The sequence below is a fragment of the Halorubellus salinus genome (genome assembly GCF_020567525.1).
GTDB lineage: Archaea > Halobacteriota > Halobacteria > Halobacteriales > Natrialbaceae > Halorubellus > Halorubellus salinus.
The window spans coordinates 170,039-285,096 of record NZ_JAJCVI010000006.1; the positions used below are offsets into that span (position 1 = coordinate 170,039).

98 protein-coding genes and 2 tRNA genes (2 of these 100 running past the window's edge) are annotated in these 115,058 nt (G+C 68.6%); 40 read left to right on the forward strand and 60 right to left on the reverse strand.

All coding sequences use genetic code 11. The annotated features are described in order from the left end of the window. Positions 1-422, forward strand: the 3' portion of a protein-coding gene (gene sod, locus LI336_RS17350) for a superoxide dismutase [Mn] (protein ID WP_227134422.1). The gene continues 190 nt to the left of window position 1, outside the view; 422 of the gene's 612 nt are visible here — the last part of the coding sequence; the start codon falls outside the window, past its left edge; its stop codon occupies positions 420-422. Positions 423-530: 108 nt separating this feature from the next. On the opposite strand, the gene LI336_RS17355 is transcribed toward sod, so the two are convergent. Next, the gene (locus tag LI336_RS17355; RefSeq protein ID WP_227134423.1) at positions 531-1,583 is read right to left on the reverse strand and encodes a histidine kinase N-terminal 7TM domain-containing protein; all 1,053 of its coding nucleotides are present in this window, start codon (positions 1,581-1,583) and stop codon (positions 531-533) included. A 164-nt stretch (positions 1,584-1,747) separates the two neighbouring features. Between LI336_RS17355 and LI336_RS17360 the strand changes: the two genes are divergently transcribed. Then, entirely contained in the window at positions 1,748-2,020 is a 273-nt protein-coding gene (locus tag LI336_RS17360; RefSeq protein ID WP_227134424.1) for a DUF5827 family protein, read from the forward strand. Further along, complete coding sequence (locus LI336_RS17365) at positions 2,017-2,832, forward strand: ATPase (RefSeq protein ID WP_227134425.1); 816 nt, start codon at positions 2,017-2,019, stop codon at positions 2,830-2,832. Before LI336_RS17360 ends, LI336_RS17365 begins: the two co-directional genes overlap by 4 nt. A gap of 25 nt (positions 2,833-2,857) precedes the next feature. Here LI336_RS17365 and LI336_RS17370 read toward each other — a convergent pair whose 3' ends face one another. Further along, positions 2,858-3,445, reverse strand: a complete 588-nt coding sequence (locus LI336_RS17370; RefSeq protein ID WP_227134426.1) for an MBL fold metallo-hydrolase — start codon at positions 3,443-3,445, stop codon at positions 2,858-2,860. A gap of 73 nt (positions 3,446-3,518) precedes the next feature. Next, positions 3,519-3,884: a cupin domain-containing protein gene (locus LI336_RS17375; RefSeq protein WP_227134427.1), complete on the reverse strand. Its 366-nt coding sequence runs from the start codon at positions 3,882-3,884 to the stop codon at positions 3,519-3,521. A 103-nt stretch (positions 3,885-3,987) separates the two neighbouring features. Between LI336_RS17375 and thyX the strand changes: the two genes are divergently transcribed. Together thyX and LI336_RS17385 are read left to right on the forward strand one after the other, a co-directional pair. Next, entirely contained in the window at positions 3,988-4,731 is a 744-nt protein-coding gene (gene thyX / locus LI336_RS17380; protein ID WP_227134428.1) for an FAD-dependent thymidylate synthase, read from the forward strand. Positions 4,732-4,850: 119 nt separating this feature from the next. Beyond that, positions 4,851-5,144: a hypothetical protein gene (locus LI336_RS17385; RefSeq protein ID WP_227134429.1), complete on the forward strand. Its 294-nt coding sequence runs from the start codon at positions 4,851-4,853 to the stop codon at positions 5,142-5,144. On the opposite strand, the gene LI336_RS17390 is transcribed toward LI336_RS17385, so the two are convergent. After that, entirely contained in the window at positions 5,145-5,516 is a 372-nt protein-coding gene (locus LI336_RS17390) for a winged helix-turn-helix domain-containing protein (protein ID WP_227134430.1), read from the reverse strand. Positions 5,517-6,005: 489 nt separating this feature from the next. Between LI336_RS17390 and LI336_RS17395 the strand changes: the two genes are divergently transcribed. Together LI336_RS17395 and LI336_RS17400 are read left to right on the forward strand one after the other, a co-directional pair. Continuing rightward, complete coding sequence (locus LI336_RS17395) at positions 6,006-7,256, forward strand: helix-turn-helix transcriptional regulator (protein ID WP_227134431.1); 1,251 nt, start codon at positions 6,006-6,008, stop codon at positions 7,254-7,256. A 70-nt stretch (positions 7,257-7,326) separates the two neighbouring features. Beyond that, positions 7,327-7,401, forward strand: a tRNA-Glu gene (locus tag LI336_RS17400). Positions 7,402-7,618: 217 nt separating this feature from the next. Here LI336_RS17400 and LI336_RS17405 read toward each other — a convergent pair. Continuing rightward, entirely contained in the window at positions 7,619-7,975 is a 357-nt protein-coding gene (locus LI336_RS17405; protein ID WP_368408398.1) for a 2Fe-2S iron-sulfur cluster-binding protein, read from the reverse strand. A gap of 173 nt (positions 7,976-8,148) precedes the next feature. On the opposite strand from LI336_RS17405, the gene LI336_RS17410 reads away from it, so the two are divergent. Beyond that, the gene (locus LI336_RS17410; protein WP_227134432.1) at positions 8,149-9,066 is read left to right on the forward strand and encodes an NmrA family NAD(P)-binding protein; all 918 of its coding nucleotides are present in this window, start codon (positions 8,149-8,151) and stop codon (positions 9,064-9,066) included. A gap of 249 nt (positions 9,067-9,315) precedes the next feature. Here the strand turns inward: LI336_RS17410 and LI336_RS17415 are convergent, their stop codons facing one another. From LI336_RS17415 to LI336_RS17425, 3 genes are all read right to left on the reverse strand, one after another. Next, positions 9,316-11,136, reverse strand: coding sequence for an acetyl-CoA carboxylase biotin carboxylase subunit (locus LI336_RS17415; RefSeq protein ID WP_227134433.1), 1,821 nt, complete (start codon positions 11,134-11,136; stop codon positions 9,316-9,318). Positions 11,137-11,252: 116 nt separating this feature from the next. Further along, positions 11,253-11,912 carry a helix-turn-helix domain-containing protein gene (locus tag LI336_RS17420; RefSeq protein ID WP_227134434.1) on the reverse strand — a complete coding sequence of 220 codons (660 nt, stop codon included), beginning with the start codon at positions 11,910-11,912 and terminating at the stop codon, positions 11,253-11,255. A gap of 362 nt (positions 11,913-12,274) precedes the next feature. After that, positions 12,275-12,937 (reverse strand): helix-turn-helix domain-containing protein, encoded by a 663-nt coding sequence (locus LI336_RS17425; protein WP_227134435.1) that lies wholly within the window; start codon positions 12,935-12,937, stop codon positions 12,275-12,277. An 82-nt stretch (positions 12,938-13,019) separates the two neighbouring features. On the opposite strand from LI336_RS17425, the gene LI336_RS17430 reads away from it, so the two are divergent. Together LI336_RS17430 and LI336_RS17435 are read left to right on the forward strand one after the other, a co-directional pair. Next, positions 13,020-14,519, forward strand: coding sequence for a cytochrome P450 (locus LI336_RS17430; protein ID WP_227134436.1), 1,500 nt, complete (start codon positions 13,020-13,022; stop codon positions 14,517-14,519). 127 nt (positions 14,520-14,646) lie between these two features. Next, complete coding sequence (locus LI336_RS17435) at positions 14,647-15,297, forward strand: PH domain-containing protein (RefSeq protein ID WP_227134437.1); 651 nt, start codon at positions 14,647-14,649, stop codon at positions 15,295-15,297. 6 nt (positions 15,298-15,303) lie between these two features. Here the strand turns inward: LI336_RS17435 and LI336_RS17440 are convergent, their stop codons facing one another. From LI336_RS17440 to LI336_RS17460, 5 genes are all read right to left on the reverse strand, one after another. Next, the gene (locus LI336_RS17440) at positions 15,304-15,501 is read right to left on the reverse strand and encodes a hypothetical protein (RefSeq protein WP_227134438.1); all 198 of its coding nucleotides are present in this window, start codon (positions 15,499-15,501) and stop codon (positions 15,304-15,306) included. A gap of 89 nt (positions 15,502-15,590) precedes the next feature. Continuing rightward, complete coding sequence (locus tag LI336_RS17445) at positions 15,591-15,905, reverse strand: DUF8022 family protein (protein WP_227134439.1); 315 nt, start codon at positions 15,903-15,905, stop codon at positions 15,591-15,593. Then, positions 15,906-17,450: an acyl-CoA carboxylase subunit beta gene (locus LI336_RS17450; RefSeq protein WP_264475541.1), complete on the reverse strand. Its 1,545-nt coding sequence runs from the start codon at positions 17,448-17,450 to the stop codon at positions 15,906-15,908. It lies immediately after the preceding gene. A 188-nt stretch (positions 17,451-17,638) separates the two neighbouring features. Continuing rightward, entirely contained in the window at positions 17,639-19,048 is a 1,410-nt protein-coding gene (locus tag LI336_RS17455) for a sodium-dependent transporter (RefSeq protein ID WP_227134441.1), read from the reverse strand. A gap of 209 nt (positions 19,049-19,257) precedes the next feature. Next, positions 19,258-20,715, reverse strand: a complete 1,458-nt coding sequence (locus LI336_RS17460; RefSeq protein ID WP_227134442.1) for a sodium-dependent transporter — start codon at positions 20,713-20,715, stop codon at positions 19,258-19,260. Positions 20,716-20,880: 165 nt separating this feature from the next. On the opposite strand from LI336_RS17460, the gene LI336_RS17465 reads away from it, so the two are divergent. Further along, a complete protein-coding gene (locus LI336_RS17465; RefSeq protein WP_227134443.1) occupies positions 20,881-22,587 on the forward strand; it encodes a sensor histidine kinase in 1,707 nt (568 codons plus the stop codon). A 27-nt stretch (positions 22,588-22,614) separates the two neighbouring features. Here the strand turns inward: LI336_RS17465 and LI336_RS17470 are convergent, their stop codons facing one another. From LI336_RS17470 to LI336_RS17485, 4 genes are all read right to left on the reverse strand, one after another. After that, positions 22,615-23,319, reverse strand: coding sequence for an SDR family oxidoreductase (locus LI336_RS17470; protein ID WP_227134444.1), 705 nt, complete (start codon positions 23,317-23,319; stop codon positions 22,615-22,617). Positions 23,320-23,469: 150 nt separating this feature from the next. Next, on the reverse strand, positions 23,470-29,457 hold the full coding sequence (locus tag LI336_RS17475) for a hypothetical protein (RefSeq protein ID WP_227134445.1): 5,988 nt from the start codon (positions 29,455-29,457) through the stop codon (positions 23,470-23,472). 573 nt (positions 29,458-30,030) lie between these two features. After that, positions 30,031-30,684, reverse strand: coding sequence for a helix-turn-helix domain-containing protein (locus LI336_RS17480; RefSeq protein ID WP_227134446.1), 654 nt, complete (start codon positions 30,682-30,684; stop codon positions 30,031-30,033). Between the two features lie 88 nt (positions 30,685-30,772). Next, entirely contained in the window at positions 30,773-31,204 is a 432-nt protein-coding gene (locus tag LI336_RS17485; RefSeq protein ID WP_227134447.1) for an SCP2 sterol-binding domain-containing protein, read from the reverse strand. 167 nt (positions 31,205-31,371) lie between these two features. Between LI336_RS17485 and LI336_RS17490 the strand changes: the two genes are divergently transcribed. Beyond that, positions 31,372-31,590 carry a hypothetical protein gene (locus tag LI336_RS17490; RefSeq protein ID WP_227134448.1) on the forward strand — a complete coding sequence of 73 codons (219 nt, stop codon included), beginning with the start codon at positions 31,372-31,374 and terminating at the stop codon, positions 31,588-31,590. On the opposite strand, the gene LI336_RS17495 is transcribed toward LI336_RS17490, so the two are convergent. The 4 genes from LI336_RS17495 to LI336_RS17510 all read right to left on the reverse strand — a co-directional run bounded on the left by LI336_RS17495 (position 31,587) and on the right by LI336_RS17510 (position 37,362). Continuing rightward, positions 31,587-32,654, reverse strand: coding sequence for a zinc-dependent alcohol dehydrogenase family protein (locus tag LI336_RS17495; protein ID WP_227134449.1), 1,068 nt, complete (start codon positions 32,652-32,654; stop codon positions 31,587-31,589). The genes LI336_RS17490 and LI336_RS17495 overlap by 4 nt on opposite strands. Positions 32,655-32,765: 111 nt before the next feature. Then, entirely contained in the window at positions 32,766-34,301 is a 1,536-nt protein-coding gene (locus LI336_RS17500; RefSeq protein ID WP_227134450.1) for an aldehyde dehydrogenase family protein, read from the reverse strand. Beyond that, positions 34,298-35,395, reverse strand: coding sequence for a mandelate racemase/muconate lactonizing enzyme family protein (locus tag LI336_RS17505; protein ID WP_227134451.1), 1,098 nt, complete (start codon positions 35,393-35,395; stop codon positions 34,298-34,300). Before LI336_RS17505 ends, LI336_RS17500 begins: the two co-directional genes overlap by 4 nt. 77 nt (positions 35,396-35,472) lie before the next feature. Then, entirely contained in the window at positions 35,473-37,362 is a 1,890-nt protein-coding gene (locus LI336_RS17510; protein ID WP_227134452.1) for an endonuclease/exonuclease/phosphatase family protein, read from the reverse strand. 194 nt (positions 37,363-37,556) lie between these two features. On the opposite strand from LI336_RS17510, the gene priS reads away from it, so the two are divergent. The 4 genes from priS to LI336_RS17530 all read left to right on the forward strand — a co-directional run bounded on the left by priS (position 37,557) and on the right by LI336_RS17530 (position 40,939). Continuing rightward, positions 37,557-38,744: a DNA primase small subunit PriS gene (gene priS / locus LI336_RS17515; RefSeq protein WP_227134453.1), complete on the forward strand. Its 1,188-nt coding sequence runs from the start codon at positions 37,557-37,559 to the stop codon at positions 38,742-38,744. Next, on the forward strand, positions 38,741-39,748 hold the full coding sequence (locus tag LI336_RS17520; RefSeq protein ID WP_227134454.1) for a DNA replication complex subunit Gins51: 1,008 nt from the start codon (positions 38,741-38,743) through the stop codon (positions 39,746-39,748). Before priS ends, LI336_RS17520 begins: the two co-directional genes overlap by 4 nt. Positions 39,749-39,823: 75 nt before the next feature. After that, complete coding sequence (bcp, locus tag LI336_RS17525) at positions 39,824-40,288, forward strand: thioredoxin-dependent thiol peroxidase (RefSeq protein WP_227134455.1); 465 nt, start codon at positions 39,824-39,826, stop codon at positions 40,286-40,288. Positions 40,289-40,324: 36 nt separating this feature from the next. Next, entirely contained in the window at positions 40,325-40,939 is a 615-nt protein-coding gene (locus LI336_RS17530) for a DJ-1/PfpI family protein (protein ID WP_227134456.1), read from the forward strand. 255 nt (positions 40,940-41,194) lie between these two features. Here LI336_RS17530 and LI336_RS17535 read toward each other — a convergent pair whose 3' ends face one another. Further along, a complete protein-coding gene (locus LI336_RS17535) occupies positions 41,195-43,465 on the reverse strand; it encodes a CDC48 family AAA ATPase (RefSeq protein ID WP_227134457.1) in 2,271 nt (756 codons plus the stop codon). Next, positions 43,462-43,701 carry a DUF7127 family protein gene (locus LI336_RS17540; protein ID WP_227134458.1) on the reverse strand — a complete coding sequence of 80 codons (240 nt, stop codon included), beginning with the start codon at positions 43,699-43,701 and terminating at the stop codon, positions 43,462-43,464. Before LI336_RS17540 ends, LI336_RS17535 begins: the two co-directional genes overlap by 4 nt. Positions 43,702-43,982: 281 nt before the next feature. On the opposite strand from LI336_RS17540, the gene LI336_RS17545 reads away from it, so the two are divergent. Next, positions 43,983-44,771 carry an alpha/beta fold hydrolase gene (locus LI336_RS17545; RefSeq protein ID WP_227134459.1) on the forward strand — a complete coding sequence of 263 codons (789 nt, stop codon included), beginning with the start codon at positions 43,983-43,985 and terminating at the stop codon, positions 44,769-44,771. Between the two features lie 50 nt (positions 44,772-44,821). Here the strand turns inward: LI336_RS17545 and panB are convergent, their stop codons facing one another. Further along, on the reverse strand, positions 44,822-45,634 hold the full coding sequence (gene panB / locus LI336_RS17550) for a 3-methyl-2-oxobutanoate hydroxymethyltransferase (protein ID WP_227134460.1): 813 nt from the start codon (positions 45,632-45,634) through the stop codon (positions 44,822-44,824). Between the two features lie 133 nt (positions 45,635-45,767). Here panB and LI336_RS17555 point away from each other — a divergent pair, with 133 nt between their 5' ends. The 4 genes from LI336_RS17555 to LI336_RS17570 all read left to right on the forward strand — a co-directional run bounded on the left by LI336_RS17555 (position 45,768) and on the right by LI336_RS17570 (position 50,810). Further along, positions 45,768-47,420, forward strand: coding sequence for a tRNA uridine(34) 5-carboxymethylaminomethyl modification radical SAM/GNAT enzyme Elp3 (locus LI336_RS17555; protein WP_227134461.1), 1,653 nt, complete (start codon positions 45,768-45,770; stop codon positions 47,418-47,420). 131 nt (positions 47,421-47,551) lie between these two features. Continuing rightward, positions 47,552-47,806, forward strand: a complete 255-nt coding sequence (locus tag LI336_RS17560) for a hypothetical protein (protein WP_227134462.1) — start codon at positions 47,552-47,554, stop codon at positions 47,804-47,806. Between the two features lie 72 nt (positions 47,807-47,878). Continuing rightward, positions 47,879-50,008 (forward strand): ribosome rescue protein RqcH, encoded by a 2,130-nt coding sequence (rqcH, locus tag LI336_RS17565; RefSeq protein ID WP_227134463.1) that lies wholly within the window; start codon positions 47,879-47,881, stop codon positions 50,006-50,008. A 25-nt stretch (positions 50,009-50,033) separates the two neighbouring features. Then, positions 50,034-50,810 carry a DUF4013 domain-containing protein gene (locus LI336_RS17570; protein ID WP_227134464.1) on the forward strand — a complete coding sequence of 259 codons (777 nt, stop codon included), beginning with the start codon at positions 50,034-50,036 and terminating at the stop codon, positions 50,808-50,810. Positions 50,811-50,834: 24 nt separating this feature from the next. Here the strand turns inward: LI336_RS17570 and LI336_RS17575 are convergent, their stop codons facing one another. Then, a complete protein-coding gene (locus tag LI336_RS17575) occupies positions 50,835-51,449 on the reverse strand; it encodes a universal stress protein (protein WP_227134465.1) in 615 nt (204 codons plus the stop codon). Between the two features lie 144 nt (positions 51,450-51,593). On the opposite strand from LI336_RS17575, the gene LI336_RS17580 reads away from it, so the two are divergent. After that, positions 51,594-52,661: an mRNA surveillance protein pelota gene (locus LI336_RS17580; RefSeq protein WP_227134466.1), complete on the forward strand. Its 1,068-nt coding sequence runs from the start codon at positions 51,594-51,596 to the stop codon at positions 52,659-52,661. 423 nt (positions 52,662-53,084) lie between these two features. On the opposite strand, the gene LI336_RS17585 is transcribed toward LI336_RS17580, so the two are convergent. The 3 genes from LI336_RS17585 to LI336_RS17595 form a co-directional block, all read right to left on the reverse strand. Continuing rightward, a complete protein-coding gene (locus LI336_RS17585; RefSeq protein WP_227134467.1) occupies positions 53,085-53,858 on the reverse strand; it encodes a TrmB family transcriptional regulator in 774 nt (257 codons plus the stop codon). After that, positions 53,859-57,398: an MMPL family transporter gene (locus tag LI336_RS17590; RefSeq protein WP_227134566.1), complete on the reverse strand. Its 3,540-nt coding sequence runs from the start codon at positions 57,396-57,398 to the stop codon at positions 53,859-53,861. 267 nt (positions 57,399-57,665) lie between these two features. Continuing rightward, the gene (locus LI336_RS17595; protein WP_227134468.1) at positions 57,666-58,400 is read right to left on the reverse strand and encodes an MBL fold metallo-hydrolase; all 735 of its coding nucleotides are present in this window, start codon (positions 58,398-58,400) and stop codon (positions 57,666-57,668) included. A gap of 148 nt (positions 58,401-58,548) precedes the next feature. Between LI336_RS17595 and LI336_RS17600 the strand changes: the two genes are divergently transcribed. Beyond that, positions 58,549-59,439, forward strand: coding sequence for a shikimate kinase (locus tag LI336_RS17600; protein WP_227134469.1), 891 nt, complete (start codon positions 58,549-58,551; stop codon positions 59,437-59,439). Beyond that, positions 59,436-59,774 carry a chorismate mutase gene (locus LI336_RS17605; protein WP_368408399.1) on the forward strand — a complete coding sequence of 113 codons (339 nt, stop codon included), beginning with the start codon at positions 59,436-59,438 and terminating at the stop codon, positions 59,772-59,774. Before LI336_RS17600 ends, LI336_RS17605 begins: the two co-directional genes overlap by 4 nt. 15 nt (positions 59,775-59,789) lie before the next feature. On the opposite strand, the gene LI336_RS17610 is transcribed toward LI336_RS17605, so the two are convergent. The 3 genes from LI336_RS17610 to LI336_RS17620 are packed head-to-tail and all read right to left on the reverse strand — an operon-like array spanning position 59,790 to position 60,719. Then, the gene (locus LI336_RS17610; RefSeq protein WP_227134470.1) at positions 59,790-60,065 is read right to left on the reverse strand and encodes a DUF7521 family protein; all 276 of its coding nucleotides are present in this window, start codon (positions 60,063-60,065) and stop codon (positions 59,790-59,792) included. Further along, entirely contained in the window at positions 60,062-60,361 is a 300-nt protein-coding gene (locus tag LI336_RS17615; RefSeq protein ID WP_227134471.1) for a DUF7521 family protein, read from the reverse strand. Before LI336_RS17615 ends, LI336_RS17610 begins: the two co-directional genes overlap by 4 nt. Before the next feature lie 7 nt (positions 60,362-60,368). Further along, positions 60,369-60,719 carry an ArsR/SmtB family transcription factor gene (locus tag LI336_RS17620; protein ID WP_227134472.1) on the reverse strand — a complete coding sequence of 117 codons (351 nt, stop codon included), beginning with the start codon at positions 60,717-60,719 and terminating at the stop codon, positions 60,369-60,371. Positions 60,720-60,849: 130 nt separating this feature from the next. On the opposite strand from LI336_RS17620, the gene LI336_RS17625 reads away from it, so the two are divergent. From LI336_RS17625 to LI336_RS17635, 3 genes are all read left to right on the forward strand, one after another. After that, on the forward strand, positions 60,850-61,533 hold the full coding sequence (locus LI336_RS17625) for a plastocyanin/azurin family copper-binding protein (RefSeq protein WP_227134473.1): 684 nt from the start codon (positions 60,850-60,852) through the stop codon (positions 61,531-61,533). Between the two features lie 572 nt (positions 61,534-62,105). Next, positions 62,106-64,499: a methyl-accepting chemotaxis protein gene (locus LI336_RS17630; RefSeq protein ID WP_227134474.1), complete on the forward strand. Its 2,394-nt coding sequence runs from the start codon at positions 62,106-62,108 to the stop codon at positions 64,497-64,499. Continuing rightward, the gene (locus tag LI336_RS17635; RefSeq protein WP_227134475.1) at positions 64,492-65,763 is read left to right on the forward strand and encodes an ABC transporter substrate-binding protein; all 1,272 of its coding nucleotides are present in this window, start codon (positions 64,492-64,494) and stop codon (positions 65,761-65,763) included. Before LI336_RS17630 ends, LI336_RS17635 begins: the two co-directional genes overlap by 8 nt. A gap of 43 nt (positions 65,764-65,806) precedes the next feature. Here the strand turns inward: LI336_RS17635 and LI336_RS17640 are convergent, their stop codons facing one another. The 3 genes from LI336_RS17640 to LI336_RS17650 all read right to left on the reverse strand — a co-directional run bounded on the left by LI336_RS17640 (position 65,807) and on the right by LI336_RS17650 (position 67,853). Next, positions 65,807-66,205 (reverse strand): CopG family ribbon-helix-helix protein, encoded by a 399-nt coding sequence (locus tag LI336_RS17640; RefSeq protein WP_227134476.1) that lies wholly within the window; start codon positions 66,203-66,205, stop codon positions 65,807-65,809. A gap of 33 nt (positions 66,206-66,238) precedes the next feature. Then, positions 66,239-66,973: a carbonic anhydrase gene (locus tag LI336_RS17645; protein ID WP_227134477.1), complete on the reverse strand. Its 735-nt coding sequence runs from the start codon at positions 66,971-66,973 to the stop codon at positions 66,239-66,241. Between the two features lie 70 nt (positions 66,974-67,043). After that, positions 67,044-67,853, reverse strand: a complete 810-nt coding sequence (locus tag LI336_RS17650) for a nuclear transport factor 2 family protein (protein WP_227134478.1) — start codon at positions 67,851-67,853, stop codon at positions 67,044-67,046. A 162-nt stretch (positions 67,854-68,015) separates the two neighbouring features. Between LI336_RS17650 and LI336_RS17655 the strand changes: the two genes are divergently transcribed. Then, a complete protein-coding gene (locus tag LI336_RS17655) occupies positions 68,016-69,020 on the forward strand; it encodes a phosphotransferase family protein (protein ID WP_227134479.1) in 1,005 nt (334 codons plus the stop codon). A gap of 116 nt (positions 69,021-69,136) precedes the next feature. Further along, a complete protein-coding gene (locus tag LI336_RS17660; protein ID WP_227134480.1) occupies positions 69,137-70,285 on the forward strand; it encodes a CNNM domain-containing protein in 1,149 nt (382 codons plus the stop codon). Positions 70,286-70,329: 44 nt separating this feature from the next. On the opposite strand, the gene LI336_RS17665 is transcribed toward LI336_RS17660, so the two are convergent. Next, complete coding sequence (locus LI336_RS17665) at positions 70,330-70,992, reverse strand: hypothetical protein (protein WP_227134481.1); 663 nt, start codon at positions 70,990-70,992, stop codon at positions 70,330-70,332. 240 nt (positions 70,993-71,232) lie between these two features. On the opposite strand from LI336_RS17665, the gene LI336_RS17670 reads away from it, so the two are divergent. Next, positions 71,233-71,409 (forward strand): hypothetical protein, encoded by a 177-nt coding sequence (locus LI336_RS17670; protein ID WP_227134482.1) that lies wholly within the window; start codon positions 71,233-71,235, stop codon positions 71,407-71,409. A gap of 473 nt (positions 71,410-71,882) precedes the next feature. Here the strand turns inward: LI336_RS17670 and LI336_RS17675 are convergent, their stop codons facing one another. From LI336_RS17675 to LI336_RS17685, 3 genes are all read right to left on the reverse strand, one after another. Then, on the reverse strand, positions 71,883-72,851 hold the full coding sequence (locus LI336_RS17675) for a DUF7282 domain-containing protein (protein ID WP_227134483.1): 969 nt from the start codon (positions 72,849-72,851) through the stop codon (positions 71,883-71,885). Between the two features lie 99 nt (positions 72,852-72,950). Next, complete coding sequence (locus tag LI336_RS17680) at positions 72,951-74,030, reverse strand: DUF7350 domain-containing protein (protein WP_227134484.1); 1,080 nt, start codon at positions 74,028-74,030, stop codon at positions 72,951-72,953. 122 nt (positions 74,031-74,152) lie between these two features. Further along, positions 74,153-75,616, reverse strand: coding sequence for a hypothetical protein (locus tag LI336_RS17685; RefSeq protein WP_227134485.1), 1,464 nt, complete (start codon positions 75,614-75,616; stop codon positions 74,153-74,155). A 103-nt stretch (positions 75,617-75,719) separates the two neighbouring features. Here LI336_RS17685 and LI336_RS17690 point away from each other — a divergent pair, with 103 nt between their 5' ends. Beyond that, the gene (locus LI336_RS17690) at positions 75,720-76,955 is read left to right on the forward strand and encodes an outer membrane protein assembly factor BamB family protein (protein WP_227134486.1); all 1,236 of its coding nucleotides are present in this window, start codon (positions 75,720-75,722) and stop codon (positions 76,953-76,955) included. A gap of 9 nt (positions 76,956-76,964) precedes the next feature. Here LI336_RS17690 and LI336_RS17695 read toward each other — a convergent pair whose 3' ends face one another. Further along, complete coding sequence (locus tag LI336_RS17695; RefSeq protein ID WP_227134487.1) at positions 76,965-77,636, reverse strand: DUF6663 family protein; 672 nt, start codon at positions 77,634-77,636, stop codon at positions 76,965-76,967. Between the two features lie 144 nt (positions 77,637-77,780). Here LI336_RS17695 and udk point away from each other — a divergent pair, with 144 nt between their 5' ends. Next, positions 77,781-78,506 (forward strand): uridine kinase, encoded by a 726-nt coding sequence (gene udk / locus LI336_RS17700; protein ID WP_227134488.1) that lies wholly within the window; start codon positions 77,781-77,783, stop codon positions 78,504-78,506. Positions 78,507-78,604: 98 nt separating this feature from the next. Then, the gene (locus LI336_RS17705) at positions 78,605-78,877 is read left to right on the forward strand and encodes a hypothetical protein (protein ID WP_227134489.1); all 273 of its coding nucleotides are present in this window, start codon (positions 78,605-78,607) and stop codon (positions 78,875-78,877) included. Positions 78,878-79,002: 125 nt separating this feature from the next. Here the strand turns inward: LI336_RS17705 and LI336_RS17710 are convergent, their stop codons facing one another. The 3 genes from LI336_RS17710 to LI336_RS17720 form a co-directional block, all read right to left on the reverse strand. Further along, positions 79,003-79,623 carry a class I SAM-dependent methyltransferase gene (locus LI336_RS17710; protein WP_227134490.1) on the reverse strand — a complete coding sequence of 207 codons (621 nt, stop codon included), beginning with the start codon at positions 79,621-79,623 and terminating at the stop codon, positions 79,003-79,005. Between the two features lie 134 nt (positions 79,624-79,757). After that, positions 79,758-79,829 (reverse strand) — tRNA-Thr (locus tag LI336_RS17715). Between the two features lie 70 nt (positions 79,830-79,899). Next, complete coding sequence (locus LI336_RS17720; RefSeq protein WP_227134491.1) at positions 79,900-80,934, reverse strand: class I SAM-dependent methyltransferase; 1,035 nt, start codon at positions 80,932-80,934, stop codon at positions 79,900-79,902. Between the two features lie 125 nt (positions 80,935-81,059). Here LI336_RS17720 and dph5 point away from each other — a divergent pair, with 125 nt between their 5' ends. Then, complete coding sequence (gene dph5 / locus LI336_RS17725) at positions 81,060-81,863, forward strand: diphthine synthase (RefSeq protein ID WP_227134492.1); 804 nt, start codon at positions 81,060-81,062, stop codon at positions 81,861-81,863. Between the two features lie 522 nt (positions 81,864-82,385). Here the strand turns inward: dph5 and LI336_RS17730 are convergent. The 10 genes from LI336_RS17730 to LI336_RS17775 form a co-directional block, all read right to left on the reverse strand. Continuing rightward, positions 82,386-85,142 carry a BGTF surface domain-containing protein gene (locus LI336_RS17730; RefSeq protein ID WP_227134493.1) on the reverse strand — a complete coding sequence of 919 codons (2,757 nt, stop codon included), beginning with the start codon at positions 85,140-85,142 and terminating at the stop codon, positions 82,386-82,388. 381 nt (positions 85,143-85,523) lie between these two features. Continuing rightward, positions 85,524-86,297 carry a VOC family protein gene (locus LI336_RS17735; protein ID WP_227134494.1) on the reverse strand — a complete coding sequence of 258 codons (774 nt, stop codon included), beginning with the start codon at positions 86,295-86,297 and terminating at the stop codon, positions 85,524-85,526. Positions 86,298-86,379: 82 nt separating this feature from the next. After that, on the reverse strand, positions 86,380-86,772 hold the full coding sequence (locus LI336_RS17740; protein ID WP_227134495.1) for a PIN domain-containing protein: 393 nt from the start codon (positions 86,770-86,772) through the stop codon (positions 86,380-86,382). Continuing rightward, positions 86,769-86,981: a DUF7557 family protein gene (locus LI336_RS17745; protein WP_227134496.1), complete on the reverse strand. Its 213-nt coding sequence runs from the start codon at positions 86,979-86,981 to the stop codon at positions 86,769-86,771. The genes LI336_RS17740 and LI336_RS17745 overlap by 4 nt, the downstream gene beginning before the upstream one ends. Positions 86,982-87,040: 59 nt before the next feature. Continuing rightward, positions 87,041-88,150, reverse strand: coding sequence for an OBG GTPase family GTP-binding protein (locus tag LI336_RS17750; RefSeq protein ID WP_227134497.1), 1,110 nt, complete (start codon positions 88,148-88,150; stop codon positions 87,041-87,043). Positions 88,151-88,402: 252 nt separating this feature from the next. Next, on the reverse strand, positions 88,403-89,767 hold the full coding sequence (locus LI336_RS17755; protein WP_227134498.1) for an ABC transporter ATP-binding protein: 1,365 nt from the start codon (positions 89,765-89,767) through the stop codon (positions 88,403-88,405). Continuing rightward, positions 89,760-90,827, reverse strand: a complete 1,068-nt coding sequence (locus LI336_RS17760; protein ID WP_227134499.1) for an ABC transporter ATP-binding protein — start codon at positions 90,825-90,827, stop codon at positions 89,760-89,762. The genes LI336_RS17755 and LI336_RS17760 overlap by 8 nt, the downstream gene beginning before the upstream one ends. Continuing rightward, positions 90,824-92,014: an ABC transporter permease gene (locus tag LI336_RS17765; protein ID WP_227134500.1), complete on the reverse strand. Its 1,191-nt coding sequence runs from the start codon at positions 92,012-92,014 to the stop codon at positions 90,824-90,826. Before LI336_RS17765 ends, LI336_RS17760 begins: the two co-directional genes overlap by 4 nt. Then, entirely contained in the window at positions 92,014-92,982 is a 969-nt protein-coding gene (locus tag LI336_RS17770; protein WP_227134501.1) for an ABC transporter permease, read from the reverse strand. Before LI336_RS17770 ends, LI336_RS17765 begins: the two co-directional genes overlap by 1 nt. Positions 92,983-93,049: 67 nt before the next feature. Continuing rightward, on the reverse strand, positions 93,050-94,924 hold the full coding sequence (locus LI336_RS17775; protein WP_227134502.1) for an ABC transporter substrate-binding protein: 1,875 nt from the start codon (positions 94,922-94,924) through the stop codon (positions 93,050-93,052). 347 nt (positions 94,925-95,271) lie between these two features. Here LI336_RS17775 and LI336_RS17780 point away from each other — a divergent pair, with 347 nt between their 5' ends. Next, positions 95,272-95,475: a VNG_1110C family protein gene (locus tag LI336_RS17780; RefSeq protein WP_227134503.1), complete on the forward strand. Its 204-nt coding sequence runs from the start codon at positions 95,272-95,274 to the stop codon at positions 95,473-95,475. A gap of 72 nt (positions 95,476-95,547) precedes the next feature. Here LI336_RS17780 and LI336_RS17785 read toward each other — a convergent pair whose 3' ends face one another. The 3 genes from LI336_RS17785 to glpK all read right to left on the reverse strand — a co-directional run bounded on the left by LI336_RS17785 (position 95,548) and on the right by glpK (position 99,342). Beyond that, positions 95,548-96,270 carry an HAD hydrolase family protein gene (locus LI336_RS17785; RefSeq protein ID WP_227134504.1) on the reverse strand — a complete coding sequence of 241 codons (723 nt, stop codon included), beginning with the start codon at positions 96,268-96,270 and terminating at the stop codon, positions 95,548-95,550. A gap of 432 nt (positions 96,271-96,702) precedes the next feature. Further along, entirely contained in the window at positions 96,703-97,794 is a 1,092-nt protein-coding gene (locus LI336_RS17790) for a DUF7973 family transport facilitator (RefSeq protein WP_227134505.1), read from the reverse strand. A gap of 3 nt (positions 97,795-97,797) precedes the next feature. After that, complete coding sequence (gene glpK, locus LI336_RS17795; RefSeq protein ID WP_227134506.1) at positions 97,798-99,342, reverse strand: glycerol kinase GlpK; 1,545 nt, start codon at positions 99,340-99,342, stop codon at positions 97,798-97,800. A gap of 341 nt (positions 99,343-99,683) precedes the next feature. Here glpK and glpA point away from each other — a divergent pair, with 341 nt between their 5' ends. The 5 genes from glpA to LI336_RS17820 all read left to right on the forward strand — a co-directional run bounded on the left by glpA (position 99,684) and on the right by LI336_RS17820 (position 107,893). Then, positions 99,684-101,528: an anaerobic glycerol-3-phosphate dehydrogenase subunit GlpA gene (gene glpA / locus LI336_RS17800; protein ID WP_227134507.1), complete on the forward strand. Its 1,845-nt coding sequence runs from the start codon at positions 99,684-99,686 to the stop codon at positions 101,526-101,528. Between the two features lie 3 nt (positions 101,529-101,531). After that, positions 101,532-102,959 carry a glycerol-3-phosphate dehydrogenase subunit GlpB gene (glpB, locus tag LI336_RS17805; protein ID WP_227134508.1) on the forward strand — a complete coding sequence of 476 codons (1,428 nt, stop codon included), beginning with the start codon at positions 101,532-101,534 and terminating at the stop codon, positions 102,957-102,959. Next, the gene (locus LI336_RS17810; RefSeq protein ID WP_227134509.1) at positions 102,956-104,479 is read left to right on the forward strand and encodes an anaerobic glycerol-3-phosphate dehydrogenase subunit C; all 1,524 of its coding nucleotides are present in this window, start codon (positions 102,956-102,958) and stop codon (positions 104,477-104,479) included. The genes glpB and LI336_RS17810 overlap by 4 nt, the downstream gene beginning before the upstream one ends. Positions 104,480-104,494: 15 nt before the next feature. After that, positions 104,495-105,640 (forward strand): AAA family ATPase, encoded by a 1,146-nt coding sequence (locus LI336_RS17815; protein ID WP_227134510.1) that lies wholly within the window; start codon positions 104,495-104,497, stop codon positions 105,638-105,640. Positions 105,641-105,763: 123 nt separating this feature from the next. Then, complete coding sequence (locus tag LI336_RS17820; RefSeq protein WP_227134511.1) at positions 105,764-107,893, forward strand: hypothetical protein; 2,130 nt, start codon at positions 105,764-105,766, stop codon at positions 107,891-107,893. A gap of 1 nt (position 107,894) precedes the next feature. Here the strand turns inward: LI336_RS17820 and LI336_RS17825 are convergent, their stop codons facing one another. From LI336_RS17825 to LI336_RS17845, 5 genes are all read right to left on the reverse strand, one after another. After that, on the reverse strand, positions 107,895-108,065 hold the full coding sequence (locus LI336_RS17825) for a hypothetical protein (protein WP_227134512.1): 171 nt from the start codon (positions 108,063-108,065) through the stop codon (positions 107,895-107,897). Positions 108,066-108,506: 441 nt separating this feature from the next. Further along, entirely contained in the window at positions 108,507-111,356 is a 2,850-nt protein-coding gene (locus LI336_RS17830; RefSeq protein WP_227134513.1) for an oligosaccharyl transferase, archaeosortase A system-associated, read from the reverse strand. 198 nt (positions 111,357-111,554) lie between these two features. Then, positions 111,555-113,018, reverse strand: coding sequence for an oligosaccharide flippase family protein (locus tag LI336_RS17835; protein ID WP_227134514.1), 1,464 nt, complete (start codon positions 113,016-113,018; stop codon positions 111,555-111,557). After that, the gene (locus LI336_RS17840; RefSeq protein ID WP_227134515.1) at positions 113,018-114,574 is read right to left on the reverse strand and encodes an alkaline phosphatase family protein; all 1,557 of its coding nucleotides are present in this window, start codon (positions 114,572-114,574) and stop codon (positions 113,018-113,020) included. The genes LI336_RS17835 and LI336_RS17840 overlap by 1 nt, the downstream gene beginning before the upstream one ends. 80 nt (positions 114,575-114,654) lie before the next feature. Then, positions 114,655-115,058, reverse strand: partial view of an oligosaccharide flippase family protein gene (locus LI336_RS17845; RefSeq protein ID WP_227134516.1) — the final stretch only. It continues 1,057 nt past the right edge of the window; the window shows 404 of its 1,461 coding nt (coding positions 1,058-1,461); its start codon lies off the right edge, out of view — the gene reads right to left on this strand; the stop codon is at positions 114,655-114,657.

Genomic DNA, 115,058 nt, shown 5'->3' on the forward strand with positions numbered 1-115,058 from the left:
GCGCCATCGGGAACGTCACCCACAACGGCTCCGGTCACTACCTCCACACGCTGTTCTGGGAGAACATGGACCCGAACGGCGGTGGCGAGCCCGAAGGCGACCTCCGCGCGCGCATCGAGGAGGACTTCGGCTCCTACGAGGGCTGGAAGGGCGAGTTCGAGGCCGCAGCCGGCGCCGCCGGCGGCTGGGCGCTCCTCGTCTACGACCCCGTCGCCAAGCAGCTTCGTAACGTCAAGGTCGACAAGCACGACCAGGGCGCGCTCTGGGGCAGTCACCCCATCCTCGCCTGCGACGTCTGGGAGCACTCGTACTACTACGACTACGGCCCGGACCGCGGCAGCTTCATCGACGGGTTCTTCGACGTCGTCGACTGGGACAACGTCGCCGAGCAGTACCAGAACACGGTCAGCAAGCACGAGTAAGTCGCGTCCCACTCGTCGAACCGTCGAACACACCACCGCATTTTCTTCGCGACACCCGCGCCCGACCAGCAGCGGCGTCGACCCACCCTGAGCCGTCGACCCCGTCGGTCACTCCGCGGTCGTGAACCCGTACACCCAGCCGGTTCGGGGGGTGCCGTCGGGTTCGATGGTCTCGACGCTCACCTGGTAGGTCTCGCCGGAGATCGGGTCCGAGACGGTCTCGTTCGCGACCGACTGCGGGTCGTCGTGGTGCGCGTCGAGCAGGACGGACTGTCCGGCGAACGCCTCCTCGACGGGAGCGCCGACCGCGGTGTCCGCGTCCACGCCCAGGACCTTCGCGCCTTCGACGTTCAGGTCCGCGACCGACGTCTCGTCGACGACGACCGCGCCGCCGTCCCGTTCGTCGACCGCGGCCGCGCCAGTGAGCGCGTCCGTCTCGACGAGCGAGTACCGGTAGAGGCCGACGGCGATGGCGACGCCCGACACCCCGAACGCGATCGGCGTCAGGTCCGGGAAGCCGTTCGGGAGGACGAACAGCGACAGCGCGTTCGCGGCCAGCGGCGCGAACACCGCGACGGCCATCGACGCCGCCTGGCCACGAGGCACCGACGACGACCGCAACGGCCGCGACAGGACGAGGACCGCGCCCGCGAGGAGGATGGCGTACGAGTAGACGGTGTGGGCGACGAACGCCTGCCCGCTGTCACCGAAGCAGATGACGGCGTCGCACGTCACCTGCGCGCCGTCGGAGACGTACGTCGCGCCCTGCCGGACGACGCCGCCCGCGGTCCAGAGGTCGTGACTGCGGTTCGTCCACACGAGCGCGACCGCCGCGAGCGGTTCGAGCGACAGCAATCCGACGCTGTACCGGTTCACGAGCTCCTCGCGGTCGACGTACGCGAGCGCGAACAGGAGGAACGCCGCCGGCACCACCGTGATACCGAAGTACTGGAAGCGGTTCGCGTACAGTCCCACGCGGAACGAGGGTGCGACCGCCACGGCGAGCGCGGAGAGCATCCACACGAGCGTGCCGACGAGGAGCGCGGCGAGCGGCCGGGACCCGCGTCGATGCAGGTTGTTCAGGACCTTGTTCAGTGCCGCGAGGATGAACGGCGTCGACCCGACGAGAAGAACCAGGTACGTTTCTGTGACCGAGACCATCGTTGGATATACGAAACGAACCGCGGAACAAAAGCGATTCGGCCCGTGCTCGACGCGCATCGGCAGGTCACCGCCGCAACCCTTCGTATCCAGGCCCGCGTGTCGGCGGGCGGGTGCTGTCGGAGACCAGTTGGTTTACGACGCCCGTCACCCAATCGAGGGGTATGCCCGTCCCGAAGGACGACTTCGACGAACTCCTACCGTGTGACTTCCCGACGCCCGAGAAGTTGCTCGAACCCGACCAGATGTACACGCTCTACGAGATCGCGCGCCTCATGCAGGGCCTCGACGCGGACGCCGCGCTCGAGGAGTCCACCGAGGCGGTGCTCCTGGACTGGGCGATCCCGTGGATCGTGTACAACGGCGACGACCTCGTCATCGCTGAACCCCGTAGCGACGACGAACCCGGGTACTACGGCGTGAAGACCGAGGAATGAAGCTGCTCGTCGCCGGCGGCGACCGCGTCGACGCGGGGAAGACGACGTTCTCCACGGGCCTGTGCGAGCGCGTCGACGCCACCGGATTCAAGCCGCGGGCGGGGAACGACTACTGGTTCGACCACGACGACTACGAGCGCGCCACCAGCGACGGCCGCATGTACGGGAAGGACGCGAGGCGACTCGCCGCCGCGAGCGCCGACGCGGTCACGCCCGAGGCGATCAACCCGCTGCATCGACTCTGGCGGCCGAGTGCCGGCAGCGGAAGCGGCCTGCTGGGCGCGAGCCATCGCGAGTTCGTCCTCGACCGCGTGACCGTCGACGGCACCGACGAGTACGTCGTACACGCCGACGCGGACGTCCCCGCCTCCGCCACGTCCAGCCTCCCGCTCGCGGACGCGGTCCACGTGGACTCGGTGTCGGCGTTCAACGACGTCATGCGCGACCTGCACGCGACCGCACTGGAGGCGGTCGCCGACGCGATGCGCGCTCGCGACCGCGCGGTCGTCGAATCCTACGGCGACGTCGCCCTCCCGGTCACCGATATCGCGTTCGACGCCGTCGCCGTCGTCGACCCGGGACGCGCTCGCGTCTACGACGGCGACCGCTACCTGAAAGCGCGCTCGGTCGTCGGCGGGAGCGCCCGCCAGGGCCGCCTCGAGGAGACCACTGGCGACGTCATCGAGCACTGCGAGCCCGAAGCGACGGTCGCACTCCCCGCGCTCGCGAGCGACGACCGCCGTGACCCCGCCGCGGTCGCCGACGCCTACGAGGTCGCGTACGACGCGCTCGTCTCCACCGCGCTCTCCTAACCCCGCGGCGCTCTGGTAACTGCGGTCAGCGACGACCACCGGCGGCGCACGCGGACTCGAGCGCGGCCTCGACGTGCCGGTACGGCTGGTCTGTCACGGACGGGCCGTGGCCGGTGTGCATCGCCGCCAGGTCCGCGTCGAGGACGTCGACCATGCGTTCGATGCTCTCGACGAGCAGCGGATGGTCGCCCTCCTCCAGGTCCGTACGACCGAACGATCCGCCCTGGAAGACGAGGTCGCCCGCGAACAACACGCCCGCCTCCGGACTGTGGAAGCAGAGGTGGTCGTCCTTGTGTCCCGGCGTGTGGTACGCGACGTACTCGTGATCGCCGAGCGCGACGGTCTCCTCGTCAGCGATGACGTGGTCGACGCCGGGCTGGTCCGTATCGAACCCCCAGACGTCGACGTCGAACGCGTCCACGACCTCGGGGAGGTTCCCGACGTGGTCGCGATGCGTGTGCGTCAACACGAGCGCGTCCACGCCCCCCTGCTCCTCGATGCGACTGACGACGTCGAAGTTCGCGCCCGCATCCACGAGCACGCGACGGTCGCCATCGACGTAGAACGCGTTGCTCGTGAACGCCCGAACGCCACGCGCGAGATTCGAGATCATACCCGCGAGTAGCCGGCCCGCGGGGTTACTGGTTGCGGTCCCGGCCGCGCACACCGCCTCGCGCGAGCGCGAATCAGGCGTCTGGCGTCGTCCCGACGAGCACGAGCTTCGCGCGCTCCTCGCCGCGGTTCTGGAGCTGGCGCGTCTGATTCGCGCTCACGCGCACCGCCTCGTTCTCCGCGAGCCGCACCGTCTCCCCACCGTCGGCGTCGGCGCCACCGTCGAAGTCCACGTCCACGAGACCACGCACGCACACGTACACCTCCTCCTGGCCGTCGTGGTCGTGGTCGTGCTCCTTCCCGCGCGCCCCCGGCTCCAGCTCGAGGATGGTGACGCCCAGGTCCTCGGTCGCGAGCGCATCCCGCAGGAACCACATCGCGCCGTAATCCGCGTCCATCACCGATTCCACGTCGCTCGCCGCAGCGTGCGTGTACGACATACGTCACCATACGTCACGAGGCGTTTTCAACGTCCGCGAGTCTTCAACGTCAGCGAGGGGCGATGGTCAATTTCATACCGGCGGCCCGCGACCATCGACGCAAATGGAGGTCCAGTTACTCGAAGCGACGGAGAATCCAGAGGAGGTAATCTGTAAAGGCGCCAGGAACGACTACAGCGAGCCGTTCGTCGGCGACCAGACGTTCGAGGAGACGATGGCGACCGTCGACGGGGACGACCTAGAGGAGAAGAAGGAGACCCTCATCGGGCACCTGCTCTCGCACGGCCACTACGGGCCGTTCGAGCACGCGAACGCCGTGTTCGCCGTGAAAGGCATCAGTCGGTCGTGCATGGCCCAGATCACGCGGCATCGACACGTGAGCTTCGACGTCCAGTCGATGCGTTACGTGAGCTTCGACGAGGTCGACCCCGCGGACGTCCGCGAGGGCGAGATGGTGGTGACGCCGCCGTCGGCGACGGACCCCGACTGGGTGGGGCGCAACCAGCAGACGGGGCAGGTCGACGAGGAGACGGTCGCGGAACGCGAGGAACTGTTCCGCGAGTCCGTCGCGCGCAGCGTCGAGGAGTACCAGCGGCTCCTGGACCTCGGGATGCCGCCGGAGGACGCGCGGTTCGTGCTCCCCATCGGGACCGAGGTGAACATGGTGATGTCGATGAACGCGCGGATGCTGATGCACGTCGCGGACATGCGCGCGGCGGCCGACGCGCAGTGGGAGATCCGCGAGATGACCGAGCGCGTGCTCGACCTCGCCGCGGAGTGGTGCCCGATCACGTTCGAGTACTACGACGAGCACATGCGGAACCGGAAGAACCGACTCGCGCCCTGAAATCGACCGACGGCGGCGCACTCTCCAGTCTTGAGAAGAGGCCGCACACTCGTCCTACGGTGATTACCGGTGAGAGTAGTTGACGAGTACTAAGGAGTATATGGGATACACTCGTTGGTATGCGTAACTGGTCCGGGCGCGCGGTTGCGGCCGTCGAAGCCGTCCTGCCGAGCGTGCGGCGGCGACGACGGGAGTACGCGCGCATCGACGAAGTCATCGCCGCACAGGACGTCCCCGAGGAATCGTTCCGATGTGATCGCTGCGAGCGCGTGCAGTCGCGGTTCGCCGTCGGCGGGCTCGCCGAAGCCGACGCGCGGACGGAGGTCTGGTGTATCGAGTGCGTCGAACGCCGAGAGGAAGTTGCCGGAATCGAGCAGTTGACGCCCGGGCTCGGTGCGGTCGGTCGCGAGTAGTTACTCGTCGTCGTCGACGTCGTCCTCGTTCTCGCCACGCACCATCGCCGCCTCCGCGCTGGCGTCGGCGTCCGCAGCAGAGGGGCCGTCGGCCGCGTGCGGGCCCTCGACGAGTTCGCCGAAGTCCTCTACCTCGTCGTACTTGTCCTGGTACATGAGCGCCACCTTCCCCTTCTTCGTGAGCTCGTAGAGGCCGGATCGGGTGGCCGGGCCGATCTTGTCCACGAGTCCGTAGTCCGCGAGGACGGGGAGGCGGCTGTTGATGTTCTTACGGCTCTTGCCGGTGTGGTCGGCCAGGTTCGTCGCCACGTTCCGGCCGTGAGCCTGCAGTGCTTCGAGGATCAGGAAGTCGGTTGGTCGTCTGAGTCTCATAGGGTTGTCCCTTCCTACAACGTACTATACCGCTCCCTTTATTTCTATCTAATGGCAATCTACCGGGCGTATCGCCTTTGGCAATTTCCATCGGTGATTTTATGTGGGTCGAGTCACAAGGGAGGAGTAGGATGCGAGGACGAACGTCACGGTGCGTGGAACCGTAACCTGCCTCGCACTCCTGCAAGCAACCACATCCGTTGCCATCTACAACGGACCCCCAAACCCCACCCCCCCAACGCCCGCCCTTCCCCCCGAACGCGCGGGCATCTTCCCCCCACCCCATTCCTCACGCCCCACAGCGGAGCGACCACGGAACGCTATCGGTCCACCAGCTCGACCAGCGCCACAGCTGTCGTTCAGACGGAACGACCGATGGAGTAGCTGTCGACCAGGCGGAACGACCGATGGAGTAGCTGTCGACCAGACGAAACGACCGACGGAGCGAGGGCATAGGTTCTTTTGCACCCCCGGACAAAGCGAGGGTGAATGCGTCGGGTGAGTCGTCTCGTCGTCGTCGTGCTCGTGCTGTCGCTCGTAGTCGCCGGGTCGCTCGTCGTCGACCCGAACCAGCGGTCGGCGGCCGCGCAGGTGAACGCCACCGAAGCGTCGACCGCACAGTCGTTCGACAGCACGACGTTCCTGATCACGACCCACCAGAACGGGAGCGCGACGTTCACCATCAGGTACGAACGCCGCCTCACCAACGAGACCGAACGCGACCAGTTCGAGACGTACGCACAGCGCTTCGAGAACCAGAGCACCGAGCTCTACAGCGACTTCCAGGCGCGCGCGGACGCTCTCACCGCCGCCGGCCGGAACGCCACCGGCCGCGACATGCAGGCGTCGAACTTCCGGCGGAGCGCGCGCGTCGAAGAGCGGTTCAACACCATCGGCATCCTCGAACTCTCCTTCCAGTGGGAGGCGTTCGCCGTCGTCCGCAACGACGGCCGCGTCGTCGTCGGCGACGTCTTCGACGGCGGCATCTACCTCGGCCCGAAACAATCACTCGTCTTCGCACACGGCGACGCCCTCCAGTTCGCGAGCGTCGATCCCGACGGCTCGCCCTCCGGCGACACCCTCGCCGCGAGCGACTCCGTCACCTGGCAAGGCGAACGCGACTTCAGCGACGAACGCCCGCGCGCCACCTTCGAACCCGCCAGCGCACCAACCACGACGACCACCAGCGGCGGCGGCGGTAACGGAGATGGTGGAGACGGCGGCGACGGCGGCACCACGAACCCCGGCGACGCCGGCGGTGACGGCCTCGGGATGCTCCCCATGCTCGCACTCGCCCTCGTCGCCGTCCTCGTCGCCGCCTTCGCCTACCGCGAATACGGCGGCGACCTCGTCACCACCGACGACGACGGGAGTAGTGACGGACCGGCCGGAACCGTCCAAGCCGAGACGCCAACCGCCGACACCCCCACCGAGAGCGAGCCCGCCGGAAGCGAGGCGAGCGCCGGGTCCACCGAGCCAGCCGTCACCGACGAAGAGCTCCTCACCGACGAGGACCGCGTCGTCTCCCTCCTCGAAGACCACGGCGGCCGCATGCGCCAGGTCAACATCGTCGACGAAACCGGCTGGTCGAAGTCGAAGGTCAGCATGCTCCTCTCGGACATGGAGGACGACGACCAGATCTCCAAACTCCGCGTCGGCCGCGAGAACATCATCAGCCTCGACGGCCACGAACCCGACGTCGCCGGCTCCCCCTTCGACGACGAGGACGACGACACGTGAAACCCACACACGGAAGCGGCGAAACAGAACCGTTAAACGTACCCACCAACTACCAATGAGTGCGCACACCGCTCCGTTGGTGTAGTCCGGCCAATCATCTTGCCCTCTCACGGCAAGGACCAGGGTTCGAATCCCTGACGGAGCATCTTCCTGTTTCAAACTGACCGCGAGCGACAGCGAGGGGTCCGGAAACAGGAAGTGCGACACAGGATTCGAATCCTACCAGTCGCGCACAGCGAACGCACGTGAGCGAGCACGTCTGGTATCGGTTCGAACCCCTGACGGAGTACTTTTCAGCTACTCACCGACGACGAGCGTAGCGAGTCGGTTGGGAGCGCGTGTCGTCGGTGTGGTTCGCCGGGCTATTTGCGGCGTCCCCAGATTCGTTTCTCGTCGTCGAGTTCGACGACGGTGTCGTATGTGGCTTCTATCTGGCAGGAGAGTCGTGGGTAGCCGAATCGTGCGGCGAGGGAGTCGTGCCAGTGTTCGGGGTCGGTGTCTTCTCGCAGGCGGACGCCGCAGGTGGCGCAGAGGCCGCGGCCGCCGCAGTTTGCGCGTTCGGTCCATCGCGTGTACGGTGAGAGGCCGGCATCGAGGAGTGCGTCTCGGATGGTCGTCCCTGGTGGGACGGTCAGTTCGTGGCGCTCGTCGTCGTCGATGACGAGGATCGTGACCTGGTCTGTGCCGCGTTCGCTGTCGTCGGGCGTCCCGGGAGGCACGTGGGTGTCTTGGAGTGTGAAGGCCTTAGGCACGCTGCTGGGTGGTGTCGATGCCGTGACTCTCTGTTGGGTCCTGCTGGTCGAGGGCGTGGACTCGAGTTCGGTTCTCAACGTGGCGTTACTCGCGGGTAGCGGCCGCTTAGTTATGCGAACACACGGCATACGTACGTGGGATGACACAGAAGGTACTCGTCGTCGGCGCGACTGGGCGGCAGGGCGATGCCGTGGTGGATCACTTGCTGTCGGGCGTGCACGGTGACTTCGCGGTGACGGCGATGACGCGGCATCCGTACAGTGCGCGCCGGGACGTGGCGAGCCTGAAGGACCGCGGCGTGCGGGTCGTGAAGGGCGACCTGGACGACCCGAGTTCGTACCGCGAGCACCTGGAGCGAGTCGATGCTGCGTTCCTCGTCACCACGCCGACGGACGGTGGCGCGGACACGGAAGCGACTCGCGGCCGAGGCTTCGTCGACGCAGCCGCGGACGCCGAGCTCGAGTACCTCGTCTATGGGTCGGCGATGGGGACGAACCGGGTAGAGGCGAGCGAGGTGGAGGCGCTCTCGGGGAAGCAACGCGTCGAGACGTACCTCGAGGAGTCAGGCCTCGATTATACGGTGATCCGGCCAGGGTTGTTCGTGCAGAACTTCGAGGCGCAGCGCGAGGATATCGAGGACGGCGTGCTGGCGTGGCCGGTGGAGGAGGAGACGCTGCTCGCGGTGGTGGACGTGGACGACGTCGGGACGGTCGCGGCGACGGCGTTCGCGCACCCCGACGCGTACGCGGGCGTCCACCTGGACCTCGCGGGGGACGTCCTGACGCTGTCGGAGATTGCGGAGGGGTTCGCGGAGATTCGCGGGCACGAGGTGACCGCGGAGCAGGTGACGGACGACCGCGAGCGCGAGCGCTTCGGCGAGCTCGCCGCGGAACTGTACGCGTGGTACGACGACCACGGCGGGTTCCGGCTCGACGCGGCACCGCTCGCGGACCTGGGCGTCCAGCCGCGGTCGCTCCACGGGGCGCTCGTCCACGGCGACTGGGCGACCCCGGAGCCAGCGGGCGTCGACGACGAGGGAGCGGCGATCAACGACTGAGTGCCGCGGCACAGGGACGGCCGGCATCGTCCACTAACCGATAGGAGACTCGTTCTACCACCATCGGGGGCCAGGATTCGATACCCTCACCCGCCAGCCAACAGTACCAGAAATCGAGCCCTATCGGGGTCGCTGAGCCGAACGCATGGACGACGAGCGTGTCGCCCGAATCGACTACTCCAGAACGACGAGCGTGTCGCCCGAATCGACTACTCCAGAACGACGAGCGTGTCGCCCGAATCGACTCGCCTACTCGAGGACGACGAGCGTGTCGCCCATGTCGACGCTCTGGCCTTCTTCGACGGCGATCTCGCTGACGGTGCCGCTGGCGTCGGCGACGACGTCGTTCTCCATCTTCATCGCTTCGAGGACGAGGAGGACGTCGCCGGCGGCGACCTCGTCGCCGACGTCGACCTCGACGTCGAGGATGGTGCCTTGCATCTCGGCGGTGACGGCGCCGGCGACGGCACCGCCGCCGCCGCTGTCGACGCCGCTCGGGCCGGCCGCTTCGGGGCGGTCGTCGCCATCGCTCCCGGTGGGGATGGCCATCCCGCCGCGTTCCTCGAGTTCGACCTCGAAGCGCTTCCCGTTCACCTCGACGGTGAACTCGCGTTCGACGACGTCCTCGTCGTCCGCGGTCATGGTCTCGGTCCCCCACTGCTCTTGGGCTTCGGCGATGCGGTCGCGGTCGATGTGCTCGTCGAGGTACTTCGTCGTGTGCGTCCCGGCGACGAACTCCTCGTCGGTGAGCATGAGGCGATGGAACGGGATGATGGTGACGACGCCTTCGAGGTCGTACTCGCGGAGTGCGCGCAGCGACCGCTCGATGCACTCCTCGCGAGAACTCCCCCACACGATGAGTTTCGCGATCATCGAGTCGTAGTCCGTGACGAGCTTGTCGCCCTGGCGGAGCGCGTCGTCCATGCGGACGCCGATGCCACCCGGCGGGTCGTACGTGACGAGCTTCCCGCCGGTGGCGGGCTGGAACTCCTTCGCGGCGTTCTCCGCGTTGATGCGGAACTCCATCGCGTGCCCGTCGAGGTCGACGTCGTCCTGCGAGAAGCCGAGTTCCTCGTCGGCTGCGACCCTCAGCTGCCACTTCACGATGTCGATGCCCGTGAGCTCCTCGGTGACGGTGTGCTCGACCTGGATGCGCGTGTTCACCTCGAGGAAGTAGAAGTTCGCGTCCGGCCCGAGGACCTCGCCGGCGTCGGCGTCGCGGTCCTCCTCCTCGACGAGGAACTCGAACGTCCCGGCGTTGTAGTAGCCGGCCTGGTCGGCGCCGCGGCGCGCGGCCTCCCCGATCTTCTCGCGGAGTTCGTCGCTGAGCGCGGGACTCGGGCCTTCCTCGATGACCTTCTGGTGGCGGCGCTGGAGCGAGCAGTCGCGCTCGCCGAGGTGCCGGACGTTCCCGTGGTGGTCCGCGAGGATCTGCACCTCGATGTGCCGGGGGTTCTCCAGGTAGCGCTCGAGGTAGACGTTCGCGTTGTCGAAGTACGCCTCGCCCTCGCGTTTGGCGGACTCGAGTTGGTCCTCGACCTCCTCGGGGCTCTCGACGATCTTCATCCCGCGACCGCCGCCACCACCTTCGGCCTTGATGGCGACCGGGTAGCCGTACTCGTCGCCGAACTCTTTGACCGCTTCGGGGTCCTCGACGGGGTCGGTCGTCCCGGGGACGATGGGGACGTCCGCCGCCTCCATCGTCTTCCGGGCCTTGGTCTTCTCGCCGAGTTGCTCCATCGAGTCGCCGGCGGGGCCGACCCACGTGATGCCGTCGGTGTCCTCGACCTTCCGCGCGAACGCCGCGTTCTCCGCGAGGAACCCGTACCCGGGGTGGATGGCGTCCGCGTCGGCCTTCTGGGCGGCCTCGATGACGGCGTCGTGGTCGAGGTAGGAGTCCGCCGCTCGCGCGGGACCGACCTTGTACGCTTCGTCGGCGTACCGGACGTGCCCGCCGTTCTTGTCCGCCTCGGAGTAGACGGCGACCGTCGAGATATTCAACTCCTCGCACGCTCGCATCACGCGAACGGCGATCTCTCCTCGATTCGCGACGAGAACCTTCCTGAACATTTCTTGCGGGAATCGACACGGACCGGCCACCTTACTCTTACGCTAGGTGGTCGTCAACCGACGCCCGGCTTCACGTTGACCGCTGGCGTCGGTCGCGAGCGCCGCGAGCCGAGCACTCAGTCGTCCACGAGCGCGTGCATGATGCGGCTCTCGGCCTCCTGGAGGAGGTTCGACGCGGTGCTCTCGGCGACGTCGAGTTCGCGCGCGACGTCCGCGAGCGACCCCTCGCGGGGGCGTTCGTAGTACCCGACGTCGACGGCGACGCGGGCGGCTTCGAGCTGGCGGTCGGTGACGTCGCTCGTGACCCGGGGGTGGCGGCGGTCGTAGTCGCCGACCTCCAGGACCGTGGTCTCGACGTCGTCGGGGAGGCCGTCGACGACCGCGCGGAGGTCCTCGCCGTCGCCGAGCAGCGTGATGTCGAAGCTCCCGTCGTTCTGGTAGCGGATGGGTGGGACGACGAGGAGGTCGAGGGACGCGAACGCCGCGCGCCAGTCGCGCTCCTCGGGCCGGGTCTCCTGGCAGACGTAGAGGTACTGGGAGTCCTCGTCGATGGGCGTCAGCTCGAACCAGCGGATGGAGTCGACGCTCGCGACCTGCTCGCGGTACGGTTCGCGGTCCGCGACGACGTAGAACAGCTCGTACTCGACGCCGCGCTCCTCGAGGACGTTCCACGTCAGGAGCTCCTCGTACGCGACGACGTCCTCGTCCGCGATGAACTCGAGCATCGGATGCATCGTCTCGCGGGGAAGTCGCAGGCGCACGTCGAGGTACTTCATCGCTCGCACCTCGCGCCGCCACGCACTTGAATGACCTAGCCAGCGCGACGGAAGCGACTCCACGCCGTCCGCCCTCGTTTCGAGCGGGGTCGTCGTGGCAGTCCGTGGCGTTCGCCGCCGGCTGCGGCGCTGGCACCCAGGCGCACCTCGGCAAGCAGCCGCTTCGCGGAGGGACGCGCTCCAACAGCCCTCCAACAGCCCTCCAACCTACCTCGGCGCTCGACCGCGTCGACCCCCACGCGACCGCCGCCCTTACCGCCGGGCGACAGACGCCCGTCCGCCTCGACCGACCGACGCCCCTACCCGCCGTCAGACGGCAGCGTCTCTCGACGACGACGGGGCGCGAGCGATGACGGCCGTCGTCACCGACCGAGTGCGGCGTCGACGAGCGCGCGCTCGGCGTTCCGGAGGAGCGTCGACGCGGCCGACGCGGAGATATCGAGTTCCGCGGCGACCGCGTCGAGGTCGCCGTCGCGGGGGACCTCGTAGTAGCCGACGTCGCGCGCGACCGCGATCGCCTGGAACTGGCGGCGCGTCAGCCGGCCGGCGAGCGCGCCGCCGAGACGGCCGTGCTCGCTCACGCGCTCGACGGTCGCGTCCACGGCGTCGGGGAGCCCGTCGAGGACGCCCGAGAGCGCGTCGTCCTCGCCGAGCACCGTCACGTGCACGGTGTCCGTCGCCGTGTAGACGATGGGAGGGACGACGACCAGACCGGGGACGTCGAACGTCGACATGAACGCGCTGTCGGCCTCCCGGAGCGGTATCTCGGCGTACACGTAGAACGCGTCCGCGCCCTCGACGGGCGTCACGTCCGCCGTCCGCGCGACCTCGGTGGTCTCCTCTATCTCGCGGACTGCGCCGAGGTCGCCCGTGACGAGCGACAGGAAGTACACGGCGTCCTCGCTCGGCCGCACCTGCCAGGACAGGACCTCCTCGCGGTCGACGACGTCGTCGCCGTCCACCCACTCCGGGACCGGGAGCTGCATCGATGCCGGGAGCGTGAGCGTCAGGTCAGCCGACTGCATACCGTCACGAACCTCCGCCACGGATAAAAGGGTTCAGTGGCTCGGCCGAATCGACTCCGCTCTGGCGTGCGTTCGGGTACGTATGAGCGACACTGCGAACGCGACCGCGGACGATCGCGGGGATGCATCGACCACGGACCCGGCCGGCGACGCGGTCGCTGGCGCGCCGCGGCCGCCCCACGTCGACGGCCTCCCGCTCGTCGGCTGCACGCTCGGGTTCGCCCGGGACGCACTCGCGTTCGGCGGGCGCGTCCTCGACCGCGGGGACGTCGTCTCCTACGACGCGTTCGGCGAGCACTTCGTCGCCGTCGCGGACCCCGACGCCATCGAGGCCGTCCTCGTCTCCCGCTCGGACGCGTTCCGCAAGGGAGACTTCGAGACGGACTTCGGCGAGATAATCGCGGAGGACGGCCTCGCGTTCACCGAAGGCGACCAGTGGCGCCGCCAGCGCATGGCGCTCCAGGGGTCGTTCACGCCCGCGAAAGTCCAGGGGTTCGCCGACGACATCGTCGACCGCGCGAGCGCGATGGCCGACGACTGGGCGGGGACCGACGGCGACGTCGCGCTCCGCGAGGCGAACTCGCGGTTCGCGCTCGACGTCCTCGCTCGAACCCTGCTGGACGTCGACCTCGACGGCGACCGCGGCGACGTGGTCGCGACGGCCGCCGACGCCATCAGCGACTACGCCTCGCCCGCGGCGATGGCCGTCCCGGACTGGATTCCCCTCCCCGTCGACCGCCGGTACCGGAAGTCGATGGCCGCCCTGGACGCGCTCGTCGAGGACGTCGTCGCGGACCGCCGGGCGCGCGTCGAGCGCGCAGCAGCGGCCGACGGCGACACCGAAGGCGACGCGTACGGCGACGACCTCCTCGGGACGATGCTCAAGGGCATCGACGACGCGGACGCCGGCGTCCGCGAGGACGAGCTCCGCGACCAGCTCGTCACGTTCCTGTTCGCGGGCCACGAGACGACCGCGACCGCGCTCACGTACGCCGTCTGGCTCGTCGCCGGCCACCCCCGCGTCGGCGACCGACTCCGCGCCGAGCTCGACGCGGTACTCGACGGCGACGCCCCGTCGTTCGCGGACGTCCCGCGACTCCCGTACGCGGAGGCGGTCGTCGAGGAAGCGCTCCGCCTCTACCCGCCCGTGACCGCGGTGTACCGAGAGGCCCGAGAACCGACGACCGTCGGCGGGTACCGCGTCGACCCCGGCGAGGCGCTCCAGCTCTCCATCTACCAGGTCCACCGCGACGACCGCTGGTGGGACGCCCCGGAGTCGTTCCGGCCCGAGCGCTGGCTCGACGACGACGCCGACCTCCCGGGCGTCGACGCCGATACCGTGGGCGAGGACGCCGACGCGGCCGCGTTCGGTCGCGACGACCGCCCGGAGTACGCGTTCTTCCCGTTCGGCGGCGGGCCGCGACACTGCATCGGGATGCGGTTCGCGCGCCTCGAACTCCGGCTCGCGCTCGCGACGCTCGCGAACCGCCTCGAGTTCGCGCAGGTCGGCGGGTTCGACCCGACCGTCAAGATCGCGCTCGACCCCGGCGACGTCCGCGTTCGCGCGACGGAGCGACGCTGACAGTCGGTTCGGGCCACGCTACGCGACGAGGTCGCCTCGGCTGACGCGGCGCAACCCCGCGACGGACGCCCGTACGATGGGAGAACCAGCCTCTACTCTTACGGTCTGTCGAGGCGAATATCGCGGTATGCGCGTCATGAACGAGTGGTTCAAGCCCGAGAAGCTGAAGGCGTACTTCTACCTGTACGAGGCGATCGTGGTCGTCCTGTTCGCCGCATTCGGCGGCACCATCGCGGCACTGGGTGCGTTCGCGGACGCGCCAGCGGTCGTCACCGCCGGGTTCGTCGGTGTCCCGCTCGTCGTGTTGGCGTTCGTCACGTGGTGGATTCCGGCGTTCTATCGGACGGCCCAGTACCGGCTGACCGAGGCGGAGATCGAGTACCACCGCGGGGTGTTCTTCCGACAGAAGACCACGGTCCCGTACAATCGCATCACGAACGTCAATGCCGCACAGGGGCCAGTGCAGCGCATCGTCGACGCCGGGTCGGTCGGCGTCCACACCGCGGGGTACGGTGGCCAGACGGGCGCGGAGCTGTCCATCAGTGGCATCAGCGACTACGACGACGTGAAAGAACAGATACTGGACATGGTTCGGCGTCGTCCACCCGTGTCGACGGAAAGCGGCGAGGACCGACTGGCCGACGACGACGCCGCCTCCGGCGACGGTGCCGTCTCGCCTCGCGCAGGGGCGACGACGACCATAGAGCCCCGGTCGGACGCGATGCTGTCGGAACTCCGGCGGATTCGAGAGCTGCTGGAGGAACAGGGCGGCGCGTGAGCGACCTCAGGGTGCGAGACCGCGCCGTTTGAGGTAGAGTCGTTCGCCGAGCAGTGCGCTCGCTGCGCCAGCGACGCCGACGAGGGCGACGACGTGCCCGGCCTCGAGCACCGGGACGACGCCGCCCGCGACGAGCGCGAGGACGACGACGAGCGCGAGCAGGCCGCCCGCGAACCAGAGGACAGCGGTTCGCTTCGGGTTCATACGCGTACTAGCCCTGCGAGTCTGAAGTACCTTTCCGTCGCCCCAGCGAGGAGAGAAACCGATCCGGGAGACGGAAGCGGGACCGACGCTCAGAACCGGTCGGTGCGCCCGCTCGCCGCCCACGCGTCCGTCGGCGCACCGTCGGGAACGCGCTCGCTCCGACCCTGCACGCTCTCGAGGCGGCCGGCGTACGACCACTTCCGGCCCGCCCACGACGCCTCGTCGTCGCCCGCCGCTGCCGCGGCTCGCTCCAGGTCCGTCAGGTGCGCGCCCACCGCTGCAGCGATCGCCGCCGCCTCCGCGTCGTTCGCGTCCGCCGGAATCGACAGCGCCGACAGGAGCGCCGCCACGTCCGTCGACGCGCCCGCGGACTCGCCGCCGGACGCGGGTTCGTGGTCGGTCATCTACAGCGGGATGTTCCCGTGCTTCTTGTCCGGCTGGCTCTCCCGCTTCGTCTTCAGCATGTCCAGGTCGTCGATGAGCCGCGACCGCGTCTCCACGGGCTCGATGACGTCGTCGAGGAAGCCCTTGTCCGTCGCCGTGTAGGGGTTCGCGAACTCGTCGCGGTACTCCTCGATGAGCTCGTCCCGGAGCTCGTCCGGGTTCTCCGCGTCCGCGAGCTCGTCGCGGTACAGGATGTTCACCGCGCCCTGCGGGCCCATCACCGCGATCTCCGCGGTCGGCCACGCGTAGTTCACGTCCGCGCCGAGGTTCTTCGAAGCCATCACGCAGTACGCGCCACCGTACGCCTTCCGCGTGATGACCGTCAGCAGCGGGACCGTCGCCTCGCTGAACGCGTACAGGAGCTTCGCGCCGTGCCGGATGATGCCGCGGTGCTCCTGCTCGGTCCCCGGCATGTACCCGGGGACGTCGACGAGCGTCACGATCGGGATGTTGAACGAGTCACAGAACCGCACGAACCGCGAGCCCTTCATCGACGCGTCCACCGTGAGCGTCCCGGCGTTGACCCGGGGCTGGTTCGCGACGATCCCGACCGAGTGCCCGTCGAGGCGCCCGAACCCGACGACGATGTTCTTCGCGAAGTTCTTCGCGACCTCCATGAACGACCCCTCGTCGACCGTCTGCGAGATGACGTCGGTGACGTCGTAGGGCTTCTGGGGGCTCTCCGGGACGATGTCGTTCAGCGCCTCGGGGCGTCGGTCCGGGTCGTCCCACGGTTCGACGCGCGGCGGGTCCTCGACGTTGTTCTGCGGGAGGTACGATAGCAAGCGCTTGATGCGGTCGAGTGCCTCCTCCTCGTCGTTACAGTGGAACTGCGCGACGCCCGTCTTCGACGTGTGCGTGCCCGCACCGCCGAGTTCCTCCTGGGTGACCTCCTCACCGGTGACGGTCTTGATGACGCCCGGCCCGGTGATGTACATGTGGCTGGTCTCGTCGACCATGAAGATGAAGTCCGTGATCGACGGCGAGTACACCGCACCGCCCGCGCACGGCCCCATGATCGCCGATATCTGGGGGACCACGCCACTGGCTTGCTGGTTCCGGTGGAAGATGTCCGTGAACCCGGCGAGGCTCTTGACGCCCTCCTGGATGCGCGCACCGGCGGAGTCGTTCAGTCCGATGATGGGGGCGCCGACCTCCATCGCCATGTCCATCACCTTCGTGATCTTCTCCGCGAACACCTCGCCGAGACTCCCACCGAAGACGGTGAAGTCGTGCGCGAACACGAACACCTTCCGGCCGTCGACGTCGCCGTAGCCCGTGACGACGCCGTCGCCGAGGATCTGCTTCTCCTCCATCCCGAAGTTGTGCGCGTTGTGCGTCCGGAGTTGGTCGAACTCGTGGAACGTCCCGTCGTCGAGGAAGTACTCGATGCGTTCGCGAGCGGTCATCTTCCCCTTCTCGTGCTGGGACTCGATGCGGTCCTCGCCACCGCCGAGCAGCGCCTCCTCGCGAAGCTCTTCGAGTTCCTCGATGCGGTCCTCCATCGTCACGGCGACCACCTAGTCATTGGCAGAATCGTCGCCCACCGGCGACTAAAGGTTTCCCGTTACCACAGTCGAGGACGAACGCGCTCCCGGACGCAACCACGCCCCTCCCCATCGACCGGTACTCACGTCGCCGGGCAACCGACTCGCGCAGTTCGTCGGCTGACTCGCACAGTTCGTCGGCTGACTCACGCTGTCGGACGTGGTCGTCGAGCGCGCACGACGCCGGCGACGACGACGCCGGCGACGGCGACCGCCGCGAGCGCGAGCTGCCAGGACGCGACGGTGACGCCGACGGCGTCGCTGACGCCGACGAACAGCGTGAACACCAGGAACGGTGGGAGGGCGACGCCGAGGAGCGTGCGCCAGGCGTCGCCGAGACCGGCCGAGAACCGGGTGCCGCGCGCGAACTCCTCGACGGCGTCCGGACCGAGCACCCACGCGGTGAACACGACGAACGCGAGCAGGCCGGTGGTGAGGACCACGTCGACGACGGGGCCGGCGAGCAGCCCGAAGAGCTGGGGGCTGAACGCGCTCGCGGTCCCCGTGACGAGGACGACCGCGGCGACGCCGACGGTCGCGCGGTCCCGGGCGAACCCGCGTTCGTCGACGAGGTACGCGACGACGATCTCGAGCATGCTGATGGAGGAGGAGAGCGCGGCGAGCGCGACGACCGCGAAGAAGCCGGCGGCGAGGAGTTCGCCGGCCGGGAGCGTCGCGAACGCGGTGGCGACGCCGACGAACAGCGCGCCGGGGCCGCTCGTCGCGGCGTCGACGCCCGGCGTCGAGAACAGGAGCGGGAGGACGACGAGGCCGGCGAGGACGCCCACGGCGGTGTTGAGGACGGCGATCATCGTCGCGTCGGCCGGCAGCGACCGGTCCTCGCCGACGTAGCTCGCGTACGTTATCATGGTGCCGGCGCCGACCGAGAGCGTGAACAGCGCCTGGCCGGCGGCGGCGAGCGCGACGTCGAGCGCGTTCTCCTGGACGCTCGCGACGTCGAACTCGAGGTAGAACGCGTAGGCGTCCGCGGCACCGCCGAGGCCGCTCGCCCACATCGCCATCCCGGCGAGGACGAGGACGACGACGGGCATCATGACGGTCGTCGCGCGCTCGATGCCGGCGCGAACGCCGCCGTAGACGACCCCCGCGGTCAGGCCGAGGAAGAGGACGTGGAACGCGGCGGCACCGGGGCCGTGCGCGATGGCGTCGAAGTACCCGCCCGGGTCCGCGAAGTACGCACCGGTCGGGGACGCGACGAGGTACCGGAGTATCCACCCGCCGACGACGCTGTAGAACGACAGGAGGACGAGGCCGGCGAGGACGCTCACGAGCCCGACGCGCCCCCAGTTGCGCGACCCAGAGAGGTCCCGGAGTGCGCCGACGGGGCTCTTGCGCGAGCGACGGCCGAGCACGAACTCCGCGAGGAGTCCGGGGACGCCGACGGCGAGGACGATACCGAGGTAGACGACGAGGAACGCGCTCCCGCCGTTCTCGGCGGTCATCCACGGGAACCGCCAGATGTTCCCGAGCCCGACGGCGCTCCCGACTGCGGCGAGGACGAACCCGATTCGGCCCGTCCACGATTCACGTGCCATTGTCACTCATCGCCGGTGCGCGCTCCATGAGCGTTACGAACCGACGATCCGTCAAAAGACGATTATCACGGTCTTTGACGGCCACGCGCGGCGTTCTCTGCGGTTGTCGAGCGTGCGACGTACGGGAGTGGTTACGAATCGTCGGTCGGAGACGAGGCGGGCGGCGAACGTGCGGCGAGCGCGCGGCGAGAACGGAGTGGTTCGGCGCGTCAGTCGTCGCCGTGGCCAGCGAGTCGAGCGCCGTCGGACGGGTCGCTGCCGACGGTGCGGGCGCCGGCGACGAGGGCGACCGCGATGGCGGCGGCGAGCGCGACGACGACCGGCATCGACGAGAGCACGCTGCTCTCGACGACCGCCGCCTTCACCAGCAGGGACTTGACGCCGAGGACGAGCGTGACGGTGAGCGCGAGCACGACGACGGTTCGGAGCGCCCACAGCCAGACGAGCGCGGCAGCCTGGCTCGCGCCGGAGCCGCGGCGGAGTTCGGTCGTCGACCGCGCGGGCCGCGTCCAGCCGACCGCGACCGCGATGCCGAGGCCGCCGAGCGGGAGGAGGAGGTTGTACGCGACCGCGTTGTACCAGCTGAGCGCGTTGATACCGAACGCGCTCGGGACCCCGAGCACGAAGATGCCGGCGCCGGCCGCGGCGGCGAGGGGTTTCCGGTCGTAGCTCGTGTTGTCGACGACGTAGGACACGACGACCTCGAGGAGCGAGATCGCGGAGGAGAGCGCGGCGAGGAGGAGGACGAGGAAGAACACGAGTCCGAGGACGCGACCGGCCGGGAGGGTCGCGAACGCGGCGGCCATCGACTCGAAGACCGCGCCCATGCCGGCGGTCTCCATCGAGAGGCCTTCGGCGGCGAGCACGGGGAAGACGACGAGGCCCGCGAGGACGCCGACGAGCGTGTTCAGGACGACGATGGTGGCGCCGTCGGCGGGCAGCGAGTCGTCCTCGCCGAGGTAGCTCGAGTACGTCACCATCGCGCCCATCCCGAGGCTGAGCGTGAAGAACGCTTGCCCGACGGCGCTCGGGAGGACGCTCGGGAGGTTCGCGACGAGCGTGTCGACGTCCGGCGACAGGTAGAACTGGTAGCCGGTGGCGGCGCCCTCGAGCGTCGTCGCCCACGCGCCGAGGCCGACGAGGAGCAGGACGATGCTCGGGACCATCACCTTCGTTCCCAGTTCGATGCCGTCCTCGACGCCGAGCGCGACGATGCCGACGACGACGAGCATGAAGACGAGGTGGAGTGCGAGCGCGTCCACGCCGGACGCTATCGAGGCGAAGTACCCGGAGGGGTCCGCGAAGTACGCGCCGCTGAGGCTCCCGCCGAGGTACCGGAGCACCCAGCCGCCGACGACGCTGTAGAACGACAGGATCCAGAAGCCGGCGAGGACGCCGAGCGCGCCGACGACCGTCCACGACCGGCCGGCGTACTCGCGGAACGCGTCCACGGGGTTCTGCTCGGTGTTCCGGCCGACGACGAACTCCGCGAGGAGTGCGGGGAACCCGATGACGAAGACGGCGGCGAGGTAGACGACGAGGAAGGCGGCGCCACCGTTGTTCGCGGCCTGGAACGGGAACTGCCAGATGTTCCCGAGGCCGACTGCGCTCCCGACCGCGGCGAGGATGAACCCGACGCGACTGCTCCACGTCTCGCGTTCTTGCATGCGTGTCCAGTTCGTCGTCGACTCCTACGTGTAAACCTGACGTTCGTTTCTTTCAGTTCCGAACGTCAATAACGCGAGGACAGTCCATCATTCCAACCCATCGCCGCGCGAATCCCATGGTATCCAGCCACAATCGTCATACGGGACCGCGACGAGTATCTGACAATGATAGACGCGGTGCTCCCGGTCGTGTACGCGGGCACGGCGGTCGCGACCGGCACCCTCGCCGCGTTCACGTGGCGCGACCGGTCCGCGACGGGGTCGACGGCGATGGTCGGCGTGCTCGTCGCCATCACCTTCTGGCTCGTCGCCATCACCGCCGGCGGACTCGTCACCGACCTCCGGACGATGCTCGTCCTGTCGAGCGTCGCCCTCGCCGGCCTCTCGCTCACCGTCGCCTTCCTGTTCGTGTTCGCACTCCGGTACGCGGGCTACGACGACCGCCTCACCGGCCGGACCGCGCTCGTGCTCCTCGTCCACCCGCTCCTCGTCGGGTTCTTCGCCATCACGAACGACGGCACCGGGGTCTCGCTCCTCGGCGTCGGCGGTCACGACCTCATCTACGAGAGCGTCGAGATCGGCGCGTACGCGAACGGCAACGTCGAATGGGCGGACGGCTTCTGGGTGCATACCGCGTACGCCTACCTCCTCACGCTCACGAGCACCGTCCTCGTCCTGAAGACCACGCTCACGTCGAACGACACCTACCGCTTCCAGTCCGCGACCGTCGCCGTCGCCATCCTCGTCCCCTGGGTGTCGAACGTCCTCGACCTCTTCGTCCCGGGCATCGACGGCCTGCTCGCACTCGGGTTCGGCGCCTCCGCGATACTCCTCACGGTCTCCATCCACCGGTACGAGCTCTCGAACGTCACCCCCGTCCCGCGCCGCGTCGTCATGGAGGCGGTCGCCGACGGCGTCCTCGTCCTCGACGCCGACGGCCGCATCGTCGACCTGAACGACCGGGCGCGCTCGCTCCTCGAGCTGCCGGGAGACGCCCTCGGCGCGGACGCCTGCTCCGTCCTCCCGCCCGCGCTCGACGAGTTCGCCGACCCGGCGACGGCGCCGACGAGAGCGCGCGTCAGTTACGACGGCCGCACCCTCGACGTGGAGACGACGCCGTTCGGGGACGAGAACGGCGGTCGCGTGTTCGTCCTCCGGGACGTCACCGAACAGCACGCGTACCGCGAGGAACTGGAGCGCAAGACCGAACGCCTCGACCGCTTCGCGAGCGTCGTCAGTCACGACCTCCGGAACCCACTGAGCGTCGCGAAAGGGTACGCGGACATCGCCGAGGAGACCCACGACCCGGATGCGTTCGAGCGCGTCCACGACGCTCACGACCGCATGGATTCGCTCATCGAGGACGTCCTCCTGATGGCGCGCGAAGGCGAGACGTCCACCAACCCGGAGCCCGTCGGGCTCGCGGACGTCGCCGACCGCGCGTGGACGACCGTCGACACCGAGGACGGAACGCTCGACGTCGTCGACCCGGACGCGACCGTCGAGGCCGACCCGGACCGCATCGTCCAGCTGTTCGAGAACCTGTTCCGGAACGCCATCGAGCACGGCGGCCGCGACGTGACGGTGACCGTCGGCGCGCTCGACGACGGCTTCTCCGTCGCGGACGACGGCGAGGGTATCGACCCGGACGTCGACGAGGACCTCTTCGACACCGGCGTCACCGGCGACGGCGGCACCGGTCTCGGGCTCGCCATCGTCGACCGCATCGCGAGCGCGCACGACTGGACGGTGACGGCGACCGAGAGCGACGACGGCGGCGCCCGCTTCGAGTTCCACGGCGTGACCCGCCGCCCCGACGCCGACGTCGCCACGAACGACCCCGAGCCCATCCCGGACGACCCGTTCGCGTGACCCGCGCCCGGGCCGGGACGACCGTGCTCAGGCCTCGCCGTAGACGGGGACGGCCGCACCGCTCGTCACCGACGCGGCGTCCGAGCACAGGAAGCAGATGACGTCCGCGACGTCCGCGGGGTCCACCCAGTCGTCGCTCGGCGTCATCATGTCGCGGTTCATCGGCGTGTCCAGCACGCTCGGCATGACCGCGTTCGCGCGTACCGCGCCGAGTTCCTCCTCCGCGATGGTCTCCGTGAGCGTCCGCACGCCCGCCTTCGACGCCCGGTAGGGGCCGTCGCCTTCGCCGCCTTCGAGTGACGACCGCGAGGAGATGGAGACGATGGCGCCGTCGGTCTCCCGGAGGTGCGGGATGGCGTGCTTGCTCGCGAGGAACATCGACTTCAGGTTCACGTCGAACAGGAACTCGAACTCCTCGACGTCGGTGTCCGCGAGGTCGTCGCCGCCACGCCACGTCCCCGCGACGTTACAGAGAGCGTCCACGCGACCGTGGTCGTCGACCACGTCCTCGAACAGCGCGGCGACCGCGTCCTCGTCGGTCAGGTCCACCTGATAGAACTCGGTCCCCGAGTCCGGGTCCAGGAGCGCGTCGTCGTGACTCGGTTCCCTGACGTCCACCGCCGCGACCGTCGCGCCCGCCTCGCGGAACGCGTCGACGACCGCACTCCCGAGCGCGCCCGACGCACCGGTCACGACCGCGACCTGCTCGCCGAAATCGAACTGGACTGGCATACCCGAGACGACGGTCGGGACGCTGATAGAACTCCGGGTGCCAGCAGTCTGGGCACCGTCACGGCGCGTCCGGCGCGTTCCCGACGAGCGTCGACTCGGCGCGCCGCAGCAGCGTGGACGCGGTCGACACCGCGCAGTCCATCTCGGCGGTCAGACCACGACCACGCTGGCCGGCGTGGACGCGTCGACGTGTCCCGTCGGCCGAACCGCCTCGGTCGCGCCACTCGGAGCGCGAACCGCGAGCGTCCCGTCCCCAGCCAGTCCGCCGAAGTTCGTGAACGGCGGGAAGTCGGGTTGTTCGTTCTCGCAGACGATACCGATGACGCTCAACTGTCGGTCGCCAGTCTGGTCGAGCGTGATCTCCTCGTCGGTCCCCGCTTCGACGGTGAACGGACCGTAGATACCGGTCGCGGACTTCACGAAGACGTCCACCGCGAACGCCTCGTCGTTCGTCACCGTGGCCGCGTCGGCGTCACCGGAGAGCGTGGCGTTCGGGAAGTCGTTCCCGACGTCCGATTCCACGTCCCAGCCGCCTTCGGGGCTCTCGTACTTCGCTTCGCCCTCGCAGACGACCGGCTCCGGGTCGCACTCGACCGTGGCCGTCCCGCTCCCGACCGAGCGACCGTCCCCGGTCTCGGCGCTCCAGCCGTAGTCGCCGTCGTTCAGGTCGTCGATCGTCACGCTGTCGCCGCTCGTTCCGTTCGCTTCGAGCTCGTACACCGTCCCGTCGAACGTCACGTTCACCGACACGTCGTTCGGGTTGATGAACCGGACCTCGCCTTGTTCACCGTCACACTCCTCGACGACCAGCAGGTCCTCGACCGGCTCTGGGTCGGGCGTGCAGTCCACGCGGAGGTCGCGTTCGATATCGATCCGAGAGTAGCCGTCGTCCGGGCCCCCACCGGGGTAGAGGCGGACGTCGTCTGGCGTCTGCCCGTCTGCGAGCGGTATCTCGACGGTCCCGGAGAAGTTCCCGTCCGAATCGGTGTCGAACGTCTCGGCGGCAGCACCGCCGCCACCGTCGTAACTGACGCGGATCGTGAACTGGTCGTCCGGCATGTTGGACACGTCGACCTCGATCGAGAGCGCGTTCTCGTCCGTCACGCACGTGATCTCCCCGAGCGACCCCGTCGGTTCCCGCACGGGCTCGCGGCACGTCACGTCGAGCGGCCCGCTCTCGGTGAGCAGTGGGGCGTCGGTGTCGTCGCCGTCGTAGAGCACGACCCGCGAGACGTTCTTGTCGTCGGGGTTCGCGAACGGGATGTCGCCGTCGAACTCGCCATCCGTGGTCGCTGCGGTCGCCGTCGTGTTCGTTCCGTCGTCGAACTCCACCAGGATCGTGACGTTCTCGTTCTCCGCGTTACTGACGAGCACGCTCACGTCCTCGCACGTCACGTCCCGTATCGAGCCCGCCGGTATCGGATCGGGCTCGGTCGGACAGTCGCTCTCGTAGCGCACGGACTCGCCGTTCCGGTACACGGTCGCGTTCGCGATCTGCTTCCCATCGTTCGCGCCCGACCCGACATACGTCCACTCCTCGCGGTCGCTCGGCACGTCCGCGAACGTCTGGTTCGTCCCGTCGGTGAAGTTCAGGACGACCCGCGTCAGATCGTCGTGCTCGGAGACGTAGAACTCCGTGCAGTCGCCGCGGAACTCCGCAGTCGGCGAGAACGGCACGTTGCACGTCACGTCGATGCGGCCCGTGTCGTTGAGGAGGACGCCGGTGGTCTCGTTCCCGGCGTACAACTGGACGCGCGTCACGTTCAGGTCATCGGGATTCTCGAACGGGACCTCGCCCTCGAACGCCCCGTCGACGACGGGCACGCTCCCGTTCGTCGTCGACCCGTCCGCGAACCGGACGAGCACGGTGACGTTCTCGGCACTGACGTTGCTCGCGCGCACCGAGACGTTCTCGCACGTCACGTCCACGATCGCGCCGGTCGGCACCGGCTCGGGTTCGCGGCACTGTACGTCGATGCGACCCGTGTCGTCGAGCAACGCACCGTCGTCGGGGCTGCCAGCGTACAGCCGAACGCGCGTCACGTTCAGGTCATCGGGATTCTCGAACGGGACCTCGCCCTCGAACGCCCCGTCGACGACGGCGGCGCTCGCGTTCGTCGTCGACCCGTCACTGAACCGGACCTGCACCGTCACGTTCGCCGCGTCGACGTCGCTCGCGTCGACGCTCACGTTCTCACAGGTCACGTCAGTGATGGCGCCACTGGGCGCCGGTTCGGGCCCCCGGCACTGCACGAATATCCGCCCGGTGTCGTCCAGGAGCCTGCCGTCGGTCCCGTTGCCCGCGTAGAGCCGGACGCGCGTGATGTTCTGCTCGTCGACGTTCCTGATGGGGACCTCGTCGCCGTACTGTCCACCGTCGGCCGTGCCCATCACCCGCGTCTCGTTGGATCCGTCCTCGTACTGTACGAGGAGCGTGAACTCCTCTCGCGAGACGTTCTCAGTGTACACCGTTATCTCGTCGCAGAACAACTCGGCGATGCGGCCGGTCCCCTGCTCGGCGGGTTCGCGACACGTCACGTCGATACGGCCCGTGTCGTCCAGGAGGTTCTCGGCTCGCGGGTCGCCAGCGTACAAGCGGACGCGCGTGAGGTTCCTATCGTCGGGGTTGTCGATCGGAATCTCGCCGTCGAACTCGCCGTCGTCCAGTTCGACGGTCCCGCCCGTGGTCGTCCCGCCCACGTACGTCGCGATCACGGTCAGGTTGTCTGCGTCGACGTTGCTCGCCTGGACCCTCGCGGAGTCACAGGACACTTCGAGAATCGACCCAGCCGGTTCCGGTTCCGGTTCGCGACACGTCACGTCGATACGGCCCGTGTCGTCGAGTATCTCACCGGAGGTGCCACTGCCGGCCAGCAACCGGACGCGCGTGACGTTCTTGTCCTCCGGGTTCTCGAACTCCACCAGGCCGTCGAACTCGCCGTCGTCCAGGTCGGCGGACGCGGTCGTCGTCGACCCGTCCTCGAACCCCACCTGCACCGTCACCTCGTCAGCGTCCACGTTGCTCGCGAGCACCGAGACGTTGTCGCAGGCGACGTTGCGGATGCTCCCAGCGGGTTCGGGTTCGGGTTCGCGACATTGCACGTCGATGCGGCCCGTGTCGTCCAGTCTCTCTCCGGAGGTTTCGCTGCCGGCGAACAACCGGACGCGCGTCACGTTCCGATCCCTGGGGTTCTCGAACGAGACAATGCCGTCGAACTCGCCGTCGTCCAGTTCCGCACTCGCCGTCGTCGTCGACCCGTCCTCGAACCGCACCTCGATCGTCACCTCGTCAGCGTCCACGTTACTCGCCAACACGGAAACGCCGTCGCAGTCCACTTCCCGGATCGAACCAGCGGGCTCGGGTTCGGGCTCGCGACACTGCACGTCGATGCGCCCGGTATCGTCCAGTCTCTCTCCGGACGTGCCACTGCCGGCCAGCAACCGGACGCGCGTGACGTTCTCGTCGTCCGGATTGTCGAACGCGATTTCGCCGTCGAACTCGCCGCCTTCCAGGTCGCCGGATGCGGTCGTCGTCGACCCGTCCTCGAACCGCACCTGCACCGTCACCTCGTCGGCGTCGACGTTGCTCGCCAGGACCGATACCGCGTCACAGTCCACGTCGCGGATGCTGCCAGCGGGCTCTGGCTCGGGTTCCGGTTCGGGCTCGCGACACGTGACGTCCAGGCGCGTGACGCGGTCGAGTTCCTCGCCGTCCGACCCACGGCCGGCGAACAGGAACACGGCGGAGACGTTCTTGTCCCGGGGGTTCGCGAACCGGACGTCGCCGCTGAACTCGCCGTCGGCGCCGACGCCGACGATGCGACGCGTCGACGACCCGTCGTCGAACCGCACGATGACCGTCACCTGGCGCTCGACGACGTCCGAGACGCTGAGCGACACGTCGTCGCACGTGACGTCGCGGATGACGCCCGACGGCTCGGGCGCGGGTTCGCGACACACGACCTCGAGGTTCGACACGCGGTCGAGTTCCTCGCCGTCCACGCCCGCGCCGGCGAACAACCGCACGCCCGTCACGGTCTTCCCGCGACGGTTGTCGAACGCGACGTCGCCGCGGAAGTCGCCGTCGGCGTCCGTCTCCACGACCTCGCGCGTCGTCGACCCGTCGGCGAACCGCACCTGCACCGTCACCTCCTGCTCGGCGACGTCCCGCACCGCGATGGAGACGTCCTCGCAGTCCACGTCGCGGATGCTGCCCTTCGGCTCCGGCTCGGGCCTCGGGCAGTCCTCGACCCGCACCGTGTCGCTGGACTCGCCGTTGCTCGCGAGAACCGCCTCGCCACCGCGCTTGGTCTCCACGCGAACGGTGTACTCGCCAGGCGGGACGTCCGTGAACGTGCCGTGTTCGCCGGGCGCGAGCGTGAACGGCCCGCGCTCGGTGCCGCCCTCGGGCGTGACGTAGAACCGAACCTTCTGTTCGTTCGACGACGGGTTCTTCAGGGTGAGTTCCTCGCAGTCACGGCTCTCTGCGCGCACGACCGGCGGTTCCGCGGGCTCGGTGGTCGTCGGCGTCGTCGTGGTCGTCGGTTCGGGTTCCGGCTCGGGGGCGACGCACTGGCCGTCGAAGAGGTACGCGGCGCCGGAGTCGTTCCCGTTCGCATCGACGAACGGCGCGCCGACGAGGACGTCCGCGGTACGGTCGTCGGTGGCGTTCCCGAGGTCCGTGACCGTCCACCCGACCTGGTCGTCCTCGCCCGCACCGCGGATGGCCGCCTGCGAGTCCGAGAGGTTCCGGGCGCCGTCGAGGCTCTCGTCCCCGGCGACGATGTACGCGGTGCCGGCGTTCTCGATGACCGACGCGTTCCCGAGAGCGTCGGCCTCGGACTCGTTCCACAGCGTCTCCACCGCGACGTCGTGCCCGGGGGCGCCGACGAGGACGTCCGCGTACGCGTCGCACGTCACGTCACCCGATCCAGCGGCGGACACTGCCCAGCCCGCGCGGTCGCCCTCGGCTTCGCCGTAGAGCACGAGCGCGGATGCGTTCAACGCGATCGTTCCCTCGACGTCTGGGCCGCCGGTGACGACGTACGCGACGCCGGCCTGGTTTCCGTTCGTGTCGTTGAACGGTGCGCCGACGACGACGTCGTCGTACCCGTCGTCGTCGACGTCGCCCGCGTTCGACACCGCGTACCCGGCGCCGTCGCGGAACGACGCGCCGACGAGTTTCACGTCGGCGGTCGCGAGGGACTGCTCGTCGTCGAACGTCCCGTTCGACGAGAGCAGGTACGCGGCGCCCGCGTTCTCGTCCGTGGAGTCGTTCCGGTACGCGCCGACGAGGACATCGTGCGCGCCGTCGCCGTCGAAGTCACCCGCGGTGGACACGGCGTGGCCGGCCTGATCGCGTGCCCCTTCGCCGAAGAACGTCGTCGCGTCGCCGAGCGACGCGGTCCCTGATTCGACGGCCGTCACGAGGTACGCGGCGCCAGCGTTCGTGCCGGCGGTGTCGTTCCGCGGTGCGCCGACGAGCACGCGATCGGGCTCATCGTCGGTGTGGTTCCCGACGCCCGCGACCGCTGCGCCGGCGTGGTCGTTGGCGCCTTCGCCGAGGAGTTTCGTGCTCGCGTTCGCGAGGCTGACGTTCGCGGGCGCGCGGTCGTCGCTCGCGTTCGCCGCGAAGTCGACGCCTGCGGCGAGGACGTACACCGCACCGGCACTGACTGCGGCGTCGTTGTCGCCGGGGGCGCCGACGACGAGTTCCGTGACGCTGTCACCGTCGACGTCAGCGCCCGCGATCGATTCACCAGCCTTCGCGAACGACTGGTTCCCGTACACGGTGACGTTCGCTTGCGACGCGTTCAGGTCGGACTCGTTCACGGGGCCGTAGAACACGTAGACGGCGCCGGCGTCGATGCCGCCGGTGTCGTTCTCGGGTGCGCCGACCGCGACGTCGGCGACGCCGTCACCGTTCAGGTCTCCGACGTTCGCGAGCGCGGCCCCGAACGTGTCGTTCGTCGCCTCGCCGCGGAACGTCGTGTTCGCGTCCGTGACGTCGAGGCGGCCCTCGAGGACGCTCTCGTCCTGTTTGCTGGCGACACTCCGGTCGCCGTCGATACCTGCCTGGTTGGAGTCCTCGGGCGCGTCCGTGGTCGCGAGCGCAAGTGGGCCGACGCCCAGGGTCATCGCGCTCGCGACGACGAGACAGACGACGGCGACGGCGGCCCACTCGCGTCCGAGTGAGCGTCGTCGCGTGGCGGACGAAGGATCGGGTGGCGTCATCGTTCAGAGAACCGTGACCACGAACGGCCTTTGTTATATGATGACCTGGCACAGGTAAGCCGGGTGGAGCAGCGAGTCGCCCGCGCTTACGTCCAACGCACCACGACCGCGACCAGAGACGCGAGCGGAACGTCGACGGCGCATCACTCCGCGAGAAATCACGGCGTACGACGAACAACGCGACCTTACGGAGCGAACACGCGACCAACGCACCGCGAAGCGACGGTCCCGCTGCTCGCGGACGGGCCCCGGTCTCGAACCCGGAGACAGCGCACCGGTCCGCGTCCCACGCACCGCGACACCCGGCCAAGTACCGACCAGCGACTACCCGCTTCCAAACCCACCCTCAGCGTAAGCACCCACTCACCACCACGATACGTCGTCGACATCGACCAGGAACCGACCACGGACCCGACCGACACGACGTCCACGTCGAACGGGCGACGGCGAGCGCGGGAGCCGGGAGACGAGACCCGGTCAGTCGAGGACGCCCGCGACGAGCGCGGCCTCCGCGCGCCGGAGGAGCTCGTTCGCGGTCGACGGCGCACACCCGAGCGTCTCGCCGATCTCCTCGTAGCTCGCCGCGCGCGGCGTCTCGTAGAACCCGAGGTCGAACGCGGCCCGCAAGGCCTCGCGCTGGCGGCTCGTGAGTCGTGCGAGCGCAGAGTCCCGGTCCGGTTCGAACTCGCCCGTCCACTCGACGTCCACGGGGAGTTCCTCGCCGACGTCCGCGAACGCCCCCTGGAGGGCATCGCCGGACCCGACGACCGTGACGGTGACGCCGTCCGGGTCGAACGAGAACGGCTGCTGGAGCAAGAGTGCGTGCTCGTCGACGAGCGCCAGGAGCGCCGACAGCGACGGGCGTTCCTCGACGTGTACGAACGCCGCGAACGTCCCGGTCGCACTCTCGACGACGTCGTACTCGATGACCTCCTCGTGGGACGCGAGCACCGCCTCGATGGCCTCCCGGCCGTCCGCGCGCAACCGGTAGAGGAGGAGGTACGTCCCGTCGTCCAGCCACTCGAGGTTCGACAGGTCCTCGCGGGTCACGTCCACGGCGCGAGCGAGCGCCCGGTCGACGCCCGGGAACGCCCCCTCCTCCGGCCTGAGCCTGAGTCCCACCGCCTTCATGCCCACTCCTCTCGCCGGCACCGGCATAATCCCTCGCCTCCGGGGGCCAGCCCGTCGAAGCCAGTTCCTAGGCGCCCACCTGGCGGGGTCAGTGCGCGAACTCGGTGTCGACCGCCGCCGCGTTCTCCGTCATCACGATGGCGGCCTCGGAGTACTGGAGGACCTTCTGCATGTCGCCGTCGAGGTCGAACTTCCCGGACATCAGGCCGTCGATGGCGCCGAGCTCGCCGTGCACGAGCGCCTTCCAGTCCGCGTAGTCGCCGCGGTACGCGAACCCCCACTCGACGGCGTCCTCGCCCGCGACCCGCTCCGCGGCCGTGCACTCGCCGTCCTCGAGGTCGACGTAGAGGTAGACGTCCTCGCCGTCGTACTCGCCGTCCGGGCGGATGTGGAAGAGGAACGACCCGTCGAACCCCTCGCCCCACCCGCTGCCGGCGTCGCTGTACGCGTCGCTCGCGTTCAGTTCGTCCTGCCACGCCTGGATCCACTCGTCGGCCTCGTCGGGGAGCGTTATCGCCATACCCGGCCATCGTCGGCCGCGAGCGTCGTCGTTTCCCCGAACGCCGACGCCTCTTCAAGTGCGTCTGGACAGCCCACCGCCGGCGAGGCTGCGGACGCGACGGTCCGTTCTCGGGAACCGGAAACACGCGACCCGTTCTTGTACCTCCCGGTCGTAGGGCCGTGTAGATGCAAAGGCAGCGCTACATGTTCGGTATCGTCCTCGGCGCGCTCGTCGGCGTGTTCGGGACCGGCGTCCCCGTTCGCACGGTCGCCGGCGTCCCCGTCCACGGCGCCATCGCGTTCGTGAGTGCCGTCATCACCATCGCGAGCGCGGTCGGGCTCCTCGTCGCACAGTACCGGCACGTGAAGGCGTCGGAGTCGGCGGAGTCGGCGTCGTCGCCCTAGAACTCGGTGCAGACGGGGATGCCGACGGTGTCGTAGTCGCCGAGGTTCTCGATGACCCCCGGGACGTCGTCGAGGCTCACGGTCTCGCCGACGATGCGGCCCGGGTCGAGCTTCCCGGTGTCCATCATCCGGAATATCTCGTCGTACTCGACCTGCGGGCACCCGTAGGAGCCGTAGAACTCGCGTTCGTCCGTCACCATCGTGTCCACGGGGAGGCTCACCTCGCCGCCCTCCTCGCTCGTCGTCATCCCGATCTGGAGGTGCTGGCCGGTCTTCCCGAGGCTGTTCACGGAGTTCTGCACGGTGTCCGCGATGCCGAGCGCGTCCACGGAGACGTCGACGCCGCGGGAGTTCTCCGTGTGCTTCTTCACCGCCTGCGGGACGTCCTCGACGGCGGTGACGTCCACGGTCCGGTCGGCGCCGAGGTCGAGCGCGCGGTCGAGCTTCGTCTCGTCGAGGTCCACGGCGATGACGTTCGCGCCGAGCGCGTCCGCGACGTGCACGGCCGAGAGGCCGACGCCGCCGCAGCCGTGGACGGCGACCCAGTCGCCGGCGGTGACGTCCACGCGGTGGACGAGGCCGTGGAACGCGGTCGCGAACCGACAGCCGAGGCCGGCGACCGCGGTCGGGTCGGCGTCGTCGGGGAGGACGACGACGTTCTGGTCGGCCTCGCGGACGCTGTAGTACTCCGCGAACGCGCCCTTCTGGATGGGGATGAACCCCATCGGAACGGAGCGCTCGCAGACGTTCGACCGCCCGCTCCGGCAGTGGTGACAGCGCCCGCAGCCGAGGTTGAACGGGTTCGTGACCAGGTCACCCTCGCTGACGGTCTGGACCTGGTCGCCGACCTCGACGACCCGGCCGCAGGGCTCGTGGCCGAATATCAGGCCGGGCGTCGGCACGACGCCGATCCAGTCCCAGTCGCCGCGCCAGGCGTGCCAGTCGCTCCGACAGATACCGCAGGCTTCCGTCTCGACGACGACGCCGTGCTCGGGACAGTCCGGTTCGTCGACCTCCTCGACCTCGAGGGGCTCCTCGACCCCCTGGAAGACGGCTGCTCGCATACGCGAACGCAGCACGCCCCAGCCCATAAATCTTTCATAGAAAATAATGAGAAATAAGGCTGGTGCTGCGGCTGATCGACCCACGAACCGGACAGCACTCCGACAGTCGATTCAGCCGAGGTTCGGGATGCCGCCGAGACTGATCTTCACCGTCTTCGACTGCCGGTACGCGTCCATCGCCTCCTTCGACAGCTCGCGGCCGATACCCGACGCCTTGAATCCGCCGTGGGGCGCGGGGTCGAACAGGTCGTTGTACGTGTTCACCCAGACCGTGCCCGCCTCGAGGTCGGCCGCGACCTCGTGTGCACGTTCGAGGTCGGTCGTCCACACGCCCGCCGCCAGCCCGAACGCGGTGTCGTTCGCGCGCTCGACGACCGCGTCCGTCTCCGAGAACTCGAACACCGACAGCACCGGACCGAACACCTCCTCGCGCGCCACGCGGTCGTCGTCGTCGACGCCCTCGAAGACGACCGGCGGAACGAACGGCGCGGCCGCGAGCTCGTCGGGCACGGGCGCCTCGATGCGCGCCGTCGCGCCCTGCTCGCGCGCCGCGTCGACGTACTCGCGCACGCCGTCGGCGTGCTCGGGGTCGACCATCGGGCCGACGTCCGTCATCGGCGACAACGGGTCACCCACCTCGATCTCCGCGACGCGCGCCGCGAGCTTCTCGAGGAACGCCTCGCGGATCGCTTCGTGGAGGAACAGCCGCGAGCCGGCGGTGCACTGCTGGCCCTGGTTGAAGAGGATGGCGACGACCGCGCCCTCGACGGCCTGGTCGAGGTCCGCGTCCGGGAACACGACGTTGGGACTCTTGCCACCGAGTTCGAGCGATACCGGGGTCGCGTCGGCGGCGGCGTTCTCCATCGCCTTCCGGCCCGCGGTCGCCCCACCCGTCAGGGAGACCTTCCGGACGGCCTCGTGGCCCGTGAGCGCGTCCCCGACCTCGCTCCCCGCGCCGGTGACGACGTTCACGACGCCCGGCGGGAGGACGTCGTTCGCGAGCTCGGCGAGCGCGAGCGTCGACAGCACGGCCCTGCTCGATGGCTTGTAGACGACCGTGTTCCCCGCCGCCAGTGCGGGGCCGAGCTTCCACGCGACGAACATCGCCGGGAAGTTCCACGCACCGACCGCGCCGACGACGCCGTACGGCTCCTCGCGCGTGTAGACGTGCTTGTCCGAACTCGACGGCGGCCGTCGCCCCTCGTCCGCGGTGCGGGCGAGCGCCGCGAAGTACCGGAGCTGGTCCTCGACGACGGTCGTGTCCACGAACAGCGAGTGCTTGTTCGGCTTCCCGACCTCGAGGGAATCCAGGCGCGCGAGCCGCGTCTTCTCGTCGCTGACGCGGTCCGCGAGTTCCTCGAGGTACTCGCCGCGCTGCACGGGCGACTGCTCGCCCCACTTCCCCTCGAACGACGACTTCGCGGTGCCGACCGCGCGGTCGACGTCCTCGCGCGACCCCGCCCAGTACTCGGCGAGCGCGCCACCGGTCGTCGCGTCCCGCGCCACCGCGCGCTCGCCGCCGTCGCTCGCCACCCACTCGCCATCTATCAGGAGGTCGTAGCTGTCCCGGGACAGCACCTCGTCGGCGATGCGCTGGTGGCGCTCGAGGACGTCATCGGGGAGGTCGTGGGTCGTATCCGGACTCATCCGTCGAGCACCTCCTCGCGCACCGTCACGCCGAGTCCGGGACCGTCCGGTGGCGACACGCAACCGTCGTCGTCGAGTTCGAAGGTCTCCTCCAGCAGGAAGTCCCGGGCGTCGGGCGTCCACGGCGGCTCCATCGGGAACTCGCAGTACGGTGCGTCGACCGCAGCCATGACGTGGAGGTTCGCCGCGAACCCCAGGCCGTTCGTCCACGTGTGCGGGACGAACTCGACGCCGCGCTCGCGCGCCGCCGCCGCGACGCCGACGCCGCCCCGCAGGCCGGAGACGATGGCGGCGTCGGGCTGGATGACGTCCACGCCGCCGGCGTCCAGCAGGTCGTAGCACTCGCTGACGCCGTCGAGGAACTCGCCGCCCGCGATGGGGACGTCCGTGCGCTCCCTGAGGTCGGCGTATGCCGCGTGGTCGTGCCGGGGGAGCGGCTCCTCCAGCCAACGGATATCCAGGGGTTCGAGGTCGCGCGCGACCGAGAGCGCGGTCTTCGGGCTCCAGCGTTCCTCTTCACCCATCACGCGGACCGCCCAGCCCTTGTTCGCGTCCACCACGACCTCGAGGTCCGGGAACGACTCGCGGACCGCTTCGACGATGCGGACGTCCTCGGGCGACGCGATGCGGAGCTTCACGGCCTCGAAGCCCTCGTCGACGCGCGCTTGCGTCCACGCGAGGCGGTCGTCGACGTCACCGACCTCCCCGGCGCTCGCGTACGCCGGAATCGGGTCGCCGGAACCACCGAGCAGCTCGTACACTGGCTTCCCGGCGTCCTTCCCGACGAGGTCCCAGAGCGCCATCAGCACGTGCCACGGTCGCGGCCCGATGAGGTCGACGCTCGCGAGCTTCCGCCTGACGGCGTCGACGTCGTGCGGGTCCATGCCCGTGAGGAACAGCGAGAGCGGCCCGTCGTAGCGGAGGCCGCCCGCGAACGACGGGCTCGCCGCGTACCCCGTGTGCTCGGTGTCGGTGTCGAGTTCGAACAACGCGACCTCGTGCGTGCTCTGGGGATAGCCGGGTATCCAGTTCGGCTCGAACGAGCCCTCGAGCGCGTGACTCAGGTCGTGCTGGGTGACGCCCGTGATCTGCATGCGACAGTGTGGCATCGCCAGGTCGGTAGGCGTTCACGCGAACGCCGACGTGCGTTCAAGACCCCGCGAGGCGCCCGTCAGTTCTCGGCGCCGGGGTCGACGGTCGCGAGCACGCCGAGGTGGTCGCTGACGGTCGCGTCGCCGACGCGCGAACAGTGCGACACCGTCCAGTCGCCCTCGAGCCAGACGTAGTCGATGCGCTGTCTGGGGTCGTGGGCGGGCCACGTCCCGCCGTCGCCGGTCTCGGGGTGGCCGGCGGCCGTCCAGGCGTCCGTGAGGTCGCGCTTCAATTGGTCGTACGCGGGGTCCTGGTTCGGTTGGACGTTGAAGTCACCGAGGACGACCGCGCGCTCGTGGCCGTCCGTGAACAGCTCGCCGAGGACGGTCTGGGCTTCGCCGAGTTGTTCGTCGTCAGCGGGGACGTCCGTCTGGAAGTGCGTGACGACCGTCTGGAGTTCGCCGTCGGGCGCGTCGAGCGTCGCGAGCAGCGCCCACCGCGGCGGCGACTGATGCACGGGCAGCGAGACGACCTTCGTCTGCAGGATGGGGTACTTCGAGAGGACGGCGACGCCGTACCCGCCGCGGCGCGTCGGCACGCCGTAGTCGTAGTGGTAGTCGAGTTCGTCGGCGAGCCACCGTACGGGGTTCGCGCTCCCGGTCGTGTACCGGCCGCCCTCGGTCTCCTGGAGGCCGACGACGGCCGGGTCGTGTTCGGCGAGAAGCGCGCGGACGTCCTGGTAGTTCGCGGCCGCACTCCGGCCGGCGATCCACTGGTGGACGTTCAGCGTCAGGACGTCGTACGGCGCGCCCTCGGGGTCGGCGTCGTCGCCACCACCCGCGTCGAGCGACCCGGGCGCGAGCGAGAGTGCGGCGAGCGCACCGGGAGCGAGCGCGGCGAGCGCGTCGCGACGCGCCGCGTCCGGGAGCTCGGTCGGGTCGCGGCCGACGCCCGCGGCGCCGCGGGCGACGACGAGGACGGCGGCGACGACGGGCGCCGCGGCGAGCGCGAACGCCGACAGGGGCGCGTGGCCCGCCAGCGCGGCGCCACCGGGGACGTACGCCCAGTTCGCCGCGAGCACCTGCGAGACGACCGCGACGACGCCGACGACCTGCGCGAGCGCGAGCCAGCCCGCGCCGTCGTCGCGCAGGCCCGCGGCGACGAGTCGCAGGAACGTCACCTGCACGAGGACGACCGCGACGGGCCCGAGCTGGCCGACCCACACGAGGTCCCCGAGCGCGAGCGCGAACGCGACCACCACCACGACCACCGCCCGGTCGTCGAGCCCGCGCCCGACCCCGACCCACGCCACGCCGAGGACGGCCCCGGCGACGGTCGCGACCGCCGTCTCCGCGTACCCGAGGCCGCCCCAGGCCGCGGTCGCCGCCGGGAACGCGAGGAACAGTCCCTGCGCGAACACCGCGAGCCACGCGACCGCTGACGCGCCGGGCTCCGGGACGTCCTCGCGGAGCGCGAGCGCGCCGGCGACGAACGCGACGCCGACGAGCAGCGCCGTCCCGCCGAGCGTCGCGTACGCCGGGAGCGTCCCGAGCCAGCCCCTGACGGCTGCTATCGTCGCCACGCCGACCGCGAGTCCCGGGAGGAACGCCGGGTCGCGAGCACCGAGCGCGACCAGAAGCGGCGTCGCAAGCGACAGCGCGAGGACCGCGCCGACGCCCGCCAGCACCGGGTCCGCGAGCGCGGACGCGACGACCGCGAACGGCAGGACCGCGTCCGCCGCGCGCAGCGAGCGCTCCCAGCCCAGGCGGCGCGCGACCGGGAGCGTCCACACCGACAGGAACCCGAACAGCAACAGCGCGGAGAGGTCGGGGCCCGTGAGCGAGAAGTTCGAGACGAACACGCGCGACGCCGTCCGCTGGAGCGCCGCCGCCACCACCACGACGAGCGCCGCCGTCAACGCCACGCGACCCAGTCGACCGTTCCCCGTCACCCGACCGTCCCAGTTCATGCCCCGAACGTACCAGTCGGCACTAATAGAGGTTGTTGGCGATACCGACGCCCGTTTTTCAAGCCCCGGCGCGTGTCGCCGCCTCGACGACGACGGACTCGACGCCGCGCGGTACGCGCGCCGCGCACCGTCGTCGTTCCTCGTCGGTCGCGAACGGTGGGTTCTTGACGCCGCCGCCAGTACGGTCTCGAAGCATGGAAGAGCGAACCGTCGCGTACCTCCGCGGAGCGTTCAAGCGCCACTACGAGGCGACAGAGGTGTCGCCGCCACCGGCGCCGAACGAACGCGAGTGGGGGTACATCCCGTGGACCGCCCAGGCGCAGACGACGATGGTCCGTCATCGCTCCTGGCTGGACGTCGGGAACCTCGGACGGTTCCTCACCGAGGAACGCCCCCAGCACGTCTACTTCTCGGCCGCGCAGTACCGCGACCCGTCCGCGAACTCGATGGGACGGAAGGACTGGCAGGGCACCGACCTCGTCTTCGACCTGGACGCCGACCACCTCCCGGGCGTCGACCCCGAGGAGACGACGTACCGCGAGATGCTCGCGACCTGCAAGGACGCCCTCCTGGACCTGCTTTCGGTCCTCGAGGACGACTTCGGGTTCGAGGACTGCACGGTCGTCTTCTCGGGCGGTCGCGGCTACCACGTCCACGTCCGCGACGACGGCGTCCACGAACTCGGGCGCGGCGACCGCCGCGAGATCGTCGAGTACGTCCTCGCCGAGGGCCTCGACCTCGACGCGCTCCTGGCCCGCGAACTCGTCGACGGCATCGGCCTGGAGAACCCCACCGAGAAGCGGACGCTGTCGACGACGGGCGGCTGGGGCAAGCGCGTCCACGACCGGTTGCTCGCGCTCGTCGACGAGGTGCGCGCGATGGACGACGACGAGGACAAACGCGAGCGCCTCCAGGCGTACGACGGCATCGGCGAAGGGTCGGCCGAGAAGCTCGTCGAGGTGTTCGACGCGAACTACGACCAGATAGCGGCGGGGAACGTCGAGGTGCACGGCCGGTTCCTGACGCTCGCGCGCCAGGTGGCCGCGGAGACGTTCGACGCGGAGTCCGCACCCATCGACGAGCCGGTGACGACGGACATCAATCGCCTGATCCGCCTCCCGGGGAGCCTCCACGGCGGCACCGGCCTGACGGTCGAACGCATCCCGCGCGAGGACGTCGCGGCCTTCGAGCCGCTCGTGGACGCGATATCGCCCGTGTTCGGCGACGAATCCGACGACGCGCTCGCGATAGAGGTGACCGAGCCGGTCACCATCGAGTTGGCCGACGATACATTTACGTTGGAGGCAGGCGCAGAGACCGTACCGGAATACGTCGGCGTCTTCGCGATGGCTCGCGGGCACGCCGAGATCGCCAAGCAATGAACATCGACGAACTCCGCTCCGCGCAGAGCAAGGAACGACAGAAGTCCGACCTCCAGCAGCTGCGCGAGTCCTTCTACGGGGACGTGGCGGCGTACGTCGAGGAGCTGGAGGCCGAACGGGAGCGCGCCGCCGAGCGCGCGGAGGACCCGTTCGGGTCGCCGGAGGTCCAGCAGCTCACGAACGACATCGAGACGGCGAAGGACACCGCGGAGGCGATCTACGAGCGTCGGCTCGGGAAGATCGTGAAGAAGGCGAGTCTCGTGTCGGCGGAGATGGCGAACCCGAACGACGTGAACGGCCTCACGGCCGAGGAGCAGGCGTTGTTCTCGGACCTCGTGGAGCGCATCGAGGAGAACAAGACGCACATGCTGGACGTCATCGCTGGCGACGCTGCGCCTGGTGCGCGCGACGACGCGACCGCCTCGGGCGGGGACGCGTCGGCGTCGAGCGAGACGGGGTCGCGGGCGAGCGCGGACGCGGCGTCGACGACCGCGGACGTGCCGCACCCCGAGGACGGCCTCGACGCGGACGCGGACTCGACGGACGACGAGCGCGCTGGCGTGGACGACGACCCCCTGCGGTCTGAGGCCGCAGCGGTCGCGGACGTGGCCGACGAACCGCCGGTCGACGAGGACGCGCCCGACCCCGACGGCGCGGACCGCGTCTCAGCGGCGGACCTCATGGGCGGCGACGACGCACCCGCCGACGGCGAGGCGGGCGACCACGAGCCGACGGGCCGCGAACCGACCAGCAGCGACGACCGTGCGACGGACGCACCCGGCGCGACCGACGCAGGCGGGGCGGTCGATGCGAGCGGGTCGACGGCCGCCGACGCGACCGACGCTGACGACGAGCGCGCGACGCTACGCGTCACGGAGAACGTCGGCGAGATCTTCGGCGTGGACGAGCGCGAGTACACGCTCGCCGCCGAGGACGTCGTCACGCTCCCCGAGGAGAACGCGGACGTCCTCGTCTCGCAGGGCGCCGCCGAACGCCTGGACTGAATCGGTCCCACGGGGACGCCGGTCGAGTCGACCGAGAACGAAATCCACTTTTGCGCGCGCCGCGCCGGGACTCGTATGCTCGAACCAGGCGCTGACGCACCAGACTTCGAACTCCAGAACCAGGACGGCGAGCCGGTCGCACTCTCTTCCTACGCGGGCCAGCGCGTCGTCGTGTACTTCTATCCGCGAGCGAACACCGAGGGCTGCACTGTCGAAGCGTGTAGCTTCCGCGACCGCTGGGACGACTACGGCGAGCGCGACGTCGCCGTCCTCGGGGTCAGCGACGACGACGTCGACGACCTCGCGGAGTTCGCGAACGACTACGACCTGCCGTTCGAACTCCTGAGCGACCCCGAGGGCGAGGTGTCGCTGCTGTACGAGTCCTACGGCGAGAAGGAGATGTTCGGGAACACGTTCGACGGCGTGTTCCGGAACACGTACGTCGTCGGCGCCGACGGCACCGTCGAACTCGCGTACGAGGGCGTCGACCCCGAGGAGCACGCCGACGAGATCCTCGCGGACATCGACGACCTCGAGTAGCGCAACCGCTACGGGCCGGGCGACCGAGGGGTCGGTATGGACGTCGCCATCCTGTTGTTCGACGGGTTCGACGAACTGGACGCCATAGGTCCGTTCGAGGTCCTCGAGAACGCCGCGAACGCCGGTGCCGACCTCGAAACGACGCTCTGCACGCTCGACGGCGCGAGCGAGGTGACGGCGAGTCACGGCCTCCGCGTCGGCGCCGACGCCACGCTCGACGCGGCCGCGGACGGCGGCCTCGACCTCCTCCTGGTCCCGGGCGGCGGGTGGACCGACCCCGATTCGCCGGGGGTTCGTCGCGAGTACGACAGCGGCGCCATCCCCGACGCCATCGCCGACCTGCACGCCGACGGCGCCACGATAGCGTCGGTCTGCACGGGCGCGATGCTGCTCTCGAAGGCCGGCGTCCTCGACGACCGACCTGCGGCGACCCACGCCGCCGCCGAGACGGACCTCCGCGACACGACCGCCGACGTCCGCGACGCCCGCGTCGTCGACGACGGCGACGTCCTCACCTGCGGCGGCGTCACCAGCGGCCTCGACCTCGCCGTCCACATCGTCGCCCGCGAGTTCGGCGACGCTATCGCCGAACAGGTCACGACGGAGATGGAGTACGAACCAACGAGCGACGTCTCCCGCTCGCACGACTGACCGCGAACGAGCCGACACCCCTCATCCGACCGCCCGACACCCGCACGCTCTCTTCGACCGAGAAACCGGCCACGAGCAGCGCGCGCAGAACCACGCGAGGCGCGAGCAGGGCAGCCGCAGGCCGCGGTTGCGGTCGCGGTCGTCCGCAGCGCACCGACCGCGAGCGCGCGAAGCGCGCGAGCGGCCCTTCCTTCGGCAACGGTCTTGCGAGGAGTGGTGACCCGCAGGGTCACCCGACGCCGAAAAACGGTCGTCTTACTGGAACGTCCGGCTGAGTTCGCTCTCGGGTTCGGGTTCCTCGCGCCCGAACCGTTCCTCGATCTGGTCGTAGCGTTCCTTGACGTCCTCGGTGACGCTCGCCTTCACCTCGTCGAGCGCGTGCTCGAAGTGCTCCTTCGTGATGCGGACGTTCCCGACGGAATCCGTCATCTCCTCGGGACTCACGGAGTTCACGAACTCGCGGGTCGCGGCCATGCTCGCCTCGCGCGTCACGGCCTCGACGTCCGCGCCGACGTAGCCCTCGGTCCGCTTCGCGAGCCACTCCAGGTCGACGTCGTCCGCGAGCGGCTTGTGCTCCGTGTGCACCTCGAAGATCTTCTCGCGCGCCTCGCGGTCCGGCACCGGCACGTGGACGTGGCGGTCCAGGCGACCGGGCCGCAGGAGCGCGTTGTCGATGAGGTCCGGGCGGTTCGTCGTCGCGATGACGACCACGTCCTCCAGCGCCTCCAGGCCGTCGAGCTCGGTCAGCAGCTGGCTGACGACGCGCTCGCCGACGCCGGAATCACCGGTGCGTTGGCCGCGTTCGGTCGCGATGGAGTCGATCTCGTCGAAGAACACCACCGTCGGTGCGTTCGACCGTGCCTTCTCGAAGACCTCGCGGACGCCCTTCTCGGACTCGCCGACGAACTTGTTCAGGAGCTCCGGGCCCTTGATGGAGATGAAGTTCGAGTTCGCCTCGTTCGCGACCGCCTTCGCGAGCAGCGTCTTCCCCGTGCCCGGCGGCCCGTACATGAGGACGCCCTTGGCGGCCTGCAGGTCCATCGCCTCGAACACGTCGGGGTAGTCGAGCGGCCACTGGATGGTCTCGCGGAGGCGTTCCTTCGTACCCTCGAGGCCACCGACGTCCTCCCAGGTGACGTCGGGCACCTCGACGAACACCTCGCGCATCGCGCTCGGCTGGATGCCCTTCAGCGCCTCCTTGAAGTCCGACTCCGTGACCTTCAGGCCTTCGAGGACCTCGGCGTCGATCTCCTCCTGCTCCAGGTCGAGTTCGGGGCGGATGCGCCGGAGCGCGTTCATCGCGGCCTCGCGAGCGAGGCTCTCGAGGTCCGCGCCGACGAACCCGTGCGTGTTCTCCGCGTACTCGTCCAGGTCGACGCTATCGCTCATCGGCATCCCGCGCGTGTGGACCTGCATGATCTCCATGCGGCCGTCCTTGTCCGGGACGCCGATCTCGATCTCGCGGTCGAACCGGCCACCGCGGCGGAGCGCCGGGTCGATGGCGTCGACGCGGTTCGTCGCCGCGATGACGGTGACCTGCCCGCGCTCCTCCAGGCCGTCCATGAGGCTCAGGAGCTGCGCGACGACGCGACGCTCCACGTCACCGCTGGCCTCGCCGCGGCTCGCGGCGATGGAGTCGATCTCGTCGATGAAGACGATCGCGGGCGCGTTCTCCTCGGCCTCCTCGAAGACCTCCCGGAGCTGCTCCTCGCTCTCGCCGTAGTACTTCGACATGATCTCCGGACCGCTGATGGTCTGGAAGTCCGCGTCGATCTCGTTCGCGACCGCCTTCGCCATCAGCGTCTTCCCCGTGCCCGGCGGGCCGTGCAGGAGCACGCCCTTCGGCGGTTCGATACCGAGTTGCTTGAACAGCTCGGGGTGCCGCATCGGGAGTTCGATCATCTCGCGGACCTGGTCGAGCTCCTCGTCGAGTCCACCGATGTCCTCGTAGGTCACGTTCGGGACGCCCTCGGCGCCGCCGCTCCCGGCGCCCTCGGCGCCCTTGATCTGCTCGGCGGGCTTCTCGCTGATCTGGACGTCCGTCGAGTCCGTGATGACGACGGTGCCGTCGGGGTCGGTGCTCGCGACCTTCAACGGGACGCTCTGCCCGCTCCCCGCCATCGGGCCGAACGAGAGCGAGAACGGGATGGTCTGTCCGCTCGTCACGGCCTGCCCGCTGAGCTTGTCGCGCACGAGCGGCCCGATGTTCCCGCGGATGCGGAGGTTCTGCGGGAGCGCGACCGTGACGCTCTTTGCGGGTTTGACGTCCGCCTTCTCGACCTCGACGCGGTCGTCGATGCCGACGTCGGCCTCCTGGCGGAGGCGTCCGTCGATGCGGACGACGCCCTGGCCCTGGTCCTCGGGGTAGCCGGGCCAGACGCGCGCGACGGCTTTCCCCTCACCGTTTCCGGTGATGAGGATGTAGTCGCCGTTCTCGAGGTCGAGTTCGCTCATCGACGCGCGGTCGATGGCGGCGAGCCCGCGCCCGGCGTCCTTCTGCTTGAGGGGTTTGACGGTGAGTTTCATGCGTGAGCCTCCATCTCGATGGTGAGGATGCCGTTCCGGATAAAGGCGCGCGTCGGCGTCGAGGGGACCGAGAGTTCGAACTGTTCGCCGTCGGGCCTGACGACGATGACGGTGTCGCCGAGGACGTCGACGTCGGCGTCGGTGACGTCGAGGTCGGCGGCGACGACGACCGCGTCGTCGTAGACGTACTGACGGGCGAACCGACCGTCGTGTTCCGTGAACTGCTGTATGTTCATCCTAACTACGAGTTAGTGTTCATAGAATATAAACCTTTCTCCTACGAAACGCACGAAGGCGTCGAGGTGTATCGAAACCGGTTGATTCGCGGTTCACACGACGATGACGGACCGAGAACGCACCGAGCACGAGCCGGATACGCCAGGCACGACCACGTACGGACCAGAGAGCAACAGATGGACACCACGACGATGCCCCACGACCGTCGTCTCCAGCAGCGGCCACCACGACGAGCGACGCGGCGACGGGGTTTAAGCGACCACCCCGAGTAATTTCGAGTATGCAGACCGTCTCCCATCAGGGCCGCGAGACAGCGTACGAGGTCTTCGACCGCGGCGGCGACGGCGCCCCCGTCCTCTGCGTACACGGGAGCGGCGGCACGCACGCCGTCTGGAAGTCCCAGGCTCGCCTCGGCGACGAACGCCCGGTCGTCGCGCTCGACCTCGCCGGTCACGGCGAGAGCGACGACGTCGACGCCGACGCCGGCTACGAGACGCTCGCCGCGTACGCCGACGACGTCGTCGCCGTCGCCGACGCCACCGACGCACGCGTCCTCTGCGGGAACTCGCTCGGTGGCGCCGTCGTCCTCCACTGCCTCCTCGAACGCGGCGACGACCTCGCCGTCGACGGCGCCGTCTACGCCGGCACCGGCGCGAAACTCGCCGTCCTCAGCGACCTCCGCGACTGGCTCGCGGACGACTTCGAGCGCGCCGTCGACTGGCTCCACGACCCCGGCCGGCTCTTCGCCGACCCCGAACCCGAGCTCCTCGACGTCTCGAAGACCGCGATGCTCCAGTGCGGGCAACGCATCGTCGAACGCGACTTCCTCACCTCGCACACGTTCGACGTCCGCGACGAACTCGGCGACATAACGACGCCGGGGCGCGCCATCGTCGGCGAACACGACGTGCTCACGCCCCCGCGGTACCACGACTACCTCGCCGCCGAACTCGACGACTGCGACGTCGCCGTCGTCGAGGACGCCGCGCACCTCGCGATGCTCGAACGCCCGGGCGGCTTCAACGCCGCGCTCGCGGACTTCTGCGAGCGCATCGACCAGAACGAGTAACAGCGCCGCGCCGCCAACAGCGCCACGCCGCCGGCAGCCCCGGCGACCGCTCAGTACAGTTCGTCCAGTTCCTCGACGCCCTCGCTGTGCTCCGCGCCGGGGAACTCGCCGGACTCGACCGCCTCGGTGTACGCCTCGATGGCGTCACCCATCGCCTCGCGAACGTTCCCGAACTCCTTCACGAACGACGGCGTCCAGTCGCTCAACCCGACCGCGTCGTCGACCACGAGCACCTGCCCGTCGCACTCGGCCCCGGCGCCGATACCGATGGTCGGGATGTCGAGCGCGTCCGTGATGCGGGCCGCGAGCGGCGCCGGCACGCGTTCGAGGACGAGCGAGAACGCGCCCGCGTCCTCGTGGCGCTCCGCGAGTTCGAGCATCCGGTCGGCGGCCTCCTCGCTGGTCCCCTGGAGCGCGTACCCCTGCTGGTTCACGGACTGCGGCGTCAACCCGAGATGGGCCATCACGGGGATGCCGAGGTGACTGAGCTTCTCCGTCAACTCGACGGTGTGCGGCCCGGATTCGAGTTTCACCGCGTGCGCGCCAGCCTCCTTCAGCATCCGGCCCGCGTTCTCGATGCTCTCCTTGTCGTCGTGCCCGTACGAGAGGAACGGCATGTCCGCGACGACGAGCGCCTCCTCGGCGCCACGAGCGACCGCCGCGGTGTGGTCCGCCATCTGGTCCACGGTCACCGGTAGCGTCGTCTCGTGACCGTGACTCGTGTTCCCGACGCTATCCCCGACGAGGATGACGTCGACGCCCTGTTCGTCGACGATCTCCGCGGTCACGGCGTCGTACGCCGTCAGCATCGTTATCGGCTCGTCGCCCGCCTTCGAGAGGACGTCCCTGACCGTCGTGCGCATACCCGCCCTACTCGACGCCGCACTAAACCAATACTGGAATCCCCGCGTTACGCAACCGAGTTCACTGCCGACGACGACCGGTCCGCGCGCGCCAACGACACGCTTAACCGCGTCTCCCCACGACGTTGTGGCGATGAGCGAAGCGTCGGACCCGACCGAGACCGAAGCGTTCAGAGCCGTCTGCGAGGACCTCGTCGACCGCATCCTCGCCGGTGAACTGGAACGCGACGACGTCGAGTCCGCGAAACTGGCGGCGTGCTCGGAGCACTCCGCGCCGAAGGTCCCGAAGAACTCCGAGATCCTCGACCACGCGCCCCAGGAGCGCCGCGAGGAACTCGAGGGCGTCCTCATGCGGAAACCCGTCCGGACCGCCTCGGGCGTGTCGCCGGTCGCGATAATGACGAGCCCGCACATGTGTCCGCACGGGAAGTGCCTGTACTGTCCGGGCGGGCCGGCGAGCGAGTTCTCGTCGTCGCAGTCCTACACGGGCCACGAGCCCGCCGCCGCCAGGGGCGAGCAGAACGACTACGACCCCTACGGGCAGGTGACGCTCCGCCTGAACCAGCTCCGCGAGATCGGGCATCCCGTGGACAAGGTCGAACTCATCCTCATGGGTGGGACGATGACCGCGCGCAGCCACGACTACCAGGAGTGGTTCGTCAAGCGCGCGCTGGAGGCGATGAACGACTTCGACGCGGACGCGGAACCGAACCCCGCCGAGGGCGTGAGTTTCGCCGAGGACGACCCCGACTTTTCGTACCTCGAGGACGTCATCGCCGAGAACGAGACCGCGGACGTGCGGTGTATCGGGACGACGTTCGAGACGAAGCCGGACTGGTGCGACCCCGAGCAGATAGACCGCATGCTCGACCTCGGCGGGACGAAGGTCGAGGTGGGCGTGCAGACGACGTTCGAGCGCATCAACCGCGAGATGCACCGCGGGCACGGCGTCCAGGCGAGCATCGACGCGAACCGCCGGCTCCGCGATTCCGGCTTCAAGGTCGGGTTCCACATGATGCCGGGCCAGCCCGGGATGAGCCAGGAGATGTGCCTCGAGGACTTCCGGCGGATCTTCGAGCAAGAGCAGTACAAGCCGGACTACCTCAAGATCTATCCGACGCTCGTGGTGCGCGGGACGCGCATCTACGACCAGTGGCGTCGCGGCGACTACGACCCGCTGACGAACGAGGACGCCGCCGAGCTCGTTGCCGAGATCATGTCCCGGATTCCGCGCTACACCAGGCTCCAGCGCGTGCAGCGGGACATCCCGGCGGACTTCATCGACGCGGGCGTCTGGAAGTCGAACCTCCGCCAGCTCGCGTGGGAGCGCATGGACGAACACGGCTGGGAGTGCGAGTGCATCCGCTGTCGCGAGGTCGGGATGAACGACGAGGACCCCGAGACCGTCGAACTGGACACCATCGAGTACCAGGCGGCGGGCGGCACGGAGCAGTTCATCAGCTTTGAGGACTTCGAGCAGGACCTCCTCGTCGGGTTCTGCCGGCTCCGGTACCCGAACGACCCGGTGCGTCGCGAACTCCAGAACGCGGCTATCGTCCGCGAACTCCACGTGTACGGGAACCAGGTCGGCGTCGGCCAGGACGGCGACGACGCGGACGTCCAGCACCGCGGGTACGGCCGGCAGCTCCTCGCGGAAGCCGAGGACCGCGCTCGCGACGCCGGGTTCGACAAGCTCTCGGTCATCTCGGGCATCGGCGTCCGCGAGTACTACCGCGAGAAACTCGGCTATCACCAGGACGGCCCGTACGTCTCCAAGCGCCTGTAGGGAGCAGACCCGCGTTCGTCGCGGCGGACCTGTACGATCGATGACCACTGCTCGCGATTCGAACGAAGTCGTCGACGTGTGACGGTTCGGGTTAAGCCACGGTTTCATTCCGTCCCCGTCCTTCCTTCGAGATGATGACTCGGACAGGGTTGACTGCGGAGGACCGTGAACGGATCGAGGCGTACCTCTCGAAACCAGCCTACGACCGCGAGTTCGCCGACCTCATCCCGGCAGACGACGAGGAGCGCACCGAAGACGACGCGAGCACGGACCGGAGCGACCTGGACGGGGCTCGCGACGTCGAGGGGCAGCACCACGACGACGAGGGCCACGACGACGAGGGCCACGACGTCGGACGGCCATCCGTCCCGGATCGGGACCGGTAACCGGGACCGAGTTGCCCGCGTCCCAGACCGGACAACGGAACGTCTTTCCGCGAGCCACCGGTACGCGGCGGTATGGACGCGAAACGCGAACTCTCTTCGGTCGACCTCGCCGCCGTCGTCTCCGAGTTCGGAGCGTACGAGGGCGCGAAGGTCGACAAGGCCTACCTCTACGGCGACGATCTGCTGCGGTTGAAGATGCGGGACTTCGACCGCGGCCGGGTCGAACTCATCCTCGAGGTCGGTGACGTCAAGCGCGCGCACGTCGCCGACCCCGAGCACGTGCCCGACGCCCCGGGGCGACCGCCGAACTTCGCGATGATGCTCCGCAACCGCCTGTCGGGCGCTGACTTCGCGGGCGTCGAGCAGTTCGAGTTCGACCGCATCCTCGAGTTCCGGTTCGAACGCGAGGACCAGGACACCATCATCGTCGTGGAGCTGTTCGGGCAGGGGAACGTCGCGGTGTGCGACGAGACGTACGAGGTCGTCGACTGCCTGGACACCGTCCGGTTGAAGTCGCGGACGGTCGCGCCCGGGTCGACCTACGAGTTCCCGGATTCGCGCATCAACCCGCTCGCCATCGAGTGGGAGCCGTTCGTCGCGAAGATGAACGACTCCGACACGGACGTCGTCAGGACGTTGGCGACCCAGCTCAACCTCGGTGGGTTGTGGGCGGAGGAGATCTGTAGTCGCGCGGGCGTCGAGAAGGCGAAGGACATCGCGGACGCGGACGAGGAGGACTACCGGCGCGTGTTCGACGCGCTCGACCGGCTCCGCGAGGACGTCGCGTCCGCGGACGTCGACCCGCGCCTGTACCGGACCGACGAGGACGAGCCCCGGGTCGTGGACGTGACACCGTTCCCGCTCGAGGAGCGCGACGAGTACGTCCCGGAGGCGTTCGACACGTTCAACGCGGCGGTCGACCAGTACTTCTACGAGTTCGACCGCAGCCAGGACGACGCGGGCAGCGACGAGGCGCCCGGGGACGACTCGCCGGACTTCGACGAGGAGATAGCGAAGTACGAACGCATCATCGAGCAACAGGAGGGCGCCATCGAGGGGTTCGAGCAGGACGCCGAAGCGTACCGCGAGCGCGCGGAGTCGCTGTACGCGAACTACGGGCTCGTCGACGACGTCCTCGGCACCATCCGCGCGGCGCGCGAGGACGACGTGCCGTGGGACGACATCGAGGCGAAGTTCCGGGAGGGCGCCGAGCAGGGTATCGACGCCGCCGAGGCGGTCGTCGGACTCGATGGGAGCGAGGGCACGGTGACGTTGTCGCTGGACGGCCGGGACGTGACGGTGCAGGTTCGCGAGGGCGTCGAGCACAACGCCGACCGCCTCTACCAGGAGGCCAAGCGCGTCGAGGGGAAGAAGGAGGGCGCGCTCGCCGCCATCGAGGACACGCGCGAGGACCTGGAGGACGCGAAGGCACGGAAACGCGAGTACGAGCGTCGGCAGGCCGAAGGCGGCGACGACGACGATGGCGACGGCGACGACGACGAGGACGTCGACCACGACTGGCTCGCGGACCCGTCGATCCCCGTGCGCCAGCAGGAGCAGTGGTACGAGCGCTTCCGGTGGTTCCACACGACCGACGGCTACCTCGTCATCGGCGGGCGGTCGGCGGACCAGAACGAGGAGCTCGTGAAGAAGTACGTCGAGCGCGGCGACAAGGTGTTGCACTCGCAGGCCCACGGCGGCCCCGTCACCGTGTTGAAGGCGACGGACCCGAGCGAGTCCGCGAAGGACGTCGACTTCAGCGACGAGACCCTGGAGCAGGCGGCGCAGTTCGCGGTGACGTACTCGTCGGTGTGGAAGGACGGCGTGTACGCGGGCGACGTCTACATGGTCGACAGCGACCAGGTGTCGAAGACCCCGGAGTCCGGCGAGTACCTCGAGAAGGGCGGGTTCGCGGTCCGCGGCGACCGGACGTACTTCCGGGATACGCCGGTGGGGTGTGCGGTCGGCATCCAGTGCGAGCCCTCCACGCGCGTCGTCGGTGGGCCGCCGGCGGCGACCGCCGAGCGGACGGAGACGATGATGGAGGTCGAACCGGGGAAGTTCGCGCAGGGCGACGTCGCCAAACGCGTCTACCGGGAGTTCCGCGAGCGGTTCGCGGACACGTCGTTCGTGCGGAAGGTCGCGAGCCCGGACCGCATCCAGCACTTCCTGCCGCCGGGCGGGAGCCGCATCAAGGACTGATATCGATGGACTGGACGAGACAGGGATGAGCGAGGACACCGACACGTTCGTGGGCGCGCTCCGGTACCCGACGCGCGGTGCGGCGTCGCGGGACGGCATCGCGGTCCTGACCGTGCTCGCGCTCGCGGTGGCGCTCGCCGGCCGGTACGCGGTCGCGGTCTACCCGAGCGTTGCGGCGCTCGGGTTCCTCGCGCTCGCGGTCGCGGCGGGCGTCGCGTGGCTCGGGTACGTCGGGCGCGTGCTCGCCGGCACCGTCGGCGCGGACCTGGCGAGCGGCGACGGCGCGCTCGTCCGCGTCCCCGGCAACGCGAACGAACTCCCCGCCTTCGGGAGCGTTCGCGGCCTCCTCGCGGCCGGTAGCCGGGTCGCGCTCGTGACCGTCCCCTACCTCGGCGCGCCCTTCGCGCTCCTCTACGTCACCGTCCTCGGCCTCGGCGGCGTCGCCCCCGAGGGCGTCCAGGGCCCCGGCGGGTTCGCGTTGCTCGCCGGCGGCACCGTCTCGTTCCTGCTCGCGCTCGCGTTCGTCTACGTCTACCCCGCCGCACTCTGCGAGCTCGCCGCCACCGGCAGCCTCCGGCGCGCACTCGCCCCGTGGACGTTCCGCGACGTCCTCGCGCACGCCGCGTACCTCTACGCGTGGACCGCTGCCTTCAGTATCGCCGTGCTCGCGCTCGCCGCCTACGCCCGCGTCCTCACCTCGACGGGCGTCTTCGGGTTGCTCGCCGCACTCGGCGCCGGGTACGCGAGCGCCGTCGCCGCCCGACTCAGCGGGATGGGGTACCGCAGGGCGCGCCGACGATAGCGACCTCCGACAGCCGCGTTCAGGTCACGAGATGATGCTCGTCCGCTGGGTCACCGGGTCGACGTACACGAGATAGGACTCGTCGTTGCTCTCGGCGTCGACGACCCACACGCTCACCTGTCGCTCGACCTCCGTCACGGTCGCGTCGATTCCCGCGTCCGCGAGCGCGTCGCGAGCGATGTCCATCGCCGCCTCGTCGTCCTCGACGGTGACGTCCGTCTCCGGGAGCCGGACGGTCATCACGGGACAGCGAGCGCGACGCACCAGTCGTTCGGCGACGCTCCCGATGAGGCGTCGTTCGACGCCGGAACGGCCGTGCGTCCCCGAGACGATGACGTCCGCGTCGATCTCGTCGGCGTAGTCGACGATACGCCGTGCGGGGTCGCCGTCCTCGATGGCCGTCACGACGTCGACGTCGTGCGCTCGCGCCATCGCCGCGACGCGCTCGACCGCCGCCTTCCCGCGGTCGTCGAGCTCGGACTCGTCACCGAAACCGGCGACGAACGTGCGCACGCTCTCGTCGACGACGTGGAGGACGTGGATCGTCGCACCGTACGTCTCCGCGAGGTCGATCGCTTGCAGGGCGACGTGGGCCGACCCGACGCTCCCGTCGGTCGGCACGAGGATTCGCTCGTACATACGCATGGCAACGACGCCGACCCTCATGAAACGTCCTGCCCGCGACCGCTCGTGAGAACGTCCCGTCCGCGACGCGAGCAAGCCGTGCGTCGGGGAGCCCGCGCGATAGCAGGACACTTACCGGGCCCGGGGCAAGTCCGGGGTATGCAGATCAAGGACCGCTATCGCGTCGAGGGCGACCGGGAGCGCATCACGCTCGTCCCGGAGACCCTCGACGACCTCTGGCACCTCCAGTACGTCCTCGAACCCGGGGACCTCGTCGCGGGCGATACGACGCGACGCATCCAGCGGAACGACGAAGACCTCCGCGATACGGGCGGGGAGCGCGAGCACATGTTCGTGACGCTCGGCGTCGAGGAGGTCGAGTTCCACAAGTTCTCGAACCGCCTCCGGGTGTCGGGCGTCATCGAGGACTGCTCGCGCGAGGACCAGCTCGGGTTCCATCACACGCTGAACGTCGAGGACCACGACGAGCTGGAGGTCGAGAAGCACTGGAAGCCCGACCAGCTCGACCGCATCGAGGAGGCCGAGGAAGCGGCGGAGAACCCGGACGTCGCCATCGCGACCGTCGAGGAGGGCGAGGCGTACATCCACACGGTCGCGCAGTACGGGACCGAGGAGCGCGGGCGGTTCACGGGGACGACCGGGAAGGGCGAGTACGCGCGCGGTCGCGGCGAGCTGTTCGGCGAGCTCGGCGCGGCGCTCGCGCGGATGGACGTGGACGCCATCGTGCTCGCCGGCCCGGGGTTCACGAAGCAGGACGCGCTGAAGCACATCGAGGAGAACTATCCCGAGGTCGCCGAGTTGGTGACGATGGTCGATACCGCGGGCGTCGGCGACCGGGGCGTCCACGAGGTCCTCAAGCGCGGCGCGGTCGAGGACGTCCAACAGCAGACGCGCATCGCGAAGGAGGCGGAGTACATCGACGAGCTCACCGAACGCATCGGGCAGGGTCACGAGGCGTCGTACGGGCCGGAGGCGGTCGCGGAGGCCGCGGAGTACGGCGCCGTCGAACAGTTACTCGTGCTCGACGAGAAGCTCCGCGAGGAACGCGGCCCCGACGGCGACTGGAGTATCGACGTCGACGACGTCGTGACGAGCGTCGAACGCCAGGGCGGCGAGGTGACCGTGTTCTCCAGCGAGTTCCCGCCCGGTCAACAGCTCCGGAACCTCGGCGGCATCGCCGCACTCCTCCGCTACCGGCTGGAGTGACGGGCGCTCGCCGGACTGGGGCCCCGCCGAACCTCGACCCTCCACCGTCGACCCTAGTCGGTTTGGGACGCGACTCAATTACCACCAGCCGATACGTACTGTTGCGGTCAGACGCAGCGAGACAGTGACCAGAGAGCGACGTTCCGTGCCACGACGTCGCCGACTCCACCCCCCACCCATGCCATCACGCCCGTCGTCGTCGCAGCCATAGCGGTCGACGACGGTCCCCGAAATCGAACGCCCTCCCTCCCCCACTCACTCTCCCCACACCACGGAGCCGGTGCCCTCACCGGGTCCGTTCTCTTTCACCCATCGACGCTCGCCGACCAGCTAGCCGTTCAGTGTTCGCGCTCCTGGTCGCCGTGCGTTCCGACGGAAGGATACCGCACCGAGACGCCTCGTCGCCGCCGTCTCGCCTCGGCGTCAGGCGATCTCGCGCGGCGAGATGGAGTTCATCGCGAGTTCGTGGAGGACGGTCGCGAAGTTCGTGCGCGCCGTCCAGAACGCCGTCTCCGTGTTGAGTTCCGGGATGTCACCGCAGTCCCCGAGGACGCTCATCAGGACGACGTTCCCGTCCGCGAGCACCGCGCGACCGGTTCGTTCGTCGTCGACGGCGGGTTCGGCCGTGTCCATCGTCGCGATGCTCGCATCCGACTCGAACAGCTCGCGGACGTCCGGGTTCACGCTCACCACGCGAACGGTGACGCCCCCGGTCGCGGCCTCGCGGAGCGCCGCCGCGATGTCGTCGGTCACGAGGTCGGGCGTTCGCGCGGCGAACACGACGCTCTCCTCCGCGTTCCGGACGAGTTCCGCTGCGCGTTCCGCGACGTGACCTCGGCCGGATAGCGTCCAGATCGCCTCCTGTTCCTCGCGCTCCCCGCCGCGTTCGTTCCGCACGCTCTCGACGTACCCGAACGCGCGGTCGGACTCCGTCTCGAAGCGCTCCCGGAGCGTCTTCCGCGCCTCCTCGATACGCACCGGCCGGTACTGCATCGGGCTTGACTGCTGGACCTCGACGAGTCCACGGTCCTCCAGGCCCTCCGTGACGCTGTAGACCTGCGATCGCGGGACGTCCGCGACGCGAGACACCTCGCGCGCCGTCCCCGACCCGAGCTTCTGGAGCGCGATGAACACCTTCGCCTCGTACGACGTGAGCCCGAGGCGTTCCAGTGACTCGATGGCGTCGCCCTCCTGCATTCAGTCGTCACCTCCGACCGGGACCTCCTTCGCGGCCGGCTCCGCGGAGAAGTCCGCGTCCGGCCCGAAGTACTTCACCCACACCACGAGCAGGCTCGGGAGGACGAGCACGCTCGCGAGGAACGCGTAGATGATCGTCATCCCCGTGATGACGCCGAACTGCTGGAGCGCCGGGAAGATGGCGAACGCGAGCGTCCCGAACCCGCCGACGGTCGTCGCCGCGGACCCCAGCAGCGCACCGCCCGTGCCGGTGATGGTGCGGTCCATCGCCGTCCAGACGTTCCCCGTGCGTTCCAGTTCGAGGTTGAACCGCTCGCTGATGTGGATGGAGTACGCGACGCCGAGACCGACCGTGAGGCTCGTGATCATCCCCGTCAGGACGTTGAACGGCATCCCGATGGCGTACATCGTCCCGAGGATCCACGACACGCTGAGTGCGACCGGGAGGAGCGTGAACGCGCCGAGCATCGCCGACCCCTCCTGCACGCGGTACGCGATCATGAGGAACGCGAACACCGCGATGAGCGTGATGACGAGGCTCTGGATGACGGTGTCGAGGAGTTCGCGCTGCACGATCTCGTTCACGACCGGACTGCCGGTCGCGGTCGCGCGCGTCCCGTCGCCGTTCACGATGGTCGCGACGTCCCGGAGTTGCGTGGTGACGTCGCCGGTATCCGCGCCGCCTTCGATGGGGACGACGAGCCGCATCGACTCGTAGCGGTAGCCGTCGTCGGTCTCGACGCGATGCACGTACTCGCCGGCCTCCTCCTCGTTCACGCGGAACAGCGCGGAGAGCACGCCCGTGACGTTCTCGTCGGGCGTGCCGTCACCGTCGGTGTCCGCCGCCTGGAACGTCTCGTTGAACGACGCGTTCGTCGCCGCGGTCGACCGCATCACCGACAGCACGGACCGCGTCGCGACGTCGCCGCTACTCCCCGTGAACGCGGTGTCCATCTCCGAGAGCCCGGTCTCGGTCTGGTTCAGGCGCGCGAACGTCTCCGCGGTGTCGAGTGACGCGGAGTCGTTCGCCCTGACGAGGATCTGTGCTTGCGAGTCCTCGCGCTGGAAGTTCTCGTTCACGTAGTCGAGGTTCGCCTTCGCGGAGTACTCGCCGGGCTTGAACGGCTCGGGGAGCTCGTACAGCCAGTCGGCGGGTTCGTCCGCGATGAAGCTCTCCTGACTGAACTCGGTACTGACCTGGGTCGCGCCGACGCCGCCAGCGATGGAGATGACGACCGCGACCGCGATGACGATCGCGGGTGCCTTCCGTGCGGCCGTTCCGCCGACGGAGAGCGCCTGCGAGAACCGGCCGCCGCCGGTCCCGAACGCGCGCTTCGTGCGGTCGAGCCCGAAGCGGTTCTCGAGGAACCCGTCGGCCTCGATCTTCAGTGCCGGGATGAGCGCGCCGAACACCGCGAGCGCCGCGAGGATACCGACCGAGGACACGATACCGAAGTCCTGGATGGGCGGGAGCGGGCTCGTGAGGTTCGAGAGGAACCCGATGACGGTCGTCGCCGTCACCCACGTGAGCGCGAGGCCGACGCCGCCGAGCGCGACACCCATCGACCCGCGGACGTCGTCGACGGTGTTCTCGTCGGTCCGCGCCTCGCGGTGCCGCATGAAGATGTGTATCGCGTAGTCGATACTCAACCCGATCAGCAGCACCGGGACCGCGATCATGATCTGGTTGAACGACACGCCGGTGATGCCCATGAACCCGAACGTCCACAGGAGAACGGCGATGATGCCGAACAGGCCGAGGACGATGTCGAGGAAGTCGCGGTACGCGACCATGAGCGTCAACAGCACGAACAGCAGCGCCATCGGCGCGACGATGTTCACGGAGTCCGTGAGCGACTGGTTGATCTCCTGGGAGATGACGCCGAACCCGAAGACGATGTACTCCTCGTCGTCGCTCCCGGTCGAACCGGCTTGCGCGACGTCCTGCATCTCGAGCTGGACCTGCGTCACGGTCTCGCTGACGGTCTGGGCGTTCGACGCGGCGCTACTGGAGGACGTCTCGAGGACGCCGATGAGCATCCGTGCGTTCGCGCTCGTCGACCCCGGCTCGAAGTCCTGGGGCATCAACTGGAGCGCCTGCCCGGCGAGCGGGCCGTCCCCTTCGCTGAGGACGACCTCGGCGGTGTCCTCGACCTGGGTGGCGTTCATCGACTCGAGCTGGTCTATCTGCGCGGAGAGCGACGGCGTGCCGCCTTCCTGGAGCGCCTGCCGGCGGTCCTGGAACGCCTCGAACGCTTCCTGGAGTTCCTCACCGTCGGCTTGCAGTTCCTCGGCGCGCTCCTGGAGTGCCTCGGATTCCTCGGCGATGACGCCCTGGGTGCCCGCGAGGTAGCTCGCTTCGATGTCCGCCTGGATCTCGCGGACCTCGGCGACGGAGGTGTTGAACTCGGCGAAGTCGTCGTCGTCGAGTTCGACGCTACTGTTCGCTTGGACCTGCTCGAACTGCGTGCGAGCGTTCGCGTCGGGGTCCTGTGCGATCGTCGAGAGCGCCTGGCCGACGAGCGGCGCGGTCTCGTTCAGCGCGGTCGCGCGGTCGGCGAGCGCCTCGCTCTCGTCCTCGAGCACGCCCTTCGTCCCCTGTCGGTACGCCGCCTCGGCCTCCTCGCGGCTGGTCGCCGTCCGGAGCTTCTCGGCGGCGTCCTCGAAGATGGCGTAGTCGTCTTCGCCGAGGTCGACGCTGCTCTCGGCCTGCACCTCCTCGAACTGCGTCCGGATGTCGGCCGAGGAGTCCTCGCGGATGGTGTCGAGCGCGTCCTTCAGGAGGCCGCCGGTGCGGTTGAGCGCGGTCTTGCGTTCCTCGAGCGCGCGGAACTCGTCGCCGAGCACGCGCTGGGTGCCGGCTTCGACCGTGGGCCGGATGGTGGAGACGTTCTCGCGGACCGCGGTCGCGGCGCGCTCGAACGTCGCGTAGTCCTCCTCGTCGAGGTCGACGCTACTGTTCGCCTGCACCTGCTCGAACTGCGTGCGGACGCTCGCGTTCGGGTTCGCGCGGAGCGCGTCGAGCGCGCCCTTCAGGAGCTGTCCGGTCTCGTTCAGCTCCTGGCCGCGGGCTTCGAGTTCGGCGCGACTCTCGTTGAGCGATTCGGACCGCGCCTGCAGTTCCGCGCCGCGAGCCTGGAGTTCGCTCGCTTTCTCCTGCTGGATGGCGGTGATGGCGACGAGGTTCGAGACGCCGAACAGGCCCTGGTCGCCGGCGAGCGTCGCGTTTATCGTCTCGTTCGACCGGAGTTCCTGCTGGTATCTGAGCGACGACAACAGCGATTCCTTCGAGAGGACGTTCCCGTTCTTCGAGTCGCTCCGGACGATCACCTGGACGCTCGTGGTACTGGTGTTGTCCGCGACGAACGTCTCGGTGATGTACTCGGAGGCGTTCGCGGCGTCGCTCTCGCTGTTGAACTGGTCGAGTCCGGAGTCGGATTCGACGGCACCGGCCTGCGAGCCGAGGCCGGCAGTGACGAGCAGGAGTGCGACGATGATGACCTTCGTGTGCCCTGCGATACCATCCGCGAGGCGGTCCATGGCGCTCACGTGGACCGACCTCCGACGTCGAGTGTACTGTGTGTACTGAACATACGACAGTTGTGTTGTTACTCGCCTACTAACAGACAGCCGTAGATAAACCTGTTCGTACCGACGTCGAGAAACGCAGGACAACCCGCCGGTCGTTCCAAGTCGGTGGCGAGTTCCGACCGCACCGCACGGCGGTCGCTGGAGGCGAACGCGGCGGAGTACACCCAGCGGAGAACACCCAGCGGAGAGGCTCGGTCGCTTTCGAGGCGGGTCGCGTCAGTCGATGGTGACCGAGAGCAAGTCCTCGGCGAACCTGACGTCACCGTCGTACCCGCGACCGATCGACGCGAGCATCTCCTCGTGTTCGTCCTCGGTGTGCGGGTAGAGGTGCGTGAGGTAGACGCGCCCGTACTCGTGGCCGGCAAGCGCCTCGCCGAGCTGGCTCGGCGTCGGGTGGTTGTCGACGTCGACGCTGTCGGGGAACGAGCAGTCGTGCGCGAACACCGCGACCTCGTCCGCGAACGACGCGAGTGCGTCGGTCGCCTCGCCGTCCCCGGAGAACGCGAACCGGTCGTCGAACCGGTACGCGAGGCACTCCTTGGAGTGCTCGGTGCGGTGCGCCTCGACGTCGAACCCCGCGACCTCGAAGGACTGCTCGCCGACCTCGCGGACCGAGAGGTCGACGCGACCCTCGAGGTAGTCGTGGACGTCCAGCAGGCCGTCGACGAGCGCCTTCGTCCCCCGTGGTCCGACGACCTCCAGGTGCTCCTCGCCGGCGAGCCACCGCGCCTTCAGGAGCGGCATGAGGTCCGAGACGTGGTCGAGGTGGTGGTGCGTGAGGAGGACCGTCGACACGTTCTCGGCGCCGACGCCGGTCTCCTCGAGTCGATGCAGGACGCCCGCGCCGCAGTCGACGAGGAGATACCGGCCGGCCTCGTCGACGAGCAACCCGGTCTGGTGTCGGTCGGCGAGCGGCATCGCGCTCCCCGTCCCGAGGAAGGTGACGCGCATACCGAACCGTCGAGCGGCCAGCGGGATGAATCGGTCGCCTCGCGAGCGCCGGATGCCCACCGGCGCGTCGCCCGTCGAGACGCCCGAAGTGGAGGCGGGTATCGCACGCACCACAACCCCCAAGTACGTCCTCGGATTCGAGTCGGGTATGCAGGGTCGTGCCACGGCACCGGCGGCGGGAACCGTCCTGAACGCGCTCGCGACCGGGGTCGGGTCCGCGTTCGCCATCGACGCCGACACCACCGCGACGGTCACGCTCGACGCCGACGCGGACGGCGACGCGTCGGTGACGGGCACGGTCGCGGACGCACCCGACGCGGACACCGCGCTCGTCGAACGCTGCGTCGAACTCGCAGTCGACCGCTGGGGCGGCGACGCGGAGGTCGACCCCGCCACGGTCGGCGGCGAGGTCCACACGGAGAGCGACGTGCCGATGGCGGCCGGCCTGAAGTCCTCGAGCGCCGCCGCGAACGCGACCGTGCTCGCGACCGCGAGCGCGCTCGACGCCGACCCGGACCCGCTCGACGCCTGTCGACTCGGCGTGCAGGCCGCCCGCGACGCCGGCGTCACCGTCACCGGCGCGTTCGACGACGCGAGCGCGAGCATGCTCGGCGGCCTCACGCGCACGGACAACACCGCGGACGAACTCCTCGCGCACGACGACGTCGACTGGTCGGTCCTCGTCTGGACGCCACCGGAGCGCGCGTACAGCGCCGACGCGGACGTCTCGCGCTGCGAGCACGTCGCCCCCATGGCGGGCCTCGTCGACGAACTCGCCGCAGCAGGCGAGTACGGGCGCGCCATGACCGTCAACGGCCTCGCGTTCACCGCCGCCCTCGACTTCGACCCCGCTCCCATCGTCGACGCGCTCCCGGACGCGACCGGCGCCAGCCTCTCCGGGACCGGCCCGAGCTACGTCGCCGTCTTCGACCCCGAGGACGACGCCGACGACCGCGACCGCGTGGAGGCCCGGTGGCGTGAACGCGACGGCGACGTCTGGACCACCACGACCCGCAGCGACGGCGCACGCATCCTATGACACGAGACACCAGCCACACCGACCGCGACGAATCGAAGCCAGTCGACGACACCGCCACGCCCGACGAGATGAGTCTCGACGAGCTCCGCGACGAGATACGGGGCATCGACCACGACCTCGTCGAACTCATCGCGCGCCGCACGTACGTCGCCGACACCATCGCGCAGGTCAAAGACGAGAAGGACCTGCCGACGACCGACGAGGAACAGGAGCAACGCGTCATGGACCGCGCCGGCGTGAACGCCGAACAGTACGACGTCGACGCGAACCTCGTCAAGGCCATCTTCCGACTGCTCATCGAACTGAACAAGGTCGAGCAGCGCGAGAGCAGGTAGCCGCCGCGGATCGGGTCAGTCGAGGAACGAACGGAGCAGGAGGCCGAGTCCGAACACGAGCGCGACGGATTCGGCGACGTGAACCTGTGTGAGCGTCAGTCCAGTGAACTGGTAGAGGAATCCCTCGACGAGCACACCGAGTGTGACGAATCCGAAGCCGAGTGTCGCGTCGCGGAGGTATCGCGTTCGTTCTCGCCGGTAGGCGCGGAGACTGATCGCGGTCGTCGCGAGTCCCACGAGGAGGAGGAGGACGCGAACACCGATCAACGCGAGTTCCCAGTGGCCGGTCATGTCGTCTCCCCGTCGTTCGACTGCTGTGGCATCCGACCGTACAGCGAGTAGAGGACGACGAGCATCCCGATGGCGACGATCGCCGTCTGGATCGTGCCCGAGAGATATATCGATAGGCCCATGACGTCGAACAGGATGCCCTCGATGACGGAACCGATGCTGATGAACAGGAACCCGATGGCGACGTAGCGCATCGGCTCGCTGCCGTGCGTTCGATACCCCTCGTAGGCCTTGTACGCTATCAACAGGCCGAGTCCGACGGTGACGAGTTTCGCGATGACGAGTTCGATGTGCATGGTTGAATCAGCTCTCCCGGATGTCGCTCCAGATGCGCGAGAACCGCTGGGCGGCGTCCTCGCGCACATGGACCTTGACGTCGATGGTGCCGTCGTCGATCTCCACGTCGAGGTGGTCGACGTTCGCCTCGTAGACGCTGTGGTGGCTCCCATCCTGCTCGATCCGTGTCCGCTCGACGAGGAGGTCGCTGGCGAGCATGTCCTCGACTCGGCGATAGATGGTCGAGAGTGCGACGTCGCACTCCTCGCTGAGTTCCTTCGCCGACCTGGATTCGCGACTCGTCGCGGCCAGGATGTGCCTGACTCGTTCCTGGCCGAGGAGTTCCAAGAGTTCGTCGGCGGGGTCGTCGTTGGACACGGCTGTTCCTCGCGTTAGGAGTTGATTACGTCGAGCTACTTAAAGAGAGAACAGTTTTGCGTCGGGTGCAAAACAGCGCCTCGGCCATTATCACGGCGACCGTATCTCCAAGTGCAAGGTGACTGATCCCATGACCGACGAATCACTGTATACGCGACGGCGGATGCTCGGCCTGGCTGGTACCGCGGCGGCCGTTGGTCTCGCCGGTTGTGCGGGCACCCAGGCCGATACCGAGGACGAGTCGCCAGCGACGGATGAACACCACGAGGGAGACGGTCACAGCGAGACTGGGGGGCACGACGACACCGAGGAGGGACACGACGACGACGAGAGCGGCCACGGCGACCACAGCCACGGGCACGAGGATGGGGAGGTCGGTGAGCCGACCGCGACGGCCGAGGTGAAGATGCTCACGCAGGATGGGAGCTACCACTTCGACCCGCACGTGACCCGCGTCGAGGTCGGCGGGACGGTGACCTTCCACAACGAAAGCGGGAGTCACTCCGCCACGGCCTACCACCCGGACAACGATCAACCGCAGCTCGTCCCCGACGGTGCCGCGTCGTGGGACAGCGGCATCCTCTCCGAGGAGGGTGCGACGCTCGAACACACTTTCGAGACCGAAGGGGTCTACCACTACTACTGTTCGCCCCACGAAACGATGGGGATGATCGGTAGCGTCATCGTCGGTGAACCGGAAGCGCACGGTCAGCCAGCCCTCGAGGAACCGCCCGAGGGCAAGCCCGAGAGCGTCCGCAAGAAGATCTCGGAACTCAACGAGATGTGTAACGAGGCGCTCGGCCACGAGCATTAGTCCGAAGCCGGCGCCCTCCTTCCGGGGGTGCGTGGCCAGTGTAGTCCGGTAGGTTTCGACGTTGGCCGTGACGTGACTGCGAGAACCTGATAACGACCGACCAGCGAGGCGACCGTTTCCTGCGAGCATCGAGGCACGCCGGTTTCCGGACGACGGTGACTGCGTTCGGCGAGTGCGTCGGTGACCGGCTGGCGACGGATACGGGAGTGACGCGGCCGAAGACCGACGGTACCGGCAGTCCCTCGCGGTGGACGGCTCGTTCGCGCCGTACGGAGGCCTGGCTTTCGATGACGACCTCGAGAGACCGACAGTCGGGTGATGGTGACGGCGGGTTCCGGTCGACTCGCAACCGGAGGTGCGGTCTTCAGGGGGGTCGAGCATGGATTCCAGTTCCCGGAAGGAAGTGCAGTGGCGGGAGCGCCGCCACCAGTCGACCGAAAGTGCCGAGCCTGCCGTCGAGTGGCGTTTCGGGCGCTCTCGCTGATGAACTTTCTTTCAACGGCTTGGAGTTTTGTGTCACCGCCTCCCATGGTACCCCCGGTACTTTGGTCGAACTCGACAGTGAACCGGGCATGCCAGGGATACGGGGGTTGGTACCGAACGCCATCAGGCGGAACTACGCGGTGAAGTTCGGCATCGCATTGCTCGTCCTCGGCCTGTCGGTGGGGCTAGTGGGGTTCGTCGGAACGGCACTCATCCAGGAGGACGTCGAGCAGCGCACCGACGAGGACTACGCCACGCTCGCGGCCCAGGAGGCCGAGAAGCTCGAGACGTGGAACGACAACAACGAACTGACGGTGGACATGCTCTCGCGGTCCGCGCCCGTCGCGAGCGGCGACGAGGAGCGCATCCAGTCCGCGATATCGAGCCGGCTGCTCGAGCTACCAGTGGGCGCGCAAGCCATCCACTACGTGAACGTCTCCAGCGGGGAGGTCGTCGCGAGCACGACCGATGACGCCGTCGGCCGCGACCTCTCGAGCATCGGCGAACCGTGGACGGAGACGGCAGCAGACCCGGCGCCGAGCGTCACGGTGTCCGAACCGTACGAGCGCACGCTCGGGGACGTCGCGCTCCCGCTGGTCGCGTACACGAAGCAAGTGCACGAGGACTCGGACCACGCGATCGTCTACACGGTCAACATGCACGCGTACGCCGTGAACCTCCAGAGTACGACGCGTAGCGGCGTGACGATGGTCGTCGACGGGAACGACCGCGTGATGGCCGACGAGTACAACGGCGAACTACTCGCGAGCTACGACGACGCCGGGCCGCTCGCGGCGGCGCGTAGCGGCGGGCCGACGAACCCCGGGACGACGACCGTCAGGACGGCGGGACTCCTCGGCAGCCAGTCGTACCCGCTCCCGACGAGCGAGCGCGCGGTCGTCGGGTTCGCGCAGGTCCGGAACACCGACTGGGTCGTGCTCGTCCACACGCCCGAATCGGCGGCGTACGGGTTCGTGCAGCGCGTTCGGGACTACGGCGCCGCGGCGACGCTCGTCGGCGTCCTCCTCGTCGGGCTCGTCGGCGCGGTCCTCGGTCGGAACACCGCGGTCGCCATCGACCGGCTCACCGCGAAGACCGAGGCGATGGAGGACGGCGACCTCGACGTCGACCTGTCGACGCGACGCATCGACAACATCGGCCGGCTCTACGACGGCTTCGACAACATGCGGGAGTCGCTCAAGACGACGCTGACGGAGGCGGAGACCGCGCGGGAGAACGCGGAGGCGGCGCGCGAACGCACGGAGCGCGTGAACGAGCACCTCGAGGCGAAGGCGGCGGAGTACGGTCGCGTCATGGAGTCGGTCGCCGACGGCGACCTCACCGAGCGCATGGACGCGGACGCCGACAACGAGGCGATGGCGGACATCGCGGCGGCGTTCAACGAGATGATCGTCGACCTGGAGCGGACGACCGCGGAGGTGAAGGCGTTCGCGGAGGACGTCGCGACCGCGAGCGAGGAGGTGACGGCTTCCAGCGAGGAGGTCCGCTCTGCGAGCCAGCAGGTCACGGAGTCCATCCAGGAGATCAGTGACGGGACGGACCGCCAGAGCGAGAGTCTGCAGGTGATGAACCAGGAGATGAACGACCTGTCGACGACGACCGAGGAGATCGCGGCGTCCTCGAACGAGGTCGCGGACGTCGCCGAGCGGACGGCCGAAGCGGGCAAGCAGGGTCGCGAGGCCGCGCAGGAAGCCATCGAGGGGATGGAGGCGATCGAGACGGAATCCGACGAGGCGGTCGCGGAGATCGAGCGGCTCGAGGACGAGATCGCGAAGGTCGACGACCTCCTCGGGTTCATCCAGGACGTCGCGAAGGAGACGAACATGCTGGCGTTGAACGCGAACATCGAGGCGTCCCGCGGGGGCGCCGAGGCGGGTGGCGACGACGCTGGTGGGTTCGCGGTCGTCGCGCAGGAGGTCAAGCAGCTCGCGGCGGACACGAAGGACGCGGCGGAGGACATCGAGGCGCGCCTCGACAGCATCCAGGCGCAGACGGGCAGTGCGGTCGAGACCGTGCACGGGACGCGAGAGCGGGTCGCGGCGAACAAGGACGCTGTCGCGGAGGCCGTCGGCGCGCTGGAGGACATCGCGGACTACACGGAGGAGACGAACGTCGGCGTGCAGGAGATCTCGGCGGCGAGCCAGCAGCAGGCGGCGTCGACGGACCAGGCGGTCGCGATGGTCGACGACGTGGCGTCCATCGGCGAGGAGACGAGCGCGGAGGCGGAGAACGTCGCGGCGGCGGCCGAGGAGCAGACGACGGCGCTGACGGAGGTCAGTCAGTCCGCGAGCACGCTCGCGGAGCAGGCCGGGCAGCTGTCCGCGGCACTCGACCAGTTCGAGACGGCCGCGGACGCGGACGGCCCCTCGGACGGGGCGGTGGCACTCGACGCCGGCGACGCGCCGACGTCCGGACCGCCGGACGATTCCGTCGGCGACGTCGGAGGTGGTCGCGATGCGTGACCGGTCCGTGCGGTCCGGGACGCGGACGCGTCGCGGGTTCCTCGCGCTCGCCGGCACGGGCGCGCTCGGCGCCACCGCCGGTTGTCTCGACCTCGGCGGCGTCCGGAACGCGATAACGGGCGGGTCGGGCGGTCGCGAGGAGTACACGGTCGGGATGATACAGTCCGAGTCCGGGTCGCTCGCGGCGTTCGGCCGGCGGAACGAGCGTGGCCTCCGGAACGCGCTCACCGCGATCAACGCGGTCGGTATCGGCGAGGGGTCGGACCCGCTCGTCGTCGAACTGGAGAACGACGACAGCACGGTCGCGGGCGGCGTGGACGCGGCCGAACGGCTCGTCAGCCAGGTCGAGGTGCCGCTGCTCGTCGGGAGCATCGGGAGCGGCGTCACGCAGGCCATCCACGAGGACGTCGTCGCGGAGAGCGACGTCGTCCAGGTCAGTCAGCACTCGACGAGCGCCGCGCTCTCGGAGCTCTCCGCGCTCAATCGGACGGCGCCCAGCGGGACCGCGCTCGGTGCGGCGCTCGCGAACCTCGTCGCGGACGGCGACTACGAGAGCGTCGCGGTGACCGCCATCGAGAACGGGTACGGCGACTCGCTGTCGGCCGTCTTCAAGTCCGCGTACGGCGGCGAGATCGCGTACGAGGGCACGCACCCGCAGGGCGGCGAGTCGTTCGTGGACGAACTCGAAGCGATGCGGTCGTCGGGCGCGGACGCGTGGCTGTTCGTGACGTACGGCAGCGAGTTCGCGACGATGGTGACCGAGGCGTACGAGCGCGGCTACCACACCGAGGTGGATTACTTCGGTGCGGAGAGCACGCTCGCGGAGAGCGTGCTCGCGAACACGCCCGAGGGCAGCCAGGAGTCCCTGGTCGGCGTCACGCAGAGCGCGCCCGTCGAGCAGGAGAGCTACCAGCGCTTTAGCGACGAGTTCCGCTCCATCTGGGGGCAGGACCCGTCCGTGTGGGCGGCGTACAGCTACGACGCGGTGACGCTCGCCGCCATCGCCATCGAAGCCGCGGAGTCGTTCACGGGACCGGCGATATCGGACGTCGTCCGCGAGGTCACGCGCCCGGAGGGCGAGACGGTGTTCTCGTTCGAGGAGGCGAAACGCGTCCTCCAGGACGGCGGGACGGCGGCGGACGTGAACTACGAGGGCGTCAGCGGTCCGCTCGACCTCGACGAGAACGGCGACCCGCAGGGGTTCTACCAGGTGTTCGAGGTCGAGGACCACCAGTACGAGTTCACGGACTTCATCACCGGCTGACGGCCGCGATACCTCGCGGCACCCGGTTCGCGCATCGGGCCGGTCAGTGCTCGTCGCCGTCGCGGATGACCATCACCTTCACGCGCCTGACGGCGTCGAAGTCCCGGAGCGCGTAGACGAGGTCGCGGACGCGCTCGGCGTCGCCGCGGCAGTACAGCGACTCCAGGCACCACTCGCCCTGATGCGTGTGACTCGTGTTCAGGATGACGTCCTGGTACTCGTGCTGGACGCCGTGGAGCTCGCGGATGACGTCGTGATGCCGGTAGTCGAACCCGACGAGTGCGACGACCTCGCCCGTCGTCGCCTCCAGGCGCGAGTGCGATTCCACGTACTCGAGCATCGCCTCCCGGACGGCGCGCGACCGGTTCTCGATGCCCTCGTCCTGCCAGACGCGGTCGAACTCCGCGACGACCTCGTCCGGGATGTTGAAACTCGTCCGCATTCGTGTCCCCTCCCGGGCGCGCCTACTCAAAGGTTAGTACGCGAACCGGCGCGTGACGCGGTCGGCGAGGTCGGGGTTGGCGTCGCGGATACTGTCCGGGTCGTGGTCGCCGTCGACGTTCACGACGTGGACCTCGCCGCGAGCGCCGCCGTAGACGTCCTGGAAGTCGTAGACGGCGCCGACGACGTCGACGTCGTCCGGGACGTCCGCGCTGTCGCGGAGCGCCTCGACCTGGCGGTCGACGTTGTACTCGACGAGGTGGTTGACGGCGTCCGCGTGCGTGAGTCCGTCCGGGAGTTCGTCGACGCCGGGTTCGACGCGCGGGCGGAGGAGGTCGATGCACCGCCGGACGCCCGCCGGGTGCGCGTCCGCCGGGACGGGCTCGGGGCCGGCCGTCGCCGCACCGCCCGCGTCGACGCGGTCCGCGCGCACGGCGTCGTACGTCGCCGTCACGGCCCCGCAACCGGTGTGGCCGACGACGACCGCGGTCTTCGTGTCGGTGTACGCGAGCGGGTAGAGGACGTCTCCGGCGACGACGGTCTCGCCGGCGTCCGTGCGCTGGACGACGCGGTTCCCGATGTTCCCGACGGTGAACACGCGCCCCGGCTCGTCGTTCCCCCAGAGGTCGTCCTGGAGGACGCGGCTGTCAGAACAGCAGACCGAGACGGCGTCGGGGTACTGTGCATTCTGGAGGTCGTCGAACCGCCCGGCGTACGCGTCCGCGTGCGCCCGGTTGCCGTCGAGGAGGTCGACTATCGTCCGCGTCATGAGGCTATCATCGAACGCCAGTACGTATTACCCCCGGTTCGCGGTGGACGTTGCGTCGACGTCTACAGCCTCAAGCCGAGAGCGGGTACTCGAGTTCGAGCTGTTGGATGAGGTCCGCCATCGACGCGACGGACGCCATCTCGACGACCGCGCCGTCCTCGATGCGTCGCATGTGGAAGCCGTTCACGGCGATCTCCGTCCCCGTCGGTTCGATACCGCGGAACTCGCCGTCGTGCGTGCCGTGGAACGTGAAGTACTGCATGACGACGTCGTCCTGGGCGACGGTCGCGTGCACCTCGATCTCGAGGTCGGGGAACGCGTCGAGCCAGTCGCGGTAGACGGTCTTGACGTCGTCGCGCGACCCGACCGGGTCGTCGTCGCCCGCGCGGATCATGTGGACGACGACGTCCTCGGCGTACGCCTCGTCGACGAAGTCGAGGTCGTGCTCGCCGACGACCGCGGCGTTCTCCGCGGTCATGAGGTCGGTCGCCGCCGCCTCCGGCCCCATGAACGGCTCGAGCTTCCGCGAGTCCGGGTACCCGCGGAACCTGACGATTTCGCCGTCGCTGAGATCGAACCGATGCACCAGTTCTATCTCGTGGGTCGCACCGTCGGCCGCCGTGACGTCGAACGAGCCGAACGCGACGACGGTGTCGCCGGCGTCGAGGTACTCGTCGACGTCGATGACGTACGTTCGGTCGTCGCCCTCCAGGAACGACGCCTCGACGACCGCGTCGGGGCCGTGGACGGTCCCGAACGCGTTCGTCCACTCGACGTCGTCCGCGAGGAACTCGCGAGCCCTGTCGTGGTCGCCGTCGTTGTACGCACGATATAGTTCGGAGACGATGCCGACGTTGCCTTTGGACTGTGACTCGCTCATTTTGTGCACCAACGTTCATGTAGGACTTGCAGGGGCTTAGAGACAGCCTGCCAGTTGCTATCCGGTTACTCCCGGGTCGAGCCGTCGACGACCGAACTGCTGTGGGACAGGTACGCATACGACCCCAAGTGCTTTCGAGCGGTCGGCCGTTCATCGTGAACGATGCCCGACACCGATGTCCCTCCCGCAGTCCGGTCGGTGCTCGCGGACGCGTTCCCCGAACGCGAGGTGGTGGCCGCCGGCGACGCCGGCCCGTCGTGGAACGACGGCAATCGAACGGTGGGCGTCGAGTTCGCCGACGGCGAGCGCGCGTACTGCAAGGTCGCCATGGACGGCGACCCGTCGAGAGCCGCCCGCGAGTGCAGCGCACTCGCGTACGTCGACGCGAACGCCACCGTCCCGGTACCGGCAGTGCTCGCGAGCGCGACCGACGACGCGGCCGACCCGCCGTACGTCGTCACCGCCGACGTCGACGGCACCATCGGGTGGCGCGCGTGGCGCGACGCCGACGACGACGACCGCGCCGCACTCGCTCGCGCCGTCGGGAAGGCGTTCGCAGCCGTCCACGCCTGCCGGTTCGACCACCACGGCCGCGTCGTCGGCGGCGACGCCACCGGACTCGACGTCGACCCGACGCCGTGGCCGGACCTGCTCGCCGACCAGATACGGTGGTCGCGCGACCGCGCCGACGGCGGCCGGTTCGACGACCACTACGACGACGTGCTCGCGCTCGTCGACGACGAACGCGACGCGCTCCGGGACGCCCCCGCAGCGCTCTGCCACGGCGACCCAGCCCGCCCGAACCAGTTCGTGCGAGACCCTCCAGCCGAACCCACCCCGACCGTCGGCCTCCTGGACTGGGAGCTCGCGCACGTCGGCGACCCCGTCCGTGAACTCCAGCGCGCACGACGCCAGTTCGTCGACTCACGGTACGACCCCGGCACCGAACGCCACGCCCAGGCGTTCTACGACGGCTACCGCGAGCACGCCGGCGGCCTCCCCGATGGCTTCGCGGACCGACGAGCGATCTACGACGCCGTCACGTACCTCGGCGTCACCGGGTTCTTCGAGACGTGGGCCGACGACTTCGACACCCCGAACGACGAGCTCGCCGCCGAGGTCGACGCCGAGATGGAACGCCGGCTTGCAACCGCGCGCGAACGCTGACGCGTCGAGGCGCCGCCGGCCGCGAGGACCGACGGTCGACCCCGGTCGAGGCATTCGGCGGCCAAGGCGACAATGGATAGCGTTTATCCGGCCATGGGGAGTCGCGTCGAACGAGAATGGTCGAGACGACAACGCTGCTACGGCTGTTCGCGGGCGTCGGCCTCCTGCTCGGGAACGGATACTTCGTCACCATCGAGTTCGCGATGACTCGCGTCCGACAGTTCGAGGAGGCCGCCTTCACGGGCTCTCGCGGCCTGGAGCGCGCGTGGGAGATGACCGAACGCCTCGAGATATACCTCTCGGGCTGCCAGCTCGGTATCACCATCTGTAGCGTCGGGCTCGGCATCGCCGCCGAGCCCGCGCTCGCCGCACTCCTGGACCCGGTCGTGTCCGCGGTCCGGCCGGCCATCGAGCCAGCGCTCTCGGGCGTCGGCCTCGGCGGTCTCGTCGGCGGCGGCGGCGGTGGCGAGGGCGGCCACACGTTCCTCGCGGCCGCACTCTCCTACGGCGTCATCAACATCCTCCACCTGACCGTCGGCGAGCAGGCGCCGACGTACCTCGGCATCGAGCGCTCGCGGCAGGTCGCGAAGTACGGCGCACCCATCCTCTACTGGTGGACGAAGGTCTTCGGTCCCATCATCACGTTCGCGGACTGGCTCGCGAAGGCGATGCTCTCGGCGTTCGGCGTCGAGATAACGCGCTCGTGGGCCGAAGAGGAGATAGAGGGCGAGGACGGCGACGGCAGCGAGGGCGGTCGGACGCGCGCGGACCTCATGGGGCGCATGGGTGACGCGCTCTCCGGCGCCGGCCTGCCCGAGGAGCGCCAGCGCGAGGTGATGAACGCGCTCGCCATCGACCGCATCCAGGTCGGCGACATCATGGTCGCTCGCGAGGACGTCGTCGCGGCGTCCACGGCGGCGTCGACCGCGGAGAACTTCGAGGCCATCCGCGGGACGCCGCACACGCGCTTCCCGCTCGTCGGCGAGGACCTCGACGACGTCGAGGGCGTCGTCTACACGCCGTCCTTGCTCGACGAACGACAGGCGCTCGACGCGGGCGAGAAGACGTTCGCCGACGTCGCCGTGGACGCGATGACCGTCCCCGTGGACATGCCGGTGAGCGAGGTCATCGACGCGTTCCAGGCGGAGAACCGGGAGCTCGCCATCGTCGAGGACGACGGCCGTGCGGTCGGCGTCGTCACCGCCACGGACGCGTTCGAGGCCATCGCCGGCGAACTCGAGGATCCGCTGGACGCCGAGGACTGACCGCGGTCGTCCGGTGCGTCCGCAGTCACCGGGGGCGTGCCGGCTCAGTCCAGGAGGACGCGCGCGGGTCGAAGGACGCGACGGACCGGAGCGGTGACGAGACCACGGACGAACGCGACGGTCCCGAGTTCCGAGCGGTCGAGCTCGTATCGGTCGCCGTCGTGGACGACGATACCTTGCTCGGTGCCGACGTCGAGTGCGTCGTCGACGCGCTCGGGGTCGAGGTCGCAGGCGTCGTGGAGTTCCTCGCGCGTCAGTGGGCCGTCCTCGAGTGCGGTCGCGACGCGGTTCGCGTGGTTCAGCGTCTCCATCACGTCGCTCCGGGAGTCGACGTCGTCCAGCGGGTCGGCGGAGTCGTCGCTGCGGGCGTCGGCGGCCGCGTCGGCGAGGAACCACGCGCCGGCGAGGGCGGTGGCGGCGGGCAGCCAGAGTTCGCCGTCGCCGGCGCGAGTGAACGCGACGGCGAGCGCGACGCTCCCGACGAGGACGACAGCACCGACGAGAGTCTTGACGTGGCGGTCCGGGATGGCGTCCGTGTCGGTGGCGGCGCCGACGAGTTCGACCGCTGCGAGCGCGATGCAGACGGCGACGATGCCGTCGACGGTGTAGTCGAGGAACGCGTACAGGACGGCGACGAACGCACCGAGACCGAGGAGGCGGCGTGCGGTGAATCGCTGGCGGGCGCTTCGGTAGAGGGCGTGACGCATACGTTCCGCGTGAGTCCGCGAGGATGAAAAGTTCGACGCCATGCGGGTTCGCCGGTTCGCCTGGTCGCCCACTCTCCGGGCCACGGCGACGTCGGCCCGCGCAGGAACGCCCAGTGAGTTTCTGCCACCCTCGTTGACGTAACTAACGGCCATTTCCATCGGTTATCGAGAAACCCCGAGACGTTTTCTTTCACGTTTCCGAACACTTAATAAGCATGCTACACAGAGGTATGGGTAACGATGCCACAGACCTGCGCGCAGTGTGGGACCGACATCGACGGCGCGGACGTCCGCTACACCGAACATAGCGCCGACGGAACCGACACCTACTGCTCCGTGAACTGCATCGCCGACGTCGACCACGTCGACGAACACGCCGCCAGAACCCGCCTGCTCACCGACGAACTCGAAGCCTGAACTCGCCTGCTCACCGACGAACTCGAAGCCCGAACTCGCCTGCTCACCGACGAACTCGAAGCCCGAACTCGCCTGCTCGCCGACGACCCGAAACCCGAACTCGCACCCAGCGACCTCCCCTCTCGACAGCCACCTCACCTCCCTCCACCACGCTACTCGCTGTCGCTTTCCGCCCCGTTCTCACCAGCCACCACCCCACAGCACAGTGGTCACAGTACCGGCACGACCGCGCGTCAGAAGGGGAACGACGACCGCAGTCGCGAGAGGACACCCCCCCTCTCGGTCCCGGTCGCCCTCGTCCGCCGCGAACGCGTCGAACGCCGGTGGCGTCGGGACGACGTCGGCCTCGGACTCTCGCATCACGACCCGAACGTCCACGACCACAGTATTAAATTCACTCTTCACCATATCGAAAATAGGACGCTGCGGCGGTGTTCGAGGATCTATCGGAACCACCAGAAACCGATGGTTCGTCAGTCGCGACGGCGGCTACCAAGCGCCACGAGCGCGGTCACGACCGCGAGCCCCGCGGCGACCGCGCCGAAACCAGGAGCACCGCCGGAGTCACCGGAACCGGTCGTCGACCCGTCCGTGGCGGTCGCCGTCGACCCCGCGGACGTCGTCGGTGCGGGCGCGGTCGTTCCCGTCGCCGTCACGACGATGGACGTCGTCCTGCTCGCGTTCGCGACCTTCGTCACGCCGAACGTGGACGCGACCGGCGTGCCACCGACGGTCACCCGACGGTCCGCGCTCGCATCGAACTCGCCGTCGCCGTCGTCGTGGTAGACGACCGCCGTCAACTCGGCCGACTCGTTGCGGGCCAGCGACTCGTAGAACGACGAGTCCAGTGGGACGGAGACGTTCGCGTTCGTCCCCGACGAGACCGGCGCGGACCCGACGACCGTCCCGTTCTCGTCCTCGAGCGCGACGAACCCCGAGCGGTTCGACTCCACGCGCATCACGGTCGCGGACGCGTCGTCGATGCGCTGACTCCCGAAGTCGCGCGCGACGACGTTCACGTTCCCGTCGTCGTTCACGTAGATGGGGACGACCGAGCCCGCGACGCGCCCCTGGAGGCCGGTGAGCGCGGTGTCCTGGTTCGGTTCGAACTCGCCGTCGCCGTCGGTCCGATGGAGCGTGACCCAGACCTTCGCGACGCCGTCGACCTGCGAGAGGAACTCCTGGTCCACGTCGATCTCGTAGTTCTCGTCGGGACCCGCGGTAAGCGCGACGTGGCCGATGGGCTGACCCATCTGACCCCCCTTGTCGATGTGGACGACCGCGTACCCGTCCTGGAGCATGAACGACCGTTCGACGACGACGTGGTCGTCGACGACCTGTGCGTCCGCCGTCAGGTGGTTGCCGTGGCCGGCGACGGGGAGCGCGGCGAGGGCGGCGAGGACCACGAGGCAGGCGAGGACCGGAACGAGGTACCGACGCATGTGCATGAGTGGTGGTTGGAATCTTTAGTGTTTGTCGGGAGCGAACGCGTGAACGAAACCCGCAACGAGGCCGCCGCAGGTTCCGCGAGCGACCTGCCCTCAGACGGTGAACGACCGCGCGGGGAGCTGGCGGAACGCGCGCTCGTAGCCCTCGTGGCGCGCGACCTGCGAGGGCGTGGTCGCGCGCACGACGACCTCGTCGCCGGTCTCGAGGCCGTCGACCGCGGCGCCGTAGTGGTACCCGATCTCGCCGTCGACGACGGGCGCGAGCCGGTCGTCGAACACCGTCTCGCCGTCCCGGGTCACCGTCGCCTCGAGTCCCATCATCGGGACGACGTAGCCGTTGTAGCGGGTGCGCGCGGAGACGTACAGGTAGTCGCTTCCGTCGACGAACCGGCCGCCGCCGTCGACGTGAGCGGTGACGAGGTTCGCGCCGTCCGCGAGCTTCGACCCGGCGACGCTCCCGGGGAGCGCGTCCGCCGCGGGGAGTTCGCCCATCGGCGCCTCCATCGTCCCCATCGGCTTCACCGCGCCGGGCTTCCCGCCCGCGTCGACGTCGCGCACGCTGAACTCGCCGGCGACCGACTCCGTCCACTCGAACGGGATCTCGATGCTCGCGCTCCCGTCGTACTTCCCTTCGAGCGCGCCGACGCCCCGCGTCGACCCGAGACCTTCGAAGTTCACGCGCGCGACGTACTCGCCGAAGTCCGGCATCTCGAAGTTCGCGCCGTAGTGGAAGCCCATGCGCTGGGAGAGCATCGGGTACGTGACCTCTTGCGTGACCGTCTCGCCGTGCTTGACGACCTCGGTGTTCACGCTAGACGGCAGCACCTGGTTCGTCTCCGCGTCGAACACGGACGCCATCATGTGGAAGCTGTCCGCGTCCGTCATCGCGGTCTTCTTGACGCTCGTCCCGTTGACGTTCCAGAAGTTGTGCGGGATGGAGAGCATGAGCATCGCGCGGAGGTCGCCGGCCTTCCCCATCCCAGACATGACCATCTGGTCCATGAACGTCTGGACGTAGACCCCCGACGGGCCGTCTGGGGTCGTGGTCGTCGGTTCGGCGGTGTCGGTCGGGTCGCTGTCGGTCTCGGTCCCGCCGTCGCCCTGATTCAGGCAGCCGGCGAGGCCGACGCCAGCAGCAGCGGGGAGGGACTGGAGGAGGCGGCGTCGTTGCATGCACGCACCTAGACGGATGTAAAGAAAAACGATTGTGGTTCACGCCTCGAACTGCCGGCTCTCGCCGCCGACCCCGGTGTCGCCGCCGACGCGAGTCTCGCCGCGGTCAGTGTCGCGTCGAGTCACGGTGCGGCGAGCACGTAGAGCGAGGCGACGGTGTACGCGATCATGAGCACGGCGAGTGGGGCGTGCCCGCGACGGGCGCGGCGAGCGTCGGGGAAGACGCGCTCGGTGGCGAGGTGCGCGGCGACGACGGCGACGAGGTGCCCGCCGACGACGAGCGCGACCTGCGTCGTCCACACGACGACCGGCGCGAGCGCACTCCCCGGGTCGAGCGCGAGCGTGACGCCGACCGCGTCCGTCGCGCGTTCCAGGAGCCGGGTGGCGTTCACGAGCACGTACGGGTAGTTGTGCGCGACGTCGTACGCGACCGCGATGGGGAGCAGCGTCGCGGCGAGGTATCGGAGCACGCGCTCGGCGTCGACACTCCCGGTTCCGGCGGGCGGAGCGGTCGGCCGGCCGCCGTCGGCGCTCGCTGGCGTCCCGGCGGCGACCGAGACGGCGCGACGGACGAGGACGGCGCCCGAGAGGAACGCCGCGAGGAACCCGACGTAGATGGCCAGGCCGGCGTACGCGCCGACGAGACCGCCGAGCGTGGCGAGCGCCCGCGCGGCGGCGGTGGTCTCGACGGCACCGTCGAACGTCACGGTCGCCGCGGCGACGACGACGAACGCGGCGGTCGCGACGTCCGCGAGCGGGCGCGCGCTCCCGACCCACGGCGGGCGGAGGAAGCCGACGACGCGCTCCCGCTGCGCGTCGGTCCCGTCCGCCCCGCCGGCCCCTCGGTCGGGTTCGCGCTCGAAGGCGACGGGGGAGACGCGGCCGGCGAGCCGGTAGAGCACCGCGAAGGCGTCGGCGCGGTCGAGTGCCTCGCGGCCGAACGCGAGCGCCAGGGCGAGCATCGCGAACGCGTACGCGGCCAGGAGGACGACCGTGAGGCGGCCGTCGTCGGGGACGACGGTGAGGTTCTCGGCGACGCCGACGATGCCGACGAGGCCGACGACCGCCGGCCACGACCCGAGGCGCTCGGGGTACTCGCGCACACCCAGTTCTCGGCCCTCCAGTGCGGCGAGCGCGTCGTACGCGGCGTGCCACGGCGAGAGGAGTCGCCACGGGGAGCCGACGACGGCGGCGACGACGAGCGACCCCTTGAACAGTATCGGCCAGACGAGTACCTCGGCGAACGTCACGGCGGCACGGCTCGTGAGCCCGGAGACGACCGCGGCCGCGACCGCGACCACTGCGAGCACGCGCACCGAGACGGTGAACGCGCGGACGACGCGTGCGTCGAGCGACCCGACGCGGACGCGTCCCGTCGGCGGGTCCGGGCCGACGGCGAGCCCGACGGCGGTCCCGCCGACCGCGAGCGCCGCACCCGCGACGAGCGCGACGAACGGCACGGGCGGCGTCTCCACCGTCGTCCCGTGCGCGCTCGCCACGCCCGCGACCGTCGCGACGGCCGCGAGCGCCACGGTCGCCGCTGCCAGCGCCCGCTTCCAGCGTCGACGCGAACCCGGTCCCTGCATCGGTCGAGTGTCCGACAGCGCGGTACAAGTGCCCCGTGGTTCGTCCGTCGAATCGAACGGGCGAGAGCGGGTGCTTATCCCCCTCCACCTCGGATGCGTGCGTATGCGAGCGGTCACCGTCGTCGCGGTCGCGGTCGTCCTCGCGAGCCTCGCGGGCGCCGTCCTCCTGGGTGCGACCGGCGCGCTCGTCGACCAGGGAGGGAGCGACCTGTCGACGACGTGGACGAGCGATTCCGCGATACCCTCGGACAACAACCACCACGAGGTCGCGGTCGGTACCGTCGGTGGCGAAGCCCGCGTGTTCGTGCCGGTCTCCTCGACGCGAGCGGTGGACGCGTGCGCACTCGCCGCGTTCGACGCCGACGACGGCGGCGAGGCGTGGCGCGACAGCGTACCGAGCGCGAACTGCACGGTGCACGCGGTCGCGGACGTCGCGGTCGCGGACTACGACCGCGACGACACCACGGAGGTGCTCGCGACCACGACCGAGCAGGTCGTCCGCGCGTACGCGCCCGGCGGCGACGTCGAGCGCGAATGGAATCTCTCGGCGTACGGGTACACGAAACCCGTCGTCGCGAACGTCACGGGCGACGCCGCGCCCGAGGTCGTCGTCGTCGACTCCCGCGGCCTCGTCCAGGTCCTCGACGCGGACGGTGGCGTGGCGTGGCGCGACGACCGCGACGGCTACGTCTGGGGGTCGCCGGTCGTCGACGACGTCGACGGCGACGGCGCGGTCGAGGTCGTCGTCGCCGACAGCACGGGCGCGATGACCGCGTACACCGCCACTGGCGGCGTCGACTGGAACGTCTCCCTCGACGGCGAGGCGGTGACGTGGCTCGGGCACGGCGACGCCGACGCCGACGGCGTCATCGAGTTCTACGCCGGCACCCCGACCGGGTTCGTGTTCGCCGTCGACGGCACCGGCGAGCGCGCGTGGACGACCACGCGGAGCGACCTCACCGCCACGAACGCCGTCCTCAGAGACGACGCCGGCGGCGGGGCGTTCGTCGCGAGCGACGACGGCACCGTCGCGCGCCTCGACGCCGAGTCCGGCGACGTCGTCTGGGAGACCACGGTCGCGAGCGACGCCGTCCAGATGATGCCCCCGCCAGTCGCGGGTGACGTCGACGGCGACGGCGACAGCGAACTCGTCGTCGCCGCGCACGACGGGACCGTCGCCGTCCTCGACCCCGCGACCGGCCGCACCATCGCAACCGTCACGCACGACGACCGCGTGTTCGCCGCGCCCGTCCTCGCCGACGTCGACGGCGACGACCGGGTCGAGGCGTTCGTCATCTACGCCGACGGCACCGTCCGCCGGTTCGACTACGACGACTGACGCCGACCGCTACGCGACGTCGTACGTGTCTCTGACCGTGGACGCGAGCATGCCGTCGCGGTCGAGCGCGACGTACACGACGACGCAGCGCTCGTCGACGGGGTCGAGCACGAACGCCTCGCGCGCGCCGCCGTCGCGGTCGCCGGCGTCGACGCGCGCCAACAGTGGGTCGAGCGGTCGCGCGCCCGTCCGGAACTCCTCGAAGAGGTCCCGTTGCCCGGACTGCTCTGCGAACGTGTACAGCGCGCCATTCTCCGCGCCGTCCGTGTTCCGCGTCACGCGCGAGTTCACGCCCTCGCCGCGGCGCTTCGCGTCCGCCCACGTCTCCCGCGCCGCCTCGAACAACCCCGTGACGTCGCGCGCGAACGAGAACCTGGTGTCGCGAACGACCTCCAGTGCGGCGATCGTCGGCGGCTCGGTCTGCCAGTCCAACGCCGCGGACACGACCATCCCAGGGTGCAGGTCCGCGACGCCGTCGGCGTCGTGCCCATCAGCGGCGATCGCCGTCACCTCGTACGCGCCCGGTTCGTCCGTCGTCGGGTCCGCCGGCACGCGAACGAACGCGAGCGAACCGCCACGCCGAGAGCTCTCGTACACGCGGAACGTCTCCATCTCCTCCGGTACGCCCGAAAGTTCGTCGTCTTCGTCCGAGACGCCCGGTAGTTCGTCGTCTGCCGTCACGCCCGGCACTCGGCGCGCCACACGGGTAAGCGTCGCGGGTCGGCGCGAAGCGTCGCGGGTCGACACCCACGACACCGTCACCGCGGACGGTGCGACGGCAGAAGGCCACGTTCAAGACCCTACCCGCCCGTTCATCGAGCAGAGATGACCATCCCCTCGTTCGTCATCGGCATCGCGGGCGGCACGGGCGCGGGCAAGACCACCGTCGCTCGCGAGGTCGCCGATTCCGTCGGCGAAGCCGTGACGCGCGTCCCCATCGACAACTACTATCACGACCTCTCGCACCTGGAGATGGACGAGCGCGAGGACGTGAACTACGACCACCCCGACGCGTTCGAGTGGGACCTCCTCATGCAGCACCTCGACGCCCTCCTCATGGGCCAGTCCATCGAGATGCCCCAGTACGACTTCACCCTCCACAACCGGAAGGACGAGACCGTGCACGTCGAACCGTCGGACGTCATCGTCGTCGAAGGCATCTTCGCGCTCTACGACGACGCCGTCACCGACCGCTGCGACCTCAAGGTCTACGTCGAAACCGACGCGGACGTCCGCATCCTCCGACGCATCCGCCGGGACGTCATCGAACGCGACCGCGGGCTCGAGGGCGTCATCGACCAGTACCTCGGCACGGTCAAACCGATGCACGAGCAGTTCGTCGCCCCCACGAAGAAGCACGCCGACATCATCATCCCCGAGGGCGCGAACCAGACCGCGGTGAACCTCCTCACGGAGAAGGTCGAGGTCGAACGCAGCGGCGTCGCCCAACGCCTCGCGAGCGAATGGGAGCGCAAGCCCGTCGAGGTCGCGGACGCCGACGGCGACCGCACGACCGTCACGCCCTCCGCGGACGAGGACGGCGAGGACTGAGCGGTCCGACCGTCCGTGAAACCCACTGCAGGCGCGGGGTTCGACGCGGATGCGAGATTCCACATCACTTATGCCGTTCGGTGTGAGTAATTTTCCCTATGAGTACCCAATCACGCGCCGCGGACCCCAACGAGTACGAGGAAGGGTTCCTCAGCCAGAACACGTGGATGCGACCGGTGGCGATCTTCGTGGTCATCTGCTTCGGGTTGCTCGCGCTCATCATCAGCGCGAACGCGACGATGGGTTGGCTCGGCGGCCGCTTCGGCCAGGTCCTCTTCGGGATGGTCGCGTCCCTCGTCTTCATGAGTATCGTCCTCAGTGCGGTCCTCCTCATCGTCAACGGCACCCGCTACCTCTACAACAGCCGCTGACCGCGACGACACCCGCAACATCTTCTACTTCGCCGTCACCAACGTCAATTCGCAACCACCACGTCCCACGCCTCGGGGACGTGCCCCACGGCCCCCGCAACCGACCACTGGTACGTCGATGGCCGTCATCGCCGCTGCAGCACGACGAAGAACCCGGGGTTACGACCGGTACGACGCTCGTAGACCGCACGCGACGCGGTGACGAACGCCCACTCCCCGTCGCGCGTGAACCGCTCTCGCACCTCGGTCGGATGGATCCCGTACCCCGAACGCCCTGGTCGGCGCGCGTCACCGAGCACGCAGTACAGGCCACCGGGCTCGACGACCGCCGCGAGGCCATCGACGAACCGGTCGCGTGCCGGGTCGTCGAACACGTGGTACATCGCAGAGTCCAGGACCGTCCGGAACGAGAACCCGACGGCAGCGAGCCCGTCGAGCGCGAGCGCATCCCAGACGAGGAACGGCGCGTCCACGCCACGAGCCGCCGCCTTCTCGCGAGCCTGCGCGACCGCGACCGACGAGATATCGACACCGAGCACGTCGTACCCACGGCGCCGCAGGAACACCGTCAACTCGCCCGTGCCACAACCCACGTCGAGTACCGGACTCCGCACGCCACCGCGCTCCTCGAACCACACGAACGGCCACTGCGGCCGCCCAACCTCCCAGTTCGGGAACCCCGCGTAGGACGCGTCGTACACGTACGCGAGCGTCCGGTCCGGCCGCGACGAAGACACGCCACTCATACCCGAACCAACACGACCCAAACGTAAAATCCCGAACCCCGACGGACTCACCAGCACGACGCACAGAACCCATCCCGGAGACACACGGCAGCGACCCGAAGAACCCAACAGCTACCGGATCGAAAGCGAGAGGAAGCCGGTGGAGGGATTTGAACCCTCGGCCTATTCCTTACGAAGGAATCGCTCTACCTCTGAGCTACACCGGCAGACGTCGTCTGTCTGCATTCACTTGTGGCAGGAGAATCGCAATAAGGGTTGCGAATCGGGGCGGGCGTGCTACGTCGAGACGACCCGGACGTCGAGGCAGACGTTGACCTCGTGGGGCGCGTACGACCGGACGACGTGACGGGTCTCGACGGTCACGTCGTAGGCGGGCTCGAACGCCTCGCGGATCGCGCGCTCGCCCGGCCCGAACGGATCGTCCTCGTGCTGGATGTCGTAGAGGTGGAGGACGCACTCGTCGCTCGCGAGCACCGCCGCGGTGTCGAGGAACTCGCTGGCGGTATGCGGGAGGTTCATCACCACGCGCTCGGCCCACCCCTCGTAGCCGCCCGCGACGTCGCGGACGTCGTCCGACTCGCTGCGCTCGCCAGACGAGCTCGAGACGACGTCTCGAACGTCACCCTCGATAGCCGTGACGCGCTCGGCCACGCCGTTCCGGGCCGCGTTCTCCCGGAGGTACTCGACCGCGACCGGGTTCAGGTCGACGCCGACCACCTCCGCACCACGCTTCGCTGCCGGGATCACGAACGGGCCGACGCCCGCGAACATGTCGAACACGCGCTCGCCCGGGTCCACCTGACTGGTCACGCGATGGCGTTCCGTCGCGAGCCGCGGCGAGAAGTACACTTCCGCGAGGTCGAGGTGGTACTCGCACCCGTACTCGCGATGCACCGTCTCCGTCGACTCGCCCACGAGCACGTCCCACTCGCGCACCCGGAGCTCGCCCTTCACCTTCGACGCGCGGTTCAGGACCGTCGCCACCGGGAGGTCCGACGCGACCACGGCCTCGGCGATCTCGCGAGCGCGCTCGTCGTCGTCCTCGTCCAGGATGACGACGTCACCGAGGCGTTCGTAGCTCGGCTCGAACCCGAGCACGTCCGCGGGCGTCGTCTGCGTCTCCCGCTCGGGGACCGTCCGTGCCACCACGTCGAACCCCTCGGGGACGCCCTCGGCGTCGACGACCGGGATGAACAACGCCCCGTCCTCGACGACGATCTCTCGGGAATCGTCGAGCACGCCCGCGTCAGCGAGCACCTGCCGCGACTCCTCGCCCGCCTCCCGGTCCACGCGCACGCACGGCTCGTCCATACGTCCACGACCGAGACGCGTCACCCTCAACCTGACGAACCACGTCCACCCCCACTACCGCACTCAGGGCCCCCACGGCGACGTGGACCGACGGCTTGAACGCCACCGACGCACACACCGTCAGTATGCTCACGTTCATCGGCCTCGGGCTCTACGACGAACGCTCCATCACCGTCGAAGGCCGCGACGCCCTCCGCGACGCCGACCGCGCGTACGTCGAGTTCTACACGAGCAAACTGCTCGGCGCCACCGTCGACGACCTGGAACGCCACCACGACGTCGACATCGAGGTCCTCGAACGCGCGGACGTCGAACAACACCCCGAGCGCGTCCTCGACGCCGCCGAGACCGAATCCGTCGCGTTCTGCACCGCCGGCGACACCATGATTGCGACCACGCACACCGACCTCCGACTGCGCGCCCACGACCGCGGTATCGACACCCGCGTCGTCCACGGCGTCACCGCCGAGACCGCCGCCGCCTCCCTCACCGGCCTCCAGAACTACCGGTTCGGGAAAGCCACCACGCTCCCCTTCGAGTACGCCCACGCCGGCAGCGACGTCCCCAATAGCGTCCTCGACACCATCCAGGAGAACCGCGACCGCGGCCTCCACACGCTCGTCTTCCTCGACATCAAGGTCGGCGACGACACCGCCGGCGCGGACGTCCGCGACGGCGACGAGTACATGACCGCCAGCCACGCCGCCGACCGCCTCGCCACCCACCACCCCGACCGCGTCGCCGTCGTCGTCGCACGCGCCGGCAGCCCAGACCCCCTCGTGCACGCCGACACTCTCACGAACCTCGCCGAAGCGGACTTCGGCGACCCCCTCCACCTCCTCGTCGTCCCCGGCGACTGCCACCTCCTCGAAGCCGACGCCCTCGAAGCCCTCGCCGACGCCCCCCGCGACAAACTGGACGTCGTCTAACCGACCACCCACACTCCCCTCGCCGTCCCCTACCCGACCACTCACACTCCCCTCGCCGTCCCCTACCCGACCACCACGCCAGCAGCTGACTCACCGCGCTGACGTCTCTCCTCATCGAACTCCAGCAGCATCAACCACCGAGTCCCACGACCGATTCGTCGCCACCACCGGCTCGGCGCGGGAGCGGGCGCGACCGCGAACGTCAGTGAGCGGGTCGCGCACCCACCCGCGAGGGACGCCGCCGCGTCGCGCGAGCACCGCGAGCGCGACGCGGCAGCGTCGGCTGGGGAGGGCGTGGTCGACCACCGGCACCGCGAGAAACACGACCCCACAGCAAACCCCCACAACCCACTCACCACGATCCCCACCAGAACCACGATTCGAAACCACACGCACACCACACCCGGCCACACAACCCCGCACTCACCAACCGACGAGCACGAGACTGCCGTCGCTATCGAGCGTAGCACGCGAAGAAAAATCGAACGTGAAGACCGAGTTAGACTCGGTTAGTTAGTGACGTTAGTCGCGACGGGTCGCGAGGAGCGCAGCCGCAACGAGTGCGACGAGCGCAACAGCGACACCGAAGCCGGGCGAACCGCCACTGGAGTCAGTGGTGGTCTCTTCGTCCGTCGGCTCGGCCGTCGTCGGCTCGTCCGTCGGTTCCGTCGTCGTCGGCTCGTCCGTCGGTTCCGTCGTCGTCGGCTCGTCCGTCGGCTCCGTCGTCGTCGGCTCCGTCGTCGTGGTGTCTTCCTGCACCGTGATGCCAGCCGTGACAACGTCGTTGTCACCGACCTGCACACCGTGCGTGTAGTCACCAGTCTCCGACGGGAGCGTCGGCTCGAACGTGACCTGCGTCGTCGACCCAGCGTCGACCGTCACGTTCTGCGTGAGGAGCGTCTCGTTCTCGAAGACGAACGCGACCTCGGTCTCGCCCGAGGAGTCACCAGTGTTCTCGACCGTCGCGGTCACCGTGATCGTCGAACCGGGGGCAGCCGTCTCCGGCGCGTCGAGGGACGCGAGCTGGATGTTGGATGCACCGCCGATGCGAGCGTTCACAGTCTCACCCGAGCGGGATCCGTCCTTCACGGAGACCGTGAAGTTGGTGCCGGTCGGGATGTCCGAGACGTCGATCGAGGTCGTCCACGTGCCGTCGTCCTGCACCGTGGCCGTGGTCGAGCGGAGGAACGGGTTCTGGCCGCCCGAGGAGCGGGCAGTCACCGTGAGGTTCGTGCCAGCCGCGAGCGACGAGGTTCCGCTGATCTCCGCTTCGGAGGACTGCTCGACGATGAGCGGGTTCTCCGAAGTGTCCTGCGGTGCGTCGATGAGCGCAGAGCGCTCGACGACCGAGAACGAAGCCGTTGCCGACTGCGTGCTCTTCGTACCGTAGGCCCAGTTCGGCGAGAAGCTAACGTTCGCGCGGTAGTTCTCACCAGCGGAGAAGTTACCCTCTGCCGTGTCCGCGTAGAGGAGCCAGCTGTTGCTGCCAGGCGTGACGAGAACCGTCCGGTTGCTCGCGTTGATCGTCGTCGGCGCGAGGTTCGTACCGGGGTTCGTCTGCGTGATCGTCAGGTCCGCACCGCCGACGTTCTTGAACGCAGCACCATCTGCGAAGGCAGCTGCGGGCGTCCCGAGCTCACCGTAGATACCGGCAGCGGTCACTTCGAGGACGAGGCCGTCCTGCACCGCGACGGTGTCGTCCTGCGTGATTGCGTCGAAGACGTAGGACGGCGACTCGGAGTCAAGCGAGTCTGCAGCCGAGGGCGCCGTCCACACGTTGATCGAGCGCTGGACGTCGTTCGGGTTGTTCAGGACAACCGTCGCGACACCCGTCTCGCCACTGCCGAGACTGGCGTTGACGGGGTACTCGCCACCGCTCAGCGTGCCAGGTCCAGCGGTCGCGAACTGGCTGCTGAGGGTCGTGCTCTCGATCGAGTCGTCCTCCGACGCAACCGAGAACGTGCTAGCGTCGTTCGTACCAGCGAGGTACGTGTTCCAGTAGACCGTGACGTAGCCGTCGTCGTTACCGTCCGTGACGGTGACGCTCTCCTCGTAGTTGACGGAGGGACCACCGAAGGTCACCTGCGCCGTGCTGGCGGTACCGGTGAACGAGACGTTCATCGCGACGATGTCGCCACGTTCCTCGGAGACAGCCTTCGTCACGAAGTCTGCCGAGCCAGTCTGTGCACCCTCGACCGTGATGTCCACGGACGACGTGACGCCCGTGTCGGGGACGAGGAAGTTAATCGTGTAGTTACCAGTGGACACGTCAGTAAAGTTCGCCGTGAGCGTGTCCGAGGTGGTACCGGGGACTGCGACGTAGTCGTTCTCGCCGTCGCCGTCGGTGTCAGCATAGGCAACACCAACGTTACCGAGAGAGGCGTTGAGCTCTTCGGCCGTGAGGTCCGGCGAGCTGATCCAGTGCGAGTAACTGTTACGGTTGGACGTGACAGTGATGTCCGTGTTGGTGCTGTCCCCGCCGTTCTTCACCGTGGTGGGGTCAGCGGACGCACTGTAGTCCTGACTGGACAGCTTGAACGTAATGTTCTGATCTGCATCTGCCGGGCTCTGACTGGTGTCGGTGAGGAGGTAGGTGCCCGTTTCGTAACCGGACGTGTCGAGCACGACCTCACCGTTGGCGTCAACGTCGACCTCGGTTACGAATTCGAAGCCAGTGCTAGTCTGCCGCTGGAGCTCGACGCCTTGGTCATTGGAGTCGAAGGTGTCGTTCCAGACGACCTGACCGGACCAGTAGCGGTTACCTTCGTCGAGTTCACGGTCGTAGTCAGTGCTCTTCGCACCGACCTTGAACGTCGTCGTGTCAGACGGGCCACTAGCAGCAGCGATAGTGAGGCTGTTGCCAGTCGACGCGGCGCCCGTACTAACGGTCGTCATGACGGTGATGGTGACCGTGTGCGTACCGTCACCGGTGACGTCCTTGACCGTGATTTGAGCGTCGCCGCTGTTGGTCTGGGAGTTCGTGATTTCGACAGCCGAGGAGTTACTCGAGGAAGCGGAGTCAACGCTCTGCACGTTGACGTCGCTGAGACTCGAGTACTGGATGTCGACCTGTTCTTCCGTGTTACCGTCGATGGTAACGTCGAATTCGACAGTCTGCGTGTCGTCTGCATTCGCGCTTACCGTGGTAGCACTCGCACCACTGATGGTGTTCAGGTTCGCGGCGGCCGCGCCCGAGAGGGCAACGGTCCCGGCGAAGACCGAGAAGACCATCAGCGCTGTGAGAACCAGCGCACGGAGTTTGTTGTTTTCGTCTGTCATGTGTTGTTGGATCGCTTCGGCGGCAACGGCAGCTTTTCTCGATGTCGCCCGAGACCTGTGGGCGCACCGATACTCGCTACTGTCACCATGGGTAGGGGTACAACAGAAAGGCACGACCCATTGTTATAAATGTCTTGTGGTGAATCGGGTTTCGTGGTATACCGTCACACACGCTCTGTGTGCCGTTTTCTCACGGTTCCCGACGTCGTCGGACGCACGGCACACACCCCAGGAACGTATATAAACGAATCGTCGAGCGCGGTGACCACGGCGAAAACAACCCGCACACGAGTCAATACTCGACTGGCCAGCTATCGATATAGAACCGGCCTGTAACCGACGCCACGCCCACGCGACACCGACCCCAGCCGACTCCCGCCCTCACTCCCCGGGCACGTCCGTCGGGTTCAGGAGCTCGATCTCGTGCCCGTCCGGGTCCTTCGTGAACGCGAACATGTCGTCGCAGCTCTCGGGGTCGCGGTAGTTCTCGGCCTCGCGGACCATGAGCTCGTCCCACGCATCGTTCAGGTCGTCTACGCGCACGCACACGTGACCCCACGCGTCACCCATGTCGTAGGTACGCCCGTCGTAGTTGTACGTCAACTCGACCGCCATCGCCTCCTCGCCCGCGTCCTGGGGCTTCAGGAAGTAGTTCGCGAACGTATCTGACTCCCAGCGGCCCGTGTGCTCGTACTCGAACTTCCGCGTCCAGAACCCGATCGCCTCGTCGGCGTCCTCGACGCGCATCATCGTGTGGTCGAGACTCCAGCGCGCGCCGTGGTCGCGCTCGACGAGTTCGACCTCGTGGCCGTCCGGGTCCTTCACGAACGCGTAACTCCCACCGCACGACTCGGGGTCGCGGTAGTCGTCGACGCCCGCGTCCATCAACTCCTCGTACGCGTCGAACACGTCCTCGACGCGCACCGCGATGTGCCCCCACGCGTCACCCATCTCGTACGTCCGGTCGTCGTGGTTGTACGTCAGCTCCAGGAGGGCAGCGTCCTCGCCCGCGTCCTCGGGACCCAGGTAGACGTTCGTGAACGTGTCCGCCTCCCAGCGACCCTTCTCTTCGTACTCCAGGTGCGTCTGGTACCAGTCGAGCGACCCCTCGAGGTCTTCGACGCGCATCATCACGTGGTCGAGTGCGTACGTCATACCCCGGCGTTCGCCGTCACGCCCAAAGACGATACCGGATGGAGAAAACGAGACAGCGAACAACGACACAGCGAGCGCGAGTTCAGACGAGATCGACGTCCAGGCGCTCGGCGAGTCCGGCGACGTCGAAGTCGCTGTCCGCGACCGCAAGCGTCTCGCCAAGGTGCATCGCCGCGCCGGCGATGAACGCGTCGCGAGCGGCGAGCGGCGTGCCGTCGATGGCGAGGTCGTTCTGGAGTTCCGCGCTCGACCGCGCGAACTCACGGCTCTCGTCGACGACCGTCAGCCACTCGAGCGCGTCGTCGACGGCGTCGAAGTCGGCGGCTCCGGATTTGAACACCTCACCCTGGTACATCTCGAACAGGACCAATGGTGGTGCGAGCGCTCGCTCTTCGGCCTTCGACGTGACGTAGTCGACGGCAGCATCTTCCCCAGAGAGGTAGTCGATGAGAACGCTACTGTCGTACAGCGTCATCGAACGCCGACGTCGTCCTTCATCTCGGCGCGCTTCGCCTTCGCCTTCTCGGGTGCATCGGAATCCGCCCAGAGCCCCGCGCCGTCGCGAACGCTCTCCCGGCGTTCCCGAACGAGCCGCGAGAGCAGTTCGTCGAACGTCTCCTCATCTCGTTTCAGGGCGGCGAGTGCAGCGTGCGTGTCGTCGTCGACCCGGATGCTCTTGCTCACACGTATCCGTATACGGAACAGTATACAAGAGTGTTCGGTCGAATTCGTTCCCGACGCCGCTACTTCCGGAGGACGAGCTTGAGCACGTCCTCGTCCGCGAGCTCGTGTTCGCGCCCGACCTGCTGGCCGTCGTGCTTCGCGCTGTCGCCGCGGACGCGCGCGAACCGGAAGCGCTCGTCCATCTCGCTGCCGAGCTTCGAGAGCGCGTCGTCGATCGTCGACCCTTCGGGAACGACGAGCGGCTCCTCCCAGTCGACGCCACGCCCGGGTTTGTCCATGTAGATGCGGATGAGCCCGAGCTGCCGCCAGATGCGTTCCTTGAACGCGTCCAGGCCCTTCTCCTTCTCCGCGGAGATAAACGTCACCTCCTCGGGGTCGAGGTCGTGCTCGCGGAGGTTCTCGAACACCGTCTCCTTGTAGCCGGGGTCGATGAGGTCGGCCTTGTTCACGATCGTGATAGAGGGCAGATAGACGCGGTTGTCCATGATGCCGTCGATGAGTCGGTCCATGTCGAGCTTCTCGCCGAGGTTGACGTCCGCGTTCACGTACCCGTGCTCGCGGAGGATGTCCGTGATCGTCTTCTCGTCGAGGTCCTGGTCGGCGGCGCTCGTGACGCGGATGCCGTCCTTGTGTTTCTTCCGGATGGTGACGTTCGGGGGCTGCTGGTCGACGCGGATCTTGATGTCGTACAGTTCCTTGCGCAATCGCGCGTACTGCTCGATCTCGAACGGCGACAGCACGAACGCGATGAGGTCCGCGCTGCGGACGACCGACAGCACCTCCTTCCCGCCGCCGCGCCCGCCGGCGGCGCCCTCGATGAGGCCGGGGACGTCGAGGATCTGGATGTCCGCGCCGTTGTACTCGAGCATCCCGGGGTTGACGTTGAGCGTCGTGAACTCGTAGGACCCGACCTCGCTGTCGGCGTTCGTGAGCGAGTTGACGAGCGTCGACTTCCCGACGCTCGGGAACCCGACGAGCGCGACGCTCGCGTCCCCGTGCTTCTCGACGGCGTACCCGCCGCCGCCACCGGACCCCGACTGGTTCTCGAGCTTCTCCTTCTTCTCCGCGAGCTTCGACTTCAGACGGCCGATGTGGGCTTCCGTGGACTTGTTGTAGGGCGTATTCCGGATCTCCTCCTCGATTGCGTCGATCTCCTCTTCGAGCCCCATCGTTACTCCAGACTCCGCTATCCCGACCGAAAAACCTGTTCAATCGCTACCCGACCGCCGTCGCAGCTCGCGCGCAGCGGTTGCGTGGCCGCCTCTCGCACGTCGACGACGCGCCCCGCAGGCGACGAGACGCGTCTCGGTGCCGGAGCTGCGACAGGTGGCATCTCCGCGCCGGGTCTCGTCGTCGAGCACGTCCCCGGAGGAACCGTGGTGCGCGAACGCGCGCCGGGCGCGCCGGCGTTCGACGGCGCGTCAGTCGTCCGAGACCGCGGACTCGACGGAGTCGGTCGTGGCAGTCGTCGAGTCGAGGTGACACGCGGACTGGTGTCCGGGTGCGGTCTCCGAGAGCGACGGCGCGTCGCGCTCGCAGACCGTCTCGAACTCCGTCGACAGCAGTTCGTCGGCGCCCGCCAGGTCCTCGTTCACGATCAGTTCGAGCGCTTCGGCGAGAACGGACTCCGCACGCCCGTCCTGGAGCGACCCGGGGATGCCGAACTCGTTGCGGATCGCGGCCTTCGCGGCGTCGTCGGGCACCGCACCGGGTTCGACGTCCCGGTCGCTCTCGGTCGCGACGAACTCGCGGACCGCCTCGATGTCGATGTCGCGCTGCGCGAGGCGCGTCCGGAGGTCCATGACCGCACGCCAGTGTTCCTGCTCGAAGTCGTAGCCTTCGGGCTGGATGACGTCCGGACAGCGCGTGTGGAACCGACACCCGCTCGGCGGGTTCGACGGACTCGGCACGTCACCACTGAGCGTCGTCCCCGCACGATCCACGGTCGGGTCCGGCACCGGAATCGACGACAACAGCGCCTGCGTGTACGGGTGCTGTGGGTTCCGGAACAGCTCCTCGGTCTCGCCGATCTCGACGATCTCGCCGAGGTACATGACCGCGACGCGGTCGCAGATCTCGCGCACGACCGCCATGTCGTGACTGATGAGGAGTATCGACAGCCCGAACTCCTCCTGGATGTCCTTCATGAGCGTCAGGATCTCCGCTTGCACGGAGACGTCGAGCGCGGAGACGGGTTCGTCCGCGACGATGAGTTCCGGGTTCGTGACGAGTGCACGCGCCAGACTGATGCGTTGCTTCTGGCCGCCCGAGAACTCGTGTGGGAACCGATGGTAGTCGTCGCGGGAGAGGCCGACGCGGTCGAGGAGGTTCCGCGCGATCTCCTGGCGCGCCGCCTTGTCCTCGATACCGTGGATGCGGAGCGGTTCGGCGATGCTCTCGCCGACCCGCATCCGCGGGTCGAGGCTCGACGACGGGTCCTGGAAGATCATCTGCGCTTGCCGGCGGAACTGCTTGAGTTCCTCCGGGTCGAACTCGGTCACGTCGTTCCGATGCCGCGCGTCCGCGGCGGTCTCGGCCGCGTTCCGTGCGTCACCGTTGAAGAGGACCTCGCCCGCTGTCGGTTCCTCGAGCTGGATGATCGACGTCGCCGCCGTCGACTTCCCGCACCCGGACTCGCCGACGAGCCCGAGCGTCTCGCCGCGCGGGATGTCGAAACTGATGCCGTCGACCGCCTTCACGGACCCGACCTGCTTCTTCAGGATGCCCTGCGTGATCGGGTAGTGCTTCTTCAGGTCGCGGACCTCGAGGAGGGGTTCGTCAGTCATCGTTCATCCCTCCAGTGCGCTCGGTGCCGCCGTTCCCGGCGGCGCCACCGGTCGACAGCTCCGCGTCGAGGATACGGGACTCGTCGTAGCCGGGGCCGTAGTACACGCACGAGACGCGGTGGTCCGCGGTCCCCGTGTCGTACAGCGTCGGCTGCTCGCCCTTCTTGCAGTCCTCGACCGCGTGCGGACAGCGATCCGCGAACCGACAGCCGTCCGGCGGGTTCGTCGGGTCCGGGAGCGACCCCTGGATGCCCTTCGTCGACTCGCCCCTGCCGGGCAGACACTCCATGAGCGCCTGCGTGTACGGATGCGCGGGCTCCTTGAAGATCGTGTAGACGTCGCCTTCCTCCATGAGTTTGCCCGCGTACATGACGAGCACGCGGTCGGCGACCTCGGCGACGACGCCGAGGTCGTGCGTGATGAACAGGATGCTCATCCCGAACTCCTCCTGGATGTCCTCCAGGAGGTCCAGTATCTGGGACTGGATGGTGACGTCGAGCGCGGTCGTCGGCTCGTCCGCGATGAGGAGGTCCGGTTCGGGCGCGAGCGCCATCGCGATCATCACGCGCTGCTTCATGCCCCCGGAGAACTCGTGGGGGTAGTCGTCGAAGCGCGCGGTCGCCTCCGGGATACCGACCCGGTCCAAGAGCTCGATCGCGCGCTCGCGCGCCTCGGCCTTCGAGACGTCGTCGTGGAACTGTATCGCCTCCACGATCTGCCAGCCGACGCTATAGCAGTGATTCAGCGCGTCCTGCGGGTTCTGGAAGATGTGACCAATCTCGCCGCCGCGGAGGTCGCGGAGTGCCCCGTCGCTCAACGCACCGACGTCCTGGCCGCGGAACCGCACCTCGCCGTCGATGTGCGCGGGCGGCATCGAGAGGATGCGCGTGATGGATTCGCTCGCGACGGTCTTCCCGGACCCGGATTCGCCGACGATGCAGACGGTCTCGCCTTCGTGGATGTCGAAGTCGAGGCCGTCGACCGCCGTCAGCGTGCCTTCGTCCGTGGTGAACGTCGTCGTGAGGTCTCGTACCGACAGTAGTGGCTCGTTCGTGCTCATGATTCGCTCTCCGTGTCCGCCTGCGGGTTCAGTGCGTCGAGCAGTGCGTCACCGAGGTAGTTGAACGCGAGGATCGTCACGAACAGGAACACGCCGGGGATCGTCGAGATCCACCACGCGAACGACAGGTCCGCGCGTCCAGCCGCGATCGTCCGCCCCCACGAGGGGACGTCCGCGCCGAACCCGAGGAACGCGAACGCGGCCTCGAACAGGATGAAGCTCGGGATGAGCAGCGACAGGTCCGTGATGATGCTGCTCGCGGTGTTCGGGACGAGGTGCCGCCGGATGATGAGCCACGTGCTGCCGCCCGTGGCTTTCGCGGACTTGATGTACTCCTCTTCGGTCTTCTGGAGTGCGTTCGACCGGACGTACCGGGCGGTGTTCCCCCAGCTGAAGAACCCGAAGATCGCGATGAATAGCAGGAGGCTCCCGCCGAACTGGTAGGTCAGCAGGAGGAACAGCAGGAAGCTCGGGAACGTCTGCTGGATGTCGACGTACCGCATCAGGAACTCGTCGACGAGACCGCCGCTGTACGCGGCGACGGTGCCGACCAGGCTCCCGATGACCGTGACGATGAACGCCGACATCAACCCGACCTTCATGCTGACCTGCATCCCGTACACGATGATGTTCAGGATGTCCTTCCCGCCGCCGGTCGTCCCGAACGGGTACTGCCAGGTGCCGTGACACATGCCGTCGGAGACGCGTCCGGTGCACTCGATGACCGCTGACTTCGGGACGCTCGTGTACACGGGCGGCTGGTACTTCGCGAACAGTGACAGCTCGGGCTTCGAGAGCACGAGCGGGCCGACCATCCCGATGAAGAAGGTCGCGAGGAGGAACCCGAGGCTCAGCATCGCGGGCCGGTTCTGCTTGAACCGGTCCCAGTAGTACCGCGTCAGGTGCGGGTTCTCGAACAGCGGGACGACGGTGAAGAAGAATATCGCCAGGAGCGTCAGCGCGAAGAAGTAGTCGAGCTGCGTGACCTGGTACGCCCACCCGATCGCCTCGAAGGTGTCGTTGTTCTTCGGGACGACGAAGTAATCGTACAGGAACAGCACGGCGAGTAGCGTCGTCGACACGAGCATCCCGAGCGCTTTCGGGGAGAGGTCGAGTCGACCGCTGGGTTCGACGTCCGTCCAGTCGATGTCCTCGAATCGCGTCGGCGTGGAGTCATCTGCCGCCATTATCGATCACCGTAATCGATGCGCGGGTCGAGGAGCGTGTACACGATGTCCTGCAGGAGGTTCCCGATGATGGTCAGGAAGATGAACACGAACGACGTGCCCAGGACGAGCGGGGTGTCCTGCGAGGTCAGTCCCTGCAAGAGGAGTCGCCCGAGTCCGGGGATCGAGAACACGGTCTCGACGAGCACGGACGACCCCGTGAACAGCGCCAGGAGCGTGCCGACGTACGTCGTCGACATCGGCACGGACGCCGGACGCAGGATGTGCCGCGTGAGGATGCGCTGGCTGTTCGCGCCCTTCGCTCGCGCGGTCTTCACGAAGTCCGTGTTGAGGTACTCCGCGGACTCGTTCCGTGCGACGCGCTGGATGCCCCCGACCGAGCCCGTGACGAGCACGAACACGGGGAGGATGAGCTGTTTGACGTTCGCCCACGTGAACACGCCGACGTCCGTCTGGTACGTTATCGGCACCCATCCGAGGACGACGCCGAACACGAGCAGGAGGATGATACCGAACCAGAAGTTCGGGATGGAGAACCCGAAGAACGCGAGGAACGTCATCAGGTTGTCCTTCCACGAGTACTGGTGCGCCGTCGAGTACAGGCCCGCGGCCGTCCCGAAGAACAGCGTCAGGATGGTCCACGGCACCGAGTACTGGACGGTGTAGTAGAGCGACGTCCAGACCGCCTCGGTGACGGGTTGCGAGCGGCTCTCGGAGAACCCCCAGTCGAGCGTGAAGACGTTCTCCATGTAGCTCCCGTACTGCACCCACAGCGGTTCGTTCAGACCCCGGAGTTCGCGCAGTCGCTCTTGCTCGGCGGTGGCGTTCTGCCCCGCCTGCGCGGCCGCCTGTCCGGCCTGAATGATGTCTCTGTCGGGCGTGAACCGTAGCAGCGCCCACGTCAGCGATACGATGATGAACGTGACGACGACCGCCCACATGAGCCGCCGTGCGACGTACCACCTCATGGTGGCGTCGCTATCCCAGCGGCTCTCGGTGAGCTATACGAACGATGATAGGTCATGGGTGACCTCGTTAGTTGTCTCCGGACTCCTTCCGCCACGTCTGGAAGTTCCAGCCGTTGAAGAACTCCTCTTCCGGCCCGACCACGTCGGGACTGTAGCCCGTGATGGACGTGCCCAGCGAGAGCATCCCCATGGGTTGGTCCTTCGAGAGCTTCCCGAACAGCTCGCCGAGGAGCTCCTTGCGCTTCTCGTCGGAGGACGCAGTGCGAGCGTCTTGGTAGAGCGACTCGAGGTCGTAGCTCGGATAGTACCCGGTCGCGTTGAACGCGCCGTCCTTGAGGAAGAACACGTCGCTACTGGTCGGCGTCATCGGGTACGTGTTCAGGCCGTAGATGAGGCCCATGTCCCAGGACTCCTTGCTCGTGACCTTGTCCCGCGGCCCGTAGTTGTTCGCGCCCGCGCTCCACTCGAGCTCGTCGGGGTTCTCGGGCTCCTGCTGGCGGAAGTAGTCGGTGACGAACTTCAGGCCACCGATGGACTTGATGTTCACCTTGATGCCAGCGTTCTTGCTGAACTCCTGCTGGATGAACTGGGCCGTGGACTTCTCGATCGCCTGCCCGTTCTGGTACATCAGCTTGAGTTCGACCTGGTCGCCGTTCCCGTCGACGAGCGTGTCGCCGTCGTAGGAGTAGCTGGTATCCGATAAAGCGTCCTTCATCCGGCTCCGCGTCGCCTCGGGGCCGTAGAGGTCGCCGACGCCGTACTTGTCGACGGTGTCGTCGTTGTACCACGGCGACCACTGGGGCTGCCACGTGAACTCGGGGTTCGCGTACCCGCGCTGGACGCCCTTGACGTACTTCTGCTTGTCGAGCGCGCAGCCGAGCGCCTGCCGGACGCCCTGCTTGCGGAACGGCTTCCAGCCGTTCGCACGCATGTTGTAGAAGATCGGGCGGTTGTACGGCTGCGGGGAGACGTTCAGGTTGACGTTCTCGTTCCCTTCGAGGTTGACGGCCTGACTCGGCTCGAGGCCGACCTCGTCGCCGTCGCCGGTCTTGAGCGACCCGACGCGCGCCGCCGGCTCCTTGATGATCTGGGTCTCGATGCGCTCGAAGTACGGTGCCTTCTCGAAGAGCTTCGGGAGGTCGTCGGCCTCGCGAGCGTAGTAGTCCTCGTTGCGCGTGAACGTCAGCTTGCTCTGGCGCTCCCAGTTCTCGAGGTTGTACGGTCCGAGGTTCCCGGTGTAGGAGAGGTCGATGAGCTCCTGGTTCTCCTTGAGGCCCTGGACGTCCTCCTCGTCGACGAACGGCTTGATGAGCTTCTTCGGGACGACCTGCATCTCCCACGTCACGGGCTTCTTCGGGAACAGCGGGTCGGGCTCCTCGAGCTTGATGTCGAACTTGTACTTGCCGTTCTTCTCCACCGTGATGGGTTCGCCGTTCCGGTACCAGTCGGAGCTGGCGGCGGTCCCGGACCATTCGGTCTGGTGGAGGTTCTTGATCATGTACACGTAGTCCTCGGCGGTCAGCTGCCCGTAGGGCTCGGACCACTGGAGGTTCTCGCGGAGTTTCGCGGTCCAGACGCGGTTGTCGTCGCTCGAGAGCTCGAACAGCTGCGGGAACTGGACCTGCCCGGGCTTGAATCCGTAGGACGGGTCGATGGTGTTCGTGATGAGAGCGCCCGCGGTCGACTCGGAGTTGTACATCGAGTTCAGCGTCGTGATCGTCGAGGAGATGATGTCGGTGTACGTGCCCCCGACCTCGGGGAGTTCCTCGACCTGCGTGGTGGGTTCCTGCGTGCCCGTGCTGAACCCTTGGTCCTCTTCGGTCGTCGAGGCGCCCGTCTCGGTGGGGTCGGGTCCGGACGCACACCCGGCGAGTCCGGCGGCGCCAGCGATCCCCATCACCTGGAGCCAGCGGCGGCGGCTCGTCGTTTGGTCACCATTCATTTGGAATGCGTTGTCAGACGGCATAGCTCATACTTTTACCTTACATATTTAATTCTTGCTTTAGGCCAACACGCCACTTACTCACAGACGGCTCCACTACGGCCAAAGACACGAATCACGCTGAAAGCTGGAAACCGAGCGCCAGGAGACCTGAGAAGCCATTTCACCGGTTTGGATGACTGAGCTCGTGCTCGAAGTAGTTGGGACGCGCCGTGCACGCCGACCGGTGATCGTCGTCGGCGCCACCGCGTCCGCGACCCGACGAGTGCGCGCGAGCACGAACCTCACGCGCCATCGTCTCGTTCCGCCACGTTAATACTTGATGGCCATCACCGTTGACCCGATAGATGCCAGACCCGGCACAGCTCCGCGATAGCACGCAGATCGTGATGGAACGGGACGCGCTCGCCGGGCTCGACGCGGCCGTCGACGAGCGGTTCATGGTCACGGTCGCGCCGGTGAACGAGGAGTACTGCCGCATCGTCGGCTCGCCGGTCGTCATCAAGGACGTCACGAACTTTCTCGCACGCCACGGTCTCACCGTCGACTGAGCCGCGACGCTCGGCGGCCGCACGCTTCCGCGTCCAGCCGAGGCGCGCGCTGACGTGGTCGGTGCTCGGTCCTCAGGCGTGGCGGTCGCGGACGGCGTCGAGCGCGGCGAGCGTGCCGTCGGCGTGCGCAGCGTCGAGGACGGTCGTGGCGGCGGCGCGCGCGGCGTCGTCGGCGTTCGCGACCGCGTAGCTCTCGTCGACGCGCTCGAACGTCGAGACGTCGTTCTCGCTGTCGCCGACGGCGACGAACGCGGCGGGGTCGCGACCGACGGCGTCCGCGACCCGTTCGAGCGCCAGTCCCTTCGAGACGTCGTGGGGCTTCAGGTGGTACGCGTACCCGGTGTCGACGAACGCGAGGTCGTGCGCCGCGGCGAGCTCGCGGAGCGGGGCCGCGGGGACGTCCCGGCGGACGGCGAGCTCGGTCTCGCGCCAGCGGTTCACGAGGTCCGCGACGCCCCAGCCGAGGTCGTGCCCGGTGTCCCTGATGGCGGCGGCGACGTCGTCGATGCGGTCGCCGGCGTCGTGCACGTGCACGTCGTCGTGCGCGACGGCGACGCCACCGTTCTCGGCGACGACGAGGTGCTCGACGTCGAAGAAGTCACAGAGCGCGATGGGGTACGGGAACGCCTTTCCGGTGGCGAGGACGACGGGCGCGGGCCAGTCGTGGATGGGGTCGAAGACGCGCGGGTCGATGCCGTGCCCGCTCGGGCGGGTGAGCGTGCCGTCGATGTCGAGGACGAGCGGTGGAAGGTCGCTCGCGGCACCGTGGTCGTCGTCGCGCTGGCGGTCGGTCATGCCACGTGGTCGGGGCGCCTCGCAGGTAACTCTTTCACGATGCGACGCCGCCGCCTGCCGACTCTTTCACGATGCGACGTCGCTGCTTGGCGTTCGAGTACTCGCGAAAGAAGGAACGCGGGCCGTCGTGGTGGGCATCCGTCAGGTCCCGCGGGCGTTCGCGAAATCACGCGAACGGCCGCGGAGCCGCGTCGGTGTGGCTGCGAGCACGACGAGGCGTCGCGGTGCGACGCCGGGGCGCGGTACGGTGCGACGCCGATCCGGGTGGCGTCGCGCGAGACGCGTGGGCGGCGTGATGCGACGCACTCGCGTGAGCGCGCCGAGAGACGCTGTGGTGGTGGTGGCGTGCTATGGGCACGCCGCCCTCGGGCGTCGGTCGGCCCGCGCGAACGACCGCGTGCGTTCGCCGGGCCAGGGATCGTTACGCGAGCTTCATAGGTAGCCCGCGGTCGGGATGACGCCGGCGATGGCGAGGACGCCCACGATGAGCATCACAAGTGCAATCGCCATCGCGGGCGGGTCGACGTGCGTCCCGGAGTGCGAGTAGAACACGCGCTGGGTCGCCTCGCCCGCGAGCCCGCTGACCATCCCGAGGACGCCCGCGGCGATGAGGACGACGGGGTCGCTCCCGACGGTCTCCGCGGCGACGACCGCACCGACCGACCCGAGGAGGGTGATGTGGTGCGTGACGGGGATCTTCTCCACGCCGAGCTGGAGGAACAGCAGGCTGATCGCGGAGATGGCGTACCCGAGGAAGATGCTCCCCGTGCGGAGCCAGAGGTAGCCGCCGAGGACGCCGCCGACGAGACCGATGGCGGCGACGCCACTCCACTTGTACTGGTGGGGGAGCCACGGTTCGGTCGCGAGCCGTCCGGCGTGCTCCTGGGTGCCGCCGTCGGCGGCCATGTGCGGTTCCTCGCGCTCGAACGGCGTCATGTCGAAGAAGCCTTTGCCCTGTGCCTTCCCGACGATCGGGTACCCGAAGACGACGCGGGCGAGGAACGCCGAGGCGACGACGGTCACGGCGATGGAGTCGGTGAGGCCGAAGCCACCGAACGCGAAGATGCCGGCGAAGATCCGGTTGAACAGCATCCCGAACACGCCGAAGATGGCGCCGACGGCGAGGATGTCGGGCTTCGTGCCGAACGCGTACAGGATGTTCTTCCCGAAGTGGTAGTCCCAGTCGTCGGGCTCCATCTCGGGGTACTTCTTCCCGGCGTACGCGGAGGCGGCGACACCGCCCGCGAACGCGACGTGCGGGCCGGTGACCATCCCGAACCCGATGACGCCCGTGATACCGGTCGCGAGTTCACCGGCACCGACGTCGCCGACCGCCCCGCCGACGTTGTTCCGGAGGATGGCGAGGCCTTCGCCGAGGAACACGACGAACCCCGTGAAGATGAACGCGGGCAGGGCGCCGATTGCGGCGCCGAACGCGCCACCGGCGAGCGCCGCGATGACGAGGACGACGAGCTCGGTGACGGTCGCGTCGATGACCGGGAGCTGGAGGAGGATGCTCTGCATCGGTCAGTCACCTCCTTCGTCGCGCGCCCAGTCGAGCGACCGCTCGACGGCGTCGCCCCACCGGCCGTACTTCTCGTCGGCCTCGTCGCGATCCATCTCCGGCGAGAACTCGCGGTCGACCTGCCAGTTCTCGCGGAGCTCGTCGACGGTGTCCCAGTAGCCGACGGCGAGTCCGGCGGCATACGCGGACCCGAGCGCGGTCGTCTCGTCGACCTCGGGACGCACCATGTCGCTTCCGATGATGTCGGACTGGAGCTGGCAGAGGAAGTTGTTCTTGACCGCGCCACCGTCGACGCGGAGGCTCGTCATCTCGACGCCGGAGTCGGCCTCCATCGCCTCCGCGAGGTCGCGCGTCTGGTACGCGATGCTCTCGAGGGTCGCACGGACGAGGTGCTCCTTGCGCGTGCCGCGGGTCATCCCGACGATGGTCCCGCGAGCGCGACCGTCCCAGTGCGGGGCGCCGAGCCCGGTGAACGCCGGGACCATGTAGACGCCGTCGGTCGAGTCGACCGACCGCGCCAGTTCCGCGGTCTGGGCGGCGTTGTTGATGAGGTCGATGTCCTCGAGGAACTCGATCGCGGCGCCGGCGACGAAGATCGACCCTTCGAGCGCGTACTGGACGGGTTCGCCGGACAGCTGGAAGCCGATCGTCGTGAGCAGGCCGTTGTCGGACGCGACTGCCTCCTCGCCGGTGTTCATCAGGTAGAACGCGCCGGTGCCGTAGGTGTTCTTCGCGTCGCCCTTGTCGAAGCAGGTCTGTCCGAACAGCGCGGCCTGCTGGTCGCCGAGCGCGCCGGCGACGGGAATCTCGGCTTCGAGGAAGCCGTCCGGATCGGTGTGCCCGTAGTAGTCCTCGTCGGAGGACGGCCGGACCTCGGGCACCATCTCCTTCGGGACGCCGAACTCGGCGAGGAGTTCGTCGTCCCACTCCATCTCCCGGATGTTGTACAGCATCGTCCGGGAGGCGTTACTGACGTCCGTGATGTGATTCCCCGTGAGGTTGTAGATGAGCCACGCGTCGATCGTGCCCATCAGGAGTTCGCCGTCGCGAGCCCGGTCGCGGAGGTCGCGGGCGCGACTGCTCTCCATCTTGAGGGGCTCGGCGTTGTCGAGGATCCACTCGGTCTTGGTCGCGGAGAAGTACGCGTCGCACTCCAGGCCGGTCTTCTCCCGGATCTCCTCGACCTTGCCCGCTTCCTGGATCTCCTCGACGCGGTCGGTCGTCCGCCGGTCCTGCCACACGAGGGCGTTGTGGATGGGTCGCCCGGAGTCCTTGTCCCAGACGATCGTCGTCTCGCGCTGGTTCGTGATGCCGAGCGCTTCGAGCTGGCTCGCGTCGAGTCCGGCCTCCGAGAGTCCCTCGAGGACGACGGCTTGAGTGTTCTCCCAGATCTCGACCGGGTCGTGCTCGACCCAACCGGGTTCGGGGTAGATCTGTTCGTGCTTCTCGTACGCGTTGGCGACGACCTGGCCGGCGTGGTCGAAGACCATGAATCGCGTGCCGGTCGTTCCCTGGTCGATGGCGCCTACGTAGGTGTTGTCTGTCATTGGTGTGACCCTGTGAGCCACGGCCCTGCCCCATGCCTTCGCGTGCCGGTCGGTCGCCCGACCAGCGCACTGTTACTGGTGGTGCCGTGTTGGGAGTAAACAACTGGGACTATCGTGATAAACGTTACCCAACGGGTAATGCTGCGGTTCGACCAGGCTAGACGCGTCGAGAGAGACCTATAGCCAGTCTAGGCCCCTCCGAGTGCGCGAAATCGTTCCTGAACTTTCGTTGTAGTCTACGCAACACAATTCGCTGGCCGGCAGTATTTTCCGCTAGATACTGGAGATGCCCCGGCGTCGATAAAGTCAAGTGGCGACGGGCCGAGGTTGGAGACGAACGGATGTCACGTGATACCGAGGTTCTCGTGCTCGGCGGCGGGTCGACCGGGGCGGGCGTCGCGCGCGACCTGGCGCGTCGCGGCGTCGACGTCACGCTCGTCGAACAGGGGAACCTCACACACGGCACGACCGGTCGCATGCACGGGCTGCTCCACTCGGGCGGCCGGTACGCCGTCTCCGACCAGGCGAGTGCGAGCGAGTGCATCGAGGAGAACCGCGTCCTCAGGGACATCGCGAGCCACTGCGTCGAGGAGACCGGCGGCCTGTTCGCCAAGCGCCCGGAGGACGACGAGTCGTACTTCGAGGAGAAGCTCCAGGGCTGTCGCGAGTGCGGTATCCCCGCAGAGGTCCTGACCGGGCGCGAGGCGCGCGAGCTCGAACCGTACCTCTCCGAGGACGTCGACAAGGCCATTTCGGTACCCGACGGTGCGATCGACCCGTTCCGGCTGGTCGTCGCGAACGCGGTCGACGCGGAGAACCACGGCGCGCGCATCGAGACCCACACCGAGGTCGTCGACGTCCTCGTCGAGGGCGGCGCCGACTCGTCGGCGGGCGCGAGCGACGGCGACCGCGGCGACGTCGTCGGCGTGACGGTCGAGCACCACGCGGGGTCGGGCAACCGCGTGCACGGTGCACCCGGTGAGCGCGAGGACATAACCGCGGAGTACGTCGTGAACGCCACGGGTGCGTGGGCGGGACAGATAGGCGACATGGCGGGCGTGGACGTCGCGGTCCGCCCGTCGAAGGGCGTGATGACGGTGATGAACGTCCGCCAGGTCGACACCGTCGTCAACCGCTGCCGGCCGAAGGGCGACGCGGACATCGTCGTTCCCCACGAGACGACCGCCATCCTCGGGACGACCGACGAGGAGGTGAGCGACCCGGCGGACTACCCCGAGGAGGGTTGGGAGGTCGACCTCGTCATCGACCAGCTCACCGAACTCGTCCCGATCCTCGCCGAGGCACGCACCATCCGGTCGTTCTGGGGCGTGCGGCCGCTGTACGAGCCGCCGGACGTCGGGAGCCAGGACCCGACGGACATCACGCGGGACTACTTCCTGCTCGACCACGAGGAGCGCGACGGCCTGCGCGGGATGTCGAGCATCGTCGGCGGGAAGTTCACGACGTACCGGATGATGGCCGAGGAGATCAGCGACCACGTCTGCGACCAGCTCGGCGTCCGCGGACGGTGTACGACCGCCGAAGAAGCGCTCCCGGGGAGCGAGCATCCCGCGAGGCTCGACGCGGCGATGGACGACTTCGGGCTGCGGTCGCCGATCGCGCGCCGCAGCGGCCAGCGCCTCGGCTCCAGGGCCGAGGACGTCCTCGATACGAGCGGCCCGAACCCGGTCGTCTGCGAGTGCGAGGCCGTCACGCGCGCGGAGGTGAGTGACGCCATCACGCAGTCGGGGAGCGACCTGAACGCGGTCCGCATCCGGACGCGCGCGTCGATGGGGAACTGCCAGGGCGGGATGTGCTGTCATCGGATGGCGAACGTCCTCAGCGCGGACTACCCGGAGGCGACGACGCGCGGGGCGTGGGACGAGCTCGTCGACGAGCGCTGGAAGGGCCACCGGCACGCGCTCTGGGGCGAACAGCTCTCGCAGGCCGCGCTGAACACGTTCCTGCACGCGACGACGATGAACCGCGACCACGACCCCGCGGGCCGGCATCCCACCGGCGGCAACGGGAGCGCACCGGGCGACGACGCCGCCGATACGGGCCCGGGTGCGGTCGACGTGGACTTCGCGGCGTTCGACGCGGGCGCGGCGACCGACGGCGGTCGCCCGACCGACGAGGCGAGCCGCGGCGGCGGTGCGGACGGCTCGCGGAACGGGGGTGCCTGAGTCGTGGCGATACGCGACGACGTCCTCGTCGTCGGCGGCGGCCTCGCAGGCATGACCGCCGCGCTCGCGGCCGCTCGCGAGGGCGCGAGCGTGCGCGTGGTCACGGATTCCGAGAGCACGCTCCAGCAGGCGAGCGGGCTCGTCGACGTCCTCGGGTACCCGACCCCGCACGACGACGCCGACGACGCCGGGAACCGGACGCCCGTGGCGAACCCGTTCGACGCCGTCGACGCCCTCCCCGACGACCATCCGTACCGGCTCGTGGGCGTGGACGCGCTCCGCGGCGGGCTCTCGGTGTTCGACGACGCGACCGGCGACCTCTACCGGGGCGGGCACACCGAACGGAACGCGCTCGTCCCCACGGTCGGTGGAACGGTGAAACCGACCGCGCGGTATCCGGCGAGCGTCGCGCCCGGGCTGGCGAGCGACGACCGCACGACGCTGCTCGTCGGGTTCGACGGCGACACGGACGTCGACGCCCCGAACGTCGCGGCGCACCTGCGCGCCGCCGGCGTCCCCTTCGACGTCGGCGGGGTCACCGTCGAGTTCCCCGGCGACCTCGACGGCACCGACCAGCAGACCAGGCTCGCGCACGCGCTCGACACCGACGAGGACGGCGTCCGCCGTCGACTCGCCGAACGCGTGAAGCGCTCGCCGAAGCGCGCCGGCGACGACGTCTTCGGCGAGGGTGGCGACGCCGACGACGGCGCGGCAGTCGACGGGTTCGGCGACGTCGACCGCGTCGGGTTCCCGGCCGTGCTCGGCCGTGCTCGGCCGCGGCAGGTCCGCGACGCGCTCGCCGAACGCCTCGACGCGGCCGTCTTCGAACTGCCGCCAGCGCCGCCGAGCCTCCCCGGCGTCCGCCTCCGGTACCGCCTCCGGGACGCACTCCGCGAAGCGGGCGTCGCCGTCACCACCGGGAACCCCGTCGTCGACCACGACGTCGAGCCCACCGAGGGAGCCGGCGGCGACGGCGCCGAGAACCCCGCACCGCGCATCACGACCATCTACGCCGACCGGAACGGCACGAAGACCCCCTACGAGCCGGATGCGGTCGTGCTCGCGACCGGCGGCCTCGTCGGCGGCGGCATCGACAGCGAACGCGACGCGGTGTACGAGCCCGTGTTCGACTGTCCCGTCGCCCACCCCGAGGACCGCTACGACTGGAGCGACGCGGACGCGTTCGGCCCGCACGCGTTCGCTCGCTTCGGCGTCCGCATCGACGCCGACGGGCGCGTGCTCGGCGCCGACGGCGCCCCGCTGTACGCGAACCTCACGGCCGCCGGCGGCGTCGTCGGCGGGTACGACGCGGCCGCGGAGAAGTCGGCGAGCGGCGTCAGTCTCGCCACCGGGTACGCCGCCGGCCGTACCGCCGTCGCCGCCGCATCGAGCAGCCACCCGACGCCGACCGACGTGACCGCAGACCGATGACAGACGAACCTCAGCCACACGACGACCAGGACGTACAGGACGACCACCACGCGTGCAGCGGGTGCGGGTCGACGGACGACGCCGGTGACACCGCGAAGACCGACGGCGGCACCGCGGTCGACGACGCGGGCGGTGGTACAGCGACCGACGGCGGCGCGGCAGTCGATTCGGGCGACGGGTTCGAGCCCATCCAGGTGTTCCCGGAGGCCGAGGACGCCGACCTGCGGCCGGGGTCGGACGACTGCTACAAGTGCTCGACCTGCGACACCACCTGTCCCGTCGCGGAGGTCGACGAGGACTTCCCCGGCCCGAAGTTCCAGGGGCCCGAACAGTGGCGGCTCAAGCGCAGCGAGGACCACGACATCGACGACTCCATCTCGAAGTGCAGCAACTGCATGCGGTGTGATAGCGCGTGTCCGAGCGACGTCCCGCTCAGTCAGATGCACAACACCGCTCGCGCGCAGTACGTCGACGAGCAGATGGACAAGACGAGCCTGAAGTACTGGCGGAATCGCCTGCTCGCGAACTACGGGACGATGGCGCGACTCGGCTCGACGTTCCCCAGGCTCACGAACGCCGTCATGGGGAACTCGCTCGTCCAGCAGGTCAACGAGAAACTGCTCGGTATCACGGCCGAACGCGAGTTCCCCGAGTTCGCGACCGAGACGTTCCGCGCGTGGTACGCGAAACGCGGCGGCGAAGCCACGTCCGTCGAGAACGCTCGACGCGCACGAAAGCGCCGCGGCGACGACCCCGACGCCGACAAGCGCGTCGCGTACTTCCACGGCGACTACGCGAACCACAACACGCCCGAGGTCGCGAAGGCGCTCGTGCACGTCTTCGAGTCCTTCGGGTACGCCGTCCTCGTCCCCGAACAGCGCTGCTCTGGGACGCCGATGTTCGCGAACGGCATGCTCGAGGACGCCCGCCGCGCCGCGAAGGTGAACGTCGGGAACTTCTCGGAGCTCGTCGAGGACGGCGTGGACGTCGTCTGCTCGTGCACGAGCTGCTCGATGGCGCTCCGTCAGGAGTACCCCGAGCTGTTCTCCATCCCCGGGACCGCGAAGGTCGCCGCGAACACGTACGACGCCGTCGAGTACCTCCGCATCAACGAGAACCTCGACGGCGAACTCGCCGCCGCCGACACCACGACCGACGACCTCGGCGTCGACTCGTTCGCCTACCACGCGCCCTGTCACGCCCGCAACCAGGGCCTGGACGGCCAGACCGTCGAACTCCTCTCGCAGCTCGACGACGTCGACGCCGAGGACGTCGGCGACTCCTGCTCGGGCATCTCCGGCACGTACGGCTGGAAGACGGAGAAGTACGAAACCTCCATGAAGATCGGCGAGGAGATGTTCGAGCACATGGAGGAGGCGGACGCGACGACGGGCATGACGGAGTGCCCGACGTGCGCGATGCAGATGGAGCACGGCACCGGCTACGAGATAGAACACCCGCTGCAGGTCCTCGAAGCCGCGCTCGTCGACGGCGCAACGGCCGAGGACGAGGCGGCCTGAACGGGGTCGTTCGCGTTGAACGTCCGCGACAGGATCGCGCGTCGCCGCCGCCAGAACACCGCCGGGAGTGGCGTCCTCGTCGACCCGATCGAGCTCGCGCCGATCACGCATCCGGACGAACCGGTCGGCCGCGGACCGACCATCGAACGCCTGCTGGACGCGCTCGACCCCGTGTTCGACGACGAACCCCCGGGCGCTGCAGCGGTCTGCGGGCCGTCGGGTAGCGGGAAGACCGCCATCGTTCGGTCGTTGTTCGGCGCGCTCGACACCGTCCTCGGCCGACGCGGGCAAGCCATCGGGACGACGACGCGTGCGAGCACGCCACTCGACGTCCGGTTCGTCGTCGTCGACGGCCGGTACGCCGACAGCGAGTTCCAGGCGTACCGGCGACTGCTCGCCGCACTCACCGACGACGCCGTGCCCGAGGGCGGCGTGAGCACGGACGCGCTCCACGACCGACTCGTCGAGACAGTCGGCCGGCACGACGCGGTCGTCGTCGCCGTCGACCACGTCGACGAACCCGGGACGCTCGACGCCGGCGTCGTCGCGAGCCTCGCGGACGAAGCCACGTTCGTCCCGTGGTACGTCACGCGCGACCCACTCGACGCCCGCCAGCTCGCGCCCGGAACGCCACCCGCGACCACCGTCCGCTTCGACCCCTACCGGACCCACACCCTCGTCGAGGTCGTCACCGAGCGCGCCTCCCGCGGGCTCGCCCCGAACGCCCTCGACCACGAGAACGCGCGCACCGTCGCCAGGTACGCCGACGGGAACGCCCACGACGCGCTCGCGCTCCTCTACGACGCCGCCGCACGCGCCGACGCGGTCGACGCCGGCCGCGTCCAGTCCCACCACGTCGAAGCCGCCGTCGCCGCGTTCCCCACCGACTCGGTCTCGGTCGCTCGCGCACTCGCCGAACCGGCGAACCACCAGCGCGTACTCGCCGCGCTCGTCGCACTCGACGTCGACAGCCCGACGCTCCCCGCCGCCGCCGAAGCCATCGCGGCACGCACCGACCTCACCGAGAGCACCGTCACGCGATTCCTCTACGAGCTCGCGAACGTCGGCCTGCTCGCCCGCACCCCCGGCGAGGACGGCTCCAGTACCGTCACCCCGCGGTTCCCACCGGAGCTCTTCGCCGCGCTCCACACCGCGACGTAACACCCGACCGCCAGCCGTCATCCCACCGAGACGGCCGATCGACAGTAGACAGCACGCTGACACCCCCCGAGCGTTTTATCCACGCGGCCTCGAAACGTTGACCCGATACGCGGTGGGTGGAGCATGGAGATAGCGTTCCGACCGACAGCAGACCCCCCGGGGGTGGAGATAATCGACCCGGTCGAACAGCGACATCTCCGCCTTCAGACGTCCACTGACGTCACACCAACGGCAGTGAGCACGGACGCGTTCCGATTCCCCGTCGACGCCGCCGTCGAAATCGAGACGAGCGTCCTCCGGTTCGAACAACGCGAAGACGTCCACGTCCACGACGCTAACGGCGAGGTCGTCGCGAACCTCCAGGAGCAGTCCCACGTCACCATCGACGGTGACACCGCCCCCTACGAACTCGGGATTCATTCCTCGATCCAATTGTACTGCCGCGTCGATGGACCGTTTACTATCGACCAGGGGTTCGACAACTTCGAGATCACGTTCCCGTGCGAGTCTCGCGTCGTAATCGCCGCGCGCACACTCCACGAACGTCCCGCCGGAACCATCGTCACGACGCCCGACGAGCGCGGGCTCGCCGACGCCATCTCGCTGTTCTCGTCAGCCCTGAAGACCACGTCGCCCGAGCGCTCGTTCCCGACGCTCCGCGGGCATCCGCCGCTCGTCGAACTCGGCGACGAATCCAGCGTCCCCGAGGGCATCGAACCCACGGAATCCGACGTCACCATCGAGGTCCCAGAATCCTACCGGCACCTGCTGACGGTCGCGCCACTCTCGTATTACCTCGCTGCCGATATCGAATTTGCGGACGCCGCGCGCCTCGTCACCGAGGACGGGTTCGCGCTCGACCTTGGGACCGGGCAGGCGTTCGAGGACACGGTCGCACGCACCCTGAAACAACAGTTCTTGCTTGACTGCGTCGTCCGCACCGAAGGCCTGTTGCCCGCGGACCTCCACGAACGCAAGCAACTGGAGGCCGAGTTGCCGTTCGACCTCGCCGCGACGTACGAGTGCTCGGTCGGCGAGCGTCTCCGTCGGTACGCGCAAGTGCCCTTCGACGTCGTCGAACCGGAACTCCCACGCTGGCCACTGACCGCACACGTCCCTGCCGACCCCGACGCGATCACGTTCCTCCCGTTCGTCGTCAGCGACATGGGCGTCGTCCGGAAAGCAACCGGGACGGTGTCGACGCACACCACGACGACGACTGACAACTCGACCGCTGTCCTCGGCGACTCGATACCCGACACCACCCCCACGGGGAGTGACGACACGACCGCGAACGCCGTCGCGGACGAAGCAGATGAAGAGCCGATGACGCTCCAGTTCGTCGAACCCGACCACACGGGCGAGTCACTGGAGCACGCGTGGTTCGGCGACCACATCCCACAGGGTGCATCGATGCCGACGATGGCCGCATTCGAGAACCAACTCGACCGCGGCGACCGGGGAGACTCGATAGAGATCGTGGTCGTCTGCAACGACCCCCACATGATAGACGAGCAGACGAGCCTGGAGAGCGCGTACGGCGACCGCGACGAACTCCCCTACGACGTCACGACGAAGTTCGGCCTGTCCACGGACGCGCTCGCGGACTTCCTCACGGGCGACACCACCGACTTCCTGCACTACATCGGACACGCCGAGCGCGACGGGCTCCGATGCATCGACGGGAAGCTCGACGTCCGCGAGCTGGACCACGTGAACGTCCAGACGTTCCTCCTGAACGCCTGCCAGTCACAGGCCCAAGCGATGGCGCTCGTCGAACGCGGCGCGTTCGGGGGCGTCGGTACGCTCGGCGACGTCGTGAACGACTACGCCATCGAGATCGGGAAGATGTTCGCCCACCTCCTGAACCTCGGGTTCCCGCTCCGGTCGGCAATCGACATCGTCTCGAACACGTCCACGATCGGCGCACAGTACCTCGTCGTCGGCGACGGCTCGGTCGATATGGTCCAGAGCACCGGCGGGAACCCGCTGGTCTGCGAGGTCGCGGGCGAGGGCCGGTTCGAACGGGATGTCCAGCTAGAAATCTACCCGACGAGGTATTACGGCCTCGGGTCACAGACCTCGCCGACGCTAGATCACATCGAAGATGCATACATCGTCCCAGCACACACTGCGAGCTACACGGTTCCCTACGACGAACTACGAGAGTACGTCGCCTGGATGACCTATCCGCTCAACGTGAACGGAGAGTGGCGCTGGAACGGTGATTTTGGAGAAGCTAACCTCGACTGATTCAGGGACCGGGCGTCGTCGTCGTCCCGCCGGTCGGGTCGAAGCCACCGCCGAAGTCAGCGAGCCCGCCACCCATCGCGCCGAACGCGGCGAAGACCGCCATCGTCGCCAGGGTCGTTGCGAACTGCGGGTTGTTCTGTGCCCACCGCCGTGCTGTCTCGATTAGGGACATCGTGGTATGACGTATCGTACCGATTACTATGAAAGTATGCTTTGTTTTCTGACGTGAACGTCATTCATACTGCCGTAACTATTACTAATCACCCATGCTTCCAGCCCATTTCAACTCGATTAGCTCGTGATTACGACCATCGTACTGACCACATTCATACAGATGCGTACGAGAGGATTCCGGTTTTTTCCCTGATATATTTGGCTCGATGCCCGAGCGACCAACACGCTACCACAGACCACTCGACACCGCCGAGAACGCGGCATCCAACCAGGGACCGACCACCCCCACATAGAGAACACGAAGCAATCACACGGGACTCCACACCCACGACGCCGTCAGGACCAACCAAGGACCGAACCCCAGCAAGCCAAGAACAGCAGCGAGGAACTGAATCGGTCGCAACCAGGCAACCAGCGAGAAACTCAATCGGTCGCGGCTTCAGGCGGGTCGCGCTGGAGCACCGACGAACGACGACCCCGCCGGTACCGGTCCGGCGTCGCTGACGGCCGCACTCGAGTCGTCGTCCGACTCCTCGCCCGCAGCTGCCGTCGACGCGTTCGAACCACCCGACACGTCCACCGTGATGGACTCGCCGTCGAGCACCGCCGACTCTGGCACCGACACCGTCGTGATACCACCGTTCTCGACGTTCAGCGTGTACACGCCGTCGGCCTCGATGACCGAATCAGTACCGCCCTCGCTCGGCGACACCGCGTCGTTCGTCGCGTACGGCACCGTCACGACGAACTCGCCGTCCTCGTTCGCCTGCGCCGTCTGCTCGTACGTGAAGTTCGTCCCGGTCTGCGTGTTGTTCAACGTCAACGAGACCGTGACGTTCGCGCCCGGCGACGCCGACCCCGAGAGGTCGGCGCCCTCGACGCGCTCGAACGTCTTCACCGACGTCGCCTGCCGGACGTCGTGCACCACGAAGTCCTGGCGCTGCTGGAGCAGGAAGAAGTTCTGGATCGACCGATTCCCGCCCACGTTCCCGATGGACGACAGGAACGGCTGCTGGACCACCTGCCCAGTCTGGGGGTTCAAGCGACTGTACGTCACGAGGAGCTTCCGCTGCTGGGAGGAGTGCACGAGCCGATAGTGCTCGAGACCGTCCGCGTCGTCCCAGTACAGCTTCGCGAGCATCGTCTCCTGGTACCGGTCACTGAACGTCTGGTACGGCACCGTCAGATTCTGGCCGCCCAGCGTCGCGTTCTGACTGTTCCGCGAGAAGTACTCGCCCGCCGGCGGACCACTCCACGTCGCGATGGCGCCGAACTTCCGCGTCGCCATCTGGTAGTCGATCGTCACGTAGCGCGTGTTCTCCGCGCGCTGCTGATCGGTCTGCTCCGCGATCATCTCGCGGTAATCCGACGTGGTGTAGTTGTCGATGTTCCCTTCGCGCGGACTCAGCGACGGCAACGCCTCCAGGAGGACGTTCGCCTTCGTCTCGTTCTCGTAGAGGAAGTACCGCGACGCGGTACGCGCCCCAGCCTGGAACGGGTTCGCGTGCGGGATGCGGTCGCCACGCACCGTGATCCAGTGCCCGTAGTCCCACCAGGACATGATGCCGTACGCGCCCTCGGGGTACTCGAAGTCGTCAGTCTTCTCGTAGGTCCCGTACTTCTCGAGCCCCTCGATCTCGGGGGTGCCGTTCTGCATCCAGTCCGTCGTCGAATCCCACGACGTCACCGTCCGCGGCGCCGGGCCGGTTCCCTGCGCGCCACCGGTGACCTGTGCGTGCACGTCCGTGCTCGTCATCGAGATGCCCGCAATGGGCGCGAGCGGCGCGATGACGAGCACGATCGCGGCGAGCACGACCGAGACGTGGTAGAACTGGATGTCTTCGAGGTCGAACGACGCGTCGATGTTCACGACCTTGAGGAGTTCACCGACGAAGTACGCGTTCAGGACGGCGACCGGCAGCACGAGGTAGTAGTTGAAGCGCTGCTGGGTGAGCGTCATCATGAACACGAACACCGTCCAGATGGCGACGAACACGTACTCGGCGCGGAGGCGTTCGGTGACCGCACGGTACGTGAGCGCCCCCAGGCCCGCGATCCCCGTGATGTACGTGAGGCCGTAGAGGAGGACGAGACTGCGGTTCAACCGCTGGAGGTAGTTCGGGCCCATCTCGACGAGCGCCTGCGCCTCACCGATCGTGAGGACGGTGTCGCTCTGGCCGAGCGTCAGGACGCGCTCCAGGTTGTTCTGGATGCTGCCCCACGCTTCGGGGAGCACGAAACTGAAGACGACGGCGCCGACGAGCGCGATGGAGAGCGCCGAGAACGGGAACAGGGTCCGCGAGAACCCGCTGTCCTCCCACTGGCGTGCGAGCCAGACGAGGAACGCACACCCAACTGCCACTGCCAGCGTCAGGAGGACGTGCAGGAGCGAGATGGCGCTCGCGGAGAACCCGAACTCGTCGAGGCGGACGAGCGAGAAGACGGCGGCGGTCGTCATCGCGACGACGCCGACGTACCCGATGTGGTCCGGGCTACTCCCGGTCGCGTACTTCGCGCCGAGTGCGATCAGGAAGAACGTCCCGATGATACCGACGAGGACGATGGCGGGCGGCCACACCCAGACGTACAGCGAGATGGCGACGCCAGCGGCCACGCTGTACAGCGTCGGCTTGCGGAGCGCGTCCCAGTCGCGGTCGACGACGAGCTCGTAGATCGGTTTCTCGGTCTCCGCCACGTTCAGTGCGACCATGAACGCGAGGACGCTGATGGCGTGGAAGAGGACCTCTGCCGCGTGGTGGTCGGCGAAACCGGCGGTGGTCCGTGCGAGGAACGTCCCCGGAAGGAGGGCGAGGACGGCGACGCCGAACAGCGCGCCGAACCGACCGGTGAGTCGCCGCCCGACGAAGTACGTCGGGACGGCGACGGCGGCGCCGATGACGGCGGGCGCGTACAGGAGCGTCGTCGCGATCTGGCGCTGGCTCGGGTCGCCGAGGCCGACGACGAGCGCGGCCGTGGCGACGAGCTGGTCGTAGAGCGTCCCGAACTGCGAGTTCGAGACGCCGTAGGGGAACTGCGTCCACGGGTCGAACGGCATCGTGGACGGCCAGTTCTTGACGGCGTACGTCGTTTCCCGGAGGTGATACCAGGCGTCGTTCCCGCTGAAGTAGACGCCGTCCGGCCTGATGAAGTTGTCAGCCGGGAGGATACGCAGCCACAGCATGAACCCGACGAGGGCCGCGAGGACGGGGACGTGGTAGTACTCCCTGAAGAGGTCCACCACGGACTGGCCCTCGATGAGGTCCTGGCTGGTCTCGGTTTCGCTACTCATTGACCGTGCATCGCCGGGAAACGCGCATAAGCCTTATGAAAAGGTTATTGCCAGAAGCCGGGTGTGACGCCGGCGGTTTCCCGTCGCCTGCTTGCGTTTCTGGTGGGGTTCTGGATGCGTGATACGTGGTGCGGACTGCTCGTCGGGTGCGGACGGTCACCCGACGTCGGCGGCGAGGCCGACGGCGACGACGAGCGCTCACCGGACGTCGGTAAGGAGGTCGCTGGCGACTGCGCGGGCGTCGACGCGGACGCGTTCGCTGAGTGCGAGGAGGACGGTGAAGTACGTCGTCGCGCCGATCGCGAGGACGAACCCGAGTCGGAGTGCGCCGTGGGCGGCGCCGAGGGCGTCGACGACGATGGCGACGACGGCGGTCATGAGGAGGGCGGCGAGGAGTTCGGCGCCGACGTCGCGGAGCGCGTTGAGGGGGATGCGTTCCTCGAGCAGTACGAGGTTCGCGGTGACGCTCGCGCCGAACGCGAGGACGGTGGCGATGGCGACGCCCCAGGCGTCGTACGCGATGGTGAGCGGGATGGCGGTGACGGCGTAGGCGACGACGAGGACGACGCCGCTGGCGGCGTACAGCCGAGGGTTGTCGGTGCCGAGCGAGAACCGTTCGAGGCTCGTACGGTAGCCGTTCAGGAGGTTCGCGACCGCGAGCAGGGGGACGAGGGCGTTCGCGAGGCCGACGACGCCGAGGAGTGGGAGCGTGGTGGTGCCGGGGTTCTCGCCGTACAGCGTGAGGAGGAGGTCGTTCCCAACGATGGCGCCGCCGGCGGCGACGGGAATCGCGACGAGGCCTCCGTACGTGAACAGGGCGGCGAACAGTCGCGCTATCTCCGCGTCGTCGCCGGCTTCGGTGAGTTCGGAGAATTTCGGGAAAGACACCTTCGAGAGCGCGGACGCGAACAGCGTCGACGCCTCCGTGATCTGGAAGGCGTTCTTGTAGACGCCGGTGGGGCCGGCGCCCGCGAACGTGCCGAGGATCACGTAGTCGGCGTGCTTGAACAACTGGTCGGCGACGACCTGGACGTACGCGTACTTCGAGTACCCGAGGAAGTCCCTGACTGCGTCGAGCGTGGGTGGATTCGGGACGACGCGCGCGTACCCGAGGTAGGAGACGAGGAACGTGAGCGTCTGGCCGGCGACGAGCCCGTAGACGAGGCCGTGAACGCCGTAGCCGTCGAGGACGAGCGCGGCCTGGATGGGGACGACGATGGCGTGCCGGCCGCTGTCGAACGCGCCGGCGAGCGCGACGCGCTGCTTGCCTTCGAGGAACGCGCCAGAGAGCCGGAACAGGCCCCACGAGAGGACGCCCGCGGGGACGAAGAGCGCGACGTCGACCCCGACGACCGCGTTGATAACGTCGCGAGCGACGAGCGAGACCACGGCGACCGCGGCGGTGCCGACGCCCACGAGGAGCGCGCCGGTCGTGAAGTACGCCGCCTGGTCGCGGCCCTCGCTCACGCGCTTCGTGAGGACCGCGAACACGCCGAACGTCGCGAGACTCCCCGCGACCATCTGGAGGCTGACGAAGACGGCATACGTCCCGACGCCCGCGAACCCGAGTTCGCGCGTGAAGTAGAGCGTGCCGAGGAACCCGGCGACGGTACCGAGGACGTTCGTGACGAAGCGCTTCGAGGTCTCGACCCCGACCGCCATCACTCGAGGTAGCCGAGCTCCCGGAGCCGGTCCTTGACCTCGTCCTCCTGTTCCTCGTCGTCGACGCCACCTTCGGTGACCGCGTCGTCGCCGACGAACGCGTACGTCTCGGGGTCGCGGCTGGCAGGGTCGCTGTCGGGCGCGAAGACGTCGAGGACGTCGCCCGTCATCGTCTCCGGGAGCCGGTAGTCGAGCGCGTGCAGGACCGTCGGCGCGATGTCCGTTATCTCAGCGCCCTCGACGTCGCCGTCGCGGAACGACGGCCCGCGAGCGAGGAAGATGCCGTTCCGGGCGTGCCCGCTCGTGTCGACCGCGACGAGGTCGTCGTCGACGTCGAACCGCGAGGTGACGTGGACCTCGGGCGTCTCGACTATCATCGCGAGGTCCGGCGTGTGGTCGCCGCCACGGCCCAGGTCCTCGAACCGCACGTCGATACCGGCGGCGGCGGCCGCATCCGCGAGCGCGTCACGCGCGCGGTCGCAAGTGTCGGCGGCCCCCTCGGGGTCGTCGGCGAGCGCGTACACGAGCGCCGTCTTCTGGCCCTGGTCGACGACGACCTCGGTCTCGTCCCAGTCGATGCGACCCATACTGATGGCGTTGTCCAGTCCGAGGTCGTCTCCCGTCGGGAGGCTCGCGACGGTGCTCGCCGGAACCACCTTCCGCGCGAACCGCAGCAGGCCGAGCCGCCCGAGGACGTCGCTCGCGACGTCCCGAAGCGACCCGAGCGCGGCCTGCCTCGAGTCACCGGACTCCGTGAGCGTCACCAGGCCCGCGCGTTCGAGGACGCGGTTCGGCGCGAACTGCTCGCGGACCTTCTCGAACCCGTGGTCGCTCATCACGACGACGTCCTCGTCGGCGTGCGCGTCCAGGAACTCGCCGAGGTGCTCGTCGACGCGCTGGTACACCTCGAAGACCGCGTTGTCCGTCGACGCCGGCGGGACGCTCTCGGCGCCCCAGTAGTGGTGCGCGATGCGGTCCGTGCCGCGGATGAGGCCGACCGCGAGGTCGGGTTCCTCCTCCTGGATGAAGTGCTCGAACGCCTCGAAGCGCTTGTCGACGAGGTCGAGACTCTGTTCCACGTACGCTCGCGTTCCCGGCTCCTCGTCGTTCCGGAGCTTGTAGCCGTCGACGAGCTCGACGAGTTCGTCCCAGCGCTCGGGCGGATGCGAGTACGCCTCCTTGTACTCCGGTGCCGCTGCGATGATGGTGCCGTCGATGGCCTGCCAGGGGTACGACCCCGGGATGTTGAACACGACCGACCGGCCGCCCTGGTCGTCGACCGCGTCCCACATCTTCCCGGGAACGAACTCGTCGTGACTCAGGTCGTTCTCGCGGGTCCCGCGGTTGAAGTGCGAGAACCCGTACATGTCGAGCGTCGTCGGGTCGCGACCGGTCGCGAACGACGGCCACGCCGGCACCGTTATCTCCGGGACGGTACTCTCCAGGTCGCCGGAGACGGATTCCTCGCGGAGTCGTGCGAAGTTCGGGAGGTGGCCGGCGTCCACCCACGCGTCGACGAGCGTGAACGTCGCGCCGTCGAGTCCGAGGACGATCATGTCCGGGTAGAGGCAGACGGTGCTCAAAAGGGGTTTGGTCGGCTCGCGACCCCAGCCGCGTCCCGAAGGCGGTCCGGGGCTCAGACGCCGACGACGTCACCGAGCCCGAGGTCTCGGAGGACCGACCGGACGGTGAGTCGGAAGTGCGAGCTGAGTGCGACGAGCGCCGCGAAGTAGACGACGCCGCCGACGCCGACGACGGCCGCGAGCACGAACGGCCCGTCGATCGCGACCGCGTCGTTGAGCGCGTACACGACGCCGAACATCAGGAGACCCGAGACGAACTGTTCGAGGAGCGTCCGCGGGAGCATCACGCGGTCGAACAGCCGGTAGGCGACGACGAGGTACGTCGCGGTCCGCGCGGCCTCCGCGACGATGGTCGCGACGACGACCCCGGTGAGGCCGTACTCGAGGCCGAGGAAGACCGCCAGGGGCGCGTTGATCGCGAGCGTGAACAGGCTGACGCGGAACCGGATGTCGGGGC

What these genes read in the sequence shown, in the direction of transcription:
- LI336_RS17645 (WP_227134477.1), bottom strand. Translation starts at nt 66,973, where the DNA reads ATGACGCGGACGATAGTCGACCTCCTCGACGGCAACCGGGCGCACGCG.
- panB (WP_227134460.1), bottom strand. Translation starts at nt 45,634, where the DNA reads ATGCGCACGACGGTCAGGGACGTCCTCTCGAAGGCGGGCGACGAGCCG.
- LI336_RS17365 (WP_227134425.1), top strand. Translation starts at nt 2,017, where the DNA reads ATGAAGCTGCTCGTCGCCGGCGGCGACCGCGTCGACGCGGGGAAGACG.
- LI336_RS17770 (WP_227134501.1), bottom strand. Translation starts at nt 92,982, where the DNA reads ATGAGGTGGTACGTCGCACGGCGGCTCATGTGGGCGGTCGTCGTCACG.
- LI336_RS17435 (WP_227134437.1), top strand. Translation starts at nt 14,647, where the DNA reads ATGCGCGTCATGAACGAGTGGTTCAAGCCCGAGAAGCTGAAGGCGTAC.
- LI336_RS17450 (WP_264475541.1), bottom strand. Translation starts at nt 17,450, where the DNA reads ATGGAGGACCGCATCGAGGAACTCGAAGAGCTTCGCGAGGAGGCGCTG.
- LI336_RS17455 (WP_227134441.1), bottom strand. Translation starts at nt 19,048, where the DNA reads ATGGCACGTGAATCGTGGACGGGCCGAATCGGGTTCGTCCTCGCCGCA.
- thyX (WP_227134428.1), top strand. Translation starts at nt 3,988, where the DNA reads ATGGAGGTCCAGTTACTCGAAGCGACGGAGAATCCAGAGGAGGTAATC.
- udk (WP_227134488.1), top strand. Translation starts at nt 77,781, where the DNA reads ATGACCATCCCCTCGTTCGTCATCGGCATCGCGGGCGGCACGGGCGCG.
- dph5 (WP_227134492.1), top strand. Translation starts at nt 81,060, where the DNA reads ATGCTCACGTTCATCGGCCTCGGGCTCTACGACGAACGCTCCATCACC.
- LI336_RS17710 (WP_227134490.1), bottom strand. Translation starts at nt 79,623, where the DNA reads ATGAGTGGCGTGTCTTCGTCGCGGCCGGACCGGACGCTCGCGTACGTG.
- LI336_RS17735 (WP_227134494.1), bottom strand. Translation starts at nt 86,297, where the DNA reads ATGACGTACGCACTCGACCACGTGATGATGCGCGTCGAAGACCTCGAG.
- LI336_RS17750 (WP_227134497.1), bottom strand. Translation starts at nt 88,150, where the DNA reads ATGGGGCTCGAAGAGGAGATCGACGCAATCGAGGAGGAGATCCGGAAT.
- LI336_RS17585 (WP_227134467.1), bottom strand. Translation starts at nt 53,858, where the DNA reads ATGCAGGAGGGCGACGCCATCGAGTCACTGGAACGCCTCGGGCTCACG.
- LI336_RS17730 (WP_227134493.1), bottom strand. Translation starts at nt 85,142, where the DNA reads ATGACAGACGAAAACAACAAACTCCGTGCGCTGGTTCTCACAGCGCTG.
- LI336_RS17385 (WP_227134429.1), top strand. Translation starts at nt 4,851, where the DNA reads ATGCGTAACTGGTCCGGGCGCGCGGTTGCGGCCGTCGAAGCCGTCCTG.
- LI336_RS17760 (WP_227134499.1), bottom strand. Translation starts at nt 90,827, where the DNA reads ATGAGCACGAACGAGCCACTACTGTCGGTACGAGACCTCACGACGACG.
- LI336_RS17480 (WP_227134446.1), bottom strand. Translation starts at nt 30,684, where the DNA reads ATGAAGGCGGTGGGACTCAGGCTCAGGCCGGAGGAGGGGGCGTTCCCG.
- LI336_RS17465 (WP_227134443.1), top strand. Translation starts at nt 20,881, where the DNA reads ATGATAGACGCGGTGCTCCCGGTCGTGTACGCGGGCACGGCGGTCGCG.
- LI336_RS17600 (WP_227134469.1), top strand. Translation starts at nt 58,549, where the DNA reads ATGCAGGGTCGTGCCACGGCACCGGCGGCGGGAACCGTCCTGAACGCG.
- LI336_RS17680 (WP_227134484.1), bottom strand. Translation starts at nt 74,030, where the DNA reads ATGCAACGACGCCGCCTCCTCCAGTCCCTCCCCGCTGCTGCTGGCGTC.
- LI336_RS17665 (WP_227134481.1), bottom strand. Translation starts at nt 70,992, where the DNA reads ATGCGTCACGCCCTCTACCGAAGCGCCCGCCAGCGATTCACCGCACGC.
- LI336_RS17780 (WP_227134503.1), top strand. Translation starts at nt 95,272, where the DNA reads ATGCCAGACCCGGCACAGCTCCGCGATAGCACGCAGATCGTGATGGAA.
- LI336_RS17430 (WP_227134436.1), top strand. Translation starts at nt 13,020, where the DNA reads ATGAGCGACACTGCGAACGCGACCGCGGACGATCGCGGGGATGCATCG.
- LI336_RS17650 (WP_227134478.1), bottom strand. Translation starts at nt 67,853, where the DNA reads ATGAGCGAGTCACAGTCCAAAGGCAACGTCGGCATCGTCTCCGAACTA.
- LI336_RS17660 (WP_227134480.1), top strand. Translation starts at nt 69,137, where the DNA reads ATGGTCGAGACGACAACGCTGCTACGGCTGTTCGCGGGCGTCGGCCTC.
- LI336_RS17555 (WP_227134461.1), top strand. Translation starts at nt 45,768, where the DNA reads ATGAGCGAAGCGTCGGACCCGACCGAGACCGAAGCGTTCAGAGCCGTC.
- LI336_RS17425 (WP_227134435.1), bottom strand. Translation starts at nt 12,937, where the DNA reads ATGCAGTCGGCTGACCTGACGCTCACGCTCCCGGCATCGATGCAGCTC.
- LI336_RS17390 (WP_227134430.1), bottom strand. Translation starts at nt 5,516, where the DNA reads ATGAGACTCAGACGACCAACCGACTTCCTGATCCTCGAAGCACTGCAG.
- LI336_RS17545 (WP_227134459.1), top strand. Translation starts at nt 43,983, where the DNA reads ATGCAGACCGTCTCCCATCAGGGCCGCGAGACAGCGTACGAGGTCTTC.
- LI336_RS17395 (WP_227134431.1), top strand. Translation starts at nt 6,006, where the DNA reads ATGCGTCGGGTGAGTCGTCTCGTCGTCGTCGTGCTCGTGCTGTCGCTC.
- LI336_RS17460 (WP_227134442.1), bottom strand. Translation starts at nt 20,715, where the DNA reads ATGCAAGAACGCGAGACGTGGAGCAGTCGCGTCGGGTTCATCCTCGCC.
- glpK (WP_227134506.1), bottom strand. Translation starts at nt 99,342, where the DNA reads ATGACAGACAACACCTACGTAGGCGCCATCGACCAGGGAACGACCGGC.
- LI336_RS17635 (WP_227134475.1), top strand. Translation starts at nt 64,492, where the DNA reads ATGCGTGACCGGTCCGTGCGGTCCGGGACGCGGACGCGTCGCGGGTTC.
- rqcH (WP_227134463.1), top strand. Translation starts at nt 47,879, where the DNA reads ATGGACGCGAAACGCGAACTCTCTTCGGTCGACCTCGCCGCCGTCGTC.
- LI336_RS17485 (WP_227134447.1), bottom strand. Translation starts at nt 31,204, where the DNA reads ATGGCGATAACGCTCCCCGACGAGGCCGACGAGTGGATCCAGGCGTGG.
- LI336_RS17705 (WP_227134489.1), top strand. Translation starts at nt 78,605, where the DNA reads ATGAGTACCCAATCACGCGCCGCGGACCCCAACGAGTACGAGGAAGGG.
- LI336_RS17440 (WP_227134438.1), bottom strand. Translation starts at nt 15,501, where the DNA reads ATGAACCCGAAGCGAACCGCTGTCCTCTGGTTCGCGGGCGGCCTGCTC.
- LI336_RS17825 (WP_227134512.1), bottom strand. Translation starts at nt 108,065, where the DNA reads ATGTCCCTAATCGAGACAGCACGGCGGTGGGCACAGAACAACCCGCAG.
- LI336_RS17360 (WP_227134424.1), top strand. Translation starts at nt 1,748, where the DNA reads ATGCCCGTCCCGAAGGACGACTTCGACGAACTCCTACCGTGTGACTTC.
- LI336_RS17775 (WP_227134502.1), bottom strand. Translation starts at nt 94,924, where the DNA reads ATGAATGGTGACCAAACGACGAGCCGCCGCCGCTGGCTCCAGGTGATG.
- LI336_RS17810 (WP_227134509.1), top strand. Translation starts at nt 102,956, where the DNA reads ATGACAGACGAACCTCAGCCACACGACGACCAGGACGTACAGGACGAC.
- LI336_RS17520 (WP_227134454.1), top strand. Translation starts at nt 38,741, where the DNA reads ATGAACATCGACGAACTCCGCTCCGCGCAGAGCAAGGAACGACAGAAG.
- LI336_RS17685 (WP_227134485.1), bottom strand. Translation starts at nt 75,616, where the DNA reads ATGCAGGGACCGGGTTCGCGTCGACGCTGGAAGCGGGCGCTGGCAGCG.
- LI336_RS17590 (WP_227134566.1), bottom strand. Translation starts at nt 57,398, where the DNA reads ATGGACCGCCTCGCGGATGGTATCGCAGGGCACACGAAGGTCATCATC.
- LI336_RS17765 (WP_227134500.1), bottom strand. Translation starts at nt 92,014, where the DNA reads ATGGCGGCAGATGACTCCACGCCGACGCGATTCGAGGACATCGACTGG.
- LI336_RS17835 (WP_227134514.1), bottom strand. Translation starts at nt 113,018, where the DNA reads ATGGCGGTCGGGGTCGAGACCTCGAAGCGCTTCGTCACGAACGTCCTC.
- LI336_RS17675 (WP_227134483.1), bottom strand. Translation starts at nt 72,851, where the DNA reads ATGCGTCGGTACCTCGTTCCGGTCCTCGCCTGCCTCGTGGTCCTCGCC.
- LI336_RS17720 (WP_227134491.1), bottom strand. Translation starts at nt 80,934, where the DNA reads ATGGACGAGCCGTGCGTGCGCGTGGACCGGGAGGCGGGCGAGGAGTCG.
- LI336_RS17500 (WP_227134450.1), bottom strand. Translation starts at nt 34,301, where the DNA reads ATGAGTCCGGATACGACCCACGACCTCCCCGATGACGTCCTCGAGCGC.
- LI336_RS17575 (WP_227134465.1), bottom strand. Translation starts at nt 51,449, where the DNA reads ATGTACGAGCGAATCCTCGTGCCGACCGACGGGAGCGTCGGGTCGGCC.
- LI336_RS17510 (WP_227134452.1), bottom strand. Translation starts at nt 37,362, where the DNA reads ATGAACTGGGACGGTCGGGTGACGGGGAACGGTCGACTGGGTCGCGTG.
- LI336_RS17755 (WP_227134498.1), bottom strand. Translation starts at nt 89,767, where the DNA reads ATGACTGACGAACCCCTCCTCGAGGTCCGCGACCTGAAGAAGCACTAC.
- LI336_RS17540 (WP_227134458.1), bottom strand. Translation starts at nt 43,701, where the DNA reads ATGAACATACAGCAGTTCACGGAACACGACGGTCGGTTCGCCCGTCAG.
- LI336_RS17740 (WP_227134495.1), bottom strand. Translation starts at nt 86,772, where the DNA reads ATGACGCTGTACGACAGTAGCGTTCTCATCGACTACCTCTCTGGGGAA.
- LI336_RS17505 (WP_227134451.1), bottom strand. Translation starts at nt 35,395, where the DNA reads ATGCAGATCACGGGCGTCACCCAGCACGACCTGAGTCACGCGCTCGAG.
- LI336_RS17615 (WP_227134471.1), bottom strand. Translation starts at nt 60,361, where the DNA reads ATGCACATCGAACTCGTCATCGCGAAACTCGTCACCGTCGGACTCGGC.
- LI336_RS17355 (WP_227134423.1), bottom strand. Translation starts at nt 1,583, where the DNA reads ATGGTCTCGGTCACAGAAACGTACCTGGTTCTTCTCGTCGGGTCGACG.
- LI336_RS17420 (WP_227134434.1), bottom strand. Translation starts at nt 11,912, where the DNA reads ATGAAGTACCTCGACGTGCGCCTGCGACTTCCCCGCGAGACGATGCAT.
- LI336_RS17445 (WP_227134439.1), bottom strand. Translation starts at nt 15,905, where the DNA reads ATGACCGACCACGAACCCGCGTCCGGCGGCGAGTCCGCGGGCGCGTCG.
- LI336_RS17535 (WP_227134457.1), bottom strand. Translation starts at nt 43,465, where the DNA reads ATGAAACTCACCGTCAAACCCCTCAAGCAGAAGGACGCCGGGCGCGGG.
- LI336_RS17570 (WP_227134464.1), top strand. Translation starts at nt 50,034, where the DNA reads ATGAGCGAGGACACCGACACGTTCGTGGGCGCGCTCCGGTACCCGACG.
- LI336_RS17640 (WP_227134476.1), bottom strand. Translation starts at nt 66,205, where the DNA reads ATGCGGACGAGTTTCAACATCCCGGACGAGGTCGTCGCGGAGTTCGAC.
- LI336_RS17820 (WP_227134511.1), top strand. Translation starts at nt 105,764, where the DNA reads ATGGAGATAGCGTTCCGACCGACAGCAGACCCCCCGGGGGTGGAGATA.
- LI336_RS17630 (WP_227134474.1), top strand. Translation starts at nt 62,106, where the DNA reads ATGCCAGGGATACGGGGGTTGGTACCGAACGCCATCAGGCGGAACTAC.
- LI336_RS17830 (WP_227134513.1), bottom strand. Translation starts at nt 111,356, where the DNA reads ATGAGTAGCGAAACCGAGACCAGCCAGGACCTCATCGAGGGCCAGTCC.
- LI336_RS17415 (WP_227134433.1), bottom strand. Translation starts at nt 11,136, where the DNA reads ATGTTCAGGAAGGTTCTCGTCGCGAATCGAGGAGAGATCGCCGTTCGC.
- LI336_RS17580 (WP_227134466.1), top strand. Translation starts at nt 51,594, where the DNA reads ATGCAGATCAAGGACCGCTATCGCGTCGAGGGCGACCGGGAGCGCATC.
- LI336_RS17790 (WP_227134505.1), bottom strand. Translation starts at nt 97,794, where the DNA reads ATGCAGAGCATCCTCCTCCAGCTCCCGGTCATCGACGCGACCGTCACC.
- LI336_RS17495 (WP_227134449.1), bottom strand. Translation starts at nt 32,654, where the DNA reads ATGCGAGCAGCCGTCTTCCAGGGGGTCGAGGAGCCCCTCGAGGTCGAG.
- LI336_RS17670 (WP_227134482.1), top strand. Translation starts at nt 71,233, where the DNA reads ATGCCACAGACCTGCGCGCAGTGTGGGACCGACATCGACGGCGCGGAC.
- LI336_RS17595 (WP_227134468.1), bottom strand. Translation starts at nt 58,400, where the DNA reads ATGCGCGTCACCTTCCTCGGGACGGGGAGCGCGATGCCGCTCGCCGAC.
- LI336_RS17625 (WP_227134473.1), top strand. Translation starts at nt 60,850, where the DNA reads ATGACCGACGAATCACTGTATACGCGACGGCGGATGCTCGGCCTGGCT.
- LI336_RS17490 (WP_227134448.1), top strand. Translation starts at nt 31,372, where the DNA reads ATGCAAAGGCAGCGCTACATGTTCGGTATCGTCCTCGGCGCGCTCGTC.
- bcp (WP_227134455.1), top strand. Translation starts at nt 39,824, where the DNA reads ATGCTCGAACCAGGCGCTGACGCACCAGACTTCGAACTCCAGAACCAG.
- glpA (WP_227134507.1), top strand. Translation starts at nt 99,684, where the DNA reads ATGTCACGTGATACCGAGGTTCTCGTGCTCGGCGGCGGGTCGACCGGG.
- LI336_RS17470 (WP_227134444.1), bottom strand. Translation starts at nt 23,319, where the DNA reads ATGCCAGTCCAGTTCGATTTCGGCGAGCAGGTCGCGGTCGTGACCGGT.
- LI336_RS17375 (WP_227134427.1), bottom strand. Translation starts at nt 3,884, where the DNA reads ATGTCGTACACGCACGCTGCGGCGAGCGACGTGGAATCGGTGATGGAC.
- LI336_RS17530 (WP_227134456.1), top strand. Translation starts at nt 40,325, where the DNA reads ATGGACGTCGCCATCCTGTTGTTCGACGGGTTCGACGAACTGGACGCC.
- LI336_RS17655 (WP_227134479.1), top strand. Translation starts at nt 68,016, where the DNA reads ATGCCCGACACCGATGTCCCTCCCGCAGTCCGGTCGGTGCTCGCGGAC.
- LI336_RS17690 (WP_227134486.1), top strand. Translation starts at nt 75,720, where the DNA reads ATGCGAGCGGTCACCGTCGTCGCGGTCGCGGTCGTCCTCGCGAGCCTC.
- LI336_RS17840 (WP_227134515.1), bottom strand. Translation starts at nt 114,574, where the DNA reads ATGATCGTCCTCGGACTCGACGGCGCGACGTTCACGCTCGTCGACGCG.
- LI336_RS17410 (WP_227134432.1), top strand. Translation starts at nt 8,149, where the DNA reads ATGACACAGAAGGTACTCGTCGTCGGCGCGACTGGGCGGCAGGGCGAT.
- LI336_RS17605 (WP_368408399.1), top strand. Translation starts at nt 59,436, where the DNA reads ATGACACGAGACACCAGCCACACCGACCGCGACGAATCGAAGCCAGTC.
- LI336_RS17370 (WP_227134426.1), bottom strand. Translation starts at nt 3,445, where the DNA reads ATGATCTCGAATCTCGCGCGTGGCGTTCGGGCGTTCACGAGCAACGCG.
- LI336_RS17560 (WP_227134462.1), top strand. Translation starts at nt 47,552, where the DNA reads ATGATGACTCGGACAGGGTTGACTGCGGAGGACCGTGAACGGATCGAG.
- LI336_RS17785 (WP_227134504.1), bottom strand. Translation starts at nt 96,270, where the DNA reads ATGACCGACCGCCAGCGCGACGACGACCACGGTGCCGCGAGCGACCTT.
- LI336_RS17475 (WP_227134445.1), bottom strand. Translation starts at nt 29,457, where the DNA reads ATGACCCTGGGCGTCGGCCCACTTGCGCTCGCGACCACGGACGCGCCC.
- priS (WP_227134453.1), top strand. Translation starts at nt 37,557, where the DNA reads ATGGAAGAGCGAACCGTCGCGTACCTCCGCGGAGCGTTCAAGCGCCAC.
- LI336_RS17610 (WP_227134470.1), bottom strand. Translation starts at nt 60,065, where the DNA reads ATGACCGGCCACTGGGAACTCGCGTTGATCGGTGTTCGCGTCCTCCTC.